The sequence below is a fragment of the Streptomyces sp. NPDC026377 genome (genome assembly GCF_055567715.1).
This window is the reverse complement of sequence record NZ_JBVHPV010000003.1, coordinates 1-109,745: the sequence shown is the minus strand read 5'-3', so window position 1 is coordinate 109,745 and position 109,745 is coordinate 1. Positions and strand designations below refer to the sequence as shown.

Genomic DNA, 109,745 nt, shown 5'->3' with positions numbered 1-109,745 from the left:
AGCACCTCCGGGCGGAAGTCCGGTGAGGAGGTGTGTGCCGCGGGCTGGCAGAGTTCGTCGGCGAGGCACGGCCCGGTCACGAGGGCGTTGAGCCGGGCGAAGGCCAGGACCTGCGCGGGCGTCGGATCGTCGGGCGGTGCCGGGACCGCCACGTCCAGGAACGCCGAACGGGCGCGGACCGGCATCCGGGGCGGCAGCCAGGCCTGCCAGAACCGCGCCAGCGGGTCCGTGCTCGGCGGGGCGGCCACCGCGCCCAGCAGCCGCAGCCGGTCGGCACGCTCCCCTGGCGCGCACTCCTGGACGAGCCGCAGCCCCGCCTCGCGCCACCGCAACGCCCGCATGTGCTCGCCCAGTTCCCGCAACTGCCCCGCGACGGCCGCCTCCAGCGCCGCGCCTCCCGTGCCGTCGTCCTCGTCGAGGATCCGCCGCACCTCGGGCACCGACAGGTCCAGCGCGCGCAGCGAGCGGATCAGCCGGAGCCGGTCCAGCGCCGCCGGGCCGTATCGGCGGTGTCCGCCCGCGCTGCGGGCGGCCTCGGGCAGCAGGCCTCGGTCGGAATAGAAGCGGACGGTCTTGACGGTGACGCCGGCCTGCTCGGCGAGTTCACCGATGCTCCACAGGCCGTCGTGGGAAAGCGGCACTTGAACCTCCCTCAGGGGGAGTTCCTACCGTACCGGTGAGCGCGGACGGCCGATCAAGGACCACGGGGGTGCCGTCCGCGCGCGGACCGCACGGACCGCCGCGTACGGGGGTTTCCGGCAAAGAGGGAAGGGAAGTTTCATGACCGCGTTCATCCTGGTGTCCGGCACGTTCACCGGCGGTTACGTATGGGAGGAGACGGTGGCGCGGCTGCGCGCGGCGGGTGCCGAGGTGCACGCGCCGACGCTCACCGGGCTCGGCGAGCGCCGCGTGGCCGCCGCGCCCGGCACGGATCTGGAAACGCACACCGCCGATGTGCTGGCCGTGATCGACAGTGTCGACGTGGACCAGGACCTCGTGCTCGTCGGCCACGACTACGGCATCCACCCCGTGCTCGGCGCCGCCGACCGGCGCGCCGGGCGCGTCACGCGGATCGTGTACGTGGACGCGGGCATGCCGATGGACGGGCTCCCGGCCCTGGCCGCCGTCCCCGACCAGGCCCTGCGCGCGGAACTCGCGAAGCTCGCCGAGCAGGGCGGCGGGGCGGCCGCCGGGCTGCTCCCCGCCCCGGCCGACGCCGTCGAGTGGCAGCGGTGGGGCAGCACCGAGGGCGTCCCCGAGCAGGCGCTGGAGCGGCTGACCCGGCTCGCCGCGCCGCAGCCGCTCGGCACGCTGCTGCAACCGCTCCGTCTGACGGGCGCGGTGGCGGCCGTGCCGACCAGCGCCGTGCTGTGCAGCGGCAACGGCGCGGGCATCGAACTGCTCCAGAACCTGGTGAACATCGGCCACTCCGCCCTTCAGGCCCTCGTCGACCCCCGGGTGTCGTTCTTCGAGCTCCCCACCGGGCACTGGCCGATGCTCTCCTCCCCCGGCGAGCTGGCCGACGCCCTGCTGGCGGCGGCCAAGGGCGAGGGACACCGGCTGACCCCGGCCACCGACGAACTCCCCTCCCATCTGCGGCCGTTCCCCCTGGACGTACCCGAGGTGCCGCGCGAGAGGAACGGACACCTCGACCTGTACGTCCCCGGGGCCACCGGTGAGGGACCGCTGCCCGCCGTGCTGTTCGTCCACGGCGGTCCGGTGCCCGCCGACGCCCGGCCCACCCCGCGTGACTGGCCCTTGTTCACCGGTTACGCGCGCCTCGCGGCGGGGCAAGGCGTGGTCGGCGCGGTGCTGGACCACCGGCTGCACGCCGTGACCGACTATCCGCTCGCGGCACGGGACGTCGCGGCGGCGGTGGAGGCGGTACGGGCCGACCCCCGGGTCGACGCGGACCGTATCGCCCTGTGGTTCTTCTCGGCGGGCGGCCTGCTCTGCGCGCCGTGGCTGGGCGCGCCCCCGGCGTGGCTGCGCTGCGTCGCGGCCACGTATCCGGTCCTGGCGCCGCTGCCGAACTGGGGCTTCGGTGAAAGCGGCCTCCGCCCGGTGGACGCCCTGCCCGAGGCGGGTGACCTGCCCATCGTGCTGACGCGGGTGGGTCGGGAGATGGCGGAGATCGCGACGACCGTCGAGGAGTTCCTTGCCGCCGCCGAGGACTGCGGTGCCGAGGTGGAGGTGGTCGATGTCCCCGAGGGCCACCACGGCTTCGAGACGCGCGATCCCGGCGACGAGGCGCGCGCGGCCGTCGAACGGGCGATGGACTCCGTGCTGGCCCACCTGCGGGCCTGACGGCCCGGCCGCGCCCGTTGGGGCGCGGCCGGTTTCGAGGAGGCGGGCCAGCGCTTGGCCGTCCGGTGCTCAGCGCCTGGTGGTCAGGCCGTACCCGTAGGGGAACAGCGGGTCGTAGTCCGCGTCACCGACGTTGATCGGCTCCTGGGCCTCGCTGCGGGGCCAGGTGACGGGGAGCTTGCCGGTGAAGGGGCGCTTGCCGAACAGGACGTCGGCGACTCCGTCGCCCTCGCTGCCCGGGAGCCAGGACATGACGAAGGCGTCCGCCTTGGGCAGTTGGTCGGTGATGATCTGCGGGCGGCCCGCGACGTCCAGGACGAGACACGTCTTGATCGCGGAGCAGACGCGGTCGATGTTCGCCCGGTCCGTGGCGGAGAGGTTCAGGGTGTTGCCGCCCCTGCCGACGTCACCGACGCCCTCCGCGTAGGGAGTCTCCCCGACGACGACGATACCGACGTCGTGTCCCGCCATCGGAGCGGTGGCGTCGGCGCTGTAGGTGACGTTCTCCGCGTCGCGCCGGATGCCCCGCAGAATCGTGGTGCCCGGGAAGGCGGTGTTGCCGGACTGGCCCTGCCAGGTCACCGTCCAGCCGCCGGCCTGGTTGCCGAGGTCGTCGGCGTTGACTCCGGCCACGTAGATGCTCTGGGAGGGCCTGAGCGGCAGGGTGTGGTGGTCGTTCTTCAGCAGGACCTGGGACTCAGCCACCGCACGGCGGGCCACGGCCCGGTGCGCGGGTGAGCCGATGGTGTCGATGTCGGCCCGGTCGGTGTACGGGTGCTCGAACAGGCCGAGCCGGAACTTGGCCCGCAGGATGCGGGAGACGGCGTCGTCGATGCGGGACATCCGCACGCGCCCGGCCTGGACCTCGGCGGTGAGGGCCTGCTCGAACTGCGGGGCGTTGTACGGCTGCATGAACATGTCCATGCCCGCGTTGACCGAGGTGCGGACCTGGGTGGCGAAGTCGCCCGGCAGCTGGGTGATGGCGTCCCAGTCGCTGATGAGGAACCCTTCGAAGCCGATCTTCCGCTTCAGGACGTCGGTGAGCAGCTCCTTGCTGGCACTCATCTTGACCGGCTTGCTGCCGGGCACATCGGTCCACTGGACGGACGAGTACGAGGGCATGACACTGCCCACGCCATGGACCTGGACGGCGGTGACGTAGGGCGCCAGGTCCACGGCCGCGAAGCGCCGGTGGCTGGTGACGGTGGTTCCCTGGTCGATGGTGTAGTCGTTGGTGGTGGAGGTGCCGTAGGTGGTGTCGCCGTCACCGGCGTAGTGCTTGACGGTGGCCAGCACCCGGTCGGGCCTGGCCAGGTCCGTTCCACGGGTGCCCTGGAAGCCGTCGATGGCGGTCTCCATCCGCTGCACCAGGGCGGGGTCCTCGCCGAAGCTCTCGTACGTACGGCCCCACCGGTCGTCGCGGGCCACGCACACACACGGCGCGAACACCCACTGCGGGCCGGTGGCCCGGGTCTCGGTGGCCGTGATGTGCTCCTCCTCGGCGACCAGCCGGGGGTTGCGCGTGGCGCCCATGCCGATGTTGTGCGGGAAGATCGTCGCGCCGGCCAGGTTGCCGTTGCCGTGGACGGAGTCGATCCCGTACAGCAGCGGGATGTGCAGCCGGGTCGCGAGCGCGTGCCTCTGGTAGCGGTCGACCATGTCCGCCCACGCCTCGGGCGTGTTGGGCGTGGGCGTGGAGCCGCCGCCCGACAGCAGCGAGCCGAGTTTGAGGTCGGTGATACGGGTGGGCTCGGCGTCGACCGAGCCGCGTTCGGCCTGCGTCATCTGGCCGATCTTCTCCGCCGTCGTCATCCGGCCGAGAAGGTCGGAGACCCGCCGCGCCACCGGCAACTCCGGGTTGAGGTACGGCAGCGTCCGGCCGTGCGGGGCGGTGGCCGGGGAGTCCGGTGCGGCCAGGGCCGGAGCCGTCGGGACCGCCGTGGCGACGAGGGCGGCGGCGGTGAGCAGGAGACCTGCCGTCCGTCGTCGGCGAGCGGTGCGGGGGTGCGGCGCGGGGCCGCGTAGACGCTGACCTGTCACGTGATGCTCCTTGAGTGTGGCCGCTGCGACGGTGTCATCCAAGTGCGGTTCGGGAGCGCTCCCGCAAACGCGGCTCTGCCGTGGCCCCGACTCCGTACGGCAGGGATGCGGGGTCCGGGCGCCAAGGCCGCTCTCCGATACATCTGATACATCCGGTACAGAAGAATCCGTACGGCGACACGCGAGCTCGATCCCCTCACCTACGCCGCAATAAATGAAGCCAGCGCCGCTGATTGCCTGTCAAGCGGTGTGCATGCGTTCAGTTCTCGAAGCGAAAGCCGGACATCGGCCCGGCGGTCACCGGCGGACCGCGGGGCTGTGGGGGCAACCAGCACGGTGACCGGCGGCGACCGCCGTGAATTCATCAGTCAAACGCCGGCCGCGCCGACGGGGACCATCGGCGTCAGGCGTTCCACGTCCACTCCGCGACCTCCGGCAGGTCCGTGCCGTGCTCCCGGATCCAGGCGTGGTGGCGGGTGCGGGCGTCGGCCATCGACTGGCGTACGGCGGCAGCGCGCACCGCGAGGCCGGGGACGCGGTCGATGACGTCCATGACCAGGCGGTAGCGGTCCAGGTCGTTGCGGACCACCATGTCGAACGGCGTGGTCGTGGTGCCGGACTCCTTGTAGCCGCGCACATGCAGGTTCGCGTGGCCGTTGCGGCGGTAAGCGAGGCGGTGGATCAGCCACGGATAGCCGTGGTAGGCGAAGATCACCGGCTTGTCCGGGGTGAAGAGCCCGTCGTACTCGAAGTCGCTCATGCCGTGCGGGTGTTCCTCGTGCGGCAGCATCCGGGTCATGTCGACCACGTTGACGACGCGGACGGCGAGGTCGGGCAGGTGCCGGCGCAGCAGCTGGGCCGCGGCCAGCACCTCCTGGGTGGGTACGTCACCGGCGCAGGCCAGGACGACGTCCGGCTCGCCGCCGTTCTCCGTACCCGCCCACTCCCAGGTCCCCGCTCCCCGGGCGCAGTGGGCGCGGGCGGCGTCCATGGACAGCCAGTCGAAGCAGGGCTGCTTGCCCGCGACGACGACGTTGACGTAGTCACGGCTGCGCAGCACGTGGTCGGCCACCGACAGGAGCGTGTTGGCGTCCGGCGGCAGATAGACGCGGACGACCCCGGGGCTCTTGTTGAGGACGTGGTCGACGAAGCCGGGGTCCTGGTGGGAGAAGCCGTTGTGGTCCTGGCGCCACACGTGCGAGGTCAGCAGGTAGTTGAGGGAGGCGATCGGGGCACGCCACGGCAGCTCGCGCGAGGTCTTGAGCCATTTGATGTGCTGGTTGACCATCGAGTCGACGATGTGCACGAACGCCTCGTAGCAGGAGAACAGTCCGTGCCGACCGGTCAGCAGATAGCCCTCCAGCCACCCCTGGCAGGTGTGTTCCGACAGGATCTCCAGGACCCGGCCGCCGTGTTCGAGGTGTTCGTCGACGGGAAGCCGCTCGGCCTGCCATGCCTTGCCGCTGACGTCGATGACGGCCTGGAGCCGGTTGGAGGCGGTCTCGTCCGGTCCGACCAGCCGGAAGTCGCGGCGATCGCCCGTGTCCCTCATCACCCGGGCGAGGAGGTCGCCGAGGATACGGGTCGGCTCGTGCAGGGTCGTGCCGGGCTTGTCCACGGGGACGGCGAAGTCGTCGAGCGGGGTGACGGGCAGGTCCCGCAGGAGGAGTCCGCCGTTGGCGTGCGGCGTGGCACCGAGCCGCCGGGCACCCTCGGGGAGGCAGGCGAGCACGTCGGCGGTGGGGCGTCCGTCCGGCCCGAAGAGCTCCTCGGGCCGGTACGAACGCAGCCAGCTCTCCAGTTGCCGCAGGTGTTCGGGGTTCTCGCGGACTGCGGCCAGCGGGACCTGGTGGGCGCGCCAGGTGCCCTCGACGGGTACGCCGTCGACCTCGGCGGGGCCGGTCCAGCCCTTCGGCGTGCGCAGGACGATCACCGGCCAGCGCACGCGCTCGGTGGCCCCCTCCTCGCGGGCGGCCCGCTGCGCCGACGCGATCCGGTCCAGGGCGTCGTCGAGGGCGCGGGCCATGGCCCGGTGCACCTGGAGGGGGTCGTCGCCGCTCACATGGACGGGCTCGTGCCCGTACCCGCGCAGCAGCGCGTCCAGTTCCTCTTCCGGGAGACGGGCGAGCACGGCCGGGTTCGCGATCTTGTAGCCGTTGAGGTGCAGGATCGGGAGCACCGCGCCGTCGTGCACCGGGTCGAGGAACTTGTTGGAGTGCCAGGAGGCGGCCAGTGGTCCGGTCTCCGCCTCGCCGTCGCCGATCACACAGGCGACCAGCAGGTCCGGGTTGTCGAAGGCGGCGCCGTACGCGTGGGAGAGCGAGTAGCCGAGCTCGCCGCCCTCATGGATGGAACCGGGCGTCTCGGGGGCGACATGGCTGGGCACACCGCCGGGGAAGGAGAACTGCCGGAACAGCCGGGCCATCCCCTCCGCGTCGCGCGGCACGTCCGGATAGGTGTCGCTGTAGCTGCCCTCCAGCCAGGAGTTGGCCAGCACGGAGGGGCCGCCGTGGCCGGGCCCCCACACGCACAGCGCGTCGAGCCCGCGCGCTGCGATCACCCGGTTGAGGTGGGTGTACACGAGGTTCAGACCGGGCGAGGTGCCCCAGTGGCCCAGCAGCCGGGGCTTGATGTGCTCGGGCCGCAGCGGCTCGGTGAGCAGCGGGTTGGACAGCAGGTAGATCTGGCCCGCGGCAAGGTAGTTGGCGGCACGCCAGTGCGCGTGCAGGGTGCGCAGCTCGTCGTCGGAAAGTACCGTGGCGTCCTGGTGTTCGACCTGGTTCACGGGTGGGGCTCCAGACGTCGTCGGGACGGGTCATCGGGTGGGTGGGGGCGACATGGCCGGAACGGAGGCGGCGACGCTGCCGCGCAAGCGGTACGAGATGGGCTTCCGCGCTCAGGAGGAGTACCAGCGCTTCCCGCGTCAGTGCCCGGTCTTCGAGCGGATGCTGGTCGAGGACGGGATCCTGCCGCGCGAGTACCGGTTCTCGGTGAGCGACACCGAGCAGCAGGAACGGTTTTGGCGCCGGCTGGAGGACCCGTTGCGGCGCTGGAAGCTCCCGCCGATGGGCCTCGCGTCGATCACCCGCTGGGAAGCGTACTCCCGCGCCAAGGACGACATGCTGGTCCACAGCGACATCGGCGAGGCGCCCCGGTACGTCGTGGAGAGCGACGACAAGCGCCGGGCGCGGTTGGACACGATCGCGCACCCGCTGTCCTCCGTTCCCTGCGAGGAGACTCCGCCGCCAGTCCTGCGACTGCCGCGGCGCCCGCCTTCGACCGGCTACGAGCGCCCCCCGGGAAACCCGCGGACCTACGTCCCCGACATGCCGCGGGCCTCTGAGGAGCCGTCCTCCACCTTCCCCGATTCCGGCTTCGCCCGCGAGGGCCGTTCGGGCCGGAACCACCGGCACCGGCCCGGGCCGACGGGCCCTGCGGGCACTGCGCAGCGAGGGGCGGATCCGGACCCCGCGCCCGCGCACCCTCACCGCTTCGTATCGGCTCGCTCACCCCACGTGACCGCCGGACGGCCGTCCCCGCCGCCACCCCGCGCGGAAGCGGCGGCAGGGCCACACTGGAAGGAACCCGGACAGGGAGGCCGTCCATGAGCAATCCGACCTCGATCACCACCGCGCTTCCGGTCGAGTACCGCGAACGCCTCATGAGCATCGCCCGCGAGATCAACTTCTCCGCCGGGGTGCGGCTCTTCAACGAGGGCGCTCACGCCGACCGGTTCTGGATCGTGCGCTCCGGCACCGTGACGCTCGACATGCACGTACCCGGCAGACGCCCGGCCGTGATCGGACAGCTCGGCTCCGGCGAGCTGGTGGGCTGGTCGTGGATGTTCCGCCCGTACGTGTGGCAGCTGGGCGCCGAGGCGATGACGCCGGTGCGCACGTACGAGTTCGACGCGGCGTCCGTGCGGGCCATGATGGACGCCGACACCGCGTTCTCCGCGGCGGTCGGAGCGTGGGTGGGCCGCGTTCTCGCCCACCGCCTCCACGCGGCCCGCATCCGGTTGCTCGATCTCTACGCGCCGCACGGCAGTGGCAGCGACAGCGTGCTGTGACCGCACTCCGCCCCAGCGCCGGGAACGAGGCCGGGGATCGCGGTCAGCGGACCACGTCGAAGACGTTCTTCTGCAGGCCGTTGGCGTAGGCCTCGTGCTCGACCAGCTTCAGCTTCTGCGCGTCCTTGTCGGTGGCGCTGAACAGCCGCTTGCCCGCGCCGAGCAGGAGCGGGAAGACGAGCAGGTGGTAGCGGTCGATCAGGCCGGCGTCCGAGAGGCTGTGGTTCAGCGTGGCGCTGCCGTGGACGATGATCGGACCGCCCTCGGTCTCCTTCAGCGCGGCGACCTCCTCGACCGAGCGCAGGATCGTGGTCTCGCCCCAGTTGGACACCAGGTCGTCCTCGGTGAGCGTGGTGGAGACGACGTACTTCGGCATCTCCTTGTAGTCCGCGAAGTCCTCCATGCCGGGCCACACCGCGCTGAAGGCCTCGTAGCTGGTGCGGCCCATCATCATCGCGGTGGCTTCCTTCTGCTCGCGCCCCTTGATCCCGAACGCCTCCGGCAGGAACTCGACGTTCTTGAAGGTCCACCCGGAGTTGCGGTAGCCGGGCTCCCCGCCCGGCGCCTCCACGACGCCGTCGAGCGAGATGAAAGCCGTGCTGATCAGGGTGCGCATCTGGGGTTCCTCGGTGTTCGCGGTGGCTAATGGTCCGGTTCCGAACCGGTCATGTCGCTGCGTGCGCCGACCGCACTCGCGGCCCCGGCACGCACCGACCATGATCTCTGACTGCGGACCGCGGCGAAAGTCATCGGCCGGAGCGATGTGCCGAGCCGGCGGCCATGACCACCGGCTCGGCTCCAGTACACGCGATGTCAGTTGTAGATGATGTCGGCGGCCGAGTAGCGGCAGTACGTGCCGTCCGGGCCGCTGCCGAGCACCTTGGGCTCGGCCCCTGTGTTGTTGCCCTCGTAGCGCACGCACGGCTTGATCTTCTTGCCGCTGTCGCCGTGGATGCGGACACCGCGCAGGGTGGCGCTGTCCCCGTAGTTGCTGTTGATGCCGACCAGGGCCTTGCCGGGCGCCGTCACGTCCACGTCGTCGACGACCACCTGGCGCCGGTACTGGGTCGAGCAGTTGCCGCAACTGCGCACCAGCTTGCCGAAGTCGGTGACCTGGAACCCGCCGGTCACGCTCAGGGTGCCGGCGCCGTTGAACTGGAAGACCTTGTCGGAGGCCTTCCTGGCGCCGCCGCCCTCCACGCGGTAGACGGCGGAGGAGGACTTGCCCCTGAAGGTGGCGGCGTCCTCACCGACGTCCTCCCACCACACGTTCTTGAGCGTGCAGGTGCCCAGGCAGTGGATGCCGTCGGCGGCGGGCGCGCCGATGACGACGTTGGACAGGACCGCCCCGTCCTTCAGCTGGAACAGCGGTGACTGATTCTCGCTCTGGCCGCCGTCTCCGAGGTCACCGCTGCCGTAGAAGCGCTGCATCTTCCCGTCGTACGGGCCCGAGACCTCGATGGTCGCCGGGACGGGCCTGCTCGTGGTGGGGGTCGGCCAGGCGGCCGCGGAGGCGGTCGCGGGAGTGGCCGCGTTCGCCGCTCCGGTGAGGGCGCCCGCCCCGGCTCCGGCGGTCACCGACGCGACGACGGACGAGGCGGGCTCGGCGGTGTACGCGTAGGGCGCGGTGGTGAAGGAACCCGTCCGGGAGACCTCCAGGGCGGCGCCGCCGAGGTCGTTGCCCCGGAGGTTGGCGTAACCGTCGGTGCTGCTGTCCCGGCTGGTGGTCACGGCGACCTTCGTCGAGCGGAAGACGTTGTTCTCGACGAGCATCTGCGCGCCCATCCGGGAGTGGACGGCGGTGTCGGCGCCCTCGACGTAGTTGTCGTAGAAGTGGCCGGTGCCGAACCGCAGGCTGGGGAGGCGCGAGTTGACGTTGCTGAAGTGATTGTGGTGGTACGTCACCCTCAGGTGCCCGGTGTCCTCGGAGGCGTTCTTGTCGCTGTGGCCGACGAGGGAGCCCTTGTAGTGGTTCTTGAAGGTGTTCCAGGAGACGGTGACGTGGTCGGAGCCGTGGGTGATGTCGACCAGGCCGTCGTAGTAGTCCTTGCCGTGGTCACGGTCCGAGGAGAAGGTGTTGTGGTCGATCCACACCTTCGTCGACTTCTGCACGGTGATGCCGTCGGCCGGCGCCACGGGTTTGGTGATGTTCAGATTGCGGATGACGACGTTGGTCTCCTCCTTCACGCGCAGGCCGCCACCGGTGAGCCCGGAGGCCGAACCGACGCCGAGGACCGTGGTGTTGGAGCCGACGTCAACCTGTCCGCTGAGCGGGATCAGACCGCTGACCTTGACGACCTTGGCGGTGTCGCCGGTGACGGCGGTCTTGAAGGCGGCGAGGGTGGACACGGTGACGGGTGTCGCCGCTCCGCCGCCGGAGGTGCCCGCGCCGAAGCCGACGGGGGTGTTCTCCGCGGCGAGGCCGACTGGTGCGGTGCCGACGGCCCGAGCGGAGTGGGGCAGCCCGGCCAACGCCGTGGCGGCGACGGCGGTGGCGGCCAGAAGAAGGGTGCGGGGACGCTTGTGGGGGGCGTGCGTGCGCATGCGGGTGAGTCCCTTCGGATCGGGATGCCGGCCCGTGGGTACGGGCGCGTGGGGGTGGAGCCCGACTGATCAGCGGTGCACGGTGTTCAGTGTGCGGAACGTCGTTCAAGCAGTTGACGCCCTCTGATCGCGGTCAGGTACGGCAACTGCCGTTCTCTCGGCGCGTGCCACGCGGACCGGCAACCTGGGTCACACTGATGAATGGAACGTAGAGGGAAAGCGCTTTCTCGTCAACGCCCCAGCCGCATCTCATGCCGGTGCGTCAGATCCGTTGACGCGCCCGGGGATCGGCTCTAGTTTCATCGCGTCGTACCTGATGCGTCATATATGAGACGCGATACGTGACCGTCGAGAGGCGCGCATGACCTCTGTGCCCACTCCCATCCCCTCCCGGACCCAGTTCGTGCTGGAAGCCGTCAAACACCGCATCCTCACCGGGCAGTTGGCGCCCGGCCAGGCGCTCGTGGAGGTCGAACTGGCCGCGCACTACGGTGTGTCCAAGACCCCTGTGCGCGAGGCGCTCAAGACGCTGGCCGGCACCGGACTGGTCGTGATGAACCAGTACAAGGGCGTCACGGTGCGCATGGTGGACGCGGACATGGCGCGCGAGGTGTATGACGTACGGCTACTCCTCGAACCCGAGGCGCTGCGCCGCACCGTCCGGGGCGCCGCGGACCTCGACTCCGCGCGCGAGGCCCTGGAGCGCGCCGACACCGCGGCGGACACCGCCGAACGCTCGCTGGCCAACCGGGAGTTCCACCGCGCGCTGTATCTGCCGTGCGGCAATCCGCTGCTCGCCCGGATGCTGGACGAGGTGCGCGACCAGGCGGCGCTGGTCTCCGCGGTGGCGTGGGCCGCCGATCCGTCCTGGGAGCAGGAGGCGGCGGAGCACCGGGAGATCCTGCGCCTCGCCCTGGCCGGCGACGCGGACGGCGCCTCCCGCGCCCTCCGCGCCCACATCGCCTCCTTCGTCGAACGGGCCTTCCCGCGGGCCCAGGAAGAAGTCCCGATATGACGACGCCGTACGCGTCCATGCGCCTCGCCCTTGCCGATGTCGTGGCGATCCCCGTGACCCCGTTCGCCGAGGACGGATCCGTCGATCACGACACCCACCGCGCGCTGCTGCGCAGGCTGCTGGACGACGGCGTGAGGACGCTGACCCCGAACGGCAACACCGGGGAGTTCTACGCCCTCACCCCGCACGAGCGCAGAACGGTCGTCGAGTCGACCGTCACCGAGGCCGGTGGGCGGGCCGCGGTCGTCGTCGGCGTCGGGCACGACGTGCCGACCGCCATCGACGCCGCCCGGCACGCCCGGGAGGCGGGCGCCGACATGCTGATGGTGCATCAGCCGGTGCACCCCTATGTCACCGCGGGCGGCTGGGTCGACTACCACCGGGCGATCGCGGAAGCCGTCCCCGAGCTCGGGATCGTGCCGTACATCCGCAACGCGCGCCTGGCGGGCGAGCACATGGCGGCGCTGGGCGAGGCGTGTCCGAACGTGATCGGGGTGAAGTACGCGGTGCCGGACGCGGCGCGGTTCGCCGCCTTCGCCCGCGACGCCGGTCTGGAGCGCTTCGTGTGGGTGGCCGGTCTGGCCGAGCCGTACGCGCCCTCCTACTTCTCCGCCGGGGCGACCGGGTTCACCTCCGGCCTGGTCAATGTCGCGCCCAAGATCTCCCTGACCATGCTCGAAGCACTGCGCTCGGGCGACTATCCGGCCGCGATGCGGGTGTGGGAACAGATCCGCCGCTTCGAGGAGCTGCGCGCCGCCGACTCCTCCGCCAACAACGTGACCGTGGTCAAGGAGGCGCTGGCCGTCCTCGGTCTGTGCCGCCGCCAAGTGCGCTCCCCCAGCAGGGCGCTGGACCCGGCCGGGCGCGCCGAGGTCGCGGCCCTCGTCGAGGGCTGGGGCGCCGTCGCGGGGTGGGGCGTATGAAACCCGCCGCGTCAGCACCTTCCTCCGCCGAGCGGCCACGCCGCCGCGCCCCCGAGGAGCTGCGCAGCCACCAGTGGTACGGCACCGACGGGCTGCGCTCCTTCAGCCACCGCGCCCGCACCCGCCAGCTCGGCTATCTCCCCGAGGAGCACCTGGGCAAGCCGGTCATCGCGATCCTCAACACCTGGTCCGACATCAACCCCTGCCACGTCCATCTGCGTGAGCGCGCGCAGGCGGTCAAGCGCGGGGTGTGGCAGGCCGGGGGCTTCCCTCTCGAATTCCCGGTCTCCACCCTCTCGGAGACCTTCCAGAAACCCACCCCGATGCTCTACCGCAACCTCCTCGCCATGGAGACCGAGGAACTGCTGCGCTCGTATCCGGTGGACGGGGCGGTGCTGATGGGCGGCTGCGACAAGTCGACGCCCGCGCTGCTGATGGGGGCGATCTCCGTCGACCTGCCCGCGGTGTTCGTGCCCGCGGGGCCGATGCTGCCCGGGCACTGGCGGGGCGAGGTGCTGGGTTCGGGTACGGACATGTGGAAGTACTGGGACGACAAACGGGCCGGGCTGATCGGTGACTGCGAGCTCGCCGGGCTGGAGAACGGTCTGGCCCGCTCCCCCGGCCACTGCATGACGATGGGCACCGCCTCCACGCTCACCGCGGCGGCCGAGGCCCTGGGGGTGACGGTTCCCGGCGCCTCCTCCATTCCGGCCGTCTCCTCCGAGCACGACCGCATGGCGGCCGCCTCGGGGCTGCGGATCGTCCAACTGGTCCACGAAGAGCGGCGGTTGTCGACGATTGTCACCGAGGACGCCTTTCTGGACGCGGTGACCACGGTCCTCGCGCTGGGCGGCTCCACCAACGCCGTCATCCATCTGACCGCGATGGCCCGGCGCGCGGGCGTCGAGCTGACCCTGGACGACTTCGACCGCGTCGCCCGGACCGTTCCGGTGCTCGCCAACGTGCGGCCGGGCGGCGACACCTACCTCATGGAGGACTTCCACTTCGCGGGCGGTCTGCCCGCCCTGCTCTCCAGGATCACCGACCTGCTCCATCTGGACCGGCCGACCGTCGCGCACGACACCCTGCGCGAGCAGCTCGCCGCCGCCGAGGTCCACCACGACGACGTCATCCGGCCCCGCACCGACCCCGTCGCCGCCGAGGGCGGACTCGCGGTGCTGCGCGGCAACCTGTGTCCGGACGGCGCCGTCATCAAACACATCGCCTGCGAGCAGCGCCTGCTCAAGCACACCGGTCCGGCGGTCGTCTTCGACGACTACCGCGAGCTCCAGCGCACCATCAACGACCCGTCGCTCGGCATCACGGCCGACAGCGTCCTGGTGCTGCGGGGCGCCGGCCCCAAGGGCGGTCCCGGTATGCCCGAGTACGGCATGCTGCCGATCCCCGACCAGCTGCTCAAGCAGGGGGTGCGGGACATGGTGCGGATCTCCGATGCCCGGATGAGCGGCACCTCGTACGGGGCGTGCGTTCTGCACATCGCGCCCGAGTCGCACGTGGGCGGCCCGCTCGCCCTCGTCCGCACCGGGGACCTCATCACCCTCGACGTCGCGGCCCGCAGCCTCCACCTCGACGTGACCGACGAGGAGCTGGCCCGCCGACGGGCCGACTGGACGCCGCCGCCCGCCCGGTTCGAGCGGGGGTACGGGGCGCTGTACAGCGACCAGATCACCCAGGCCGACACCGGTTGCGACTTCGCCTTCCTCGCCCGTCCCGGCACGGTGCCGGACCCGTACGCCGGCTGAACAGCCATCACCCGCTCCAACCGCCCACTTCTTCTTTTGTTCGACACTTCGAACAGCGTGCGGCAAGCGCTTTCCCGCACACGCCCGAACGGAGATCCGTCATGGCCCAAGCCGCCACCGCCGTGGCTCAGCCACCACCCAAGCGGTCCGGCACCGCCCGTCGCACCGGAGCCACCCCGCGTACGCTGCCCTATCTGCTCATCGCGCCGGCCGCTCTTCTGATGTTGGGCTTCATCGCCTATCCCGTGCTCAGCGTCTTCTACTACAGCCTGCGGAACTACAACCCCTCCAAACCGTGGCGCAACGGCTTCGCGGGATTCGACAACTTCACCAGGGCGTTCGCCGACGACCCCGAGTTCTGGCACACCCTGGGGTTCAGCCTCCAGTGGGTCGTCGTCCAAGTGGTGCTGCAACTGCTGCTGGGCCTGGGACTCGCGCTGATCGTCAACCAGACGTTCGTGGGCCGCGCGCTCTCCCGCGCGCTCGTCTTCTCCCCGTGGGCGGTCTCGGGGGTGCTCACCTCGTCCATCTGGATGCTCATCTACAACTCCCAGACGGGCATCACCCGTTACCTCGCGGACGCGGGCGTCGGCACGTACGGCACGTCCTGGCTCTCCGACACGTCGACCGTCTTCCCCGCCGTCGTCACCGCCGAACTCTGGCGCGGGGTGCCCTTCTTCGCGATCCTCATCCTCGCCGACCTCCAGTCCGTGTCGAAGGACCTGTACGAAGCCGCGGAGGTCGACGGCGCCGGGCGGCTGCGCCAGTTCTTGCACATCACCCTGCCGCATTTGAAGGACGCCATCATCCTGTCCACGCTGTTGCGGGCGGTGTGGGAGTTCAACAACGTGGACCTGCTCTACACCCTCACCGGCGGCGGACCGGCGGGCGAGACCACCACCCTGCCGCTGCGCATCGCCTCGATCGCCGTCGACTCGCACGACTTCGGTTACGCCTCCGCGCTGACCTCCATCGCCTTCGTCATCCTGCTGTTCTTCTCGATGCTCTATCTGCGGCTCAGCAAGTTCGGAGGGCAGGAGAAGTGATCACCGAAGAAGCCGAGACGCGGACCGCTCCCACGGTCCGGGCCCGTACCCCCCTCCGCCACCAGGACGCCGAGCCGTCCGGGCGCCGCGCCTGGGACGAGGTGCCCCGCTGGCAGATCTATCTGCCGCTGGGCCTCTACCTCCTGTTCACCCTCGTGCCCTTCTACTGGATGCTGCTCTTCGCGTTCCGGCCCAGCGGCTCCACCTCGCTCGTACCGTGGCCGCTGACGCTGGAGCACTTCGACAAGGTGTGGAACGAGCGCAGCTTCGCGCTCTTCTTCCAGAACAGCCTGATCGTCGGGTTCGTGTCGATGCTGCTGACGACGGTGGTCGCGCTCACCGGTGGCTACGCCCTGGCCCGCTTCGACTTCAGGATCAAGCGCGGGTTCCTGCTGATGCTGCTGTGCTCGCAGTTCATCCCGGGCGCCCTGATGCTGGTGCCGCTCTTCCAGATCTTCGCCGACCTGCGGATGATCAACTCGCTGGGCAGCGTCATCATCGCCGAAGCCGTCTTCCAGCTCCCCCTGTCGATGATCCTGATCAGCGGATTCATCAAGAACGTGCCGTACTCGCTGGAGGAGGCCGCCTGGGTCGACGGCTGCGGACGCTTCCGCGCCTTCTGCGCGGTGGTCCTGCCGCTGCTGCGTCCCGGTCTCATAGCCGTCGGCTCGTTCGCCTTCGTCCACAGCTGGAACCACTTCCTCTTCGCGCTGATGTTCCTCAGCAACCAGGACAAGCAGACGATCCCGGTCGGCCTCGCCACCTTGATGGGCGCCGACAGCGTCGACCTCGGCGCGCTCGCCGCCGGTGGTGTCATCTCGGCCCTCCCCGTCGTCCTGGTCTTCGCCTTCATCCAGAAGTGGCTGGTCACCGGGTTCAGCGCAGGGGCGGTGAAGGGATGAGCCCCCGACGCGAGCCCGTCCCCGTCGTCCTCGCCGGGGCGCGCGGCCACGGACGCCGACACCTGGAGAACCTCCGCCGCCTCGCCCGCCGGGGCCGGGTGCGCCTGGCCGGGGTCTGCGAACTCGCGCCCCTGGCCCCCGGGGAACTGGACGGCTTCGCCACCCCCGAGCAGTCCGGCGACCTGGCGGCCCTGCTCGCCTCCACCGGAGCCCGTGTCGCCGTCGTCAGCACCCCGATCCAGACCCACACCGGCCTGGCCCTGATCGCGGCGGAGCACGGCACGCACCTGCTCCTGGAGAAACCGCCCGCCCCCTCGTACACGCAGTTCCAGCGCATCTGCGACGCCGTCGCCACGGCCGGCACCGCCGCCCAGATCGGCTTCCAGTCGCTCGGCTCCCACGCCGTCGGCGCGATCCGCGACCTGATCGCGGACGGCGCGATCGGCGAGCTCGTCGGCGTCGGCGCGGCGGGCGCCTGGGCGCGGGACGAGGCATACTTCCGCCGTGCGCCCTGGGCCGGGCACCGACGCCTGAACGGCAGCGACGTCGTCGACGGGGTCCTGACCAACCCCCTGGCGCACGCCGTCGCCACCGCGCTCGCCCTCGACGGCTCGACCCGTGCCGAGGACATCGCCGCGATCCGCACGGAGCTGTTCCGCGCCCATGACATCGAGGCCGACGACACCTCCTGCGTGGACATCACCACCGTCGCGGGGCACCGCGTCACCGTCGCCGCGACCCTGTGCGCCGAGCGTCCGGGCGAGCCGTATGTCGTCGCGCACGGCAGCCGGGGCCGCATCACCTTCTGGTACAAGCAGGACCGTGTCCTGGTGCAACGCGCGGGACACGGCCCCGTGGAGTCGGTCCACGGCCGCACCGACCTCCTCGACAACCTCCTGGACCATCTGGAGGGCGGTGCCCCGCTGCTGGTCCCACCGGAGTCGACGGCCGCCTTCATGAAGGTGGTCGAGGCGGTACGCACGGCGCCCGATCCGGCGCCACTGCCGCCCGGGGCGTGGAGCCGTACGACCGACGGGGCGGGGGCCGTACGCCGAGTGGTGCACGGCATCGACGGCCTGGTGGCCGCCTCCGCCGACACCCTCAAGGGCTACAGCGCGCTCGGCGCGTCCTGGGCGCCCAAGCCAGGCCCAGAAAGGCGTAGTTGGGCGCAATCACGGAGCGGGGTGGGCGCGTCATGAGTTCCCGCACTTCCGCCGAAGCGCCTTCCTCCCCCGCCTCGCTGACGTTGAGCGTCTCGGGTCGCCCCGTCGCGCACTACGCCTTCCGCCCGGAGGGCGAACCACGTATGGCACCGCGCCCCTTCCTCCACCCCGTCACCACCCTCGCGGGCACGCCCGTCACCGAGTACCGGCCCGCCGACCACCGGCACCATGCCGGTGTCTCGGTGGCCGTGCCGGACGTGGAGGGCCACAACTTCTGGGGCGGCCGCACCTTCGTACGCGACCAGGGGCCCACCGAACTCGACAACCACGGATTCCAGCGGCACGAGGGCTTCGTGGCCTGTGACCCCGAGGGCTTCGCCGAGGACCTGAGGTGGCGGGCGGGCGGCCGCGACCTGCTGCGCGAGCGCCGCACGGTCTCGGTGACCGGTCTCTCCCCCCGTGCGTGGGCACTGGACTTCACGTTCCGCATCACCAACCCCTCCCCCACCCCCCTCACCCTGGGCAGCCCGGCGACCAACGGCCGGCCCGGCGCCGCGTACGGAGGTTTCTTCTGGCGCGCCCCCCAGGCGCAGACGCCTCCCCCGGTGTTCACGGCCGACTCCGCCGGTGAGGCCGCCGTGCACGGCCGGTCCGCCGGGTGGCTGGCGCTGGTCGGCGAGAGCTGGACCCTCGTCTTCGCGGGCGGCACCCCCGAGACCCGGCGCGATCCCTGGTTCGTTCGCGCGGCCGAGTATCCGGGCGTCGGCTCCTCCCTCGCGGCGTCCCGGCGGCTGGCCCTCGCGCCCGGCGCCTCGCTGGTACGCCGTGTGGTCACCGTCGTCGCGGACGGCCGGTTGGGCGCGGACGAGGCGCAGGAACTGGTCACCCAGGCGGTGCACGCATGACGTCGCCCGACACGGCCTACCGCAACCCCGTCCTCGGCGCCGACTGGTCGGACCCCGACGTCGTCCGCGTCGGCGACGACTTCTATCTGACCGCCTCCAGCTTCGGCCGCGCACCCGGCCTGCCGCTGCTGCACTCGCGTGACCTGGTCCACTGGAGGCTGATCGGGCACGCCCTCGACCGGCTCGTACCGGAAGAGGCCTTCTCCGTACCCCGCCACGACTGCGGGGTGTGGGCGCCGTCGATCCGTCACCACGACGGGCTGTTCTGGATCTTCTGGGGCGACCCCGACCACGGCATCCACCACGTCAACGCCCCTGATGTCAGGGGCCCTTGGAGCCGCCCTCACCTCATCAAGGCGGGCAAGGGGCTCATCGATCCGTGCCCGCTGTGGGACGAGGACACCGGCGAGGCGTTCCTCGTGCACGCCTGGGCGAAGTCGCGCTCCGGCATCAAGAACCGCCTCACCGGCCACCGGATGAGCCCCGACGGGGCCGAACTGCTCGACGACGGCCAGGTGCTGGTCGACGGCGACCGGCTCCCCGGCTGGTTCACCGTCGAAGGCCCGAAGGTGTACCGGCACGACGGCTGGTTCTGGATCTTCGCGCCCGCCGGGGGCGTGGCGCACGGCTGGCAGGCCGTCTTCCGTTCGCGCTCCTTCCTGGGCCCGTACGAGGAGCGAGTCGTCCTGGAGCAGGGGGACACGCCGGTGAACGGGCCCCACCAGGGCGGCTGGGTCCGCACCGCCACCGGCGAGGACTGGTTCCTGCACTTCCAGCAACGCGGGGCGTACGGACGGGTCGTCCATCTCCAGCCGATGCGCTGGGGCGAGGACGGCTGGCCGGTCCTCGGCGACGGCGGCAGCCCCGTCCTCACCCACGCACTCCCCGATCTGCCCCCGCAGCCGCCGTCGGCGCCCGCCACCGACGATCTGTTCCCCGGCGGCCGCTTCGGACTCCAGTGGCAGTGGACCGCCAACCCCCGGCCCGGATGGGCCGTCAGCCACAGCCAGGACGGGCTCCGGCTCGCCTGTGTGCGCTCCCCCGACATCCACGACCTGCGCCTGCTGCCGCATCTGCTCACCCAGCGGCTTCCGCTGTCGTGCCGCACGGTCGAGGTGGACCTTGACCTGGACGCCGCCGGACCGGGCTCCCGGGCCGGGCTCGCCGTCGTCGGTGACGCCTACACCTGGATCGGTTTGGAGCGCGGCCCCGACGGTACGGCGGCCCTCGTCCACCGGTTCGCCGAATCCACGGCGCGCGGACCGGAACGGGACGCCGCGCGACCGCGCCCGGCACCGTCCGCCTCCGTACGGCTGCGCATCGAGGTCGGCGAGGGGGCGCGCTGCCGTCTGTACGCGGACACCGGGGACGGGTTCCACCCCTCGGGCCTGGTCTTCACCGCCACACCCTGGCGCTGGGTGGGCGCCCTTCTGGGGCTCTTCGCCGGGGCACCCCCGGGCAGAGGACCCACCGGCACGGCCCTGTTCACGCACTTCCGGACCTACGACTGAGCACACCTGGCACGTCTCGCCCGCACTCCTCAATCTCCCACCACGTGCAGCAGAAATGAGCCGATCCATGGACAACAGCACCGGCCGCAGCAGAGGCCGCCACACCGCCACCGCCCTGACTGTCGCCACCGTCCTCGCCCTGACCGCCACCGCCTGCGGTGACGACGGCGGTGGCGCGGGGGGCGGCAGGGGCGAGGAGGGGTCCGGGAAGGGCGAGATCACCTTCTGGGACAACAACACGGCCGCCCGCCGGGACATCTGGATGGAGATCATCAAGGACTTCGAGAAGAAGTACCCGGACATCGAGGTCAACTACGTCGGGATTCCCGCAGCGTCCGTCCAGTCCAAGTACGACACCGCCATCCAGGGCGGCGGCCTGCCCGACGTCGGCGGGGTGGGCGCGGCGATGCTCGCGGGGATCGTGGGGCAGAACGCGCTGGAGCCGGTCGGCGACCGGGTCACGGCGAGCACGTCCCTCAACGGCAAACTGAACGCGGCCATGGTCGAGTCGGTGAAGGCGGCCGGTGGCAGGAAGGACCTGTACACCGTGCCCACCTCCGCCAGCAACGGTGTGCTGTACTACCGCACCGACCTGTTCCGGCAGGCGGGGCTGGAAGCGCCCACCACCTGGACGAAGTTCTACGAGGCGGCGGCGAAGCTCACCGACAGCGCGAAGAACCAGTTCGGCTACACGATCCGCGGCGGGGCCGGCTCCATCGCCCCGGCGCTGGACGCGATGTACGGCCAGAGCGGCATCACCTCGTTCTGGGACGCGTCCGGCACGAAGACCACGGTCAACGACGCCAGAAACATCCAGGCGCTGGAGAAGTACGCCGCCCTGTACAAGAAGGCCACTCCCGCGGCGGACGTGAACAACGACTTCACCAAGATGGTCGCCCAGTGGGACAACGGCCGGATCGGCATGCTCAACCACAACCTCGGCTCCTACAAGGACCACGTCAAGGCGCTCGGCACCGACAGGTTCCGCGGCCTGCCCAACCCGACGACGGACAGCGGCGCACGCGTACAGGTGTCCAATCCCGTGGACGGGCTCGGCCTGTTCAAGGCGGGCAAGAACAAGAAGGCCGCGTGGACCTTCATCGAGTTCGCCGCCTCACACGCGTCCAACAGCAAGTGGAACGAGTCGGCGGGGGCCATCCCCGCCAACACCGAGGCCGCCAAGGACCCCTGGGTCCAGAAGGCCGAGCCCACCCGGCTCGCCGCCGAGGCCCTCACCAGCGGCAGCACCACCATCGTGCAGCTGCCCTACTACCTGCCCGACTGGAACACCATCTCCAAGACAGCCAACGAGCCCGCCTTCCAGAAGGTCCTCCTCGGCAAGACGTCCGCCAAGGACTTCCTGGACTCCCTCGCCGGCCAGCTCGACAAGGCGCAGGCCCAGTGGAAGAAGCAGAACCGGTGACGGCCGCCGGACCCAGCCGCCGAGGCGTCCTCGCCGCCGCCGGAACCCTCGCCCTCGCGGCGGCCACCGGCCCCGCTGCCCACGCGACCCCGGGAGCCCCCCGCCGTATGCCGACCCTCCACATCGCGGGCGACTCCACGGCCGCCCAGAAGTACGCGGACGCGGCCCCCGAGACCGGCTGGGGCATGGCCCTGCCGTTCTTCCTGCACACGGGCCTGCGAGTCGCCAACCACGCGGTGAACGGCCGCAGTTCCAAGAGCTTCCTCGACGAGGGCCGCCTCACCGCGATCCTGAAGGTGATCCGGCCCGGCGACCTCCTGCTCGTCCAGTTCGGCCACAACGACGAGAAGAGCAACGATCCCGCCCGCTACACGGAACCCTGGTCCACCTACCAGGACTGTCTGCGCACCTACGTGGACGGGGCACGCGCCCACGGGGCGCGGCCGGTGCTGCTCACCTCCGTGGAGCGCCGCAAGTTCGACACCGAGGGCACCGCACATCCCACCCACGGCGACTACCCGGCCGCGATGCGGGCCCTCGCCCGGCAGACGGGCACCCCGCTGCTCGACATCCAGGCCCTGTCGCTGGCGCTGTGGCAGCGGCTCGGTGCCGAGGAGACGAAGAAGTACTTCAACTGGACCGCCACAGAACAGGACAACACCCACTTCAACCCGCCGGGCGCGATCGCCGTGGCGCGCCTGGTGGCCCGGCGGCTGCGCGACCAGCGCCTGCTGGCGGCCTCCGAGCTGCGCCGCCTGGACGACGCGATCCCCCCGTCCTGGATCACCTGGCCCGCGGCCCCCTGACCCGTACCGCCTTCGCGAGGAGAACCGTATGACGCACACACCCCAGAGGCGCTCCCAGCGCGTGGCCGCGACGGCCGCCTGCGCGGCACTGGTGCTCGCCCTGACGTCCACCGCGGGCTCCGCCCACGCCCACAGCCGTGACCCGGGCCGCCAGTCGCTGCCCGCGGGGGACGGCTGGGCGTCGACCGGCTCCGGTACCACCGGCGGCGCCCGGGCGGATGCCGCGCACGTGTACACCGTCACCACCTGGGACGAGCTGAAGGCCGCACTCCACGACGGCGGCGACCACCCGAAGATCGTCCGGATCAGGGGCACGCTGAACGCCACCGCCGACGGCTGCGCCGCCTTCGCGGCCGAGGGGTATGACTTCGCCCAGTACCTCGCCGACTACGACCCGGCGGTCTGGGGCCACGACAGGCAGGTCAGCGGTCCGCAGGAGGACTTGCGCGCCGCCTCCGCCGCCCGCCAGAAACCGGCCGTCACGGCGGACGTCCCGTCCAACACCACCCTCGTCGGGGTGGGCGCGAACGCGGGGATCGTCGGCGGGAGCCTCCAGATCAAGGGCGTCGACAACGTCATCGTCCGCAACCTGACCCTGGAGAGCCCCCTCGACTGCTTCCCCCAGTGGGATCCCACCGACGACAACAGGACGGGGGCCTGGAACTCCGAGTACGACAGCGCGGTCGTCCACGGTTCCACCCACATATGGATCGACCACAACACCTTCACCGACGGTGCCCACCCCGACAGCGCCCTGCCCGCCTACTTCGGCAAGATCTACGAGCAGCACGACGGCGAGCTCGACATCGTCAAGGGCGCCGACCGGGTGACGGTCTCCTGGAACGCCTTCAGGGAACACGACAAGACCCTCATGATCGGCAACAGTGACGGCGCCGCCGCCACCGACGCGGGCAGACTCAAGGTCACGCTCCACCACAACCTCTTCGCGAGCATCGTCGAGCGCGCCCCGCGCGTCCGCTTCGGCCAGGTCGACGCGTACAACAACCTGTACACCGTCACCGAGAAGCAGAAGTACCAGTACGCCTTCGGCATCGGCTACCAGTCCCAGCTCGTGGCGGAGAAGAACGCGTTCACGCTTCCGGACGGTGTGTCCGCCGCGGACATCCTCAAGAAGTGGAGCGACGCACCGGTGACCGCCGACGGCAACTACGTCAACGGCCGCCCGCTCGATCTCATCGCCGTCCACAACGCGCGGCTGCCCGGCGAGGTGCTGCGCTCCGGCGCCGGGTGGACGCCCGTCCTGCGCACCCGGGTGGACGACCCGCGCGCCCTGCCCGGCCTGGTCGGCAGGCGGGCGGGCGCCGGGGGGATCGGCTGATCCCCCTCAGCTGGGGACCCCGGTCCGTCCGGCGGGGCGGGCGGGACGGACCGGGGCCACGGAGCTGTCAGCAGGCTATTCGAGCAGCTCCGCGTAGGCGCCCATGGCCATCGCTATGTCGGCCTGGGCCCAGAACCGGTGGTAGGTGAAGACGGGGGCGGCGCCGCCCGCGAGATACGCCTCGATCTTCGACCAGGCCGGGTCGTTCTTGTAGAAGGAGCGCAGGGAGGTGAAGGTCGACGCGGAGTCGATCCTGTCGCCGCCCGGCATGGTCCCGCTCCAGCCGCTCGGCACGTACACCGGGTCGGCGAACCGCTTGTAGTCGGTACGGGTCTCCGGCACGGCGATCCCGAGCGCGTCCTGGTTGTGGTCCCACATCCCGTCGATCAGCTTCTTCGCCATCGACTTCGCCGCCGCGTTGCCGGACTTGGCACCGTAGTAGGTCAGGGTCTTGGCGTAGGCGGCGGCGACCCCCACGTCGTCGGTGTAGTCGGCGACGGTGACGTGCAGGCCCGCGTTGGCCCCGGGGGAAGCCGCGTTCCAGGTGTCGGGCTTGCCGGACCACTGGAGGGTGGCGGGGATGCGGTAGGTGCCGTCGGGGTTGACGGTGGTCTTGGACAGCGCCCAGGTGACCCACTTGTCCAGGACGGTCTTGGCGGCGGTGTCACCCGTCTGCTGGTAGTACTCGGCGACCCGCTCCATCGACCAGGCCTGGAAGCCGAACCACTGGTTGGAGGGCGGGTCGTGGTAGACCGGTGCCTCGTCGTAGAACATGCCGTAGAACGTGGGCGTCCCGGCCGGCGGGGTCGCGTACCGGCCCTGCCAGCTGTTGGTGGCGCCGCCCGCGATGGCACCCTCGTCCGACTGCAGCCAGCGGTAGAACTCCAGCTGACGTTTGAGGCTGGTGCCCCAGTCCGCCGAACCGGTGGCCGACTTGGGCTTCAGATCGGCGTACGAGCTGAGCGCCCAGGCGGCGAGGGGGTTCTGGTAGCCGCCGTGCACATGGCTCGATCCGATGCGCCAGGCCCAGCCCGCCGAGGTGTCGGTGGCGCCGCCCCAGGCGTAGTACCAGGACAGCAGGTAGCTGGAGCTGTTCTTGCCGCTGCCGGCCGGGCAGGTGGTGGGTCCGACGCAGTTCCCCTGCTGCTTGAAGTACTTGTCGTACATCGCGTACCGCAGATAGTCGCCCATCTTCGCGGCCTTGGCGACGGTCGCGGTGACCGAGGCGCCCTTGCCCTGCTGCTTGGCCCAGACGTCCGCCCAGTAGGCGGCCTGGACGGCGCGCGCGTCGGCGTCGGGGGCGTCGGTGAACTTCCACTGCTTCGCGTATGAGGAGTCCTTGGTGAACAGGTCCAGGTACCCGTTCTTCCCGCCGTACTTGAAGGTGTCGCAGGTCGGCTGCGGAACGGTTTCCCAGACGGACTCCTGGGGGCCGCGCTGGAAGGTGTTGATGTAGGAGGGTCCTGCCACGGTCGGGCCGCCCTCGCAGGTGCCCGGCGCGTTGCCGTACCCGTAGACGTTGTCGACATCCTCCAGCCAGTGCATGCCGTAGATGTCGTCGGTGCCGTAGGCGCTCTTCAGCTCGCCCGCGATGGGGTCGTTGCCGACGGGGACGGACGGGTCGAGCTGCGCAGGGTACTGGGAGGGGAGGTCGCCCTCGGGCGCGTAGGTGGCCGGTTTGGAGGCGTTGTAGAAGGAGTTGGTGGGCTGGTCGGTGTGGCCGGGGATCATGTACTTCTCCATGATGTCCCAGGCCCCGTTGAACTTGGACCAGTCCCCGCTGACCTTGCCGTACATGGCCTGGAGCCAGATCAGATAGCTGTATGCCTCCGAGGTGGTCTCGTGCCCCTGGTCGGGCGCCTCCACGATCAGCGTCTCCACCGAGTGGTACGGGATGCCCTTGGGCGAGAAGTAGCCGTTCGCCGGGTCGGTGATCTTCCCGTACAGGGCGAGGAAGCGCGCGTCGTACGTCTTGGACGCGGCTATCTCGGTGGCCGTCACCTCGGCCCTGGCGTGGCCGGGCGCCGTCGCGGCGAACACGGCGGCTCCGGTGCCGTTGGCGTCGGCGGTGACCGTCGCCTGCTGCGTGGTGTTCCAGTTCGCCGGGGTGAAGACCAGGCTGGCGCCGGAGGTGAGGGAGAGCCCGGTGTTGCCGGAGGCGCGGGCGACGCTGACGGTCACGTTCGCGGTCGGCTGGGTCGACAGCTTCACACCGAACGTCGCCGACTTGCCCTGTTGGACGGAGAGTTGCGCGGGCGAGGCGACGACGGCGGGCCCGCTGGTGACGTGGATGCCGACGGGGGCGGACTCGGCCGAGGCGCCGAGGCTGTCGTACGCCTTGGCGTAGAGCGAGTAGTCACCTGCCGCGAGCCCGGTCGCGGAGAAGGTGTAGGGCGCGGTGGTGTCGGTGCCGAGGAGGGTGGTGTCGCTGTAGAACTCCACCTTGCCGATCGACGCCCCGTCCGCCGCCGCCGCCGTCGCGGCGAGCGGCACCGGGTCACCCGCCGTGTACGTGGCACCCGCGGCGGGGCTGGTCAGCACGGCGACCGGGGGCTGGTGGGCGCCGTTGCAGGGGGTGCCGTTGAGGGCGAAGGCGGTGGGGGCGGTGTTTGCCCCGCTGTAGGTGAACTGGCCGCCCGTGGTGACGGCGGCGCCCGCGGCGATGGTCTTGTTCCAGTCGGCGGCCTTGACCGTGACGGTCCGCGCGGACTGCGACCAGGCGCCGTTCCAGCCGTTGGTCAGCTGCTGGTTGCCCGCGTAGGCGTACGTCAGTGTCCAGCCGTCGATGGCGGCGGAGCCCCGGTTGGTCACCGTGATGTCGGCGGTGAATCCGGAGCCCCAGTCATTGGTCTTGTAGTCGACGCTGCACTGGAGGGCGGCGGCGTGGGCCGCGGGGAGAGCGCCGACGGTGGTCGCGCCGAGAGGCAGCGAGAGCACGGCGGCGTAGGTGAGCAGGCGACGCAGGCCGGGCCTGCGTCTGGTGCGCGAAGGCATGTGGGGGACACTCCAAGCGGCTCGGTGACGGGGGTCGCGGTGCGAGGCTGTGCACGAGCTTTGAACCTGTGGGAGCGCTCCCAAAGTGCAGGAGAGGTTGAGGGCATGTCAAGGGGGTGTTTCGTGATTCGGGATCCCGGGTGCACAGGCGGGGCCTACGGCAACTCCTGTTGCGCGAGTGGCTGTTGGGAAGCAAGGGAGCAGCGGCGGCCCACGGGAGGGCGCACTGCTGGGGCACCCGGGAGCAGCGGCGGCTCACCGAGGGGCGCGCCCACCCCCCGGCGAACGCGCCCCGGCCGCCGCCTCACCGGCCAACCGTTCACTCCTCGGCACTCAGGACCATGAAGTGCTCCGGTTCGGGAAGCGGGGTGAATCCGGCCTTCGCGTAGACGTCGTGCGCGTCGAGCGTCGCGAGGAGCACCCGCCTGAGCCCGAAGGGTGCGAGGTGGTCACGGACCGCTTCGGCGAGCCGGGTACCCAGCCCCTTGCCGCGGTGGTCGCGTGCGACATAGACGTCGCACAACCAGGCGAACGTCACCCGGTCGGTGATCACGCGGGCATAGGCGACCTGTTCGCCGTCGGCGGCGTAGAGGGCGAAGGTGAGCGATCCGCGTATCGTCTCCTCGACCTTTTCCCGGCTGCGCCCGCGGGCCCAGTACGTGTCGGTCGACAGCCACCGGTGCACCGCCGCCACATCGAGGCGCTCCGGGTCCGTGGAGAGCTCGTATACGTTGTTCTCGCTATCGCTGATCATGCGGCGTCAGCGTAGTCACGCAACTTGGAATTTCCAAGTAAATTTCGGGGGCCGCTCGGGGGGTGCCGGCCGCGCCCGGCACGGGTCAGCCCTCGATGCCCGTGGCGCTGTGCGGCGCGCCGACCGGCTTGGACTCCGGGGATCCGCGCTGGCGCAGGTATACGGAGAGGATGACCATCGAGGCGACCGCCAGGAGTTCGGACTGCCAGTTCTGGAGCGTGCGGGACCAGAACTCGGGCGATGCCAGGTACGAGCCCCAGCCGATCGGGTCCTGGAGCTGCCGCAGTTGCTGTTCGTTGTGGGCGGCCACTCCCGAGATCGACTGGGCGAGCCACGACAGCAGGAACACCAGGCCCATGAGCAGGCCGAGCGAGCGGGAGTAGACCCGCTGGCGCCAGTCCCTGGTGCCCGCCCAGCGGGGGGAGTCCTCCTGGGCGTGCTCGCCCATCCGCTGGTCGCGGTCGGACTCCGGCCCCCTCTCCTGCGGCTTCTTCGACTCGGGGGAGCCCCGCTGGACGAGCCAGACCGTGCCGAAGATGTACAGGAAGAACTGGAGGAACTCCGACTGCCAGTTCTCGGTGACGTCGACGGCGAAGTCCGAGGACATCAGGTACTCGCCGAGGCTCAGCTGCTGGAAGTCACCCACGGCGAGCTGCTCGTTGAACTCGGCGTGCCCGGCGAGCGCCTGCCCCAGCAGGGTGAGCAGGAAAGCGGTTCCGAAGGCGAGGGTGAGGCTGTTGTCCTTCCACAGACCGCCCCGCCGCTCGCTCCGCCCACGGTGCGAGGTCATCGGTACATCGCTCCGATCGCCATGAAGTACCCCAGCCCGCCGAAGAGCACGACGAGACAGGTGACGAAGAGTGCGCGCATGGTCAGCCGCCCTTCACGACGCAGCGGTAGGGCTTGTCGCCGCCCCGGGGCGTGCAGCCGGCCGCGACGACCTTCCATCCGCCGCCGAACTGCGACAGGAACAGCTTCTGGCCGCCCGCGTCGAGCGACGCCTGACGTCCGTACACCTCGGGGCCGTCGCCGGGCGGGGCCTTGGGCAGCTGTTGACCCGCCAGCGCCTGGCCGCACCGCTGCTTCTCGTCCTCTTCCAGCTGCTGCCGCGTCCGGGGTGCCAGCAGGTCGCACGCCGCCGTGTAGTCGCCCGCCGCCACGGCACGCTGGAACGCGCGGCCCGCGTCGCGGGCGCCCTCCACCCTGCCCGAGGGCGCCCCGCACGCGGTCAGCAGGACGCCGGCCACGCCCGCGCAGAGCGCCACCGCCGCCCCTCGGCGCAGGGCCGGGCCGGTGCCCGTCGGGGCGTCCTTGCCCGTCGCGTGGTGCTCGGACGGGGGCGCGGTCGCGTCCACGGAACTCCTCCCAGGCGCAGACTCAGGCGAAACGATTGCGCTATCCGTACCCGTGAGACGCGGTGTGCGGTGCTCAAGGGCGCGGTGTTCCCCCGTCCGGCCCAGCGGAGAACCGCGCCCGGTGGGGCGCGGGGCCCGCTCGGCCGGACGAGGGTCGCCCCGCTCAGGCCGCGTCGGAGCGCCGGCTCGCGGTCCGTGGGCGCGGGACGGCGTCCTGCTTCCCTCCGGGGATGAGGCGCAGATGGCGGGTGCGGGCATGGCGGCGGGCCGACTGCGGGGCGCGCGTCAGCCAGTCTTCGACACGGTCCATGCCGTACAACAGCGCTGCGACGGCCGGCAGCAACAGGCACGCGACGATGAACATGGTTCCGGACTCCTCGATAAGACGGCCGTTCACGGGTGCCCTCATCGCTGCGGGCCACGATCCGGTCGTGTGAAGGTCCGGTGACGGTTCCGGCACGCGACGACCACGACCTGGACGAGCCCGGTCCGGCGGGCAGGACCACGTCGGCCGCCCGGGCCGCCTCACCTTGAGGCCGCCCCAACCCCACATGCCCGGGCGGCACTTCGGGCTTCGTGATGCCTCGCTCCGGCTCTTCCCAGGGAGTCTCTTCCCTTGTTACGATCCGGACCGGTTCGGAACTTAACTCCGAGCGGTTCCGCTCATCCGAGAGGCTTTTCCCATGTTGCGTGTCAAGGACTTCGACCACATCGTCCTCAACGTCCAGGACGTCGAGCGCGCCCTCGCCTTCTACACCGGGCCGCTCGGTCTTGAGCCGGTGCGCGTGGAGGAGTGGCGGGCCGGGAAGGTCCCGTTCCCGTCCGTCCGGATCAACGCCAACACCATCATCGACCTGTTCGACCGGCCGCGCGGCGAGTCCAACGTCGACCACATCTGCCTCGTCGTGGAACCGCTGGACTGGCAGGAGGTCATCGACTCCGGCACGCTCGACGTTCACGAGGGCCCCGTGTCGCGCTTCGGCGCACGCGGCTCCGCCAACTCCGTCTACGTCAAGGACCCGGAGGGCAACACGGTCGAGCTGCGTTGGTACCCGCAGGACGCCGAGTGAGCGCCGGGGGCCGGCCGCGCGACCCCGCGATCGACGCTGCCGTCCTGACCGCCACGCTGGACATCCTGGACGCCCACGGCTACTCGGGCTTCGCGATGGAGACCGTGGCGGGGCGGGCGGGCACCACCAAGGCGGCCATCCGCCGCCGTTGGCCCCGCCGCCAGGAACTGATCATCGACGCGCTCGCCTCGATCCTGGCCGTGCCGCCGGTCCCCGACAACAACTGCACCCGCTGCGACCTGACGCAGAGCGTGCGACTCCTCGACGCGGCCCTGCACGAGCGACTGCCGCCCGGGGTCCTGGCACCACTGGTCGCCGACTGCGCCCGCGATCCGGACCTGCACCGGCGGCTCATGGACCTGCTCGTACGACCCAGCCGCCAAGCCGCCACCACCGCCGTCGAACGGGCCGTGGGCCGGGGCGATCTGCGCTCCGACGTCGATCCCGAGGTCCTCGTCGACCTGCTCGCCGCCTGCGTCTACCAGCGCGCGCTCCTCGGCGGGGCGGCGACGCCCCGCCCCCCGGCCGCCGACGTAGTGGACCTGCTGCTGCGCGGGGCGGCCGTCGACTTCGACCACCTGGTCCGCGTCAGCCGCACACCGGCCCACCTGCGCCGCCCCACCACGGCCCACGGGTGATTTCCGCAACTCGATGTGTACGAGAGCGTCCTGGGGTACTGGAGATACGTCCAGCATGTCCGGGGCCGGGCCCCGGACGCACCGACCAGCGCCCGTGGCGCGCGTCCACCATGGAGGCGTCCATGCCCCTCCCCCGCTCATGACCGGCATTCAGGTGGGTGCCTGTTCCTGGGCCAACCCCGAGCTCGCGTCCTCCGGTTGGTATCCGCCCGGCTTCCGCAACCCCGAGGGCCGGCTGCGCCACTACGCCTCGCGGTTCCCCGTGGTGGAGGTCGACTCCACGTACTACGCCCTGCCCAGCGCCCGCAACTCCCGGCTCTGGGCCGAGCGTACGCCCGCGGGTTTCACCTTCGACGTGAAGGCGTTCGCCGCGCTGACCGGCCATCCCTTCCCCGCCCGCGCCCTCCCCGCCGAGCTGCGGCTCGGCATGCCCCCGAATGCCCGGCTGCGCCCCCATGAACTGCCCCGGGGGATGCTGGACGCGCTGTGGGACCACTTCCACGAGGGCATCGAACCACTGCGCGCCGCCGGGCGGCTCGGCAGTGTGCTGTTCCAGTTCCCGCCCTGGTTCCGGCCCAGCGAGGAGGCGAAGGGCCGCATCGAGGAGTGTGCCAAGCGGGCCGAGGTACCCATCACCGTCGAGTTCAGGCACGCCAGTTGGCTCCTGGACCGCCAACTCGACGAGACCGTGGCCCTGCTGTCGGGGCTTGGGATTCCGTTGGTGGGCGTGGACGCGCCGGGCCTTCCCCCGGTCGCCCGGGCCACCTCGCCGGAACTGTCCGTCGTACGGTTCCACGGCCGCAGCCCCGACTGGGGCACCGGCTCCAAGGAGGACCGCTACCGGCACCACTACACGGTCGAGGAGCTGGAGTCCTGGGTCCCGCGCCTCCAGGCACTCGCCGAAAGCAGCACCCGGGTGCACGCGCTGTTCAACAACTGCTGCGGGGACGCCGCGGTCCGCGCCGCCGAGACCATGACGGAGCTGCTGGCAGCCGGGGCGTGACCGGAACACGGGTACGGCCCGCGCCCGGTGTTACCCCTGCTCCGCGACGGGCACCCGGACCGCGAGAAGCGAAGGCCCGGGCCACGAGCGGCCGGGGCCGGCCCCGACGGCAGGAGCGGCACATCATGCGCGCACTAACGTGGCACGGCAAGCGGGACGTGCGGGTGGAGACCGTCCCCGACCCCAGGATCGAGAAGCCGGACGACATCGTCGTACGGGTCACCTCGACCGGGATCTGCGGCTCCGACCTGCACCTGTACGAACTCTTCGGGCCGTATCTGGACCCCGGCGACATCCTGGGCCACGAGGCGATGGGCGTCGTCGAGGAGGTCGGACCGGAGGTGACGGAGCTGAGCCCGGGCGACCGTGTGGTCATCCCCTTCAACGTCAGCTGCCGCGATTGTTTCATGTGTGACCAGGGGCTCCACTCCCAGTGCGAGACCACCCAGGTCCGTGAGCGGGGCATGGGCGCCTCGCTCTTCGGCTACACCAAGCTGTACGGGCAGGTGCCGGGCGGGCAGGCGCAACTGCTGCGTGTCCCGTTCGGCAACAAACTCCCCATCAAGGTCCCCGACGGCCCGCCCGACGACCGCTACGTCTACCTCTCCGACGTCCTGCCCACCGCGTGGCAGGCGGTCGAGTACGCGGACATCCCCGAGGGCGGCACGGTCACCGTGCTGGGCCTGGGGCCCATCGGCGACATGGCCACCCGTATCGCACAGCACCGCGGGGCCCGGACCGTCATCGGCGTCGATCTCGTCCCCGAGCGCCTCTCCCGCGCCAGCGCACACGGTGTGACCTGCCTCGACGCCCGCCGCGGGGGCGAGGTGGCGGAGGCCGTCCGCGAGCTCACCGAGGGCCGCGGCACCGACGCCGTGATCGACGCGGTCGGCATGGAGGCACACGGAGCGCCGTTCGCCAAGGCGGCCCAGTGGGTGACCGGGCTCCTGCCCGACGCGGTGGCGCAGCCGCTGATGGAGCACGCGGGCATCGACCGGCTCGCCGCCCTGCACACCGGCATCGAGCTCGTCCGCCGCGGCGGCACCTTGTCCCTGTCCGGGGTGTACGGCGGGGCCGCCAGCCCGATGCCGCTGCTGACGATGTTCGACAAGCAGATCCAGTTGCGCATGGGCCAGGCGAACGTCTGGCGCTGGGTGAAGGACATCCTCCCCCTGCTCACGGACGAGGACCCGCTCGGCGTCGACTCCTTCAAGACCCACGCCATGTCCCTGGAGGAGGGGCCGAAGGCGTACGCGATGTTCCAGGCCAAGGAGGACGGCATGGTCAAGACGCTCCTCAAGCCGTGACCGGCCGGACCCGTCCCTGAGTCCCTGAGGTCCGCGTCGCGTCCTGCGGGCTTCACGATCACCCGACGGCCGCCGGGTCCCGGGGCAGCCCCGGGTCCGGCGGCCGTGCGGCCGTCAGGAAGCGCTGGTGGGCGGTCCCGGTGTCATCTGGTTGAAGCGGCGCGCGGCGCGGTCGTTCATGGCGCTGCCGAGCTTGCGGACCTTCTCCGCCCAGCCCCCGCGAGGGACGTCCTTGAGGGCGTGCCCCTGCCGTATGCGCCCTCCCGCGCCCGCCGCGTCGTCGGCGCCCGGCAGGAACCGGTTCGCCACCCCCGCCAGGCGGGTCACCGCGGTGGGGGCCACCCCGTGGGCCAGGTCGGCGGCGTGAGCCGCCGGAGTCAGGACGATCCGGGTGCGACGGCGCTCCAGCGCCCGCACGATCCGTTCCGCGGCCCGTTCGGCGTCCATGGAGACGACGGGGGCGCCCGCCAGCCCGGAGAACCAGGCGAACTCGCGCGAGGACTCTCCCCCGAACTCGGCCTGGAGGTGGGACCCGGTGCGCATCAGGCCCGGGTGGGCGGTGGTCACGGAGACGCCGGTCCCGGCCAGTTCACTGCGCAGGCCATCGCCGAGCGCCCCGACGGCCGCCTTCGCGCACGAGTACGGCAGCAGGTGCGGGACGGCGAGCAGCGCGCCCACCGACCCGATGAGCCCCAGCCGACCGCCCGCGGAGCTCTCGCGCAGGTGGGGCAGCGCGGCGAGCGAGACCTGGACGGCGCCGTCGAAGATGGTCGCCATGGCGTCGTGGAAGGCGCCCGCGTCGAGTGCCTCCACCGGCGCCACCTGGATGACGCCCGCGTTGGCCACCACGATGTCCAGCCCGTTCTGTTCGCGGGCCACGCTGCGGACCGTCTCCGCGACCGCCGCCTCGTCCCGTACGTCGCACACCTGCGTCAGGGGCACGACTTCGGTGTGCTGCTCGATCCACTGGGCCGCGCGTTCGAGCTCTCCCTCGTCCCGGGCGATGACGGCCACCTGGCAGCCGCGGACGGCCAGCCGGGCCGCGATGAGCAGCCCCAGCCCCCGCGAGCCACCGGTGACCAGCGCGGACTGTCCGCTCAGGTCTTTCTTGGATCCGATTCCCACCATGGGTCACACCTCCATTCACCTTCCGCCCGGGTACCCCTTCGGGCCTGTCGAAGACCACACCGGCGGCCGCGCCGCGGTGGCCGCGCGGCAAGCTGGTAGGAATCGGGCCACGGGGGAAGGGGTCTGTTCATGGAACAAGCACAGACCACGTCCGAGTCCTCGCCCACCACCCCGCTGCGCGCCGTGGCGCTGGTGTGCTCGCTGCGCCCCTCCCCCGCCCCCTCCAGCTCCCAGCTCCTGGCCGAACAGACCATGGAGGCGCTGTCGGAGCACGGCGTCACCGGCAAGGTGATCCGGGTGGCGGACCACGACGTCAAACCCGGTGTGGAGACCGACATGGGTGACGGGGACGCCTGGCCCGGCATCCGCGACGCGGTCCTCGGCGCCGACATCCTGATCCTGGCCACCCCGATCTGGCTGGGCCACGCCTCCAGCATCGCCCAGCGCGTCCTGGAGCGCCTGGACGCGGAGATCGGCGAGACCGACGACGAGGGCCGGATGCTTACCTACGGCAAGGTCGCCGGGGTGTGCGTGGTCGGCAACGAGGACGGGGCCCACAAGGTCAGCGCCGATCTGTTCCAGGGCCTCAACGACGTCGGCTTCACCCTGGCCCCCAACGCCGTCACCTACTGGGTCGGCGAGGCCATGCAGGGCACCGACTACCAGGACCTCGACAAGACCCCCGAGAAGACCGCCTCGACGACGGCGACCCTGGCCGCCAACACCGCCCACCTCGCCCGCCGCCTCAAGAGCGCCCCCTACCCGGCGGTCTGACCGGCGCGGAGGCCTGGCGCGCTCACCGGGCGTCACCCCCCTCAGCGTCATCCCTTTACCGTCACCCCGTCACGCGGCCTCTCCGGGCGCGGAGCACAGGGCCTCGTCCCTCAGGTGCTCGCAGCACTGCCTCAGCAGTCGGCAGACGTGCATCTGGGAGATGCCGAGTTCCCGGCCGATGTTCTTCTGGGTCATGCCCTGGAAGTAGCGGAGGTAGAGGATCCGCCGTTCCCGGTCGGGCAGCGCGTGCAGTCCGGGCTTGGCGGACTCGCGGTCGATGAGGGTGTCGAGCGCCGGGTCCTCGGCCCCCATGGCGTCCGCCAGGGTGGACGGGCTGTCGTTGCCGCTCTGCTCCGCGTCGAGGGAGAGGGCGCGGAAGCTCTGCAGGGCTTCCATCCCGGCCCGGACGTCGTCCTCGCTCAGGCCTGTGTACCCGGCGACCTCGGCGGTCCCGGGTTCGCTGATTCCCGCGTCCTGCAACGCCCGGCGGGCCTCGCGGACCCGGTTGCGCAGCTCCTGGACCCGTCGCGGCACATGAACGGTCCACAGGTGGTCGCGGAAGTGCCGCTTGATCTCGCCGGTGATGGTGGGCACGGCGTACGCGATGAAGGCCGTGCCGTGGGACGGATCGAACCCGTCGACCGCCTTGAGCAGCCCCAGGGCCGCCGTCTGGCGCAGGTCCTCGACCGTTTCGCCCCGGTCGCGGTAGCGCCCGGCGAGCCGTTCCGAGAGCGGCAGCCAGGCCCGGACCAGCTCTTCGCGCAGGGCGGCGCGTTCGGCGCCGTCCGGCAGGGAGGCGAGCCGTACGAAGGCGTCGTCGGTGCGGGGGGTGTCGTCATACGTCCGGTGGGTGTCGCGGCGAGTGGACATGACTTCCGCTCCTCGGAGAACGAAGGGGGCACCTTCGGAGGAACGGGGCATGGGCTCGGGAGACCGAGCCTTCCCCTGTTCCGGGGGAGCGTATGTCCGGCGGCAGGGCCGCTATGCATGCCGAGGCCCTTCAATACGGACAATTCGCTACGCTTCCGGCCGGTCACTCTGGGACGCGGCGCTTCGGCCGGGAGGCCCGGCGCCCCCTTCCCGGGGGCGAAGCGGTCGCCCCTGAGCAAAGCTGGTGACAAGGCACCACCGGAAAGGAGCCCTCATGTCCACCGACGCCATCGTGCTTCTCAGGGACGACCACAAGGAGATCCGCCGACTGTTCCGGTCATTCCAGGCCGCCGGTGCGGACGCGAAGGCCACCAAGCACAACATCGTCGACAAGATCGTGGAAGCCCTCACCGTCCACACCTACATCGAGAACCAGGTCATGTACCCGAAGGTGCGCTCGCTCGTCCCCGACCTGGAGTCCGACATCCTGGAGTCCTTCGAGGAGCACCACGTCGCCGACGTGCTCTGTGCCGAACTGGACGCCATGGGCCCCGACGACGAGCGCTTCGACGCCAAGACGACCGTCCTGATCGAGACGGTGAGCCACCACATGGACGAGGAGGAGAGCGACTGGTTCCCGAAGGTCCGGGCCGCTCTGGGTCGCAAGGAACTGCAGGAGATCGGCGCGCGCATGATCGAGGTCCGTGCCGACGCTCCCCGGCGCCCCGAGCAGCCGGGCGCGCTCAAGAAGGCCGCCACCGCCCTGTTCGGCTAGTCGTCCGCCGCCCCGCTCCGTCGCTCCTCGTGACGGAGCGCGGACGAAGACGCCGCTACGCCGGTGCCGACGCGGCGGTCGGCGCCGTTCCCCCGGCCGGAGCCGCGCCGTCCCGGCCGGGCAGGCAGTAGACGTGGAAGGCCCCGCCGATCACGGGCTGCGCCACGTTGCGCACCCGCACTCCCCCGCTGGTCCGCCCGTGTTCCGTACCGGAGTGGGCGTGCCCGTGGACGGCGAGGTCGGCGCCGGCCGTGTCGATGGCCTCGGCCAGCAGATAGCTGCCGAGGAACGGGTAGATCTCCGGAGGTTCGCCCACCAGGGTGTCGGCCACGGGAGAGAAGTGCGTCAGCGCGATGCGTACGTCGCACTCCCGCTCCCCCAGCTCCTCCAGCGCGGTGCGCAGGGTCTCGGCACGGTGGCGTGAGTAGCGTACGAACTCCTTCATGATGGGCTCGCCGAACTCCCCGGCGCACCGGCCCACGAACCCGCCGCCGAACCCCTTCGTACCGGCGACGCCGATGAGGGTGTCGCCGTTGCCGACGACCGTCGCCTCCCCCTCCAGGACGTGCGCCCCGGCGTCCCGGAGGATCTCCGCGACCAGGTCCGGCTGATCGTCGTGGTGGTCGTGGTTGCCCAGGACCGCGACGACCGGGACGGCCAGGTCCTTGATCTCCCGGGCGACCACCCGCGCCTCCTCCGCCGTCCCGTGCCGGGTCAGGTCACCGGCGAGCAGCAGCACGTCGGCGCAGTCCGGCAGCGTCTCGAAGGCGGGGCGGAGGGAGCCCTCGTTGTCGGGGCTCATATGGATGTCGCCGACGGCCGCGATCCGGATCATGGGAGGTCCTCCGCGTGGATGGGCGGCCCTGTCTCGGCCACGACGATGTCGCACTGCACGGGCAGGTCCGCGAGCTCTTCTCGGGCGATACGGAGAATGTCGTCGCGGCTCTGGACGGACGGCACGGTCCCGGTCAGCAGGACCGCTCCGCCCCGGGCCTCGGCCCGCACCCCCAGCTCGCCGCAGTGGCCCGAGGCCAGCCGATCGGCGAAGTGGGCCACCCGGTATTCCAGGCTCTCCGGCTGATGGGTCATGACGGCTCCCGCTGGACGGAGGGGCGCTCGGGATCGATGACATGCAGCCGCTCCAGGAGGAACAGGAAGGCGGCGGGCATCGGTTCGTCCGCGCAGCGGCGCCGCACGTCGCCCCAGTCCACCTTCTCGCGCAGCGCGCGGGCCACCGGGAGCACGGCCCCGAAGTCGCAGTGGTGTTCCGAGAAGGCGCTGTTCAGACTGACCAGTACGTCCGTCGCCGACAGCACCGGCATGTGCACGGAGTCGACGGGGAGTTCCTCGGCACGCGCCAACAGGTCGACGGTGACCGGGCGATGGGCCAGTTCGAAGATGATGTCGACGTCCTGGCCGAAGCAGCTGGTCTTCAGCAGCCAGTCCTCCGGCGGGAGCCGTACCGCCAGTCCCGCCGCGCGCAGGGTCGCCGCCACGGCGTCGGCCTCCTCGGGCAGGACGCAGAAATCGGCGTCGTGCTGCAACCTGCCGCTGCCGCCGTGGGCGTAGACCGCGACGCTCCCGGCCAGCGCGAACTTGTGCCCGGCCCGTTTCAGGATGGCGCCCACCTGTTTCGCGGCCTCCAGGATCGCCTGGCTGCGGTCCCGGGGCAGTTCCCGCTCGGCCTGCGGTGCCGCCGGGTGGGAGGGCGGCTCCTGGGTGGCGGGGGACGCGTCGAGTGCGGGGGCGGCGGCGTCACGGGCTCGTGGCGGGTCCTGTCCGTTCGTCCTCATGGCCACTTCCTTCGCACTGCGGCGGACTCCGGGTGTCCATGTCGCCGCTCGGCCGGGTGTACCGAAGGCCCGGGGGTACCGAGCCCGGGGGTACCGAACCGCGGATTCTGCCTCCCCGGTACCCGCCCTCGCCCCCGTGACACCCCGCGCGAAGGGGCGCGGGTAGCGGCCGTATGCGCGGGCGGGCGGCAGCCGTCGCGTCGGTTCGCGCGGCTGCCCGCCCGCCTGTCGCCGTGCCGGCTACTTCTGGGTGCGGGGCATCTGCTGACCGGCCTTGCGGGCACGGTCCTCGACGTCGGCCCGGGCCTCTCCCGCCTTGCCCTTCGCCTGGTCCATCTTGCCCTCGGCCTTCATGGACTCGTTGCCCGTGACCTTGCCGGCGGTCTCCTTGGCCTTGCCCTTGACCTGACCCATCTTGCCCTTGCCAGCCATCATGAACTCCCTATGTGACGATGGAACTACTGACAGCCACAAGCTAGGCGCAAACACATCGCCGCGCGCGTCGGCCGGGGCTGCCGGGGGTATGTGGGGGCGTGCCCTTCACCCACGGTGAAGTGCCGGAGTCCGAAGCCGACGGCAATGCCGGGCGGCCGGTGGGGCCCCGGGGGGCTGATCCGTGTGACCGGCCCCGGGGCGGGCACCCGAGCGGGAGAGGGAGACCGGCAGCGTTCCGGCACCCACGTACAGACCAAGTGAGCGAAAGAGAGATCCATGAGCCACCACACCCCCTCGCACAAGGACGACTCCGCCGACGAGAAGGACACCGCCCTGGGCGAGGTCCTTCGGGAGCTGGAGGACGCGGCGACGAAGCCGGAGGACCCGGAGCACCGGCGCCACGACCACAAGGACGGCGAGGCGGGGGACGCGCTGACGCCCAACACCGAGGCGCAGAAGCGCGCCGGACGGTAGTGCGGGCACAGGCCGGCCGGCCGAGCGGCGCCGCAAGCGCGCCGAACACCCGCCGCGCGCCGCGAGTTCGGCCGCCCCGGCCCACCGGCGCGACCCGCCCGGCCCTCCGTCCGCCGCACCGTCACCGACGGCCCCTCGCCGATTGCGGGGTGCCCCGCGAGAACCGAAGGTGAACACGGAGTCCTTCCACGACAGTCAAGGAGTCGACATGCCTCGCGGATCCAGCGCCAAGCGGGAACGCCAGTACGAGCACATCAAGGAGAGCGCCGAGGAGCGCGGCGAGAGCGGCAAGCGCGCCAAGGAAATCGCCGCCAGGACCGTCAACAAGGAGCGCGCCCGATCCGGCGAGTCCAAGACCGCCAGCAAGAGTTCCACCCAGGACATGTCGTCCTCCGAGCGCGGTGGCCGGCGCTCCCACAGCGGCTCGCAGGGACCGACGTACGACCAGCTCTACGCCGAGGCCCAGCGCCGCAACGTCCACGGCCGCTCCAGCATGGACAAGGCCCAGCTCAAGCGCGCACTCGGCCACTGAACGGCATCCGGCCCCGGGGTGGGACGCCCGGGCGTCCCACCCCGCCGCACACCCTGGTGGAGCCCCCCCTCGGGCGGCTGCTGCGCCGAGGTGTCGACAAGCCCCCGGCGGGCACCCGATGCGCATGAATGAGACGCGGGCAACCGGGGGATCGTACTGGATCGAGACCGCTCCCGGCGGCACTCCCCTCCCACCCCTGGACCAGGACACCGAAACCGATGTGGTGGTCATCGGAGCGGGTATGGCCGGTCTGAGCGCGGCGCGCGAACTCGCCCGCGCGGGCCGTGGTGTGGTGGTCGTCGAAGCCGGCCGGATCGCCCAGGGCGTCACCGGCCACACCACGGCCAAACTCACCGCCCTGCACAGCCTGTCGTACGCCCGGCTGCTGCGCACCCGTGACGCGGAGGCCGCCCGGCTGTACGCGCGCTCGCAGACCGACGCCCTGGAGCACGCGGCCGCCGTCGTGGAGGAGCTCGGCATCGACTGCGACTGGGAACGCGTCCCGGCCTATACGTATCTGCGCGACGCCGGCCGTACCGGAGAGCTCCGGGCGGAGGCGGAGGCGGCCCGGACGGCTGGGCTGCCCGCCGAATACGTCCAGGAGACCGGGCTGCCCTATCCCGTCGCGGGCGCCGTGCGGCTGGCGGACCAGGTCCAGTTCCACCCGCGCAAATACCTCCTGGCCCTCGTCGACGACCTGCGCGCCCACGGCGGGAAGATCTACGAACACACCACCGTCGTCGGACTGGACGAGGGCGAGCCCTGCCGCGTCACCACCGACACGGGAGTGACCATCACGGCCCGCGATGTCATTGTGGCCACCCATTACCCCATCTTCGACCGGGCCCTGCTCTTCACGCGGCTGGCCGTCCACCGCGAACTCGTCGTGGCCGCGCCGATCGCCGCCGACCGGGACCCGGGAGGCATGTACATCACCCCCGAGCTGAACACCCGCTCGGTGCGGACCGCGCCCTACGAGGACGGCCGGCGGCTGCTGATCGTCACCGGCGAGAGCTTCACCCCCGGCGCGGCCGACACCTCCGCACGGTTCGACCGGCTCGCCGAGTGGGCGCGTCGGCACTTCCCCGGCATCACCGTCACCCACCGCTGGGCCGCCCAGGACACCGACCCCACCGACCAGGTGCCCATGGTCGGCCGCCTCCACCCGCGGGCCTCGCACGCCTATGTGGCCACCGGGTTCGGGGGCTGGGGCATGAGCGGCGGCATCATGGCCGGCCGCCTCCTCACCTCGCAGATCACCGGCGAACCGCTCCCGTGGAGCGGCCTGTACGACCCGACGCGCATGCTCAGCGCCGTACGCCAGGCGCCCGCGTTCCTCCACCACCAGGCGAAGGTCGCCCGGCACTTCGTGGGCGACCGGCTGCGCCCGCCGCAGGTCCAGGACGTGTCCGACATCGAGCCGGGCTGCGGGGCCGTGGTCCGCGTGGACGGCGAGCGGTGCGCGGTCTACCGCGACGAGCGGGGTGCGGCGCACGCCGTGTCGGCGCGCTGCACCCACCTCGGCTGCCTGGTCGCGTTCAACAGTGCGGAACGCACCTGGGAGTGCCCGTGCCACGGCTCCCGCTTCGACATCGACGGCAAGGTCATCCAGGGCCCCGCGACCCGTCCGCTCAAGCAGCGGAAGGTGTGACGGCTCGGGCAGGGACGGGTGTGACGCCGCCCGCCCAACAGAGCCCGACCAACCAGCGCAAAGCCCCCCACGGCAGTGCCGTGGGGGGCTTTGCGCGCTGTGGGCGGAGCCGCTGGATCAGCGCAGCAGGGGCGGCCGGTTCCAGTGGCGGTGCGCGGCGACGGCCTGCGTGAAGCGTTCGGCGAACTCCTCGCCGTCGGCCGAGGGCCGGGCCGTGGGATCCGTGACCACACCGTGGTCGGCGGCGACGCCCCGGCCCTTGTCGGTGGTGATGCCGAGGCGGTCCAGAAGGGCGACCGCCGAGCCGAGCGCGCCGATCGGCTTGCCGTGGCGGTAGGCGTCCCGGACGAAGCGGACGGCGGCCTCCTCGTTGAGCAGCGGGGAGTCACCCGGCGGGCCGTCCGGCAGGAGGACCGCGTCGTAGAGGACGGAGGCGACCGTCGGCAGAGCCCGGTCGACCACGTATCCGCTGCCGTCAAGCCCGGTGATCTTCCCGTCCTGCGGGGCGATGGCCTCCACGATCGCGCCCTGCGCCGTCAGCGCTTCGCGGATCGGCGCGAGGTGTTCCGTCTCCAGACCGTCCGCCACCAGCAGAGCGATCCGGCGGGTGCTGATGGAGCCCTCGCCGCGCAGGGACTCCAGACTGAGGGCGGGCGAACTCCCCTTGTGCCGGTCCGTGCCCTGGCTCGGCGCGGGGACACCGATGCCCTCGGCCACCGCCCGGGCCAGCGTTCCGTCGACCGAGGCCAGGACCTCGACGGTGCGGGCGCGGACGCTCATCGCCTCGACCTTGCCGAGCTCGAAGCGGAATGCCTCGACGATGTGCTGCTTCTCCCATTCGCTCATGCTGTTCCAGAACAGCGCCGCCTGGCTGTAGTGGTCCTGGAAGCTGGCGCTGCGCCGGCGGATCTTCTCCCCGTCCACGCGTTCGGCGTGGTGCCGGTAGGCGTCGGCGTTGCCGCCCGCGACCGCGGGGCAGCCCCCGCCCAGCGAATTGGGGGTGTAGCTGGTGGCGCCGGAGTGGACCACTCCCTGGTGCGGGCCGTCGCGGTGGTTGGTGCGTACGGGCGCGAGCGGCTGGTTCACCGGCAGCTGGGCGAAGTTGGGGCCGCCCAGGCGCAGCAGCTGGGTGTCCAGGTAGGAGAAGTTCCTGGCCTGGAGCAGCGGGTCGTTGGTGAAGTCGATGCCGGGCACCACGTTGGCCGTGTGGAAGGCGACCTGCTCGGTCTCGGCGAAGAAGTTCCGGGGGTTGCGGTCCAGGACCATCCGGCCGATGGGGCGGACAGGCACCTGCTCCTCGGGGATGAGCTTGGTGGCGTCCAGCAGATCGAAGTCGAACGCGAACTCGTCCTCCTCGGGCACGAGTTGGACACCGAGCTCCCACTCGGGGAAGTCGCCCGCCTCGATCGCCTGCCACAGGTCACGGCGGTTGAAGTCCGGATCGCGCCCCTGGCACTCCTGGGCCTCGTCCCACACCAGCGAGTGGACGCCCAGCTTCGGCTTCCAGTGGAGCTTGGCGAAGGTGCCCCTGCCGTTCGCGTCGACGAAACGGAAGGTGTGCACCCCGAAGCCCTGCATCATCCGGTAGCTGCGCGGGATGGCCCGGTCCGACATCAGCCACATGATGGCGTGCAGCGTCTCCGGCTGGAGCGACACGAAGTCCCACAGCGTGTCGTGGGCGGAGGCGCCGGTGGGTATCTCGTTGTGCGGTTCGGGCTTCAGCGCGTGCACGAAGTCAGGGAACTTGATGCCGTCCTGGATGAAGAAGACCGGGACGTTGTTGCCCACCAGGTCGTAATTGCCCTGCGAGGTATAGAACTTCGTGGCGAAGCCGCGCACGTCGCGTACCGTGTCGGCCGATCCGCGCGGGCCCTGCACGGTCGAGAACCGGACGAACACCGGCGTCTTGACCTCGGGGTCCTGGAGGAACGCGGCCTGGGTGAAGTCCGCGCACGACTCGTACGGCTGGAAATACCCGTAGGCACCCGCACCGCGCGCGTGCACCACGCGCTCCGGGATGCGCTCGTGGTCGAAGTGGGTGAGCTTCTCCCGGAAGTGGAAGTCCTCCAGCAGGGTGGGGCCGCGTTCCCCCACCCGCAGGGAGTCGTCGGTGTGGTCGACGACGACTCCCTGGTCGGTGGTGAGCGGGCCCGATGCCGGGTCGTGCGCCTGGAAGGCGTCACGCTGCATCCGCTTGGGGTCGGTCACCGAACGTTCCTCCCGGCCTTGTCGAACTCGGCTGTCATCGCCTGGCAGAAGGCCGGCAGATCGTCCGGCTTGCGACTGGTGATCAGCACGTTCGACCCGTGGTCGCAGATCTTCACCTCTTCGTCGACCCACTCACCACCGGCGTTGCGGATGTCGGTACGCAGACTCGGCCAGGACGTCAGGACCCGTCCGCGCACCACGTCGGCCTCCACCAGCGTCCAGGGCGCGTGGCAGATCGCCGCGACCGGCTTGCCCAGGTCGAAGAACGCCTTGGTGAACGCCACGGCCTTCTCGTCGAGCCGCAGGAAGTCGGGGTTGGCGACGCCGCCGGGCAGGACGAGGCCGTCGAAGTCCGCCGCGTCCGCCTCACCGACGACCTCGTCGACCGGGAACGTATCCGCCTTGTCCAGGTGGTTGAACGCCTGGATCTCCCCCTTCCCGGTGGAGACCAGCACGGGCTCGGCGCCCGTCGCGCGCACCGCCTGCCACGGCTCGGTCAGCTCTTTCTGTTCCACGCCCTCGGGCGCGACGAGGAATGCGATCCGCATGTGTACTCGGTCCTTTCGTGTGGGTGCGCTTGTCCGTGCCGCGGTCCGTCAGCCGGTCGACAGCGCTTCGAGGAGGTCACCGACCTCCGGCGACGGCAGCGCACGCGCCACGTCGGCAAGGGCGACCATGCCGACCAGGGTGTGGCCGTCGATGACGGGCAGTCGGCGCACCTGGTGGGTCCTCATCGTCCGGAAGATCTCGTCCACGTCGTCGTCGGCGCCGATGGTGACGGCCTCGCCCTGGGCGAGTTCCCCGGCCGTCGTCGCGGCGGGGTCCTTGCCTGCGCCCAGCACCTTGACGACGATGTCACGGTCGGTGATGACGCCCTTCAGGCGGTTGTCGCTGCCGCAGATGGGCAGCGCGCCCACGCCGAGCTCGGTGAGCTTGACGGCGGCTTCCAGGACGGACTCCTTCGCCGATGCGCACTGGGCGCCGGGCGTCATGATGTCGCGTGCGGTGGTCATGTGCGTACTCCTCACTTCTGTGTGCGGCGCGCTTGCCTGTCGGCCGCCGGGTGCCCCGGACCGCCCGTCGGATAACGCGCCGAACGGGCCAGGTCGCCGATCGGCGGGAAGAGGCCGCTCCGGCTCGCTGCGGTACAGCTCGCCCGGGGCGGCCTCCCCTCAGCCGCCGACGACCCGACCGCCTTGCTCAGCGATCACGGCCGGCGGTCGGCGGTTCCTGCCCGGCCCCCGCCGGGCGCGTGCCGGAGTTCCCGTAACCGTGCAGTCCGTGCGGCTTCAGCCGCTCACCGTCCTGCGGTACGGCGTCCGGCTCGCGCTGCTCGACGATCTCGCCCACGGGCCCGGACTCGGGAAGCCGGGGCTGCTCATCCGGACGCGGCACCCGGGCCCGCCGCCTGCGCTGCCCCCGCCACACCAGGGCGATGAGCAGCGCCACGAGGAGCACCCCGACGACGAAGGGGGCCACGCCGACCGCCAGGTCCCGTGACGCGGCCAGTTCTGTGTTGCGCAAAGTCATGACTCGCGGATACCCGGCATCCGTGCCCGAAACGGTGGTCGTGGCATCGGGTGGAGCCGACGGCGGCAGATTCACCCCCTGAGGTGGTCGGCGCCGCCGGGCGCCCTGCTCCTTCGCACCCCCACGGCGTGCCGAGTGAATACGGTTCACACAGCGCCAGACGGGTACCAGCAGGCCATGCTCACGTTTGGGGTCGAAGAAGAGTATCTCCTGGTGCATCCCACCACCGGGCTGCCGGTCGCGCGCTCCGAAGGCGTGCGGGCCGCCGCCGGTCTGGGGACCGCCGTCGACGAGGACGAGGTCCAGCCCGAGCTGCTCCAGGCTCAGGTGGAGGTCGCCACGCCGGTCTGCCAGGCGCTGGAGGAAGCGGGCGGCCATCTGCTCCGGCTGCGGCACGCGCTCGGCTCCGCCGCCGAGAGCCTCGACTGCCGCCTCGCCGCCGTCGGTGCGGCCCCCCAGGTGGGACCGACTCCCGTGCCCGTCACCGAGCGCCCCCGCTACCGGGCCATGCACATCAGCGCGGGACAACTGGTGGACGAGCAGCTCATCAACGGTATGCACGTGCACGTGGGGGTGCCGGACCGCGAGGTGGGTGTGGCGGTTCTCAACCGCATCCGCGTCTGGCTGCCCACGCTCCTGGCGATGTCGGTCAACTCGCCGCTGTGGGACGGCCATGAGACCGGATTCTCCAGTTGGCGCACCCTCGTCTTCAGCCGCTGGCCCGTCAGCGGGCCGCCGCCGCGCTTCGCCGACCTCGACGACTACGAGAACCGCGCCCAGGCGCTGAAGACGGCCGGGGCCGTCATGGACCGGGGCCAGCTGTACTGGCACGCCCGCCTCAGCGAGAACTACCCGACCGTCGAAGTGCGCTGTCTGGACGTGCAGTTGAGGGCCGATGACGCGGTACTGCTCGCCGCCGTCGTACGAGCCCTGGTGGCCACCGCGATCCGCGAGCAGAAGGAAGGGGTGCCCGTTCCGGAGTGTCCGGGCGAACTCCTGCAGGCCGCCACATGGCGCGCCGCCCGGGACGGCCTCAACGGCAAACTGGTCACGCCCGACGGGCAACTGCGCAGCTGCGGCGATGTCCTGTGCCTGCTGATGAAGCACATCGGCCCCGCGCTGGAGTCGCTGGGTGACACCCGGGAGGTGGACGCCCTGCTCCATCGGCTGCTGCGCGAGGGAACGGGAGCGGACCGGCAGCAGAAGGCCTTCGCGGAGGGCGGGCTTCCCGCGGTACGCGAGCTGATCACCAGCCAGAGCCTGCTGGCCTGAACCTGGTGGTGTGATCCGCCGGGCCTCGCGTGGCCGGAATTCGCCGGCTCTCCGGGCGAGCGGGAAGCGAAGGCGGGAAGCGGAAACAGAAAGTGGATCAGCGGCTGCGCAGATGGAGCTGCACATCCACTTCCTGGTCGCCCGAGGCCGTGCCGTCGTCACTCACCGCGAAGGCGCGCGCGAAGGTGTCACGCAGCCGCCCGACGGCCCCGGGCCCGCCCTGCATGTTCACGGTGACGCTCTCCCCCAGCGTCACCGGCTCCACCTCGCCGGAGCGGTGGGAGGTGTCGACCATCGCGGTCCACACCGTCGGGTGCGCGGAGATGTCCCGCGTCGAAGGGGCCGTGACTCCCCGCTCGGAGGAGTACCACCGGTGCAGGCCCGCGAGGACCGCTTCGGCGTCGCCGGCCGAGCAGCCGCCCAGCACGACGTGCACGTGCTGCGCCGACGGGGCCTCGGTACCGAGGGTGGGTTCCATGATCCGTCCCTCCTCATTGTTCACCAGGGTCGGCTTCCGGCGGGTACCCGTATGACGTGGCGGAAACCGGCGTGGGCACACCGGTGTGGCGCGGTTCGGCGCGGCGCCTTCATGGGTGCACCCGACCCACTGCCTTCACTCACTCTCCACGTGCCGTCCCGCGTCCAGGCCGAGTGATCGCGTGGGAGCGGGGTACCCGCTGTCCGCAGAAGACCCCGATACCCACCAGAGACGTAGGAGGCAGTGCATGTCGCAGGTAGAGCAGTCCGTCGAGGTGGCCGTCCCGGTCCGCACCGCGTACGACCAGTGGACTCAGTTCGAGTCCTTCCCCCAGTTCATGGACGGCGTCGAGCGCATCGAGCAGCGCACCTCCACCCTGACCCACTGGGTCACGAGCGTGGACGGTGTGAAGCGGGAGTTCGACGCCGAGATTACCGAGCAGCTCCCGGACGAGCGCGTCGCCTGGACCACCGTCGGCGGCGACGTCCGGCAGGCCGGTGTGGTGACGTTCCACCGTATCGACGACGCCACCACCAAGGTGATGCTCCAGATGGATTTCGACCCCGAGGGCCTGGCCGAGACGGTCGGCGACAAGCTCGGGTTCGTCAAGCGCCAGGTGAGCGGTGACCTGAAGCGGTTCAAGGAGTTCATCGAGTCCCGTGGGGCCGAGACCGGCGCGTGGCGCGGACAGGTCTGAGACAGACCCGGGAGACACCCCGGGACCCGTGCCCGACCCTCCGCCGCACCGGACCCGGTGCGGCGGAGGGTCGCGTACGTTCGCGCCACACATGTGCCACTCCGCGTTGCGGGCACACGTCCGGTGACACCGCCGCCGAAATCCGTTGTGCCCCGCGAAGGCGGCCCCGTACGGTGGCGCGGTGACGACTCGGATGATCATCCTCAACGGCGGTTCCAGCGCGGGGAAGTCCGGGATCGTCCGGTGCCTCCAGGCCGTACTCCCCGATCCGTGGCTGACGTTCGGGTGTGACTCGTTCGTCGACGCCATGCCCGCGAAGATGCGGACATCGGACGACGGGATCACGATCGGCGCGGACGGCGGGGTCAGCGTCGGGGCGGACTTCCTGGCGCTGGAGGCGGCGTGGCGGGAGGGCATCGCGGCCATGGCCCGCGCGGGCGCCAGAGTGATCATCGACGACGTGTTCCTCGGCGGGGCCGAATCCCAGCGGCGCTGGCAGAAGGCTCTCGGCGGACTGTCCGTGCTCTGGGTCGGCGTCAGGTGCGACGCCGAGGTCGCCGCGGGCCGCGAGCTGGCCCGAGGAGATCGCGTACGGGGGATGGCCGAGGCGCAGGCGACGGCGGTGCACGAAGGGGTGTCGTACGACCTGGAGGTGGACACCACCCACACGGAGCCCCTGACGACGGCGCGAACCATCGCTGCCCGCCTGGGTTGATCGCCGAGGACGACGCCCGGTGCGCGGCCCGGCACCCGTGGCCGCGGCCGTCACCCCCCGGTCTCTCCCCGGCCCCGTCCGCGCAGCCACGCCTTCACCGCGAGGAACAGGCCCAGCACGCTGACGATCACCGCGACTCCTACGGCGGCCACGACGCCCCCGATGGTCAGGAGGAACACCAGCAGTGCCCACAGGGGTGGATCATCGTCCATAGGCAGTCCTCTCCGTTCGTTTCATGACCGTCACCACGTGCCCCGGGGTGGGCTGGTTCCGGCGCTTTTCGGGGTTCACGCGGCCGGGAACCGGTCCTCGCGGGGCGCGGGCACGCCGACCCGCGGGGCGCCCGGGGCGATGCGGTGGCGTCATGTGACGGCCACCGCCCGCTCCTCCTCCTTCGCCTCCGCGCCCCTCTCCTTCCACCGCGGCAGCAGCAGCGGCGTGGCCAGCAGCAGGACACCCGCGGCCGCGATCGCCGCGCGCGGGCTGGTGATCGCCGCCAGCAGGCCCCACACGGCGGTCAGCGCCGCGATCGCCACGCTGGTGCTGATCGACCACGCGGTGAGGGTACGGGCCAGCTTGCCGGGGTCGGTGTGTTCGAGGCGGTGGGTGGCCAGCAGGGGGTTGAACAGGCCGCAGCACGTCACCAGGCCCAGCTGGACCGTGATGATCAGGACGATCCCGGGCGCGCCGGGGCCGACGAACGCCAGCCCCACCGGCCAGCAGGCACGCAGCACCCCGGCCGTGAGCATCACCCGGTGCTGCCCGAAGCGGGCCGCGAGGGGGCGGGCGAGGCGGGAGCCGATCAGGCCTCCGATGCACGGGGAGGCGAACACGAGACCGTACTGCCAGGGGGCGTACCCGAGGTGGTCCAGCAGGAGAACGGCCATCAGCGGCTCGGTGACCATGATCAGGCCGTTGACCGCGAGGGTGTTGAGGAACAGCGGGCGCAGGGTGGGGTGGGTCAGGATGTGGCGCCATCCTTCGAGGAGGTCGCCCGCGCGCAGCCGTGGCGCGGCGGCCCGTGCCGGGTGCGGTTCGGTCCCGCCGATGGCGCGGATGCCGAGGGCCGAGAGGAGGTAGCTGACCGCGTCGGCGACCACGGTGGTCACCGGGCCGAGCAGACCGATCGCGGCCCCGCCGAGCGGCGGGCCGACCGTGGTCGCGGTCCACGTCGTGGACTCGAAGCGGCTGTTCGCGACGAGCAGGTCCTCCGGCGGTACGAGCGCCTTGAGGTACGCCCCGGAGGCCGCCTTGAAGGCGATGTCGGCCGCGGCGGTCACCACGGAGACGAGGAGGAGCTGGGTGAAGGTGAGGCGGCCGAGCGCGAACGCCAGGGGGATGCTCATCAGTACCGTGAACCGGATCAGGTCCATCGCCACCATGACCGGCCGCTTGCGGCGGAACTCCATCCACGGCCCCAGCGGCACCGCCACCAGGGCGCCCACCGCCCGCCCCGCCGCGGCCAGCGCCGCCACCCGGGCCGGTCCGCAGTGCAGCACGATGACCGCGATCAGGGGGAAAGCGCCGAAGCCGAGCCCCGAGCCGTAGGAGCTGACCGCGAACGCCGCCCACAGCCATCCGAAGCGCCGCCCCAGCGCCCTGCGACCCCGCATACCCCGCCACGCCCCTCGACCGCTTCGTACGACCCCACGCCGACCACCGGCATCCAAGCGAGGAGTGGGCGTCGAAAGCAAACAACCGGACAGCCCCGGCCGCACAACCGCTGGTTGTCCCCCTACGATCGCAGGCGTGGACCTCGACGCTGTGCGCACCTTCGTGACGGCCGCCGACGCAGGACGCTTCCAGGACGCCGCCGCGGCCCTTTCGGTCACCCAGCAGGCGGTCTCGAAGCGGATCGCCACGCTGGAGAAGAGCCTGGGCGTCCGTCTGTTCACGCGGAACGCGCGGGGAGCCACGCTCACCATCGACGGACAGGCGTTCCTGCCCCACGCCCGCGACCTTCTGCGGGCCGAGGAGCGGGCTCTGGCCTCCGTGCGCCCCGGCAGCCGTGCGCTGCGCGTCGACGTGATCGGGCGACGCCTCGCCCCTGCCTCCCTGCTGCGCGACTTCCGCCGGACGTACCCCGGGGCCGAGCTCGACGTCGTGACGCTCTTCGACGCCGACGCGGCCGTCGACGCCATCCGCTCCGGCACGATCGACGCGTCCTTCCGCGCCGTCACCATGCCCGGCCGCCGCCTCCCCGAGGACATCGAGTCCGCGCGCGTCTTCGACGAGCCCCTCCAGCTGCTCACCGGCCCGGCCCACGAGCTCGCCTCCGCGCGCGTGGTCACGCCCGCCGAACTCCGCGGGCACCGGATCTGGATGCCCGGCCTCGTTCCCGGCACCGAGTGGGGCGCCTACTACGACGCCCTGGCCGCCGCGTTCGCCCTCACCATCGAGATCACCGGGCCCGACTTCGGGACCGAGCCCCTGCTGGACACCATCGCCGACTCCCGGTCCCTGGCGACGTTCGTGGGCGAGCGGACCCATCTGGTCTGGCCCGCGGACCACGGTCTGCGCCGTATCGCTCTGCGGGATCCGGCCCCGGTGTACCCCCACTCCCTGATCTGGCACCGGGACAACACGCACCCCACCCTCACCGCACTCCGCGCCGACCTCCGCGCCCGGCGCGCCGGCCACTCCCCCATCGGGACGTGGGCGCCCGCGTGGGCCCAGTGCGGCGAAGGAGCTGCGTGAGGTGAGGGGGCCGGGCCGGCCCGCCCCGCTGGGTCAGCCGACGGCTCCCGCGCCCGCCGCACCTCCGTCCGTATCCGCCTTCGGGAGGGCGTCGAGCCGGGCGGCGAGGTCGGGGTGGGGGCCGGCCAGATAGGGCCGGGTCGCGGTCAGGGGGTGGATGAGGTCGGCCGGATCCTCCTGGCCGAGGGCCGCGTCGAGGCGGCGGAGCGGTATCCGGGCCGCGGCGGGGAGGTCGGTGAGAGCGGTGATCTGGCCGGCCAGTCGGCGCAGATCGGCGGCGTTGTGGCGGGCCCAGGCGGCGACCGTGCGCTCGGCGGCGCGCTTCTCACGGGTGGCCTGCACCCGCTGTTCACCGGTGCTCCCCGCGAGGCCGGGCCGGTTGCGCAGATACCGGCGCTCGGCGGCCTGACGGCTGGCGACGCCGAGGGGGTGGGCGAGGTCGGCCCAGCTGGCGCCCGCCTCCCGGGCCGTCTCGATCAGGCCGGTCTCCCATCCGGCGAGCTGCTCACGGACCTGCCGCAGCAGCAGCAGGGAGGCCAGCGCCCGCTCCGGGCCGTCGCCGCCGATGGCGGACGTGCCGCCGGGCCCGCCGTCCCGGGCCGCGCGCAGCGCGTTGTCGATGGTCTCCAGGGCCGCCGCGGCGGCGAGGAACGAGGCCGGACTCCGGGCCTCGTCACGTGCGGAGGACGGCTGCTGAGCGCCTGCCATGGGGGCCTCCTTCCCTGCTGTCGTCGTGTCGACGACACCGTGGTTGTCATCCATTGGATGACATGGTACAACGTTTCCCGTGAGGCGCATTGGCAGGTACTGCCCGAACCTTCTGGAGGTGTTTCACGATGTTGATGCGCACCGACCCCTTCCGTGAGCTCGACCGGCTGGCCCAGCAGCTCATTACCCCGGGCAGCTGGTCCCGGCCGTCCGCGATGGCGATGGACGCCTACCGCGAGGGCGACGAGTACGTGGTGGCCTTCGACCTTCCGGGCGTCAGCGCCGAGGCGATCGACATCGACGTCGAGCGGAACATGCTGACCGTCAAGGCCGAGCGCCGGCCCGTCACCAAGGCCGACGGTGTGCAGACGGAGCTGTCGGAGCGGCCGATGGGCGCCTTCTCGCGTCAGCTCGTGCTGGCCGACACGCTCGACACCGAGCGCATCAAGGCGGACTACGAGGCCGGGGTGCTCACCCTGCGCATTCCGATCGCCGAACGCGCCAAGCCCCGCAAGATCACCATCAGCGGAGAGTCCTCCCGCAAGGAGATCCGCGCCTGAGCCGGACCGGCCAGGCCCGACGGCACGGAGGACGGACCGGCCCCGCCCCCTCCCCCGGTCCGTCCCCCGCACGTCCGCACCACACACGCGCGGCCCACGCGCAGGCCCCTCGAACGGCCGGCGCCGAGCCCGCCCCTCCCCCGCCCGGCGCGCCGCCCCGACCCGCCGGGCCCTTGCTCCCCTCCGTCCTCGGCGACAGAAAGGCAACGACCGCAGTGATCTCCGACCTGCAGACAGCACCTCGGCCCGCACGCGCGATGACCTACGAGCAGATGCTGGAGAAGGTCCGCTACGAAGGCGCGTATCCGACCCGGGAGCGGGCCGAGCAAGCCGTACGGCTGGTCGTGTCGGGGCTGGGACGCCAACTGACCGGTGAGGAACGCGTCGAACTGGCCGCCCGGCTGCCCCACGAGGCCGCACGCATCCTCACCGAGCAGGTTCCCGACGCCCAGCCGCTCACCGGCTGGGCGCTGGTCAAGGATCTGGCGGGCCGCGCCGGGGCGCCCCTCGCCACCACCCGCTGGGACACCGGATCGGTTCTGTCCACCGTCGCCGCCCTGGCCGGCCCCGAGCTCCTCACCCGCATCCTGAACGACCTTCCCACGGGGTACGCGCTGCTGTTCGGCCGGGCGGAGCTGACGCAGGCCGCCTAGGGCACGGCGCCGCTCCTCCTCCCGAGGGCCCACGCCCCCTCCGCTCCCGCATTCCCCGACCGTCGAGATCCGGCCGGAGCCGCACCACCCCCGACCACGCGGCTCCGGCCGACGCGTTCCCCGCGACGCTCCCCCGAGCCGGTGGCCCGTCGGCGTCCGCCGAATGGGTCACCCGCCTCGCCCCGAAACCTCTCCCCGCTTAGGCTCCTGGTGCGGTCCGGCCCGTTCGGGGGCCGGTTACGCGGCCGGGCCCGAACGCGGACGTTTTCGCCACGGGGAGCGGGGCAGGCGCGAGTCGTGCTTCGGACCGGAGGCACGCCCGCTGGACGCGTGTGTCCCGGAGACGTCAACTCCGGACGCGCCCTGGTCACATGAGGTTCGGCGGCGTCACCCACACCCCCGACGTGCAGGAGCCCGCGCTATGCCCAACAGCCTCGCTCGCAAGCGGAACCACGACGACGCCCCCGACACCCATGACGCCTTCGCCCGGCTCAACTCCCTGGAGGAGGGCCCGGAACACGACGCGCTGCGCGAGGACCTGGTGGCGCGGTGGATGCCGATGGCCCAGCGCCTGGCCGCCAAGTACCGCAACCGCGGGGCCGAGCTGGAGGACCTGTACCAGGTCGCGGCGATGGGGCTGGTGAAGGCCGTCGACCGGTACGAGGTGGCGCGCGGCGCGTTCGAGGCGTACGCGATCCCGACCATCAACGGCGAACTCAAGCGTCACTTCCGCGACTCCCTGTGGGCCGTCCACGTCCCCCGCCGCGTCCAGGAGGCCCGCAACAAGGTCCGGGCGGCGCGCCGGCAGCTCCAGACCGCGCACCCCGGTGAGCCCACGATCGCCGAGCTGGCCGCGCACTGCGGACTCGAGGAGGACGACGTCCGGGACGGGCTGGAAGCCCTGGACTCCTTCAAGAGCCTCTCCCTGGAGGCGGAGTCCGGTCCCGGGAGCGGTGGTGGTGACGGGCTCTCGCTGGCCGACACCCTCGGGGCGACCGAGCCCGGCTTCGACACCGTCGTCGACCGGGAGGCGGTCAAACCCGCGCTGCGCGCGCTGCCCGAGCGCGAGTCGAAGATCCTCTACATGCGGTTCTTCAGCGACATGACCCAGAGCCAGATAGCCGCTGAGCTCGGCATCTCCCAGATGCACGTCTCCCGGCTGCTCAACCGCACCTGCACCCGCGTCCGCCGCGAGGCGCTAGCGGAACACGCCGCCTGACACCCGCGGCCCGGCAGGCCGCGCCCTGCCGCAGGGGCGCCCGTACCCGTACACGATTCACCCGGAGAGACCAGTAGACATGCCCAAGGGCCCTGTTGCCTCGAAGAATGAAGGGGCACCGGCGTCGCGCCGCGCCCCGGCAGAGAGGCCTCTCCCCATGCCAGGACCCACCCGTCGTCCGCCCGTCCCAGGCCGGGGCCGCGCGCGGACCGACCAGATGCTCCGCACCCTGCTCCGGCGCCGCAAGCGCTCCTTGAGCAGCGCGGACGTGATGGTCGCCGACCGGCCCCAGGTACGCCGCGCGGTGACGGCGGCCGCGCTCGGCAACACCATGGAGTGGTTCGACTTCGGCGTCTACGCCTATCTGGCCGGCACCATGGGCAAGGTCTTCTTCCCGGCGAGCTCGCCGGGCGTCCAGGTCGTCTCGACCTTCGCCACCTTCGCCGCGGCCTTCCTGGTCCGGCCGCTCGGCGGGCTGGTGTTCGGCCCGCTCGGCGACCGGATCGGCCGCCAGAAGGTGCTCGCCGCAACGATGATCATGATGGCGGCGAGCACCTTCGCGGTCGGCTTCCTCCCCTCGTACGCGACGGTCGGCGTCGCAGCTCCCCTGCTGCTCCTCCTCTGCCGGCTCGTCCAGGGCTTCTCGACGGGCGGCGAGTACGCGGGAGCCACCACCTACATCGCGGAGTACGCGCCCGACCGGCGCCGGGGCTTCCTCGGCAGCTGGCTCGACTTCGGCACCTTCGTCGGCTACGCGCTGGGGTCCGGCCTGGTCACGGTCCTCACCGCCGCACTCGGCACCCAGGGGCTGGAGGACTGGGGGTGGCGCATCCCCTTCTTCGTCGCCGGACCGCTCGGCCTCATCGGCCTGTACATGCGGATGAAGCTGGAGGAGACCCCGGCCTTCAAGAAGGAGGCCGCGTACGCCGCCGCGGAGAGCGGGAACCCCACGGCCGAGGAGGCCCCCGCGACGGCGAAGGGAACCCTCAAGGAGATCTTCACCCAGCACTGGCACGCGGTGCTCATCTGCATGGGCCTGGTGCTGCTGTACAACGTCACCAACTACATGGTGACCTCCTACCTCCCCACGTACATGACCGTCGCCCTGGACCAGGACGACACCACGGCACAGCTGTTGGTGCTGTGCACCATGCTTCTCGTGGTCCTCACCATCACCACCGTGGGCCACACCTCGGACCGCTGGGGCCGCAGGCCCGTCTTCCTCGCGGGCAGTATCGCCCTCATCGTGCTGGCCGTACCCGCGTTCCTGCTCATCCGCGAGGGCGGCATCCTGTTCCCGGCGGTGGGCTGCGCGATCCTCGGTCTGCTGCTGGTCTGCTTCGCGGGCACGGCCGCCTCCACGCTTCCGGCCCTGTTCCCCACCCGGCTGCGGTACGGCGCCCTGTCCATCGCCTTCAACATCTCGGTGTCGCTCTTCGGCGGCACGACGCCCCTGTTCGCCTCCGCGCTCGTGGAAGTGACGGGGAACGACCTGGTGCCGGCGTACTACCTGATGGTGGCCGGGCTCATCGGTCTCGTCTCCACGCTGTTCCTGCACGAGACGGCGGGCAAGCCGCTGCGCGGCTCCGGCCCGATGGTCGAGACCCCCGACGAGGCACACCGCATCATCGCCCACAGCCGCACGGCGGCGGGCCGCCAGGCGCGGGACATCTGGATCCGCCTCCGCCACCCGTGGGCCCGCCCGCCGGGGGACCACCGCGACTGACTCCCTGCACAGGTACTTCCACACCAGGGCACACCAGTCGACTGAACCGCGGCACCGTGCCCGGGCCCCCGATGCGGGCGCTCCGGGCGCGGCTTCAGCCCGTCTCGCGCAGGGCCTCCACGGCCCCCTTGGAGAGCTCCACCCGTACCAGCGCGGCCGCCAGCTTCGGCAGGTCCTCCTCCGCGACGAGCTCCGCCAGGCCCTCGGGTGTCCGGGGCAGCCCGAGCTCCGCGGCGGCGTGCCGCGCCCGGTCGTCGAACGCGGGGCGCAGCTCGGGCCAGACGCCCTGCGCCTCCCGGCAGAAGATGTCGGCGCCCACCGGCCCGATCCGGGGGGCCTCCCGCAGCAGCTCGCGCACCCGGCCGGGATCGCCTTCGGCCTTCTCGCGCAGCCGCCGCAGATCTCCGCCGTACCGGTCGAGGAGGAGTTCGGCCCCGGCGCCCAGCGCGGTGGCCGTGCTCTCGTCGTAGCGGCGGTAGTGCGCGCGGCCGAGCGCGTCCACACGGTCCTGCCAGGAGGCCGCGAGCATCGCCCGCGGCGTCCGCATCCCGGCCCCGAACAGCTCGCGGGCCGCCGCCACGGCGATGTCGGCCTTGATCCGTACGGAGAACAGCACGCAGAGGGTCAGCAGCTGATACAGCGGGGACGGGGTGTCCCGCAGACGGATGCCCGCTTCTTCCGCGTGGGTCCTTCCGTACTCCTGCAACAGGCGCTCGGCCGTGACGCGCGGTGTCATGGTGCTCCTTCCGGACCCGGTCGGACCCGACCGGGTCCGGTCGATTTCGGGGCGGGACAGGCGGGATACAGGTGCCCTCGCGGCGGGAAGGCCGGGGCACGCTCAGAGATTCCGCGGTTCCTTGTCCCGGTTCCTCGACTCGTCGCGGTTCCTCGACTCGTCGCGCGAGTACCCCTCTCCCCCACCGTCACACGCGCGCCGGGCAGCCGCTCGGCGAGGAGGATGCCGACCTCACCCGCCCCCCGGCCGCCGGGCCCCGCCGAACGGCCCACACGGCTCGCCGCCGCGCGCCGCGGTCCGCCTGTCGTCCGTGCGAGAGGCAGGCTGGAGGCGTCGGCGTGTGCCCCCAGGCCCCTGTGTACGGAAGGACCCTCCATGCAGACCGTCACCTTGAACAACGGTGTCGAGATGCCGATCCTCGGCTTCGGCGTCTACCAGATCCCGCCCGAGGAGACCGAACAGGCCGTCAGCGACGCCCTCGCCGCCGGATACCGCTCGCTCGACACGGCCGCCGCCTACCGCAACGAGGAGGCCGTCGGGCGGGCCGTCAAGAGCAGCGGCATCCCGCGCGAGGAACTCTTCGTCACCACCAAACTGTGGGTCTCCGACGCCGGTGAGGACAGGGCCAGGCGCGCCTTCGAGACCTCGCTGCGCAAGCTCGGCCTCGACCACCTCGACCTGTATCTGATCCACCAGCCCTACGGCGACGTCTACGGCTCCTGGCGGGCCATGGAGCGCCTGCACCACGAGGGGCTCGTCCGGGCCATCGGTGTGTCCAACTTCTACCCCGACCGGCTCGTGGACCTCATCGACCACAACGAGATCACACCCGCGGTCAACCAGGTCGAGACCCACCCCTTCCACCAGCGCACCGCCGACCAGGAGCTCATGCGCCGGCGCCGGGTCCAGATCGAGTCGTGGGGGCCGTTCGCCGAGGGGCGCAACAATCTGTTCACCCACCCCGTACTCGTCGGGCTCGCCACCGCGCACGGCAAGTCCGTGGCACAGGTCGTCCTGCGCTGGCTCATCCAGCGGGAGGTCGTGGTCATTCCCAAGTCGGTCCGCGCCGAGCGCATGGCGGAGAACCTCGACGTCTTCGACTTCGAGCTCACGGCCGACCAGATGGCGGCCGTCGCCGCCCTGGACACCGGGGCCTCGCTCTTCTTCGACCACCGCGACCCGGTGATGGCCGGCCGCCTCGGCACCAGCACCCTGGACGACTGACCGGCGGCCCACCGGCGGGCGGACCGACGGCCGCCTCGCCCGGGCGAGGGCGGAGCCCGTTCTCCGTTCCCGCGGCCGATGGTGTACGAAGTCATGCGTGAACGAACAGTCCAGCCCCCCGACCGTCCGCGTGTTCATAGCGCTCGCCCCGCCCGACGACGCGAAGGAGGAGCTGGCGCGCGAGCTGGCGCCCGCCTACGCGGCGTACCCCCGGCTGCGGTGGAACCGTATCGAGGACTGGCACATCACCCTGGCGTTCCTCGGCGAGCTCCCGGCGGCGACGGTCCCGCTCCTCCAGCCGCCGCTGGCCGCCCTGGCGGCGGCGAACCAGCCCCTGTCACTGGCGCTGCGCGGCGGCGGGCACTTCGACGAGCGGGTGCTGTGGAGCGGGATCGAGGGGGACACCGACGGGCTGCACCTGCTCACCAAGGAGGTCCGCGACGTGATCAGGGCGTGCGGAGTGGCCTTCGAGGACCGGCCCCTGCGCCCCCATCTGACGCTGGCCCGCGCACGCCGCGACGACACCTCCAGCGTGGCGGAGGTCGCCGACGCGCTCGCCGGGTTCACGGGCCGGACCTGGCAGGCGGAACGCCTGCACCTGGTCGCCAGCAACGTCGGCCGGGGACCCGGGCCGATCCGCTACCGGGACATCGCGGCGTGGCGATTGGGCGCGGGGCCGTGACCGGTGGCCCGACCCGGGGGCCGGAGGGGGACGGGCCGGGACCCGGCCGGGCGCCCGTTCAGCCCGCGAGGCGGGCCATCCACTCCTCGACCTCGTCCGCCGAACGCGGCAGGGCGGCCGAGAGGTTCTCGTGGCCGTCGGCCGTGACGAGGAGGTCGTCCTCGATGCGGACGCCGATGCCGCGCCACTCCTCGGGCACGGTCAGGTCGTCCGGCTGGAAGTACAGGCCGGGCTCGACGGTGAGCACCATGCCCGGCTCCAGGACGCCGTCGACGTACTCCTCGTTCCGGGCCTGCGCGCAGTCGTGGACGTCCAGGCCGAGCATGTGGCCGGTTCCGGCCATGGTGAAGCGGCGCTGGAGGCCGAGTTCGTAGGCGCGCTCCGCCGGGCCCTCGATGAACCCCCACTCGACGAGCCGGGCCGCCAGATGGCGCTGGGACGCCTCGTGGAAGTCACGGTAGGCGGCGCCGGGCTTGACGGCCGCCATCCCGGCCTCCTGCGCCTCGTACACCGCGTCGTAGACCTTGCGCTGAAGCGGTGTGAAGGTGCCGCTGATGGGGAGCGTGCGGGTGACGTCAGCCGTGTAGAGGGTGTGCGTCTCGACACCGGCGTCGAGCAGGAGGAGGTCCCCCGGGCGGACCGGGCCGTCGTTGTCGGTCCAGTGCATGATCGTGGCGTGCTCACCGGCGGCGCAGATCGTGCCGTAACCGACGGAGTTTCCCTCCAGGCGGGCGCGGCGGAAGAAGGTGCCCTCGATCCACCGCTCGGACGACGCGATGGCCCGGGAGAGCTCGCCGATCGCGTCGGTGAAGCCGCGTACGGTCGAGTCCACGGCCTTGCGCAGCTCGCCCACCTCCCAGTCGTCCTTGACCAGGCGCAGATCGCTGAGCGCTTCCTCCAGCTCCTCGTCGCGCTCCGCGTCGGTGGCGACGGCCGCTTCCAGCGCCGGGTCGACGCCCCGCACGATCCGGGTGGGCGCGTCGGAGGCGGCGAGGTCGTCGGCGGCGGTGCGCACGTCACGGCAGGGCAGCCCGAGGACGACCTCGGACTCGGCCAGCGAGCGGCGCCGTCCCATCCACAGCTCCGCGGTGGAGCTGGTCCAGAACTCGTTGTCGTCCCTGCTGTCCCGGGGCAGCTGGAAGCAGTAGGCGTCGTGGCCGCCGGCCGCCCGGGGTTCCAGGACGAGTGCGCCGTCGCGGGCCTGGTCCGCGGTCATGTGGACGTAGCCCGAGTACGGGCGGAACGGGTAACTGTCGTCGTTGGAGCGGGCCTTGAGGTTCCCCGAGGGGATCACCAGGCGCTCGCCCGGGAAGCGCGCGGAGAGCGCGGCACGGCGGGCGGCGGCGTACGGGGCCTGCTCGTCGGGCCGCAGGTCGCGCCGTTCGGTGTCCGCCCACCCCGTCCGCATCAGCGCGGACAGTTCCTCGGAGATCCCTGAGTAGAGACCGTTCTTCCGGCCTTTCGCCACGGCGTACACCTTCCTCTGGAGGGAGCTTGGGGTGCGTTCTGCGCGGACGGTACTCCGCGCCGCGCGCGCCCGGCGCCGAGGAGTGCCACTGGCACGGATCGGCCACCTGGCCCGGGCGGCGCGGTCGATAATGAGGTCCATGACGCAAGCGAAACTCGGCGAGGCCCTGCGGCTCCTGGGCATCGGCCCCTCGGCGGCCCGGGTCTATCTGGCCCTTCTGGAGCTTGCCCCGGCCCCGCTGAGCGTGATCGCGACGGCAGCGGGCCTGGAGGGCGCGGGCCTCACCGCGGCGTACGGCGAGCTGGTCGACGCCGGTCTGGCCAGCCCCGCGGAGGAGGGCGGGGACGTGGTGGCGCCGGTTCCGCCCGCCGCCGGCCTGGAGATCCTGGCCCGGCACCGGGCGGCGGAGGTCGAGGAGTCACGCATCGCCGTCGGGGGCGCCTTCGAGTCGTTCCGGCGCCAGCGGCTCGCCGCGTACAACGACCATCTCGTCGAGGTCGTCACCGGCGACGCCGTCGGCCCCCGGATGCGCCAGGCCTGGGCGAGCGCCCGCGAGCAGATCCGCCAATTCGAGTCACCGCCGTACTTCCCCCTGTCGAGCGCCACCGACGACGCTCTGGCCACCCTCGCGCGCGGGGTGACGCAGCGCGTCGTGTACTCGCGGGCGTCCCTGGAGTACCCGGGCCATCTGAAGGAGGCCGTCGAGCCGTGTGTCAACGCCGGCGAGCAGGCCAGGGTGCTGCCGTCGGTGCCGGTCAAGCTCGTGATCATCGACGAGGCGTACGCGCTGGTCTCGTTGTCGATCAAGGAGGCCGACGTGCACAACTCCATGCTGGTCGTCCAGCCCTGTGGGCTGCTCTCCGCGCTCATCGCCCTGTTCGAGCAGTCCTGGCAGAACGCCCTGCCCTTCCATGGCAGCACCGACCGCCCCGGCGGGCTGCCTCCGGCCGACCGCCGGCTGCTGTGGCTGCTCGCGGGCGGCGCGGGCGACGACGTCATCGCCCGCGAACTGGGCCTCAGCCGTCGCACGTTCTTCCGCCGGCTCCAGATCCTGATGGCCCGGCTGGGCGCCGCGAACCGCTTTCAACTGGCGTTGCAGGCACAGCGGCAGGGGTGGCTGTGACAGCGGTCGGCGGGCGGGGAGGGAGCGCGTACGGAAGGTGCGCCGGTGGGCGTCCGGCGGCACGCCCACCGCCCGGTTGCCGTGGCGACGCGGCGTCGTGGTCGCGTCCGTCGCATGTCCGAAAGTGTGCGGGTCATGTCGTTCCAGACACTCCCTCCGAGTGATCAGTCCCCGCCAGGATGGTCGCAGGTGATCGGCCCGGGACTTCGAACGGGCCTTGAGACGGGGAGAAACCCATGGTGGCGGGGCAGATGGTGGCGGTGTACGGCGCGTACGGGCACACCGGCCGGTTCGTGGTGGCCGAGCTGAGGGAGCGCGGGTTCGTGCCGGTTCTCTCCGGCCGGGACGCCGGAAAGCTGGCGGAGTCGGCGGTCTCCGCGCCGGGGTCCGAGGTCCGTCCGGCGCCGGTCGACGACCCGGCCGCGCTCGACCGCGTACTGGCCGGCACCGCGGCTGTGATCAACTGCGCGGGCCCCTTCGCCACGACGGCCGGACCGCTCATCGAGGCGGCGCTGCGGGCCGGGATCCCCTACGTGGACGTGGCGGGCGAGGTCGAGGCCACGCTCGACACCTTCGCGCACTTCGCGGAGCGGGCCGAGGCCGCCCAAGCGGTCGTCGTGCCCGCGATGGCCTTCTACGGCGGGCTCGGGGACCTTCTGCTCACCGCCGCGATGGGCGACTGGGAGAAGGCCGACGAGGCGCACATCGCGTACGCGCTGGACAGCTGGCACCCGACGGCGGGCACGCGCGCGGCCGGCGCGGTCTCCCGGGCGCGGCGGGAGGGGCGGCGCCTGCGCTTCGCGGACGGGCGGATGGAGTACCGCGACGACAGCGCGCCCACCGGCGAGTGGGTCTTTCCCGAGCCGGTGGGGGCCAGGACGGTCGTCGGGGAGTTCGTGACGACCGACGCCGTCACCGCCACGAACCATCTGACCGTCGCCGAGTTCGGCAGCTACATGACGGCCGAGGCGGTCACGGACGTGCTCGGGCCGGACTCCCCGGCCCCGGTCGCCGTCGACGAACGGGGCCGGTCGGCGCAGACTTTCCTCGTCGACGTCGTGGTGCGCTCCGGCGGGCGTGAGCGGCGCGCCGTGGCGAGGGGCCGGGACATCTACGCGGTCAGCGCACCGCTCGCGGTGGAAGCGGTGCACCGGATCCTGTCCGGGCGGACGACGAGGCGCGGTGTCGTCCCGGCGGGCGAGCTCTTCGACGCGCCCGACTTCCTGCGGGCGCTGGCCCCGCACATCGCCGTCGAACTGGACGCGTAGGGAAGCGGATGGGTGGGGGCCGCCCGCCCCGCCCAGCTCAGAACTCGCGGTCGATACCGGTGACGGACGCCGGTCCCAGAGGGGCGTCGCCCTCGGCAAGCCCGGTGTCGCGCAGGGCGGCGGTGAGCAGGTCCACGGCTTTCGCCTCGGCCTCGTCGCGCGTGGCCGCCTCCACTTCCAGCCGGACGGAGAACATGTTGCCGTCCTGGAGGGTCAGAAGGCTGAGGTCCTCGTTCTCCCCGAAGTCGGTGTTCGACGGGTCCTGTGGACGCAGTTTGCGCTCCACCGCGGAACGCTGGTCGTCGGTGATGCCGTGCACGAACGTACCCGGCACGGTGATGACGTAGTCGGTCATGGAAACTCCTGCCATGCAGGCCCCCGCGGTCGCCGGGGGCATCCCCTTGGAATGCCCCGAGACGGCGAACCCAACCGCCTCCCTCCCCCACTCGGTCCCCTCTTCCTCGGCCGACACGCCTCGGAACGGCCCGTTCCGGGCAGGAATGAACCGCCCGTCCCGGGCAGGAATCCGGGCCCGGCCCCTCACCCTCCCGGCCGGTCCTCCTCCCGTACGCATTCGATGAGGTAGTCACCCGTGTCCGGGTCGATGACCACGCCGTGGGCCTCGCTGTGGAAGCCGGGGAAGGCGCGGTCGAAGGCCTCCAGGGCGCCGAGGTAGCGCAGGACCGGGCCGTCGGGGGCGCCGAGGGCCTCTCCGGGCATCAGGACGGGGATCCCGGGAGGCGTGACCGTGACCATGGCGGCGGCCACCCGGCCCGCGGCCGCGCTGAGGGGCAGGCGTTCGGTGCCGCCGCGGATCAGTTGCTGGTAGCAGCGCTGGGGCGGCACGACGGGCCGGGGCAGGTCACGGAAGGCCGTGTCCAGGGCGTCGATCAGGTCGGCGCGGGTGAGGTGTTCGTGCATCTCCTGGCACAGTCCGCGCAGGGTGGTGTGGCCGTAGCGCTTGGGATAGGACTCGACGAGCCCGGGCAGCACCTGCCGCAGCGGGGTCTCCCCGTCGTGCAGCGCCTTGAAGTCCATCAGGGCGTCCATCAGGGTGCCCCACTTGCCCTTGGTGATGCCCATGGAGAAGAGGATGAGCGTGGTGTACGTGTCGGTCTTCTCCACCACGATGCCCCGCTCGGCGAGGTAGGCGGTCAGGATGCGCGCCGGGATGCCCCACGGTTCGCTGCGGCCCGCCGCCGTGACCCCCGGGCAGGTCAGCGTCACTTTGATCGGGTCCAGCATGCACTGGCCCTCGCTCAGACCGGGGAAGCCGTGCCAGTCGGCGTCGGGGTCGAGCTCCCAGCACCCCGGTTCGGCGGCCAGCAGCGCCGGTGAGGCGTCGGCGAACGGCGTACGGGACCCGGTGGCCGGATCGAGTACGGTCTCGGGCTGCCAGACGCCGAAGAACCAGGCCGGCCGGTCACCGGCGGCGGCGATACGGCGCCCGAGGCGCACGACGGCCTGCCGGAACCGGATGGCCTCGGTGATGGCCTCGTTGACCAGCCACTGCCCCTGCGGACCGTCCATCATCGCGGCGGCCACGTCCAGAGAGGCGATCGCGGGGTACAGCGGCGAGGTCGTCCCGTGCATCATGAACGCCTCGTTGAACCGGTCGTGTTCGACCGGGGCGCGGGGAGACGAACGCACGTGCACCATCGCGGACTGGGACAGCGCGGCCAGCAGTTTGTGGGTCGACTGGGTGGAGAAGACGGTGGGGCGTTCCCCGCCCTCGAAGGTCTCCGGGCCCACGGCCATGCCGTACCGGCGGGCGTAGAGCGGGTGGAAGCGCGCGTACGCGAACCAGGCCTCGTCGAAGTGGAGCCGCGGGGTGCTGGGCGCCAGGGCGCGCGCGGTCTGCACGGTGTCGTAACACAGGCCGTCGTAGGTGGAGTTGGTGATCACCGCGTACTGGGCGTGGGGGGAGACCGCCCCCGGCGTCAGCGGATGGGCGGCGATCCGGGCGGCCACCGCGTCCGCTCCGGTCTCGCTCGCGGGGAGGGGGCCCGCGAGACCGTAGCCGTTGCGGGTCGGCACGAGGTAGACCGGGCGCGCCCCGGAGATCACCAGACCGTGCAGCACCGACTTGTGGCAGTTGCGGTCCACCAGGGCGATCTCGTCGGTGGTGACGCAGTAGTGGCCGACCATGCGGTCCGCCGTGGAGTCGCCGTGCAGGACGAAGTACGTACGGTCGGCGCCGAAGATCCGGGCGGCGTGGCGCTCCGCCTCGCCGATGGGGCCGTTGTGCTCGAAGAGGGATCCCAACTCCCCCACGGAGATGGAGAGATCGGTGCGGAACAGGCGCTCGCCGTAGTAGTCGAAGAACGCCCGGCCCACCGGTGACTTCAGGAAGGCCACCCCGCCCGAGTGCGCGGGGGTGTGCCAGGAGTATTCGTGGGCGTCCTCGAAACGCCGGAGCGCTTTGAAGAACGGCGGCAGCACCGCGTCGCCGTAGGCGTGCGCCGCGTGGGCGACCCGTCCGGCGATGAAGGAGGGGGTGTCCTCCAGCGGCCAGATGTACCCGACGACGGTCTCCGCCACCCACAGCGGCAGTTGCTCCAGGCCGTGGTCGGAGTCCTCGGCCATGACGACGAAGACCGGCAGGTCCTTGAACCGGCGCGAGATCTGCCGCAGTGCGGCCGCGCCTCCCGCTTCCGTGCCGTACGGCTCGGCGTCGGCGGGTTTGCCGCCCGCGGACGGCAGATCCCACGCCACCACGGCGGCGGTCAGCCCCGCCTCGGTCCGCAGCGCCGCGCAGGCCGCCTCCGCGGTCCGCGCCCAGCGCACTTCCAGACCGCGGTTCTCCAACTCCTTCCCGATACGGCTCAGTTGCTCCGCCCCGGCCCCCCCACCGAGGGGGTCCTCGCGCAGGGCCAGCAGGACACTACCGTTCGCCATGACATCTCCACCCACGTCGCACCGGACAGCTACGGCTCAGATGGCAAGCATCCTGCGCGGGGAGGGGAAGAGTTTGCCGGAAACGGTAAACCACCCGTATGGGTACAGGGGGGTTGAACCCGACACCACGGCGCCGGGACCGAGGCGGCCGGAGGACGGCGGAAACGGTCCTGCGCCATACCTTGGGCGCAGGGGCGGAGTTGAGCTCCTCACTGCACGGCGAAATCCCGACACGCGACCACCCGAGAGCGGCGTCACCCCTCCAGCAGCTCCGGCCCATTGTTGCGCACGCTGTTCACCGCCAGGGAGACCGGGCGGGCGTCGAGGTGGCCGTCCGCGGGCTGGCTCAGCAGGGCTCGTAGGTCGTCCGGGTCGTGGTGATGGGGGTCGAGCCAGGCGTCGTAGTGGTCCTCGGTGAGCGCCAACGGCATGCGGGGGTGGACGCGGCCCGCCGCGTCGGTGGCCTCGGTGGTGATGATGGCGCAGGTCGTCAGCCATGCGCCGGGGTCGTCGTCGTGCTTGACGGATCGGTCGCGCCAGTACGTGTACAGCCCGGCCAGGGCCATCACCCGGTCGTCCTCGGGGTGGATGAAGTACGGCTGCTTGCGGGGCTTGCCCGTGGCCGGGTCCTTCTCCTGCTGCCACTCGTAGAAGCCGTCGGCGGGCAGGAGGCAGCGGTGCTTGAGGAACTCGCGGCGGAAGGCGGGTTTCTCGTGCACGGTCTCCACCCGGGCGTTGATCATACGGGCGCCGACCTTCACGTCCTGTGCCCACGGCGGCACCAGGCCCCAGCGCAGCGGCCGCAACTGCCTGCCCGCCGGTCCGGCGCCGTCGTGGCCGCGGGCGGTGCGCTCCAGGACGGCCCACACCTCGTCGGTCGGCGCGACGTTCCAGCTCGGCGCCAGACGCTCCTCCGTACGCCAGTCGGTGACACGGAAGAGCTGGACCAGGTCCTCGGGGCTGCGGGTGGAGACATAACGGCCGCACATGGAACCACTGTGCCACCGGCGGCACCACCGGAAACACGGGCGCATGGCCTCGGCGGCGGGCGGACCGGCAGGAAGGGTGGCGGCGATCTGCCGTGGCGGCCGGGCGGTGAGAGCGCCTGGGCGCTGGGGCGGTCAGAGTGCCTGGGCGCCGGACGGCTCGCCGGGCGGGGTCAGCCGGTCCGCCAGGAAGGCCAGGATCTCGTCCCTGGCCCGCACCGTGGGATGGCCCGCCTCGTCCACGAGGTGGGCGGTGACGACGCTGTGCGGAGAGGCCACCACATCGGCGAAGAAGGGCGGCGGGTCGGTACGGGCGTCGCCGCCGTCCAGGACTCGGCCGTCGAAGGCATCGCCGAGGAGCGCGCGATAGGCGGCGAAGCGCTGGCCCGTGCACCAGCGGTCGTTGTCGAAGCGGTAGGCGAGTACCTTCAGTCCGTCCCGTACGACGCGCTCGCGGACCGCCGCCGCGTCCTCCTCGCTGATCTCCAGCCCGGCCGGATCGTCCAGCGGCAGCGAGGGGTGGTTGACGACGGGGGCGATGACGGCCGGCTCCAGCGCCATGGTGAGCGCGAAGTTGCCGGTGAAGCAGAGCCCGATCGCTCCGACCCCCGGACCGCCGCACTCGGCGTGCGCCCGGCGCGCGAGCCCGCGCAGCCACGCGGTGACGGGGCTGGTGCCGCCCTGGGCGAACGCGCGGAACTCGGCGCTGACGCACGCACGCCGTACGACCTCGCTTCCGCCTTCAGCCGTGGGGTAGGCACCGTCCACCCCGAACAGCGAGGGGACGTGGACCGTGAAGCCCGCCTCCCTTATCCACCGGGCCAGCCGCAGGACGTCGGGGCTGATGCCGGGCATCTCCGGCATCAGCACGACAGCGGGCCCGGCACCCGCCACGTACACCGTCTTCACCACTCCGTCGATCTCCACGAGCCGGCGGGAGAAATCCGTGATCGCGTCGTCTCGGCACTGTTCGGCAGCACTCATAAGGACAGCCTGGACTCGGCCGCGCCCAGGTCGGGAGGGGCCGGATCGCCATGGATGACGGTAATCTCGCCATCAGCCCCGACGGTGAGGAGGCGGACGTGAGCGCGTTGCGTGTGGGGGTCCTGGCCTACCCGGGGTGTTTCGCCTCCGAGGTGTTCGGCGTACCCGATCTGCTGACGATGGCCGCACACGTGGCCGGGCCGGACCGGGCGGGGTACGAGGTGTCCGTCCTCTCGCCCCGCCGTCGCGTCACCGCGTCGGGCGGCGCGGCCCTGACCGTCGCCCCGCTGCGCGAGGTCGACGTCCTCGTCGTACCGGGTTTCGAGCTCGTACCGGGCCTCGACCTGGACGCCGTACTCGCCCCCTTGGCCCCGGAGATCGCGGCGATCCGCTCCCACGGCGCCGCGGGCCGTGCCGTGGTGTCGATCTGCGTCGGTGCGTTCCTGCTCGCCGAGGCGGGACTTCTGGACCGGCGCCGGGCGACGACGTCATGGCTCTTCGCGGACGAACTGTCCCGGCGCTGCCCGGACGCCGAAGTCCGCTCCGACCATCTGGTCGTCACCGACGAGGGGGTGACGACGACGGCCGCCTTCAGCGCGATGTACGACTTCGCGCTGGAGCTGATCCGCGGGCACAGCGGCGCCGATGTGGCACGGACGACCGCGCGGGTCGCGCTCGTCGACGACGCCCGTACGTCGCAGGCCCCCTATGTCGACGCGCGACTGCTGCCGCGCCCCGGCAACGAGTTCTCCCACCGGGTCATGCGGCGGCTCGACCAGACCCTCGCCGCCCGGTACGACCTCACCGCGCTGGCGGGCGCCTTCAACGTGAGCACCAGGACCCTGCTGCGGCGCTTCGCCGACGAGACGGGCCGGAGTCCGCTGGAGTATTTGCAGTCCTCGCGCGTCCGGCGCGCCCGCCATCTCCTGGAGACGACGGACCGCACCGTCGCGGGCATCTCCTCCGCGGTGGGCTACCAGGACCCCGCGACGTTCGCCGCCCTCTTCGCCAGACACACCGGCCGCCGCCCGAGGGACTACCGCGCGGCCTTCCGGCGCGGTTCCGGCTGACAGGAGGCAGGGCGTGGGCGTGCGGGACCGGCGCGGCACGGTGGCCTAGGGGTACGGGAGGGCTCTCCGCCCTGCACCAACCGACCCCCGCGCCGCATCGTGAAACACTCCCACCCCACCCCGCACGGGTGTGCGACACTCCCCCGCATGCTGGGTGTAACCGATCTTCCGACATACCTCGTGGGCCTGGTGCTGATCATCCTGGCGCCGGGGCCCAACTCCCTGTACGTGCTCTCCGTAGCGGCCCGGCGCGGTGTGCGCACCGGATATGTCGCCGCCGCAGGGGTGTGGACCGGGGACACGGTGCTGATGACGCTCTCCGCGCTCGGGGCCGCGTCGCTGCTGCAGACGACGCCGCTGCTGTTCGCCGTCGTCAAGTACGCCGGTGCCGGGTATCTGTCCTGGATGGCCCTCGGCATGCTGCGCCAGGCGCTCGCGATGTGGCGCGACCGCCACACGGCCGCCGAGCCCGGCGCCGCCGACGAACTCCAGCAGGACGCGGCCGCCGAGCGGCCCTACCGGCGCGCCCTGATGCTCAGCCTCTTCAACCCCAAGGCGATCCTGTTCCTGGTCTCCTTCTTCGTGCAGTTCGTGGACCCTGGATACGCCTATCCGGCGCTGTCGTTCCTGGTGCTCGGCACCCTGCTCCAGCTGGCGAGCTTCCTGTATCTGTCCACGCTGATATTCAGCGGCACCCGGCTGGCCGCCGCCTTCCGCCGCCGCAGGCGCCTGTCGGCGGGCGCCACGTCCGCGGCCGGGGTCCTCTTCCTCGGCTTCGCCGCGAAGCTGTCGTTCAGCGGGGTGTGAGCCGCCTCACCGGTTCTCCGCGCGAAAGGGTGGGTCCGTCCCCACGGATCCACCCTTTCGTTACCCAGCGGTAAAGAATTGCCCAAACACCCTGGCGGGACGGTGTGTGATGCGCGTAGATCTTGCCCATGCGCACTGTCACCAAAACCGCGGCAACCGTCGCCGCCCTCGCCGTCACCGGCGCCGCCTTCTACGGCGCCGGCGCGGCCACCGCCGGAAACGGCACGCCGAAGAGCGACAGGGAAATCCCCAACATCACCAAGGTCGAAGACAGGATCAACGCCTACTACGGCGGGGCTCCCGACTCGACCGGCGCCTACCAGGCCTCCCCGACCAGCAACTACGCCAAGCAGGTCGCCTCGATCGAGGCCCGCGCCAAGCGTCGGATCACCCACGCCGCCGAGCACTCCGGGCGCGACGGCCGCAAGCCCGCGATCGTTCTCGACGTCGACGACACCACCCTGCTGACCTACGACTACGAGAAGAAGAACGGTTTCGCGTACAACGCCACCGCCTTCGACGCCTACGTCCGGAGCGCGCGGTCCATAGCCGTCTTCGGCATGCCCGACCTGGTCAACTACGCGGCCAAGAAGGGCGTCACCGTCTTCTTCCTCACCGGCCGCGACGTCTCGCAGCGCGAGGCGAGCGCCACCAACCTCACTTCGGCGGGTTACGGCGTCCCGGTCGACAGCGCGCACTTCTTCCTCAAGGACAAGGCCAACCCCCCGGCCTACCTGAGCTGCGGCAAGCCCACCTGGACCTGCTCCACGGTGGACTACAAGGCGGGCACCCGCCGGCACATCGAGAGCCTCGGCTACCGCATCGTCGCCAACCTCGGCGACCAGTACACCGACCTCGCGGGCGGCCACGCCGACCAGACGTACAAGATCCCGAACCCCATGTACTTCCTGCCCTAGGCGGACCGGCCGGAGCGCGCCGGACACCCCGCGCACCCCGGCCCCCACTCACCTCTCCCCGCACCGGCGCCCGTTCACCGGGCCGGTCCCGCGCCCTCCGCCGCCGCACCGAACCACCTGGGCAGGTGTGCGAGCAGTTCCCCCTGATCGTCACCGACCCACGCCACATGGCCGTCCGGGCGCAGCAACACGGCGGGCACGTCCAACTCCGCGCCCGAGTCGACGACATGGTCGATCCGGTCCGACCAACCCTCCACCGACAGCCGCCCGGTACGGTCGAGCAGCAGTCCGCGCCCACCGCGCATCTGCTCGTACAGACGCCCCCGCGTCAGCCGTACGTCCCGCAGCCGCCGGCCGAGCAGCGGGTGGCCCTCACCGAAGTCGTAGGCGACGTCGACCGCGGTGATCATCCCGGTCACGTACCGGTTCACCTCCTCGAAGTCCATCAGCTTCGCGAAGAGGGTGCGCAGCGCGGTCGCACCGGCGTCGCTGCCGAGGAGGGTGATCTGCGCACGGGTGTTCTCCAGTACGGCGGCGCCGACCGGATGCCGTTCGGTGTGGTAGCTGTCGAGGAGCCCGTGTGGCGCCCAGCCGTTGACGGCGGCGGCCAGCTTCCAGCCGAGGTTGAAGGCGTCCTGCACGCCCAGGTTCAACCCCTGGCCGCCGGTCGGCGGATGGATGTGTGCCGCGTCCCCGGCCAGGAACGCACGGCCGACCCGGTAGTGCTCGGCCTGCCGGCCGGCGTCACCGAACCGGGAGAGCCAACGCGGCGAGTGCACACCGAAGTCGGTGCCCGCGTAGGCGCGCAACTGCCGCTTGAAGTCGTCGAGGGTCGGCTCGGCCGCGCGGTCCTCGGCCACACCGTCGGCGGGCACGACGACGCGGCACACCCCCGCGTCGTCGGGAGGGGTGACGGAGAACCGGAACTGCGTCTTGTTGACCTCCGCGACAGCGTCGGCGACCGTGGCCGGGTCCTCGGCCACCTCCATCTGGCCCAGCAGCGTCTCGACCGTGGCGGGTTCGCCGGGGAAGGCGACACCGAGCAGTTTGCGCACGGTGCTCCGGCCGCCGTCGCACCCCACGAGGTAGCGCGAGCGCACCCGGGTGCCGTCCGCCAGCTCGGCCTCCAGCCCGTCCTCGTCCTGGCTGAGTCCGACCACCTCGCAGCCGCGCCGGATCTCGGCGCCGAGTTCGAGGGCGCGCTCGGTGAGGAGCCGCTCGGTCACCGGCTGCGGAGTGGCGACACCGTACGGGTGGGCCGTGTCCAGCCCCTCCGGCCACGCCTTCACGACACCACCGAACAGACCGCCCACCCGGAACTTCTCACTGACCGCGAGGAACCTCTCCAGCAGACCGCGCTGATCCATCACCTCGACGCTGCGTACGTGCAGACCCTGTCCGCGCGACTGGTCGGTGGGTTCGGTCAGCTTCTCCAGTACGACGACGTGCACACCGTGCAGCCGCAGTTCACAGGCGAGCATCAAACCGGTCGGTCCCCCGCCGGCAACGACCACGTCGATCATCAAAGTTTCCCGTTTCCGCAGGTCCTGGCATCGGCCTGTGATTGTGCGGGATGACGGGGGCCTTGCCGCAAGCCCCCTGGTGGGCTATACCTTGAGAGTGGCAAGGAGCGGACGAGCTCCTTGCCTTCGACGTTTCCAACCCTCGTCGTTTCCAGCCCTCGTCGGTTCCCCGACTTCCTCGTTTCCGGCGTCGCCGCACTCCCTCCCCCGCCTCGGACACCGGCCGCTTCCGGCAAGCGGGTGAACCCTCCGATCCCGGCGCGCGGGATCGAATCACACCGGTTTTCATGTCCATATGACCAACACCAAGAAGTACCTGCTCGCCGCTGTTGCCGGCACTGCCCTGACCCTCGGCTCCGCCGCCCCCGCCCTGGCGGACAACGGCCCGAACCACGGTCACGGCGGCCACGGCTCCTACGGCCGTGACCACGACGACCGGGACCACGGTGGCCGTCACCACGGCGACCGTGACCACGGTGACCGTGACCGCTACGACGACCACCGCGGTGACTCCCGTGGGACGGAATGCACCAACCACGGAGGTGCCTACGCCGAGGGGTACGTCGCCCACTCCCCCGGCGTTCTTTCCGGCAACCTGATCCAGGTCGTGGTCGACGCTCCCATCAACGTCTGCGGCAACAGCGTCGGGATCGGCTGAACCTCCGGACCTGCCATCGCGGCCCCTCAGTCCAGAAGGAGGGGATTGGGCAGAACGGCCTCGGGGTGCATCCGCAGAAGCGTGTGGAGCACCCCGGACAGCCCCGACATCAGGCTCGGCGAGAACGCCTCGCGGGCCAAACCCCCCACCGGCCCGCGCTGTTCGAGGCCGCTGAGGATCTCGCCGTCGAGGTCGGCGGCGTCACCGACGCCCACGGACGTCAGGAACTCCCAGAGCCCCAGGTCGCCGTGGCACAGCGTGTGACTCCAGCCGAAGCCCTCGGCGGCGCAGGCGTGTGCGGCGCGCCTTGCCATGTCCAGGTGGGCGGGGTCGCCCGTACGCCGGTGGAGGTCGAGCATGCCGATGCCGATCCCCGCGCTCCCGTGGCACCAGCTGGTGAAGAAGTCCTCCTCGGCGCCGACGCGCACATCCTGCCAGTTGCCCTGCTCGGGCCGGTAGAGGGACTCCTGGAAGGCGAAGGCCCGTTCGGCGAGGCGAGCCCAGTCACCGCGGTCGGCGGCGGTACCCGCCCGGCTCAGGGCCAGCCTGGCCAGCGCCCAGCCGATGCCGGTGGCACCGTGCGCGAAGCCGCCGATGCCCTCGGGGTTGAGCCGGGTCGTCCAGCGTGCCCCGGCGCCGTCGACCTCGGCGAGCCCGGAGAGCCGACGGCCGATGCGCGCGGCGGCGTCCAGCCAGCGATCCTGCCCCGTCGCCTCCGCCAGGTCGATCAGCGGGACCACTCCCCCGGCCGCCCCGTTGAGGAGATCCACCTCCACGTCGCCCTCGACCAGCGGCCCCCGCGCCAGCAGTATCGCGCGCTGTTCCGCCCGCTCCACCAACCAGGGCTCACCGAGCACCCGGTGCAGCGCCAGCCACGTCCACACCTGCGACGCCGCCCCGCTGAACGCGCCGGCCGAGGGCGTCGGCGTACGGTCCTCGGTGCTGATGAGCACCCGCAGCGCACCCTCGAACACCTCGGACACGCCCGGCACTTCGTCCGCCCGCCCGGCCCTCGCCTCCGTCACGTACTCGGCGAGCGTCAGCGCCACACCCCCCTGCCCGGTGTACAGATCGGCGGGCAGCACCCTGATGGACCATCCGGCCGGGGTGAAGACCGGGCTGATCCAGGTGACCGTGCCGTCCTCGCCGCGCACCGCGCCGTCGCAGAGCCGCCGCACCATCCGGGTGGCCAGGTCGCGGCGCCGCCGCTCCCGGTCCCTGGCGTGCGGGTCGCGGGCAGCCGCCTGGACCCGCTGGGGCAGCGAGCGCTCGTTGAGGTACGCCCCCACGAGCGCGTCCTGGATCACCGCCTCCTCCAGGGGCAGGTCGGCTGTGAGCCAGTCCTCGGCCGTGGCCCCTACGACAGCCGCGTCCACCACGAAGGTGGACATCGGGACGTCTCCGGCCATCAGGTCCGCTGTCTCGCCGTCGATGGCCGCACGGTCGGTGGGGGCACCGGGCAGCACCTCCGCGTTGCGCCGCAGGATGTCGCGGGCGCGCTCGACGGCCGCCGCCTCGTCGTGCAGCGACGCGGGGTGCCACAGCATCCGGCCGATGTCGACGTACGCCTGGGTCGGCCGCAGGATCCGCCGCACCTGAGCGCCCCGGAAGCGGCGCAGCATCCGGTGCGGGTCGGTGCCCGGGCGGCGCAGATGGGCGGTCATCTCGCGGAAGCCGGCCAGGACCCGGTCCCAGTACGCGCTCAGCACCGGGGTGGGGCTGGGGTGGTTGCCCGCGGTGGGCATGGCGACCAGGTCCACCTCGAAGCGGGCCTCGGCGGTGCCGCCGTCCGCGATCACGGGGTGGGGGATCAGCGGCTGCTGGCCGGGGAGGGCACCGATCCCGGAGATGTCCACTCCGCCCAGCGCGAAGCCGGTGCCGCGTACGGGCAGAAGCCCGGTGCGCAGCACGGTACGGCGGATGGCCGCCGCCGCCACGTCCACCGCGTCGCCCCGGCCGCTCGCGGGGAAGGGCGCGGGAGCGTCGAAGAGTGTCTCCGCGTCCACGATCACCGGTACCGGACCCGCCGCGATCATGTTCTCGGCGTGCATGTCCGTGCCGCCGGTGAAGCGCAGCACGGCGAGCCAGTGACCGACGTTGCGGTAGAACGCGGCGAGTTGGCCGTCGTCCGCGCAGTAGCGGTGGCGTACGAACTCGGCCCAGCCGTAGCCGTCACGCACCAGCGTCCTGGGCACACGAATGCGTTCCCCCGGCCGCGGCGCGTCGGGGAAGTCCGCGAAGACGTCCTCCAGGAGCTCGCCCAGCGCCACGTCCACCTGCGAGGGCCGGGGTTTGTACATGACGCTGCCGCCGTCGAAGTCGACCCTGCTGACCGTCAGACCGCCCCGGTGGGTGTCGCCCTCTCCGAAGACGACAGCCCGTATCTCCCCGGCGGGCGCGCCCAGCAACGGCCCCAGCAGCGCACGGTCGGCCGCCAGCCGCTCGGCGAACCGGGCCGTGGCCGCCACCGACAGCCGCGCCACCGTCGCGATCCGCCGTCCGAGCGTGGGATAGCGGTCGGCCAGCCGATCGAGATAGCCTTCTTCCTCGGCTTCTTCGAGGAAAGCGGCCCAGGTCGCGGTGGAGTCCTCGGCCTGCCCGCCGCCTTCCGCCATGCGCCGGGCGTGCAGTTCGATCAGGAAGAGCCGGGACAGCTTCGCGTGCAGGGAGCCGATCAGGGCAGTGTGGCCCGCCTCCAGCGCCACCTCGCGCTCCGCGTCCGCCAGGGCGTCCACGGCCGCCAGCCGCCGGGCCAGCTCCTGGCGCCAGGGCCGGGCGATGGTGCGTACCGGACGGACGAACCACTCCGCCTCGTCTCTCTTCTCCGGCGCCGATCGGTCCAAGGCCCGCCCCTTCCCCGTACGTCACACGTCACGCCGTCGAGGCGCTCGACTTGGTTGTCGACCTGGTGCTCCACGTGGGGCGGGGAACCGCCCGGCCAACCCCGGTCCGTCAGTGCGCCGCGGCATGGTGAGCGGCCCCCACCCGTCGTTCGGTATGTCCCTGCGCTCCTGCGGTATTTCCGTACGCTCCTGTCCGCGAGCGTCACTCGGCGGCGACGCGCCCACCGGGGGCGGTTGCCAGGACGCTCAGGGAGCATGTCCCGCAAAAGGATCTCTGCGGGAACGCTCCTCGGTGATCAGCAACACCAGCTTCCGCGCGACCCGCTCGGGCTGGAGCAGAACCCGTACAGGGAGTCGCTGGGGTCGGTCAGCGCGGCCTCGGCGGCGGCGCCGCCGACGTAGAGCGGACCGGCGGGGTTGGACTGGCCGTACGCGCTCTCGGCACCGGACAGCCAGGCGTTGAGCACGGCGGTTGCGGGAACACTGGTCTGGGGCATCTGTGGCCTCCGGACGTAGGAAAGTGGGCGGACTGCCCAGTGCCGAGTATTGCCGGATCCGAACACCTGTCAGATGGCTAATCCGGCCACAGTCCGGGGAGTCCGGTGCGCGGAATGCCGGTCCCTGAGGCGCCCGTTGACGACGGTACGGGAAGTGGGGGGCCGTCTGCCGCCGGGGTTCGGGGAGCCTTATTCGGGCTTTGCCTTGATCGAGTGCGATGGCCGCATTGCGCCTTGACGTTGGGCGCGAGCGGGTGCCGCGCCGGGGTGTCCGGCGCCCGTCGCGTCGGCCATGGCGCGTACCGGCGGACGGAACCGGTCTTGTGGGAAAGGGGTGTCTGCCCGCCGCCCGATGGCGGGCAGACACCCGCGGGGCACGCCGAGACGGGGGACCTCCGCGTACCCCGCACCCGGCGGCCGGGCCAGGAGAAAGCCACGCCGCCGGAGCCACTGGGGCTGCAACGAGCGTGACAGCCGCCGTCCCCGGCTCAACAGCGATCCCTCGGCCAACAAAGCCCGCGCGATGGCCGACGAGCGCAAGGTGGCGTCACCTGCCGCGCCCAGCGGAACACGCGCCCCGCCCCATGTGCCGGTCGTCCCGGGTGACGGCCGGGGTGGCACGAACGCCCGCGGCTCAGCTCACCGCCTGCTTCACCAGCGCGGCTATCCGCGCCTCCACCTCATGCGTCACCTCGGTCAGGGCGTAGGCCGAGGCCCACATCGTGCCCTCGTCGAGCTGCGCCTGGTCGCTGAAGCCGAGGGTGGCGTAACGGGTCTTGAACTTCTCGGCGCTCTGGAAGAAGCAGACGACCTTGCCGTCCAGCGCGTACGCCGGCATTCCGTACCAGAGCTTCGGCGCGAGCGCCGGGGCGGTGGCCGTCACGACGGCGTGGACGCGCTCGGCCATGATCCGGTCCGCTTCCCGCATCTCGGCGATCTTCGCGAGGACATCCTGCACCGCCTGGGCCGCCTTGTCCGCACGCGAGCCGCGTCTCGACGCCGACTTCAGCTCCTGGGCGTGATCCTTCATCGCGGCCCGCTCCTCGGCCGAGAAACCTTCGTACGCACGGTTGTCGGTGATGCTCATGATGCGTCTTCCCCTTGATGACCTTGATGTGCGGCTCTGATGTGCGGCTCTTGAGAAGACCATAGCCAGGGGCACTGACAACGGCGTCCGACCGTGTCCGCGGGAGGGCGGTGACCGCGCTTGTGCGATGCCGTCGCCATGGCAACGCCATTGCTGGAACCGGACGTTCAGGACACGGCGACGGCGAGCGCGGCGCGCCAGGCAGGGCTGTCGACATAGTGGTTGTCGTAGCGCTCCGAGGACTCCGCGATCTTCTTCGGGTCGGTCTCGCCGCGCATCACGCTGCCCAGCAGCCGCAGATAGTCGAAGCGGCCCATGCCGGGCGTGAAGGTGAACAGGACGTCGGCCTCGCACCCCGGGGCCGCGGCGAAGGCGTGCGGGGTGTGCGGGGGCACGGCGAGGAAGTCTCCGGCGTTCAGGATGGTGACCTCCTCCCCGACCAGCACCTGGAGGGACCCGCTGATCACGAAGAAGAGTTCCGTCGCCTTCGTGTGGAAGTGCGCGGGAGCACCGACGGCTCCCTCGGCGAAGGTGGAGCGGTAGGAGGTGAAGCCGCCGCCCGGCGCGCCCGTCTCGGCGAGGAGGGTCATCACGCTGCTCGGGTCGGCGCGGGTCTCGGCGTCGGCGGCGCGGGTGAGGAGAGCGGCGGAGGCGGCGTCCGTGCTGGTCATGGTGGTTTCCCCGTTCGGTTCGGCGGCGGTGCGGTGTCGCTGTGATCACCACTTTACGTAGCCGGAAGACCCGCTGCGGAGTGCAATTTTTGACCGTGATTCGAGGTCAATCATGCTTGGTGGCACCAGGCGTGCCGGAGAGCGGGGGCGGGCGGTGGCTTGCGTGCCGGGGCGACTGGGTACGCGGGACCCTGGAGTGCACTGCCCGTGACGTCCACGAAGGGACACCCGATGACCATCGCGGTGACCACACCGACCGGACACGTGGGATCGCGCGTCGTGCGGCTGCTGCTGCAAGCCGGCGTCCGCCCCCGCGTCCTGGTCCGCGACCCGGACCGCCTGGACGACGAGACCCGCGCGCGCGTGGACGTACGCCGAGGCGACCTGACGGACGCCGCGTTCGTCCGCGAGGCGGTGGCGGGGGTACACACCGTCTTCTGGGTGGACCCCACCCCCCACACCACGGCCGACCCGGTCGAGACCTCACTGCGTACCGCGGCGCCTCTGATCGAGGCCGCGCGGACCGGAGAGGTGCGGCGGGTGGTGCTGTTGAGCAGCGTCGGGGCGGAGAAGCGGCACGGCGTCGGGCACATCGACGCGTTGGCCGGGATCGAGGAACGGCTCGACGCCACCGGGGCCGACGTTCTGCACCTGCGTTGCGCGTACTTCTTCACCAACTTGCTGTTCGACCTCGACGGGATCGCCGAAGGGGTGCTGACCACGGCGTTCGACCCCGACCATCCGATGCCCTGGGTCGATCCGCGGGACATCGCAGACGTGGTGGCGGCCCGGCTGCTGAGCGACGCCTGGCGGGGCCGGGTGGTGCAGGCCGTCCACGGACCGCAGGACCTCACCTTCCGCCAGGTCGCGGCAATCCTCACGGACGCGCTCGGACGCCCGGTGCGCGTCAACCCCGTCAGCGACGACACGACGCGGGACACCCTCCGCGCGGCCGGACTGCCCGCCTCGGCGATCGAGGGCATGGTCGGGATGACCGCCGGAACCCGCGACCTGAAGCCCGAGCAGCCCCGCGACCTGCTCACCACCACTCCCACCCCGCTCAGCGGCTGGGCCCACGCCCATCTGCGACCGCTGCTGGAGAAGTGACGGGGAGCGCGAGTCACGCGCTCGCGCGCACCCCGCCCGCGCTCCCGCCGACACCCGCGCGCCGACGGACGGCCAGATCACGGGCGGCCTCCGGCCATGTGCCGTGCTCGAAGGTGAAACCCGCGCCCAGGAGGCGACCGGGGACGACGCGGCGGCTCTTCAGCAGGAGCTCGGTGTCCGTGCGCAGGACGTACGCGCCGAGCTCCGCCATGCCCTTCGTCGCGGGCAGTCCCAGCGGGGCTCCCCAGGCGGCGCGCAGGGCACGCATGAAGACCCGGTGCGGAAACGGGGCGGGGGCGGCCAGGTTGACCGGGCCGGAGAGGTCCTCGCGGTCGGCCAGGAACCGGACCGCGCGGACGAAGTCGTCCTCATGGATCCACGACACGTACTGGGCGCCACCCGCGACGGGTCCGCCGAGCCCGAGCCGGGCCATCCACGACATCACGTCGAAGACCCCGCCCCGGTCGGGGCTCATCACCATGGCGGAGCGCAGCGCGACCTTGCGCGTCCCCGGGGTGTCGGCTTCCCGCTGCGCCCGCTCCCAGGCCTTGGCGATGTCGACGCTGTAGCCCCAGTACGCCGGGACTCCGGCCTCGGTTCCGCCGATCACCCCGGTGGCCTCGTCGTGGGGCACGTCGTAGCGGTGGGCGTAGATGGTGGCGGTGCTCATCTGCAGCCAGAGGCGGGGCGGCCGGGCGGCGGCCCCGATCGCCCGGCCCACGACCTGTGTCGAGCGGACCCGCGAATCCATCATGGCCCGCAGGTTGGCCGGGGTGTAGCGGCAGCTCACACTGCGGCCCGCCAGGTTGATCACGAGGTCGCTGCCGTCGATCTCACGAGCCCACGGCCCGAGGTTCTCACCGTCCCAGTGGACTTCGCGCTCCCCCACGGGCCGCCGGGTGAGGATCACGACCTCATGACCGGCCGCGGTCAGCGCACGGTCCATCACAGCACCGATCTGACCGGTCCCACCTGGAATGACCACCTTCATCGACTTCCCCTCCCTCTGCTGCGGTGAGCCTAGAGGAGAAGTTGAACGCGTTCAAATGGGAAGGGCGGGTGCGGGCTCGGGACGCCCCCCGGGCACTACCGGGCACTACCGGGCACAGGGCGTCCCACTCCCCCTCCTCACCAGGCCTTGCCGGCCTGCTCTCGAGTCGTCCGGTTGATCCGGTTGAAGAAGTTGGTGGTCGCGATCTCCAGGATGAGCGCGGCCAGTTGCTGCTCCGTGAAGTGGTCGGCGACGGCGTCCCAGATCTCGTCGGTCACGCCCGGCGCGCCGTCCTGGATACGGGTGGCCGCCTCGGTCAGCGCGAGGGCCGCGCGCTCCTCGTCCGTGAAGAAGGGCGTCTCGCGCCAGGCGACCACGCTGTGCAGCCGCTCGTCCGTCTCCCCGGCCTTCCTCGCGCCCTCCACGCCGGCCCAGACACACGGGCCGCAGCCGTTGATCTGGCTGGCGCGCAGGTGGACCAGCTCCAGCAGGCGCCGGTCGACGCCCGCGGCGTGAATCGCCTTGTGCAGGTGCTGGATCGCGGTGATCAGATCGGGGTTCGCCGGACCCTTCATACGTGCTTCCATCAGCCGTGCTCCCTCATCGGTTACGTGCGCCCTTCCGGGCTCGTCAACACCCATGACGGAGCGGTTTCGAGGAAGGTAACAAGATGTCCGACAGCACCCCGGGGGACCCGGTGGCCGAGGCCTTCGAGGCCCGGCGCGCGCGGCTGCGCGCGGTCGCGTACCGCATGCTCGGTTCGCACGCCGACGCCGAGGACGCCGTACAGGAGGCATGGCTGCGCCTGTCCCGTCAGGACGCGGCGGGTCTCCACAACCTCGACGGCTGGCTGACCACCGTGGTGAGCCGGATCAGCCTCGACGCGCTGCGGGCGCGCCGGACCCGCCCCGAGGCGTCGTACGGCGACCGGCTGCCCGAGTTCGTGGTGACGGCCGACGACGGGCCCGTCCCCGAGGACGACGCGGTGCTCGCCGACTCGGTGGGGCTCGCCCTCCTCGTCGTCCTGGAGTCGCTCCGGCCGAGCGAACGGCTCGCGTTCGTGCTGCACGACCTCTTCGCGGTGCCGTTCGCGGAGATCGGCCAGATCCTGGGCAAGTCCACCGACGCGACCAAGATGCTCACCAGCCGCGCGCGGAGGAAGGTGCGGGCGACCGACCGGCCGCCGGAGGCGGGACCGGAGCAGCGCGCGGTGGTCCAGGCGTTCCTCGCGGCCTCCCGCGACGGGGACTTCGAGGGGTTGCTTCGGGTGCTCGACCCGAATGTGCGACTCGCCGTCGACACCCCCGCCGGTGTGGTCATCACCCTCGGTGCCACCGAGGTCGCCGCGGGCGCGAAACTGTCCGCGGCCGCGGCGGTACGCGGACGGGCCGTGCTCGTCAACGGCCTCCCCGGAGTCCTCTCCTGGCGCGAGGACGGCACCCCGCTCACGGTGCTCGCGTTCACCGTCGCCGACGGCCGGATCACCGAGATCACCGGCTTGGTCGACCCGGCCAAACTCGCGCGGATGGACCTCCCGACGCCGGTGTGAGACGGAACGCGGGAACGGGCAGGCCGGACCGGCCTGCCCGAGCGGGCGTACGAAAAATGGGTGGAACAGCGCTCCCGTGCGCCCGTAGCCTGCTGCCGCGCCATATCGCCCAGGCAAGGATGTGCCCTTGTACACCAAGTGAGTCCCCCCGACTGCTGATTCGTCGCGCGTCGCGCTTCCGCGCCGCGCTGCTTCCTGCTGCGGACTTCTCACTGAAACCGGTGTACTTCTGTGCTCACCACCTGGGTGGTCATGCCCACCTGCCTGCCCGTCGTTCTGCGCCGCTGCCACACGTGCGCGTCCGACCGCTTCCGGGCGAACGGCAAATTCCGCGTCAACGCCCATCACAAGCTGATCGACGTCTGGCTCCTCGCGCTCTGCACCTCCTGCGGGGCCACCACCAAAATCACGATCCTGGAGCGGACCAACGTACGTTCCGTACGTCCCGAGTTGCTGGACCGCATGCACGCCAACGATCCCGGCCTGGCGGCCGAGCTGCTCCAGGATCCGCTCGTGCGGCGCCGCAATCACCTCGCCCTCGACTGGGACGGCGCCTGGCACCTCGACACCGGGGGAACGGACCACCTCGGCCAAGAGGTGCTCGACGTCTCGGTCCGTTTCGCGGCGCCGATTCCCGTCCGGCCGGTACGGCTGATCGCGGACGGCTGCGGCCTTTCGCGAGCGAAGGTCGGGAGACTGCTGGCGGAGGGGAACCTCGTATCGGCGGTCCGGCTGAGCGGCAAGCTCTCCGGCGACTTCACCTTCACGCTCAAGCGCTGAGCCCCCCGGGGTTGCCCAGGGCCTGTCCGGCGGACTCCGCCGGACAGGCCTGCCGTGCGAGCATCGGTGCATCAGCGGCCCACGCCGCTGCCATACTCCTGGCGATCGAAGAGCGCACGGAGAGAGGAGCACACGGTGAGCGAGAAGGACACCGCTGTCGCGGCGGTCTGGGAAGACATCGAGCGCTGGTACGACGCCCAGGGCGCCGCGCATGCGCTCCAACCCCCGGCCACCGACGAGCGGATCGCCTCGGTCGAGGCAACGCTCGGCGTCGAGCTCCCCGCCGAGGTGAAGGCGTCGCTGCGCAGGCACGACGGGTCCACCGACGGAGGCTGGCCCAAGGGCCGGCTGCTGTCCTGCGACGGCATCGTCGGTGAGACACGCGTCTGGCGGGATCTCCTGGCCGACGGCACCTTCGACGACCTCAAGGATTTCCACTCGGGCGGCAACGCCCTCAAGCCCGGGTGGTGGAACACCGGTTGGGTCTCCCTCGACGCCGACGGCGCGGGCAACGGCTCCGTCCTGGACCTGTCGCCGGGGCCCGAGGGGAAGATCGGCCAGGTGATCGACATGGATCACGAAGTGGGACCGAGCGGGCCCATCGCGAGCGACTTCGCCGGATACCTGACGGATGTCGCCGCGCGGTTGGAGGAGTTCGCGGTGGTAGACGGGCAGCACGTGCGGGAGCGGTAGCCGGGGCGTCGCGGCGAAGCCGGACGGGCCGGGGCCCGGGCCTCTCCCGCCACGCCCGGCGCCCTACTGTTCCGTGGCCCCACCCCCGTCCCGCTCCCGAACGAGTTCCGCGACGATCTCGGTGCCGAGCGCGTACGCCGGTACCCCCGCCGTGATGAGGGCGGTCTCTGCGACGCCGATGAGGTCGGCGACGTCCGCTCCCGCGTGGAGTGCGCCCCGGGCATGGATCCTGGCCGGGTGGTCCCGGCCGAGGGCCAGCAGTTGGCCGAAGTGGACGAGCTGCTGCACGCGGCCGCCCAGCGGGTTGTCGGTCAGCACGATGTGGCGCAGCGCCGCGACGGCCTCCTCGGTCGGCAGCCGGCCGAACCGCTGGGCCAGGCACAGGCGTTCCTCCACGCCGCCGGGGACGGTTCCGAGGGTGGAGCGGTACCGGTCCCGTACGGCCTCCGCACGGGCGGCGGGGCTGTCGTCCGTCATGACGTGACCCGTGCGATCGCGGCGCGCACGGCCTCCTGGGCGCCCGGCGGGAAGTCCACGGCTCCGCCGATCGCGGCCGCGGCGATCTCGGCCTCGGCGCTCTCCTCGATCGCCACGACGAGGCGTGCGGTGGCGGCCGAGTCCGGGCCGAACGCGAGGAGGCCGTGGTTGGCCAGCAGGACGGCGGCCGTCGTCGGGCGCCGGTCGAGGACGGCGGCGATCCCCCGCACCGACACGTCGGAGCCGCGCGGCCCCCAGGGCACCACGGGGACGTCCTCGGCCTGCCCGGAGCGCAGCATCGGCTCGGTGCGGCAGGGCAGCGGGCGGTGGGCCACGGCGAAGGCGGTGGCGGAGGGCGAGTGGGTGTGGATGATCGCGCCGACGTCGGGCCGGGCCCGGTAGACGACGCTGTGCATGGCGATGATCTCGGCGCTGACGGACTGCAGTTCGCCCTCCAGGACCTGCCCGTCGAAGCTGACGGCCGCCAGGTCCTCGGGCCGTATCCCGCGCACGTATCCGGGAGTGAGCAGCATGCGCTCACCCTCCAGCCGGGCGCTCAGGTTGGCGTGCCCGGAGTGGGCCATCACCCCGGCCGCGAAGAGGCTCTCCGCGGCCTCCACCAATTGGTCGGCGCGCTCCTTGACCACGTACATATCACTCATGGGGTATCTCCCGCGTGTCCCGGCAGCGGCGGCTCGTCCGCCGCTGTCCACGTGTGGACCACTCTTCAACTTGAACTAAGGTTTAAGTCAACTGCCGAGAACGAAGGGGCACGAAAGGAGCGGAACGTGCGCATGACGATCGGGCGGCTCTCGGAGATCACCGGAGTGCCCGCCTCGGCCATCCGGTACTGGGAGCGCCATGGGCTGCTGCCCGCGCCCGAGCGGGTGAGCGGGCAGCGGCGCTATCCCCCGGAGGCCGCGGAGCGGATCACGGTGCTGCGCAAGTGCCAGCAGGCCGGGCTGACCCTGGTCGAGATCAAGGAGTTCCAGCGCGAGCAGTCGCGCCGGGAGACGATGATCCGCGCCAAGATCACCGAGATCGAGCAGCGCATGGTCGACCTCGACCACGCCCACCAACTCCTGACCCACGCCCTCAAGTGCGGCGAGGAGGACATCGTCAGATGCCCCAGGTTCCGCGAGCAGATGGCGCAGTGGCAGACGACGGCACCGACGCCCTGAACGACGCGCGGTGGGCCCCACCGGGGTTCCCGGCGGGGCCCACCGCCGTCGCCTCACTTGCCGAAGGACAGGAGCGTGCGGTCCTTCTGCTGGGCCGTGGGGCTGTGGACGCGGCCGTTGAGCAGGAAGAACCGGCCGCCGGACCAGGCCGTACGAGGGGTCAGGAAGAAGGCGCGCTCGGTGGCGGCGGCCGCCGCCGGGGTCTGGAGCAGGGTCTGGGGCGTACCGCCCGTCTGCGCGATGGTGGCCACGGAGGCCGACTGGTCGGGGCCCTGGCCCGCCTGGACGTACACGACGGCCTTGCCGCCCTCGACCGCCAGCGGCCGCATGGCGCGGCCGTGGGGCTCCTTCGTACGCCACTTCTCCTTGCCGGTGCCCAGGTCCACGGCGACTACCTCGTTGGTCTCAGGTTCGCCGACCACCGCGCCGCCGGAGCCGGAGGTGCCGAGGTACAGCGTGCCCGCGTCGGACGCGGCGAAGGTGCAGGCGTGCAGATCGCCGCTGCCGTCACCGAACCCGTCGCACGCTCCGGTGACCTTGAACTTCGGCTCGACCTGCCAGCGCACCTTTCCGTCCGGCGCGAACGCCGTGAGGTTCCACGTCTTGGCGTCGCTGTTGTGCGCGGCGACGACCAGCGGGTCGGCGGAGTGGACGCGTCCCACGGTCCAGCCGGGCGCGTACTTGTAGTTCCACTTGGACTTGCCGGTGGCCGGATCGAGTTCCTCGACCAGCTGCTGCTCCTTGGTGGCGCCGCCGGGGGCCGGGCACAGGGCCACACCGAGCAACCGGGTGCCGCCGCCGACGCTGTACGGGCTGCACCCCGTGGTCTTCCACGTACCGAAGAGCTTCTTGCCGTCGACGGCGGAGAAACCGGTCGCGTAGGCACTGTGGCTGACGGCGACGGTGTTGCCGGTGACCGCGATCCGGAACTCGTTGGTGGTGTCGAACTCGTTCTCCTGCGGCACCTCGGTCTTCCAGCCCACCTTGCCGGTGGCCAGATCGATCTGCTGGAGGTACTTGCAGTGGGCGCGCGCGGTGTTGTTCTCCAGGGTGGCGATGACGACCTTCCCGCCAGTGGTCAGGTGGTGGGCCGCGCCGCACAGGGGCGTCTCCAGCTCCACATTCCACCTCGGCGCGCCGTCACCCACCGCGTGGCCGGTGACCTCCTTGTACATGGCCCTCGCCACGATGTCCCCGAGCAGCCACGGGCCGAACTGCCGGCCTCCCGCCGAGGTCAGCGCGGTCTTGTTCTCCCGCACCCAGATACGTGCCTCGCCGGGTTTGATCCCGTCGTTGTACCCGTCACTGCCGCTCGCGCCGCCGTTGCCGGTGCCGTCGCCGAGATCGGGCGGGACGGAGGCGGAGGGCGAGGCGGGGCCACCGGCCACGGGCTCGGCGGGTCCGCCGTCGTCACCGGAGGCCAGGTACACACCCCCGCCGACGACCAGGAGCACCGCGACCGCGACGGCCACGATCACCAGGGGCCTGCCGGAGAAGGGGCCCCGGCCACCGCCGGGCGGGGCGGGTGGCGGCGCTTGAGGGTACGGCGACGGGCCCGGCGAGCCGTAACCGCCCGGGTACGGGGGCCGGGGCGGGTACCCGGGGGCGGGTGAGGGCGGACCGGCCGCCGGTCCGTAACCACCGGGTTGCGCCGGACCCGGCTGACCGTAGCCGCCCGGTTGGCCATAGGGGCCCGGTTGGTCATAGGCACCGGGTTGCGCGGGGCCCGGTCGGCCGTAACCGCCGGGTGTGGCATACGGGTTGCCCGGAACAGGTTCCTGCGGTGGCTGCTCACTGGATGGGTGGCTCACAGCGAAATTCCCCCCGAACTCGCTAGCGGCATCACTGGTTTGATGACTCGCGGCTCTTTCTATCACTCCACCCAGCAGGTCCCGCGCGGCGAACAGGTGCGGCCGGGGTGCAGGCCGGCCCGCCCCGGCCGCACCGCGGGGCCCAGGTGTGGAACGGACCCGCGCCCTCGTACACGGTGCCGGTGACGGGCGCGAAGTACACGCGTCTTACCGTCGCGGGCGAAGTCCACCCCCGGTCGTGCCGTCGACTCCGAGTGATCGACAGAAGTGATCATGCTGGGGCGTCACCCGCGCACCACGGCGGATTCACCCGGGCGGTCCTTCACGTCGCTGGCTTGCGGCCCCAGATGTAGACGGCGTCGCCGATGGCGGTGGTGTTCCACAGGAGTTCGGCGTCGCGCAGCCGCAGGTTGATGCAGCCCGCCGAGCCACCGCCGTCGAAGAGGTCGCCGTAGACGCCGTGGAAGGCCTGCCCGCCGGAGAAGTACTGGGCGTAGGGCATCGGAGCGTTGTCGTACAGCTCGGAGTGGTCGTCGATGCGGCGCTCGGTGATCTCGTGCCACCCGTTGCGGGTCTGCCGGCCCCAGCGCCCGGTGCGGACCGCGACCGCCGGGTAGACGACCTTTCCGGCGCGCTGCACCCACAGGAGTTGGCGCGCGAGGTCCACACAGACCAGCCGCTCCTCCCGCCGGGGGCAGGTCCCGTTCTTGTTCGGGGCGCGGCGCTCCTCGATGACCAGGGTGGTGCGGTAGGTGGCCAGGCTCGCGTAGCCGTCGGCGGGGGCGACGCCGTTGTGCTCCTGGAAGGTCCGGATCGCCACACAGTCGGCCTCGGACTGCCGTCCGTCGGCGGGCAGGCGCAGATACTGCTCCAGCTCCCACTGGTACGGGCCGGTGTCCGCGGTGCACGCGGGCGCGGCGGAGGCGGGCGCGGCAGAGGCGGGCGCGGCGGTCACCGCCAGCACCAGGGCGGCGAGGACACCCGCGCCTGTCGGCACACGCGGGCGGCGGCGTACGAGCGTCGTCACGGCGGCTCCTGCTGGCTGCGGCGACGGCATCGGGCACCGTCGCCCTGTCCGCCATTCGAGCACGACCGGCCGGGCCTCACCGAGGCGAAGGGGCCATCCGGGTGCCACCGCCACCACGACCGCCACGCCTCAACGGCCCACCCGGCCGTGTCACGTACACCCCCTGCCTCCGGGCGGTGGTGCGCTGACCCGATGACGGGGCCCACGGTCCGCCGGGCGCCGCGCCACGGCGGACGCGTCGCGCTGCTCGCGGCGGCACCACTCATGGCGACGACGGCCTGCGGCACACCGGACGCCGACCGGCCCCTCACGCCGGAGGAGGCCCAGCGGCCGGCCCTGGCCCGGCTGTCGGTGTACGGGACTGGATCGACGGGGCGGGCGGCCTCGGCCGGGTCGAGGCCGTGCTCACCGGCGGGGGCGACCCGGTGGCGGTCGACTTCACCGGGCGCCGCTCACCGCTGCCGCCGGGCCCGTGGCCCTCCCCGACGGCCCCGGCCGGGCAGGACGCTCACCGCTGGGCGGACACACGCGGCAGCGGATAGCTCTGTGTCCGCGCAGGCCCGGGCAGGCCCACGGCCGCCCGTGCGGGCGCGGAGGACGCCCCCGGCATGGACGGCTGCGGCGGCGGGGCCGGTACGAGCCGGAAGGACATCCCCGCCGGGGCGGCGACCACCGGCGCCACCCGGGCTCCCGCCACCCGCCCGCAGGGCGCCGTCTCTCGGTGAGGTCCGCCGGGGACACCCGTTCCAGGGTGTTGGCGTCGGAGCAGTTGCCGGCGGGGGCGGAGGTGGCGAGCACCAGATCGGTCCCGTTCGCGGTGAACCGGTTGTCCCGTACGGCGTTGCGGGCCGCCGGCTACCCGGCGACATCCGTCAGGAGCACCCCCGCCCTGCGGGTGTTGCCCAGGACGTACAACTCCTCGGAGGCGTTGCTGACTTCGATGGTGTCCAGCCGCTCGTACCCCCCTCCCCGGCACCGCCGGTGTGCCGGGAGGCGTCGGTGACGCCGGTGAACAGCACGCCGTTGGCGCGGTGGTTGCGGACCGTCAGATTCTCCACGGCCGACCCCGCTCCGGTCACGGTGACACCGTTCGCGCGGCGGAACTCGCCGTCGATGACCGTGGTGGTGCGGTCCGCGCCGCGCAGGACCACCCGGGAGTGCGCGACGCTGAGCGTGACCGCCGGTCCGCGACCGGGGGACGCGGAATCGTCCACCGGACCGAACACGCCGGAACGAGCAGGAGCGGCAGCGCGGCGGGCAGACCGGGGCGACGCCGTGGCGGAAGAAGACGCGAAACGGGAGCGAACGCGGTGCCAGGTGTATCGTACGGAACGCCGTTAATGCGAACTACACCCCTTATATGACTACTTGCCCGGGCGAGGGCGGGAAAGGGGGACGGAATGAAGAGCGAACCCGGCAGCGCCGGTCGCGCGGAAGACGTGCCGGGGGCGGGGGACGTCAGGGATGCGGAGGGGGACTCGCCGACGGGTGTGGACGCCTCGGCGTGTGGGGGCATGCCGACCGCGGACGGATCGACGGCGGTCACGCCCCCACACGACGCGGGCCCGGCGGCCGGCGTGACGCGGCCGGTGTCCCCCGCACGGCCGGTCGACGACGCGGCGAGATCGCCGGGTGGAGGCGGCCCGGCGCGGCGCGGACTGCTCGGCGGCCTGGCCGTCCTCGGTACGGCCGCCGCCCTCACCGCCTGCCAGAGATCCCCCGCACCCGCACCCACCTCGCCGTCCGAGCCCGGTCGTCAGCCGGGCGTGACGGACCGCCAGCCGCCCCGGGCGCTGCTGCTTTCGTACGACCTGAGCCCCCGCACCCGAGGCCCGGCGGGCCGGGAGGCCGTGCGCCGGATGTTTTCCGCGTGGACGCCCGTCCTCACCGCGCGCGACGGCCCGACCGTGACGGTCGGCCTCGGTCCCGCCCTCTTCACCCGCCTCGGGGTACGGCCGCCTGAGGCGCTGCGCGACCTCCCCGCCTTCGCCGGTGACCGGCTGCGTCCCGAGGCCGGGGGCGGCCAGGTGTTCCTGCAGATCTGCGCCGCCACCCCGACCTCCTGCACCGACCTCGCGCGGCGGCTGGAACAGGCCGTGCCGGGGGTGCTGCGCCGGCGTTGGCGCCAGGCGGGCTTCCTCCCCGCCGCGCCGCCCGGCGAGACCCCGCGCGACCTGCTCGGCTTCAAGGACGGCACCGCCAACCCGACCGCGAAACAGGCCGAACGATGGGTGTGGCTGGGGCCCGGCCCCCACCACAACGCCACCTACCTGGTGGTGCGCCGGATCCGCCTGGCGACGGCCGAGTTCGGCTCGCTGCCCGTCGAACGCCAGGAACGCGTCATGGGCCGCCGCAAGGCACACGGCGGCCCTCTCCAGGGCGGCTCCGAACACACCGAGCCCGACCTCTTCGCCAGGACGCCGCAGGGCGGCTACCTGCTCCCCGCCGACGCCCACGTCCGTCTGGCCCACCCGCGGTTCGACGGCGGCGCCCGGATACTGCGCCGCGGCTACTCCTACGACAACACCCCCGACGACCAGGGCCTGTTGTTCCTCGCGTACATGAGGGACCCGGGCTTGTTCACCCGCGTCCAGCGGCGCCTCGCGGGCCATGACGCGCTGGGCCCGTTCATCGAGCACTACGGTTCCGCGGTGTTCTTCGTCCCTGCGGCGGCGGGGCCGGAAGGGCCGTTGGGGAGCGGTGTGCTGTAGGCGGGGGCGGGGCGCCCGGACGCGCCCCCTCCCCCGGCGGCCGGGGTCAGGCGGGAAGTGCCCCGGCCGTGGGCACCACCACGCCGAACAGGTCCGTGATCGCGGTCAGGGCGGCCGTACGCAGGGCGGCGGCGGGCACGAGCGTGCCGTCGGGGGCGGTGAGCGGGCGCGTCGCGGTGGCGTCGGCCACGACCGTGGGGCGGTAGCCGAGGTTGAAGGCGCCCTGGGCGGTGTGGTTGACGCACATGTGCGTCATGAACCCGGCCAGGACGAGGTCCCTGCCACTCCCCGGCGCGGCGCCCAGTGTGGTCAGGGTCTTCTCCAGGTCCGTGGCGTGGAAGGAGTTGGGGAACTGCTTGACCACGACCGGCTCGCCGTCCACCGGTGCCACCTCGTCGCTGATGGCGCCGATGTGGGCGCGGATGTCGTACGGGGTGTCCGCGCCGCCGTCGTTGACGATGTGGACGACGGGTGTGCCCGCCGCGCGGGCACGGGCCAGGAGGCGGGCACCGGCCGCGACGGCCTCGTCCGCGCCGTCGAGCGCCATGACGCCGCTCCGGTAGGTGTTCTGGAAGTCGATCATGACGAGGACGGAATCGCTCAGCCGGGGAGGCCGATTGTCCAGCCCGACCACGTCACGCAGGGTCGTGGAGGGGCGGTTCGTCTCGGGCTTGTTCGTGGTCATCGGGGCCTTTCATGGAGTGAAGGGAGCATGACGAAGCGAGCCGTGTCGCGTTCGCGGCGCCAGGGGTGGGTCGTACAGGGGCAGAAGGTCGTCAGGCGGTGCGGAAGCGGCGGCGGTACGCACCGGGCGTGGTGGCCAACTGCCGCCGGAACGCCCGGTGCAGGGTCTCGGCCGAGCCGAGCCCGGCCGCGGCCGCGACCTGACCGAGGGGGCAGTCGGTGTTCTCCAGCAGCCGCCGGGCCGCCTCCACCCGCGCGGCTTCGACGTATATGGCGGGGCTCGCGCCCGTCTCCTGGGTGAAGACCCGCGCGAAGTGCCGCTCACTCAGACACATCCGCGCCGCCAGAGCGGCGGCGGACAGGTCCCCGTCGAGGTGTTCGGCGATCCACAGCCGCAGCTCGTCGATGTCACGGCGGGAGGTGGCGGGCCGGCTGAGCGGGACGGAGAACTGACTCTGTCCGCCCTGCCGTTTGAGGTACATGACCAGCTGCCTGGCCACCGCGAGTGCCACGTCCTCGCCCAGGTCCTCGGCCACCAGGGCGAGCGCGAGGTCCAGGCAGGCGCTGATCCCGGCGCCCGTCCACAGCCGCCCCCGGTCGGCGCGGACGAAGATCGGGTCGGGGTCGACGGTGACGGCCGGGTGGTCCGCGGCGAGCTGCGCGGCCGTCGACCAGTGCGTGGTCGCCGTCCGCCCGTCCAGCAGTCCCGCCGCCGCCAGCACATGCGCGCCCACGCACACCGAGGCCACCCGCCGGGCGTACCCCGCCGTCTCCTTCACCCACGCCACCACGTCCCCGTCGATCCGCGCGACGGGCCCATCGTCGGTCATGTCGACCGCGCCGGGCACCAGCAGCGTGTCCACCTCCCCGCCGACGTCCGCGAAGCCCAGGTCGGCCACCACCCGCACACCCGCCGAGGTCCGCACCTCGCCCGCTTCTGGCCCGGCGAGCCGGACCCGGTAACCCGCGCGCCCCGCGGTCTCCCGGTTGGCCAGGGCGAACACCTCGGCCGGGCCGGTGACGTCGAGCAGGTCGACATCGGGGAAGACCGCGATGACCACGCGGTGGGTGAGAGGCATGCACCCATCCTCAACGCCCGTCCCGATGACCGCAATGACGGTTCCCTGTCACATCCGGACACGCGCCGCGCGACCCGTCGGCCTTCGCGTATCACGGTTGCGTAACGAGTCCCCGGCGGCAGGGGCTTCATCGCCAAGGCCTGCGCCCCGGAGGCGGACCCGGTCCCCGGCGTACGTCGAGGCCGCCCTCACGGCGAAGGCGTCCACCGGGCTCTCGCCCCACCGGCCCCGGGGCCGTCCACGGCCACTTCTGACCGGTCGCTCCGACGTGGTCCGCGTGCTCCCGCAAGACCCCCGGGCGCACGCGCTCGGGGCCGTCCGTGAGGGGGGATCATGGCATCACACCGTCCGGCGCGACGCCCGGTCCGGCCGCCTCTCCGCCCTGGGAGCCCCCTCCATGCACCAGCTCACATACGGCGACGTCAAGGCCGCCGCCGACCGCATCGCCGGACGGGTCCGCCCCGTCGTGCTCTCCCCCACCGATCCCGGTGAACTGCGCGGCGGGCCCCGGGGCGACCGCGCGGAGGAGGCGTGCGAGGTGTGGCTGGCGCTGGAGTACATGCAGCACACCGGTTCGTTCAAGGCCCGGGGCGCACGGAACTTCCTCCAGGCCCACCGCGAGGCCGGGACGCTGCCCGGCGCGGGCGTGACGATCGCCTCCGGCGGCAACGCCGGGCTCGCCTGCGCCTGGGCCGCCCGGCAGCAGGGGGTGGCGGCCACCGTCTTCCTGCCCGCCACGGCCCCGGCTGTGAAGGTGTCCCGGCTGCGCGGCTTCGGCGCGGAGGTCCGGCTGGTGGGCGAGGAGTACGCGGACGCCCTGGCCGCCTGCGAGGACTTCGCCGCCACGACCGGGGCGCTCGCCTCGCACGCGTACGACCACCCGCTCATCGCGGCCGGGGCCGGCACCGTCCTGGAGGAGATCGTCCGGCAGGTCCCCGGCCTGGACACCGTGGTGGTCGCGGTCGGCGGCGGTGGCCTGTTCGCGGGCGTCGCCACCGCCGCCCGCCACCACGGCGTCCGCGTGGTGGCGGTCGAGCCGGAGCACTGCCGCGCGCTGAACGCCGCGATCGGGGCGGGCCGCCCGGTCGACGTCACGGTCGACTCGGTCGCCGCGGACGCTCTCGGCGCACGCCGCGCCTCGGCGATGGCCCTGCACGCCGCCCGGCAGGGGGACGTGCGCACGGTCCTGGTGTCCGACGGCGAGATCGTGCGCGCCCGCCGGGCCCTGTGGGACCAGCGGCGTATCGCCGTGGAGCACGCCGCCGCCACGGCGCTCGCGGCGCTCCCGACGGCGACGCCCTGCGCGGTGGCCGGGGGCGGATACCGGCCCGGGCCGGGCGAGAAGGTCGCCGTGGTCCTCTGCGGGGCCAACACCGACCCCGGCGACCTCACCGCCGTCCCTCCGGAGCGGGCCTGATCCCCTGCTGGCGGCGTTACCGCCGCATCCTCGCCCGGGCCACCGGGGCCTGCGTGATGCCGTCCATCGCGACGAACGCGGTGACGATGAGTGTGCTCAGGGCGCTGCCTCTTCCGTGCGGCGTCACGTCCGTCCGGCGCCGCTCACAGGTGCTGGGGCTGCTGCCCGCGCTGTTCGTCGTGCCGGGCCAGGACTCCCAGCAGAGTCGCCACCGTCAGTCCTGCCTCGGCCTCGGCCGGGTGGCGCAGCGGGACACCCGGCTCGATGCGGTAGGTGTTGGAGCGGCCCTGCCGGGTGTGGGAGAGATACCCCGTCTCCTCCAGGTCGGAGATGATCCGCTGGACGGCGCGCTCGGTGAGCCGGCAGTGGGCGGCGATGTCACGTATACGCGCGGAGGGGTTGTCGGCGATCGCGGCTAGCACGCGGGCGTGGTTCGTCAGGAACGTCCAGCCCGCGTGCGGTTCAGGTACGGCACCCATCCCGCCATGGTAGGACGCTCCTTTCACGCATTCAAATAGGCGAAATACTTTTCGTGTATAGCTTGACGTATCAGCGACGGAAGCGGAACCTGTAGGGACCCGAGCAGGGCACCGGCGGATGCCTGGGGAGCCAATGCCATGCCAAAGCAAGCGATACCCGCACAGAGCAATCACGGACGCGTCGTCTACACGGCCCCGGCGCACACGCCGGGCGGCCGCCCGCTGCCGCGCCTGGAGATCGAGGTCAGATCAACCGGCGACCGCCGGCTGGTCTCGGTCGCCGGCGAGGTGGACATCGACGCCGACCGGCTGTTGCACAGCACGCTGTGCGCGGCTCTGGAGCGTGCGCGCCATGGTGTGGACCTCGACCTGAGCGAGGTCGACTTCTTCGACTGCTCCGGCCTCAATATCCTGCTGCGCGTCCGCCGACGCGCCCTGGTCAACGGCAAGACGCTCCGGGTGCACGCCGTGAGCGCAGCCGTGCACCGCCTGCTGACGATCACCAGCACGCTTTCCGTGCTCACCCTGCCGACGGTCCCGGACGCGGCCGCCCCGGGCGAGGCCTCCGATGTGAGCCTGGCGTCTCCGAGTTCAGCACCTGACACGGGGTGAGGACCGGTCGTCGGCAGCGGGGGCGATGATGCACGTATGACTGCCCCGACCCGAAGAGCCGAACTGTTCACCGTTCCCACGGCGTCCGCCCCCTCCGCCGACGACGGATCCCGGCGCCGGTTCGTCGGCCCCGCGACCGGTGAGGAGCGGGGCATGCTCCTTGCCTTCCTCTCCGACCAGCGGGCCACCCTGGAGCTCAAGTGCGCCGGTCTGGAAGCGGAGCTGTCGGCCCGGTCCGTGGAACCGTCCACGCTCTCGCTGCTCGGCCTGGTCCGCCATCTCACGGAGGTGGAGCGCCGCTGGTTCCGTCGCGTGCTGGCCGCCGAGGAAGCGCCGCCCCGCTACTGCGGTGACGACGCCCCCGACGGGGACTTCGACGTCACCGACTGCCACCCGGCCGTGGTCGCGCAGGCCTGGCGGGCGTGGCGGGAGGAGGTCGCTTACGCCGACGACTTCGTACGGCGGGCTCCCCATCTCGACGTCGAGGGCGAGGACTCCTGGCGCGGGAGGGTCTCGCTGCGCTGGGTGCTCATCCACATGATCGAGGAGTACGCCCGCCACAACGGCCACGCCGACCTGCTCCGCGAGCGGATCGACGGGGCCCGGGGGCTGTGAGGGGCGGCGGCGCGCCCCGGCCGCGCCGCCGCCCCCGCCCCGCCTGTTACCGCCGTCCTCCGAACTCCCAGTCGTGAACCTCGACGGCGTCGTACCGGTCGGAGGTCAGTACGGCCCGGGCGGTGTCCGCGTCGGGGGCCCGTACCAGCGCCGCCGTGCCCACCCAGGTCGCGCCGTCGTCGGACAGCAGCGGCCCGTACGCGATCAGGTCCTCCCGGCCGGCCGGGAGGACCTGGTCGGCGGGCTCGCCCGAGCCGAGTCCGAGGACGAGGAAGCGGTCGCCGCCGGACCGGCCGCCCGGGAACTCCCACATGGTGCGCCCCAGCAGGTTGCGCCACCGGCGCAGCAGTACGTCCCGGTAGGCGCCGGCCTGGTAGCCCGGCTCGTCGAAGGCGAACGCGCGCGCGGCGGCCGGGTCCGGCAGGCTGACGATGTGGACACTGCCGCTGAGTGTCTCGCCGTCCGCCGCGAACGTCGGCCCCCGGGCGATCAGTTCCTTCTCGAACCCGTCCATGTAGGACCAGTGCGCTTCGAGCAGTTCGGCCCGCAGGGCGGCGGAGCCGGGCCGGTCGCGGTGGTAGCAGAAGAACTCCATGGCCAGGGAGTCTTCCTCACCGCCTCCCGTACCTCAACGGGCTTCCACCGGGGCCGGCACCTTCGGCCCGCAGGGGGCCGACGACCCCTTTCCGGTTTCCGGGATCGCGGCGTTGCCCTCGCCCGTCGGGTGCCGGCCCCGGCGTACACGGAGGCGGATCGGCGGAATGGGACCGCCGGGTCCCGTCAGCCCTCGGCCGACCGGCGGCGCCGGACCACCCTTGTTGATGATTCACGGGACCAGGACGCGGTTGTCCGGGGCGCGGGCCGTGAACGGGTCGACTTCGAGGAACTGCCTGAGCACCTCGGGGGTGTCCTCGCGCAGTGCCTTGCACGCGGCCTTACGGACCCTCGGGACCGTTTACCTCCCCGCCCCGTCCCTCCCCCCTACCGGTCCCGGATCGCCGTCACCAGACCGGCCACCAGCCGCGCCCGCTCGGCCATCGCGTCGACCACGACGTACTCGTGGTCGGCGTGGGCCCCGCCGCCGACCGCGCCCAGGCCGTCGAGCGTCGGCACCCCGAGCGCTGCCGTGAAGTTGCCGTCGCTCCCGCCGCCTACCGCCACTCCTTCGAGGCCCGGCATCAACCCCTCCGCCAGCGCGAAGAGTTCGGCCGACGCCGACTCCGGCATCGGGGGGCGGCCGACCGCTCCCTCCACCGCGATCCGCGCGCCGTCCAGATGCGGGGCCAGCGCCGCGAAGGCCGCCTCGATGCGGTCCTTCTCCTCGGCCGACTCGACCCGGACGTCGACGACGACGGTCGCCCCGGCGGGGACGACGTTGTCCAGGGTCCCCGCGGACGCGACGGTCGGGGTGACCGTGGTGCCGATCTCCGGGCGGGCTAGCGCGGCGATGTCCAGCACCTGGTGCGCCGCCTCCACCAGGGCGTTGACCCCGGCGGCCGGCTCCAGTCCGGCGTGCGAGGCCAGGCCCGTGACCGAGACCCGGAACGTGCCGCAGCCCTTGCGGCCTGTCTTCAGTCCACCGCCGTCGGCGGCGCCCTCGAAGACCAGTACGGCGCCGCACGCCAGGGCCCGCTCCTCGATCAGCGCCCGCGAGGAGCCGGAGCCCACCTCCTCGTCGGCCGTCACCAGGATCTCCACGCCCGACAGGTCGTCAAGGGCCGCGAGGCCGTGGACGGCCTGCACCAGACCGCCGAGCATGTCGAAGACACCGGGCCCGGTCGCGCGTCCGTCCTCGACCCGGAACGGGCGGCGTTCCAGCGTGCCCAGCGGAAACACCGTGTCGTGGTGACCGAGGATCAGGACGCGGGGATCGCCCCCGCCGGACCAGTGGACATGCGGCCCGGCCGCGCTCTGGACCAACACGGCCTTCCCGCCGAGCCGCTTCTCGATCATGGCGGCGACGGCGGCGGCCGAGGCCGTCAGCGCGTCGGTGTCGCGTGAAGGAGACTCGACTTCGACGAGTGTCCGAAGGTCCTCGATCATCGCGTCGACACGCACATCGACGCCCTTGTGGCTGGTCACGCCGTCAGCGTACTGGGTACGCGGGAGCGGCCGCCGGGGTGCTCCCGCGAAGGGCAGCCACGCCCGTACCCGGTCGTGCGAGAGGCCCCGGGACGTCCGAGGGCACTCCCGGGGCCACGCCCCGCACGGGCTGAAGCGCTACGGAGCGACGGGCAGCCGGCGCTTGTGCTCGGTGAGGCGGTAGCGGCGCACGATCGTGTCGAAGGCGCGCCGGTCCACCGGCTTGCCCTCCAGGAAGTCGTCGATGTCGTCGTAGGTGACGCCGAGCGCGTCCTCGTCGGCCTTGCCCGGGGCGAGGGTCTCCAGGTCGGCCGTCGGGACCTTCCACACCAGCTCGGCGGGCGCGCCCAGCGCGTCCGCGACGGCGCGCACCCGGCGCTTCGTCAGACCGGTCAGCGGCACCAGGTCGGCGGCGCCGTCGCCGTACTTGGTGAAGAAGCCGGAGACCGCCTCGGCGGCGTGGTCCGTACCGACGACCAGGCCCTCGTGCGCGCCGGCCACCGCGTACTGGGCGATCATGCGCTGACGGGCCTTGATGTTGCCGAGGACGAAGTCCTGGTGGTGGTCGTCGCGGAAGGCCACGTCGGCGGTGACCGCGGCCTCCAGCGCGGCGTCGCTCGCGGGCTTGATGTCCACGGTCAGTACGTGGTCGGGCTGGATGAAGGAGAGCGCCAGCTGCGCGTCGTGCTCGTCGGCCTGGACGCCGTACGGCAGGCGCATCGCGTAGAAGCGCGCCTCGTGCCCGGCGGCCCGCGCCCGCTCGACGGCGAGCTGGCACAGACGGCCGGTGGTGGTGGAGTCGACGCCGCCGCTGATGCCGAGCACGAGGGAGCGCAGTCCGGTCGAGGTCAGCCGCTCGGCGAGGAAGGCAACCCGCCGCTCGATCTCCCGCTCGGCCTCGAAGCTCTCGGCCACCTGGAGCTCCCGGGCGATCTCCTGCTGCAGGGCGATGGACGCCGGCTCACTCACGTCTGCTCCTCGTTACGGTCCACGGTGTGCTGTCCCGACCACCCTACCCAGCGCACATGCGGGGACACCGGACGGGACCGGGGCGGCCCGCGGCCGGGGTCAGCGCCCCACGGACGCGGACCCGGCGGCCACCCCTTCCACGGTTCCCAGGAACTCCTCGTACATGTCCTCCATGAAGTGCTTGAACGACCCGTGCCGCTCGGGAGGGACGCCGCGCCCTCCCCTGTACGTATAAACGGCCCACTCACCGCGCTCGTCCACGTCGTGCGGATCCAGCAGCACATCCACCCCGCCGGACCCCGACGCCAGCTGGAGGGAGCGGTTCCGCTGTCCGGCTTCCCCGGTCCCCTCGTCGTCCCCGTCCTCGCCCGGGGAATCCGGCCGGGCCCCGCCCCCGCCGTGCGGGTCCGCGCACCAGTCGATCCCCCCGGCCCCGGCCAGCAGGGGCACGGACTCCCCCGCGTGCCGCCAGCCGTCGGTGACCTGGAGGAAGGAGCGCAGCGACGGCGGCAGCGGGCACCCTAACCGCTCCTCCAGCGCGAGGATGCGCTCCTCGCCCGCGGGCGCGAAGCCCAGCCAGCGTGCCGCCCGGGCGTCCCGGTCAGCGTCCTCCCGCTCGTCCTTCGCATCCTTGCCATCGGCCCACTCGGCGCTCCAACGCTCAAGGAAGGGCCGCCATTCGAATCGCATCATGTCCCGATGGTGGCACCCGCCACTGACAACGCCCCCGGGCGACGGGCTCGATGGCGGGCTCCGGGGCCGATCGGGTGGATCACGGGTGATTCACCGGGCTCACCCGCCCGCCCAGCGTGGACGCGTGCCTCCCGTCGCGCAGGATCTGCTCGGCAGACGAACCGACGAGAGGCCCGACCATGAGAAGACCCTCCCCGTCCCGCCGGCCGAAGGCGGCCCTCGGGCTCGCCGCGGCGGCGCTCACCCTCGGCGGGCTGCTCCCGGCGGCGGTCGCCCCGGCCCGGGCCACCCCGCCCGCCGCCCCCGCCGAGAGCGGCGGAGACGACTACCTGTACCCCCGCCACGAACTGGACCCGCGGCTGCGGACCAGGCTCGACAAGGCGGTGCGGGACGTCATGCGGAAGGCGGGCATCCCTGGGGTCCAGGTCGGTCTGTGGATGCCCGGGAAGGGCAGCTACGTCCGCGCGTTCGGCGTCGCCGACAAGCACACCGGCGCGCCCATGACCGACGACATGCGGATCCGCATCGGCAGCGAGACCAAGACGTTCACCGCCACGGCGGTCCTCGAACTCGTCGACGACGGCCGCGTCCGCCTCGACGACCCGATCGCCAAGTACGTGAAGGGAGTCCCGAACGGCCACCGCATCCGTCTGCGCGATCTGCTGGACATGCGCAGCGGTCTGTTCCCGTACTCCGCGGACGACACCTTCATCCACGACTTCCTCAGCAACCCCCAGCGCCTCTTCACACCGCGGGAACTGCTGGCCTACGGGTTCAGGCACCCCAATGTGTTCGCGCCGGGCGCCAAGTTCCAGTACTCGAACAGCAACTACGTCCTGCTCGGCCTGGTGATCGAGAAAGTGACCGGCAGGAGCGTACGGGACGTCATCGAGCACCGGGTCCTGCGGCCCGGCCACCTCGACGACACGCTCTTCCCGAAGGCGGCGGAGTTCCCCCGCCCGCACGCGCACGGCTACACCGACCAGACGCTCTCCGGCAAGGTCGTCGACAGCACCCACTGGAACCCGAGCTGGGCCTGGTCGGCCGGAGCGATGATCTCCGACCTGCACGACCTCAAGCACTGGGCCAGGGACCTCGCCACCGGCACCCTGCTCTCGCCCGCCACCCAGGCCGAGCGCCTCAAGGTGCTCCCCACCGGCACCCCCGGCGCGGGTTACGGCCTCGGCATCGTCAACGTCAACGGCTGGACCGGTCACAACGGCTCGCTGCCCGGATACGAGAGCCTGACCATCTACCTGCCGGAACAGAAGGCGACGCTGGTGGCCCTGCTCAACACGGACATCCTCTACCAGGGCCAGGAGCCGAGCACGGTCCTCGGGGCGGCGATCACGAAGGTCGTCACACCCAAGCACATCTGGGGCCTGTCGCCGCAGCGGTAGGCGACGGTCGCGGGGGGGGGGGGGGGGGGGGGCGGCCGCGCCCCCCCCCCCCCCCCCCCCCCCCCCGCGCCACGCCCCTCTCACTCCCCTCTCACACCGAGGGGGCGAGGGCGTGCGGGCTGCGGCGCTGGTCGGTGCCGGGGACCGGGGCGGAGGCGTCGTCGCCGAGCTCGACGATGCGGTTGTCGGCGTCGACGTGGACCACACGCGGGCGCAGGGCGCGCGCCTCGGCGTCGTCGACCTGGGCGTAACTGATGAGGATGACCAGGTCGCCGGGGTGGACCAGGTGGGCGGCGGCGCCGTTGATACCGATGACCCCGGAGCCGCGCTCGCCCTCGATGACGTAGGTCTCCAGGCGGGCGCCGTTGTCGATGTCGACGATGTGGACGAGCTCACCGGGCAGCAGGTCGGCGGCTTCCATCAGCTCGGCGTCGACCGTCACCGACCCCACGTAGTGGAGGTCGGCCTGGGTCACGGTGGCTCGGTGGATCTTGGACTTGAACATGGTGCGCAGCACAGCGTCACTCCTGCCGGACAAAGGGTCGCGCCCCGGTCGGGGTACGCGCCGTCGCCTGACAGGGTAAGGCCCCCGGCCACCGTACGGCTCTGTGACCTCCCCCTCCCCCTCAACTGCCGTCCCGGCGCACCCCCCTCGGGAACGGGGGCTACGCGGACGCCCCCGTCTCCGGGGACGCGGCCGTCTCCGCCCCCGTGTCCTCGCCTCCGCCCTGGCCCTGTGCCCGCCGCCCCACCACCACGGCTGCCGCCGCCGCGCTGGCCAGGAACGCCAGGGCGACCGTCCACGGGCGGTCCAGGACGTGGCCGGTGGCGTGGTCGAGGGAGTAGCGTCCGGCGCCGGCCACGCCGATCGCGGCGGCTGTGAAGCCGAGGAACGCCGGGTACTCGAAGCCGCCCGCCGTGGCGAAGAAGCCGGCCGGCGCGTGCACCGCGACCGCGCCCGCCATCGCCCCGGCCGCCGCCGCCCCGGCCGCCGGGGTGGCGAGGCCGAGCGCCAGGAGCGCGCCGCCGCCCGCCTCGCCGAGGCCCGCGGCCACCGCGCTCTGCCTGCCGGGACGGAACCCCATGTGCTCCATCGCCGCGGCCGTGCCCTCGATCCCGCCGCCGCCGAACCAGCCGAGGAGCTTCTGGCTGCCGTGCGCCGCGAGGACGGCGCCGGTGCCCACCCGAAGGACCAGCAGTCCCAGGTCCCGTCGGTTGATGCATGTCATGGCTGCCTCCCGCGGTGGCCGTTCGTGGCGTGGCACGCCTCTACGCGCGTACGCACTCCACTCTCCGTGGCGCGGGCCCCGGAGCCCCGGTGTTGCTGGGCCGTACGGGTCGCCGCGGGGCCGCCGGGGCTCGCGGCGGGGAGGTCAGTCCTCGCGCTGGGCCGTCTCGATGCCGCCGTGCGGATCGGCCGCGGCCTCGGCCGCCGAGAGGGCAAAGACGCAGAAGCAGACGAACTGCGCGGCCGATGGCGCGGGCGGTGAGCCGGCGGTCGCCCACGGCTCGGGCGGCGGCCCCGTCCGCCCAGCGCTCCAGGGCGTACTCCAGGGGCGCGCGCAGCTAGCGGAGCGCGGGACGCAGATGCGCGGCGAGCGGTCCGAGGGCGGCGGCCGAGCAGAGGGCGAGGCCGGTGGAGGCGGCGGTGAGCAGTCAGGCGGCGCACCTGGGAGGCAGCGCCTCGGCGAGCCGGCGCGCGGCAGGGACGGCAGGGAACGGTAGGAGGAGCGGAACCCGCACCGCGAAGATCATCCCCGGTCGCCCCCGGAGTGGTCCCGGCCGGAGGCGGCCCGGTCGCCGGGTATCGCCTCGCCGGACGCGCCCGCCTCCCCGTCGAGCAGGGTCCGCAGCAGGCGTTCGTCCTCGTCGCTGAGTTGCGAGACGAAGCGGGCGAGGACCGTGGAACGGTCCTCCTCCTTGGCGAGTTCGGTGTGCATCCGGCGGGCGGTCAGACCCGGTGAGTCCTCGGTGGGGGTGTAGGCGAAGCCCCGGCCGAGGCGGTCGCGGGTGACGGCGCCCTTCTCGTAGAGCCGGGTGAGGATCGTGGTCACGGTGGTGCGGGCCAGGCTGCCGCCGAGGGCGCCCTGGACCTCGCCGGGCGTGAGGGGGCCGTCGGCAGCCCACAGCGCCGCGAGTACTCCCGACTCCAGCTCCCCGGCGGGCCGCCGCGCGTCGCCGCCCGCACGGCCGGCGAAGGGGGCGGACCCGTCAACGACGCCCATGGGAACGATCCTCCTCGATCTTTCGTCTACAGTTCTGTAGACCGTCTACAGCACTGTAGTCAGTCGGGCCGGGCGCTGCGCTCGACCCGGAAAACCATTATGGGAGGGCCCACCGCCATGGCCGTACCCCTGTTCGCCACCGCCCCCCAGGCGGTGAACGTGCTGGACGCGGGCTCGCTGCTCTCGGCCTTCGGCGCGATCGGCGTCGCCGTCGTGCTCTTCGCCGAGACCGGTCTGCTCGTCGGCTTCTTCCTGCCGGGCGACTCGCTGCTGTTCACCGCCGGACTGCTGTGCGTACCGGGCGGCGACGGGCCCGTCTCGCTCTCCCTGCCGCAGGTCCTGCTCGCCTCCGCGGCGGGCGCGCTCGCCGGAGCGCAGGTGGGGTACTGGATCGGGCGCCGCGGCGGCCGGGCCCTCCTCGCCCGCGCCCGGTCCCGCAAGCTCCACGAGGGCGCCGCCCGCGCCGAGGAGTTGCTCGCCAGGTACGGCCATGCGAAGGCGATCGTCCTGGCCCGCTTCGTGCCGATCGTCCGGACCGTGCTCAACCCCCTGGCGGGTGTGCTGGGCGTCCCGGCCGGCGTCTTCGCGCTCTGGCAGGTCCTCGGGGGCGCGGTGTGGACGTGCGGACTCGTTCTCGGCGGGTATGCGCTGGGTTCGTCCATCCCGAACATCGACCGCTATCTGTTGCCGCTGGTGGCGCTGGTCGTCACCGTCTCGCTGCTTCCGATCGTCCTGGAGATCCTGCGCGCCCGCCGCGCCCGTACCGCAGAGGACACCCGCTGATGCACTTCGACGACGGCTGGTACACCTGGGTCACCGAGCTCGCGCGCGACGCGCCGGGCCCGGCCGGCACCGCGGTCCGGCTCCGGTCGGACCACGGTCTGGGCCTCTGCGCGGTGCTGATGGTCCTCGCCCGGTGGCGGGCCCGTCCGGCCGGTGGCGCCCGGTCGGCGGTGGCGGTGGCCGCGCCGCCCGTCGTGGTCGCCGCCTTCGCCGTCGACGACGCGGCCGAAGCGGCCGTGCACGAACAGCGGCCCTGCCGGAGCCCGCACGTGCTGACCGTGGAGGCGTGTCCGGCGCCGGGCGACTGGTCCTTCCCCGGCCACCACACGGCGATCGCGGCCGCGGGCGCCGTGGCGCTCCTGCTCGGCGACCGGCCCCTCGGCGCGCTCGCGGTGGCCGCCGCGCTGCTCCTGGCCGCCTCCCGGGTCCGGGTCGGCGCCCACTGTCCGCACGATGCGCCGGCCGGTCCGGTCGTCGGCGCCGTCGTCGCTCCGGTCCTCACCCTGCTCGCCCGCCGGACCGCGCCCCTGGTGGACCGGACCGGCCGGACCCGGCTGCGCCCGCTGGTGGCGGCCCGATGACCAGGGCCCGGCACGTCGGAGCGGCCCTGTGCCTGCTGCTGTTCGTCCTGCTCGCGGTGGTCGTGTCCGTACGGGACGGGGCGCCGCTGCCCGGTGACCGGGCCGCGCACGCCTGGGCGGTGCACCACCGCCCGCCGGTGGCGCGCGCGCTGGCCCGCGCGCTCACCGCCACCGGCTCCGGGCCGCTCCCCTATCTGCTGGCGGTCGGCGCCGGACTGCTGGCCGGACGCGACCCCCGCCAGCGCCTGTGCGCGGCGGCGGGGGCCCTCGCGGTCCTCGCGCTCGGCCAGGCCGTGCGGTTCGCCGTGATGGCCGCCATCGCCCGCCCCCGCCCCACCCTGGCGGACTGGGGGACGTACGCCTCGGGCCACTCCTTTCCCTCCGGTCACACCACCACCGCGGCGCTGACCGCCGGGCTGCTGGTGTGGGGCGTGAGCCGGCGCTCCGGCTTCTCCTCCGCCCGTCTCACCGTCGCGCTGATCCTGCTGTGGGGCGCGGCGGTCGGCCTCTCCCGCATCTATCTGGGCGTGCACTGGCTGACCGACGTGGTCGGGGGCTGGCTCTTCGCGGCGGTGTGGCTGACGCTCGGCGCCTGGGTGACGGCGCCGCACATCCCGGAGGAGATACGGCAGGAGGAGCCGGTGGGCCGCCCCTGAGCGGCGGCGTCCGGGGAGGGCGGAGCTGCCCCAGGGTTTCTCAGGCGTCCGGGTGCGCTCCAGGGGCGCCCCGGGCGCGATCAGGCGGCCTTGAAGTAGGCGTTCCAGCCGCCCGCCGGGGACTGGCCGACGTCCAGCACCCGGGGGTCCTGGGCGTCGAGCCAGTCCACGAACTGGCGGAAGGAGACGAGCCGTACGTCCTTCTTCCCGGCCATCGCCTTCAGGGCCCCGGTGGTGACGGCCGGGCCCGCGCACCGGGAAGATGTGGCCATGCAGGCGACTTCGCACTCGGGCACGCGGGGCACCCCGACCGCGTCCCGGCTCTCCTTCCGTACCGGGGACCTCGACGAGGCTCGCCAGGTGATCGGTGAGGCGTACTACGCCACCTCCATGGACGTACTGGACCGGGCGCACCGGCTCGACGCCGTCTTCGACGTGGTGCGGCTGGGACCGCTGACCCTCGGCGACCTGAGCTGGGGCACCGATGTGCGCATGCGCTTCGGCGACTTGGGGGCCTACCACGTCGACGTCCCCCTCTCCGGCGAGCTCACCTGGCGCCAGGCGCGGACCTCGACCACCGCGACCGCCCGGCGCGCGGCCGTCTTCCACCCCGAGGGCGAGCCGACGCTGGAGCGGTGGAGCCGGGACTGCCGCCTGCTCGCCGTCAAGGTGGAGGCGCAGGACCTGCTGCGCCACCTGGAGGTCCTCCTCGACCGCTCGGTCCCCGCCGGGACGCGCCTGGCGCCCGAACTCGACCTCACCCGGGGCCCCGGGCTGAGCTGGTCGCGCATGGTGGCGCTGGTCGTGCGCGAGATGGACAACGCGCCCGGAGCGCTCGACCAGCCGCTCATGGCCGCCCGCCTCCAGGACGCCCTGCTCACGGGCCTGCTCCTGGCCACCGGGCACCGCTACCGCGAGGAGCTCGACAAGCCGGTCAGGGCCGTGCTGCCCGGCCCGGTCAAACGGGTCGTGGACGCCATACACGCCCACCCCGAGCGCCCCTACACCACCACCGAACTCGCCGGGATAGGCCAGGTCGGTGTCCGCTGGCTCCAGGAGGGCTTCCGCCGCCATCTGGGCATGTCGCCGATGGCGTATCTGCGCGACGTCCGCATGGGCCGGGTCCGCGCGGAGCTGCGCCAGGGCGACCCCACCCGGCTGACCGTGGGAGAGGCGGCCTACCGCTGGGGCTTCACCCATCTGGGACGCTTCGCGGACGGCTACCGCGCGCGCTTCGGCGAACTGCCCTCCCAGACCCTGGCCGCCTCCTGACGCGCCGTCCCCGACTGCGGGAAACGGCCACGCATCCCGGATCGGCGGGTGCGGGTCCCGGCGATACGTTGTGTCCACCGTGCCCGGGACCCGGCACGGCGTCGGCTCCGTCGTCGACGGCAGCACGCGGGCTGCTCCTGGGCCAGGTCAGCTCCCCCCGCTGAGCCGGGGGCAGCCCGCGGTCGACGGGTCCCCGATGCGAAGCGCGGGCCGTGACAGGTGTCACGGCCCGCGTCCTTCGGTCCCTCGAACGCCGCTCAGCGCCGCAGGGCGTGGTCTCCCAGCCGGGCCCGCAGACCGTCGACGAGCGCCCGCAGCCCTTCGCCGTCGCCTGCCGTGCCGTAGAGATAGAAGTCGGGCCGTACGAGGGCGGCGACCGCGCCGCGCTCGGCCAGGTACGGCAGGAGTACGCCCTCGTCGTCCCGCACCGAGGCCCCGTCGCCGGGGGCGGTGCCCGGCGGCACGATCCGTACCGTCCGCACCCCGATCCCGTAGAGGAACGCGCGGCGCTCGGGGTCGAGGAGTTCGCTCAGCGGCACCGTGGTCAGCAGCCGCAGGCCGGTGCCCGTCTCCTCGTCGAGGAGCCGGGCCGCGCCCGAGCCCGACACCCGGCCCTGCGGCGTCAGTCCACCGGCAGGGGCGGCGCCGTCCTCGTGCAGGAAGCCGCCCGTGAGCGGGTGCACCGCCGAGGGCTGGGCCGTGGCACCCACCGTGCGGCCGCGCATGGCGAGCATCAGCTCGTCCCGCTCCGCGGCCGCCCGCGGGTCCGTCAGGCAGATCACCTTGCCGAGGCTCACCGACATGTCGACGGCGTGCCGCACATGCTCGCGCCGCTCCTCGGTGTACGTGTCGAGCAGTGCCTCGTCCGCGTGCCCGGCCAGGACCAGGTCCAGCTTCCAGGCGAGGTTGGCCGCGTCGCGGAAACCCGACGACATGCCCTGGGCGGCGAACGGCGGCATCAGGTGTGCCGCGTCGCCCGCGATCAGCAGCCGCCCGTCCCGCCACTGTCCGGCCCAGCCCGCCTGGAAGGTGTAGACGGCATGCCGGTCCATGGTGGCGTTGTCGGGCCGGACGTCGAACTCCTCCAGGAGCCGCCAGGCGGTGTCCCGGCTGTCGAACTCCTCCGGCGACTCGCCGGGCACTCGCATGAACTCCCAGCGGCGGTGCCCGGGACCGGCGGACACGGCGGTGCGGGGCCGGGCCGGATCGCAGATCTGGAGGTTGTTCGGCCAGAACGCGCGCGGCTCCTTGAGGACGACATCGCAGATCAGCCAGTCGTACCGGAAGCCGAGATCGGTCCAGTCGGCGTCCATCGCGCCCCGGACGAAGCTGTTGGCTCCGTCGCACCCGACCACCCAGTCCGCCGTGATCTTCACGGTCCCGCCGGACTCGTCGGCCGCCTCGACGGTGACCGGGCCGTCCGCGTCCCGGGTGAGCCCCACGGCCCGGTGGCCGCGCAGCACCCGCAGGCCGGGCAGATTCTCGCCCCGGGCGATCAGGGCCGACTCAAGGCCCGGCTGGTACATCGAGGTGGAGTCGGGCCAGCCGGACAGGCCGCCCGTGGCGGGCGACACATAGTGCAGCAGGTCGTCCCCGTCGGCGTTGCGCCAGATGTAGTCGCCCGACGGCTCGCCGAACTCCGCTATGTGACCGCCGACCCCGGCGTCGGCCAGGATGCGTGCGCACTCGCCGTCGAAGGCCACCGCGCGGGGCATCGTGTACGGGCGGGGCCAGCGCTCCAGCACCGTGACGTCCCATCCCTTGCGCGCCAGCAGTACGGAGAGGAGCTGGCCGACCGGCCCGTAGCCGACGATCAGGACCCGCGAGGCCAGTTCCGCCGGCATCAGGCGACCCGGCCGAGGATGCGCTGGACGGCCTCCTCATACGCCTCGGGGGTGATCAGCACCTTCACCGTCTCGCGGCCGTCGTCGACGGTCAGCAGCCGCCGTCCGACGAGGACCCGCTGACCCTGCTCGAAGGAGCGGGCCCGGATGACGGTGTCGGCGGCGACCAGCTCGCCCTCCCAGTTCCAGGCGTCCTCGCCGTCGGCCGCGGCCTCGGCAGCGGCCGACCACTCGGAGAGGTCGCGGGCCTGGTCCTTGAAGCGGTAGACGTCCTGCCAGTCGGCGTCGCGGATACGGCGCTTCACCGCGAAGTATCCGTCCTGGGGCACGACCTGGTAGTCGACGCCGTACTGGTGCTGTATCCCGTCACCGACCCGCAGCGGCTCCAGGAAGCCGGGCCCGGCGAAGCCCACGTCCACCAGCCACAGGTCGCCGTCGAGACGCACGCCGAGGAGCATGTGCTCCAGGTCGGGCCCGAAGGTGCCGCCGGGGCCGCGCACCCCCGCCGAGAGGTGCTCGACCCGGAAGCCCAACTCGGTCAGCAGTTTGCGGAACAGGCCGTTGAGCTCGAAGCAGACACCGCCGGAGCCCTTCTCCACCACGGACTCGAAGGCCTCGTCGAGGTCGATGTCGGCGTCGGCGACGGACTGCGTGCCCTGGTCGGTGCGCAGCGCGTTGTTGAACGGGATCGCCACGAGGTGGCGCTTCTGGAGGTCGCGCAGGGTCTCGGGGGTCAGGTCCCGGGAACCGGTGTAGCCGAGCGCGGCGAGGTAGGCGTCAACTGCGAACATGTCAGGCACTCCTGGTCTTCGTGAGCTTGTCGAGGAGGTGGTCGGCGAGCATGAGGGGGGTGGCGTAGTCGAAGAGCAGCGTCACGGGGAGCTTGAGTCCGGTGGCCTCGCCCATCCGGTTGCGCATCTCCACGGCGGCCAGCGAGTTGAAGCCGACCTCGAAGAAGGCGCCTTCGGGGTCGAGGACCTCGCCCTCCTGGCCGAGGGCCGAGGCGCCCTCCGCGCAGATCAACTCGACGAGCACCTTGTGCTGTTCGTCGTCGGACAGGCCGTCGAGACGGTCGGCGAGCGACATGTTCTCCTCCGTGGCCTCCAGGGGCGTGTCGACCGGATCGATCGAACCGCCCACGGACGGGCCCTTGGTTCGCAGCCAGTAGTTCTGGTGCTGGAACGGGTACGTGGGGACGGGGTGGGTCGGGAGCTGGGCGGTGGGGGGCTGACGGTGGGTGGTGGTGTGCGTGCGGATCTGCGCGACGCTCGTCAGGAACTTGTGGGGGGAGCCTTCGAGGCGGCGCAGCGACTCCGCGGTGAAGGCGGGGGCCGGGGCGTCGTCGAGGATTTCCTGGATGCTCGGGGTCAGCACCGGGTGGGCGCTGATCTCGATGAAGGTGGTGTGGTTCTGCTCCGCCAGCTTCTGGAGGGTGGCGTGGAAGTGGACGGTGTGGCGCAGGTTGCGGAACCAGTAGTCGCCGTCCAGGACCGTGGTGTCCTCGATGAGGCGCTGCTCCAGGGTGGAGTGGAAGGGGATGGTGGCCCGGCCGGGATCGATTCCCTTCAGCTGCTCGTGGAGCTGGTCCTCGATCTTCGCGACGTGGCTGGTGTGGGAGGCGTAGTCGACGGGCAGGATGCGGGACTTGATGTCCAGCGTCCGGCAGTGCGCCTTCAGCTCCTCCAGCGCGGCCGGGTCGCCCGCGACGATCGTGCTGGTGGGGCCGTTGACGGCGGCCACCTCGATCCGGTCGCTCCAGTCCTGGATGAGCTCCACGGTGGCGTCGTACGAGCGGTGCACGGCCATCATGCCGCCGAGTCCGGCGAGGTGGGCGCCGATGGTCTGCGCCCGCAGGGTGACTACCCTGGCCGCGTCCTTCAGGGTCAGCGCCCCCGCGATGTGCGCGGCGGCGATCTCACCCTGCGAGTGCCCGACCACGGCCTGGGGCTCGATGCCATGGGCCTGCCACAGCCGGGCCAGACCCACCATCACAGCGAAGGAGGCGGGCTGGAGCACGTCCACCCGCTCCAGCGGGGGCGCGTCCGGGTGGCCGCGCAGGACGTCCAGCAGGTCCCAGTCGGTGTGGGGGGCCAGCGCCCGGGCCGTATCACGGACACTCGCGGCGAACACCGGGCTGGACTGGAGGAGTTCGGCACCCATGCCCGTCCAGTGCGTGCCCTGGCCGGGGAAGACGAACACCGTCCTGCCGGCGCTCACCGCCTTGCCCGTGACCACATCGGGGTGGGCGGTGTCGGCGGCGAGTGCCACAAGGGCCTCCCGCAGCTCCTCACCGCCGGTGGTGACCACGGCCGCCCGGTGGGCGAGAGCCGTCCGGCGGGTGAGGGCCGGCAGGATGTCGCGGGGCGTGAGATGGGAGTTCTCCGCCAGGTGGTCCGCGAGCCGGCGCGCCTGGGCCCTCAGGGCGGCCGGGGACTTCGCCGACAGCGGCAGCACCAGCGGCGCCGCCTCTGCGAAGATCTCCGGCTCTGCCGTCTCCTCGGTCGGCTGGGCCTGCGGCGCCTGCTCCACGATGAGGTGGGCGTTGGTGCCGCTGACGCCGAAGGAGGAGACGGCCGCCCGGCGCGGACGGTCGGCGTCGGGCCACGGCTGGGCCTCGGTCAGCAGCCGCAGCGATGTCTCGTCCCAGTCGATCTTGGGACTGGGCTCGTCCACATGCAGAGTGCGCGGGAGTTCCCCGTTGCGCAGGGCCATCACGGTCTTGATGACACCCGCGACACCGGCCGCGGCCTGGGTGTGGCCGATGTTGGACTTCAGCGACCCCAGCCACAGCGGCTGGTCCTTCTCCCGGCCCT

Annotated in this window: 108 protein-coding genes and 3 pseudogenes (1 of these 111 running past the window's edge); 53 read left to right on the top strand and 58 right to left on the bottom strand. The window is 72.1% G+C overall.

What is annotated here, in order from left to right; genetic code table 11:
* Positions 1-641, bottom strand: partial view of a MerR family transcriptional regulator gene (locus ACZ4MU_RS08180; protein ID WP_467872527.1) — the 5' portion only. Its footprint begins 310 nt before the window's first position; only the first 641 of its 951 coding nucleotides appear in the window; the start codon lies at positions 639-641; its stop codon lies off the left edge, out of view.
* A 139-nt stretch (positions 642-780) separates the two neighbouring features.
* Between ACZ4MU_RS08180 and ACZ4MU_RS08175 the strand changes: the two genes are divergently transcribed.
* Positions 781-2,307 (top strand): alpha/beta fold hydrolase, encoded by a 1,527-nt coding sequence (locus tag ACZ4MU_RS08175; protein ID WP_467872525.1) that lies wholly within the window; start codon positions 781-783, stop codon positions 2,305-2,307.
* A gap of 69 nt (positions 2,308-2,376) precedes the next feature.
* On the opposite strand, the gene ACZ4MU_RS08170 is transcribed toward ACZ4MU_RS08175, so the two are convergent.
* Both ACZ4MU_RS08170 and ACZ4MU_RS08165 read right to left on the bottom strand, forming a co-directional pair.
* Positions 2,377-4,347, bottom strand: a complete 1,971-nt coding sequence (locus ACZ4MU_RS08170; RefSeq protein ID WP_467872523.1) for a glycoside hydrolase family 3 protein — start codon at positions 4,345-4,347, stop codon at positions 2,377-2,379.
* A gap of 403 nt (positions 4,348-4,750) precedes the next feature.
* Positions 4,751-7,132, bottom strand: a complete 2,382-nt coding sequence (locus ACZ4MU_RS08165; RefSeq protein WP_467872521.1) for a phosphoketolase family protein — start codon at positions 7,130-7,132, stop codon at positions 4,751-4,753.
* 97 nt (positions 7,133-7,229) lie between these two features.
* On the opposite strand from ACZ4MU_RS08165, the pseudogene ACZ4MU_RS08160 reads away from it, so the two are divergent.
* Both ACZ4MU_RS08160 and ACZ4MU_RS08155 read left to right on the top strand, forming a co-directional pair.
* A pseudogene (locus tag ACZ4MU_RS08160) lies at positions 7,230-7,673 on the top strand (polyphosphate kinase 2 family protein); the annotation flags it as partial.
* A gap of 278 nt (positions 7,674-7,951) precedes the next feature.
* Positions 7,952-8,416 carry a Crp/Fnr family transcriptional regulator gene (locus tag ACZ4MU_RS08155; protein ID WP_467872520.1) on the top strand — a complete coding sequence of 155 codons (465 nt, stop codon included), beginning with the start codon at positions 7,952-7,954 and terminating at the stop codon, positions 8,414-8,416.
* A 43-nt stretch (positions 8,417-8,459) separates the two neighbouring features.
* Here ACZ4MU_RS08155 and ACZ4MU_RS08150 read toward each other — a convergent pair whose 3' ends face one another.
* The 3 genes and pseudogenes from ACZ4MU_RS08150 to ACZ4MU_RS08140 all read right to left on the bottom strand — a co-directional run.
* Positions 8,460-9,032, bottom strand: coding sequence for a dihydrofolate reductase family protein (locus ACZ4MU_RS08150; RefSeq protein WP_467872518.1), 573 nt, complete (start codon positions 9,030-9,032; stop codon positions 8,460-8,462).
* A 197-nt stretch (positions 9,033-9,229) separates the two neighbouring features.
* On the bottom strand, positions 9,230-9,877 hold the full coding sequence (locus ACZ4MU_RS08145; RefSeq protein WP_467873571.1) for a pectate lyase: 648 nt from the start codon (positions 9,875-9,877) through the stop codon (positions 9,230-9,232).
* A gap of 87 nt (positions 9,878-9,964) precedes the next feature.
* Positions 9,965-10,960: pseudogene (locus tag ACZ4MU_RS08140) on the bottom strand (pectate lyase family protein); the annotation flags it as partial.
* Between the two features lie 361 nt (positions 10,961-11,321).
* On the opposite strand from ACZ4MU_RS08140, the gene ACZ4MU_RS08135 reads away from it, so the two are divergent.
* From ACZ4MU_RS08135 to ACZ4MU_RS08085, 11 genes are all read left to right on the top strand, one after another.
* Positions 11,322-11,975 carry a GntR family transcriptional regulator gene (locus ACZ4MU_RS08135; RefSeq protein ID WP_467872516.1) on the top strand — a complete coding sequence of 218 codons (654 nt, stop codon included), beginning with the start codon at positions 11,322-11,324 and terminating at the stop codon, positions 11,973-11,975.
* On the top strand, positions 11,972-12,898 hold the full coding sequence (locus tag ACZ4MU_RS08130) for a dihydrodipicolinate synthase family protein (RefSeq protein WP_467872514.1): 927 nt from the start codon (positions 11,972-11,974) through the stop codon (positions 12,896-12,898). Before ACZ4MU_RS08135 ends, ACZ4MU_RS08130 begins: the two co-directional genes overlap by 4 nt.
* Positions 12,895-14,661 (top strand): L-arabinonate dehydratase, encoded by a 1,767-nt coding sequence (gene araD, locus ACZ4MU_RS08125; protein ID WP_467872512.1) that lies wholly within the window; start codon positions 12,895-12,897, stop codon positions 14,659-14,661. The genes ACZ4MU_RS08130 and araD overlap by 4 nt, the downstream gene beginning before the upstream one ends.
* A 101-nt stretch (positions 14,662-14,762) precedes the next feature.
* Entirely contained in the window at positions 14,763-15,707 is a 945-nt protein-coding gene (locus ACZ4MU_RS08120) for a carbohydrate ABC transporter permease (protein WP_467872510.1), read from the top strand.
* Positions 15,704-16,609, top strand: a complete 906-nt coding sequence (locus tag ACZ4MU_RS08115) for a carbohydrate ABC transporter permease (RefSeq protein ID WP_467872507.1) — start codon at positions 15,704-15,706, stop codon at positions 16,607-16,609. Before ACZ4MU_RS08120 ends, ACZ4MU_RS08115 begins: the two co-directional genes overlap by 4 nt.
* A complete protein-coding gene (locus ACZ4MU_RS08110) occupies positions 16,606-17,808 on the top strand; it encodes a Gfo/Idh/MocA family protein (protein WP_467872505.1) in 1,203 nt (400 codons plus the stop codon). Before ACZ4MU_RS08115 ends, ACZ4MU_RS08110 begins: the two co-directional genes overlap by 4 nt.
* Positions 17,805-18,677, top strand: a complete 873-nt coding sequence (locus tag ACZ4MU_RS08105) for a DUF6807 domain-containing protein (protein ID WP_467872503.1) — start codon at positions 17,805-17,807, stop codon at positions 18,675-18,677. Before ACZ4MU_RS08110 ends, ACZ4MU_RS08105 begins: the two co-directional genes overlap by 4 nt.
* Complete coding sequence (locus tag ACZ4MU_RS08100; protein WP_467872501.1) at positions 18,674-20,188, top strand: glycoside hydrolase family 43 protein; 1,515 nt, start codon at positions 18,674-18,676, stop codon at positions 20,186-20,188. Before ACZ4MU_RS08105 ends, ACZ4MU_RS08100 begins: the two co-directional genes overlap by 4 nt.
* Positions 20,189-20,255: 67 nt before the next feature.
* Positions 20,256-21,611, top strand: coding sequence for an ABC transporter substrate-binding protein (locus ACZ4MU_RS08095; RefSeq protein ID WP_467872498.1), 1,356 nt, complete (start codon positions 20,256-20,258; stop codon positions 21,609-21,611).
* A complete protein-coding gene (locus tag ACZ4MU_RS08090) occupies positions 21,608-22,417 on the top strand; it encodes a rhamnogalacturonan acetylesterase (RefSeq protein WP_467873568.1) in 810 nt (269 codons plus the stop codon). The genes ACZ4MU_RS08095 and ACZ4MU_RS08090 overlap by 4 nt, the downstream gene beginning before the upstream one ends.
* A 28-nt stretch (positions 22,418-22,445) precedes the next feature.
* Positions 22,446-23,756 carry a pectate lyase family protein gene (locus ACZ4MU_RS08085; RefSeq protein WP_467872496.1) on the top strand — a complete coding sequence of 437 codons (1,311 nt, stop codon included), beginning with the start codon at positions 22,446-22,448 and terminating at the stop codon, positions 23,754-23,756.
* A 75-nt stretch (positions 23,757-23,831) separates the two neighbouring features.
* Here the strand turns inward: ACZ4MU_RS08085 and ACZ4MU_RS08080 are convergent, their stop codons facing one another.
* The 5 genes from ACZ4MU_RS08080 to ACZ4MU_RS08060 form a co-directional block, all read right to left on the bottom strand.
* Entirely contained in the window at positions 23,832-26,750 is a 2,919-nt protein-coding gene (locus tag ACZ4MU_RS08080; RefSeq protein ID WP_467872494.1) for a glycoside hydrolase family 48 protein, read from the bottom strand.
* Between the two features lie 319 nt (positions 26,751-27,069).
* Complete coding sequence (locus ACZ4MU_RS08075; RefSeq protein ID WP_467872492.1) at positions 27,070-27,504, bottom strand: GNAT family N-acetyltransferase; 435 nt, start codon at positions 27,502-27,504, stop codon at positions 27,070-27,072.
* Positions 27,505-27,589: 85 nt separating this feature from the next.
* Positions 27,590-28,294 carry a DUF6766 family protein gene (locus ACZ4MU_RS08070; protein WP_467872490.1) on the bottom strand — a complete coding sequence of 235 codons (705 nt, stop codon included), beginning with the start codon at positions 28,292-28,294 and terminating at the stop codon, positions 27,590-27,592.
* Between the two features lie 82 nt (positions 28,295-28,376).
* Positions 28,377-28,859 (bottom strand): hypothetical protein, encoded by a 483-nt coding sequence (locus tag ACZ4MU_RS08065; RefSeq protein WP_467872488.1) that lies wholly within the window; start codon positions 28,857-28,859, stop codon positions 28,377-28,379.
* Positions 28,860-29,022: 163 nt separating this feature from the next.
* Positions 29,023-29,256, bottom strand: coding sequence for a hypothetical protein (locus ACZ4MU_RS08060; protein ID WP_467872486.1), 234 nt, complete (start codon positions 29,254-29,256; stop codon positions 29,023-29,025).
* 286 nt (positions 29,257-29,542) lie between these two features.
* On the opposite strand from ACZ4MU_RS08060, the gene ACZ4MU_RS08055 reads away from it, so the two are divergent.
* From ACZ4MU_RS08055 to ACZ4MU_RS08040, 4 genes are all read left to right on the top strand, one after another.
* Entirely contained in the window at positions 29,543-29,929 is a 387-nt protein-coding gene (locus ACZ4MU_RS08055) for a VOC family protein (protein WP_467872484.1), read from the top strand.
* Entirely contained in the window at positions 29,926-30,567 is a 642-nt protein-coding gene (locus ACZ4MU_RS08050) for a TetR-like C-terminal domain-containing protein (RefSeq protein ID WP_467872482.1), read from the top strand. The genes ACZ4MU_RS08055 and ACZ4MU_RS08050 overlap by 4 nt, the downstream gene beginning before the upstream one ends.
* A 139-nt stretch (positions 30,568-30,706) precedes the next feature.
* Complete coding sequence (locus tag ACZ4MU_RS08045) at positions 30,707-31,570, top strand: DUF72 domain-containing protein (RefSeq protein WP_467872479.1); 864 nt, start codon at positions 30,707-30,709, stop codon at positions 31,568-31,570.
* Positions 31,571-31,695: 125 nt separating this feature from the next.
* Positions 31,696-32,877, top strand: a complete 1,182-nt coding sequence (locus ACZ4MU_RS08040; protein ID WP_467872477.1) for an alcohol dehydrogenase catalytic domain-containing protein — start codon at positions 31,696-31,698, stop codon at positions 32,875-32,877.
* 114 nt (positions 32,878-32,991) lie between these two features.
* Here the strand turns inward: ACZ4MU_RS08040 and ACZ4MU_RS08035 are convergent, their stop codons facing one another.
* Positions 32,992-34,005, bottom strand: a complete 1,014-nt coding sequence (locus tag ACZ4MU_RS08035) for an SDR family NAD(P)-dependent oxidoreductase (RefSeq protein WP_467872474.1) — start codon at positions 34,003-34,005, stop codon at positions 32,992-32,994.
* Positions 34,006-34,134: 129 nt separating this feature from the next.
* Between ACZ4MU_RS08035 and ACZ4MU_RS08030 the strand changes: the two genes are divergently transcribed.
* Complete coding sequence (locus ACZ4MU_RS08030; RefSeq protein WP_467872471.1) at positions 34,135-34,779, top strand: flavodoxin family protein; 645 nt, start codon at positions 34,135-34,137, stop codon at positions 34,777-34,779.
* Positions 34,780-34,848: 69 nt separating this feature from the next.
* Here the strand turns inward: ACZ4MU_RS08030 and ACZ4MU_RS08025 are convergent, their stop codons facing one another.
* Positions 34,849-35,649 carry a SigB/SigF/SigG family RNA polymerase sigma factor gene (locus ACZ4MU_RS08025; protein ID WP_467872469.1) on the bottom strand — a complete coding sequence of 267 codons (801 nt, stop codon included), beginning with the start codon at positions 35,647-35,649 and terminating at the stop codon, positions 34,849-34,851.
* A gap of 274 nt (positions 35,650-35,923) precedes the next feature.
* Here ACZ4MU_RS08025 and ACZ4MU_RS08020 point away from each other — a divergent pair, with 274 nt between their 5' ends.
* Positions 35,924-36,424, top strand: a complete 501-nt coding sequence (locus tag ACZ4MU_RS08020) for a hemerythrin domain-containing protein (RefSeq protein WP_467872467.1) — start codon at positions 35,924-35,926, stop codon at positions 36,422-36,424.
* 55 nt (positions 36,425-36,479) lie between these two features.
* Here ACZ4MU_RS08020 and ACZ4MU_RS08015 read toward each other — a convergent pair whose 3' ends face one another.
* From ACZ4MU_RS08015 to ACZ4MU_RS08000, 4 genes are all read right to left on the bottom strand, one after another.
* Entirely contained in the window at positions 36,480-37,259 is a 780-nt protein-coding gene (locus ACZ4MU_RS08015) for a metallophosphoesterase family protein (RefSeq protein ID WP_467872465.1), read from the bottom strand.
* A complete protein-coding gene (locus ACZ4MU_RS08010) occupies positions 37,256-37,513 on the bottom strand; it encodes a BON domain-containing protein (protein ID WP_467872462.1) in 258 nt (85 codons plus the stop codon). Before ACZ4MU_RS08010 ends, ACZ4MU_RS08015 begins: the two co-directional genes overlap by 4 nt.
* Positions 37,510-38,217: a hypothetical protein gene (locus tag ACZ4MU_RS08005; RefSeq protein ID WP_467872460.1), complete on the bottom strand. Its 708-nt coding sequence runs from the start codon at positions 38,215-38,217 to the stop codon at positions 37,510-37,512. The genes ACZ4MU_RS08010 and ACZ4MU_RS08005 overlap by 4 nt, the downstream gene beginning before the upstream one ends.
* Before the next feature lie 240 nt (positions 38,218-38,457).
* Entirely contained in the window at positions 38,458-38,652 is a 195-nt protein-coding gene (locus ACZ4MU_RS08000) for a CsbD family protein (protein WP_467872457.1), read from the bottom strand.
* 276 nt (positions 38,653-38,928) lie between these two features.
* Between ACZ4MU_RS08000 and ACZ4MU_RS07995 the strand changes: the two genes are divergently transcribed.
* The 3 genes from ACZ4MU_RS07995 (at position 38,929) to ACZ4MU_RS07985 (ending at position 41,309) form a co-directional block, all read left to right on the top strand.
* Positions 38,929-39,126, top strand: a complete 198-nt coding sequence (locus tag ACZ4MU_RS07995) for a hypothetical protein (protein ID WP_467872455.1) — start codon at positions 38,929-38,931, stop codon at positions 39,124-39,126.
* Between the two features lie 208 nt (positions 39,127-39,334).
* Positions 39,335-39,658 (top strand): plasmid stabilization protein, encoded by a 324-nt coding sequence (locus tag ACZ4MU_RS07990; protein ID WP_467872453.1) that lies wholly within the window; start codon positions 39,335-39,337, stop codon positions 39,656-39,658.
* 124 nt (positions 39,659-39,782) lie between these two features.
* Positions 39,783-41,309, top strand: a complete 1,527-nt coding sequence (locus ACZ4MU_RS07985) for an FAD-dependent oxidoreductase (protein WP_467872451.1) — start codon at positions 39,783-39,785, stop codon at positions 41,307-41,309.
* Between the two features lie 117 nt (positions 41,310-41,426).
* Here the strand turns inward: ACZ4MU_RS07985 and ACZ4MU_RS07980 are convergent, their stop codons facing one another.
* The 4 genes from ACZ4MU_RS07980 to ACZ4MU_RS07965 form a co-directional block, all read right to left on the bottom strand.
* Positions 41,427-43,499 (bottom strand): catalase, encoded by a 2,073-nt coding sequence (locus ACZ4MU_RS07980; RefSeq protein ID WP_467873565.1) that lies wholly within the window; start codon positions 43,497-43,499, stop codon positions 41,427-41,429.
* Between the two features lie 14 nt (positions 43,500-43,513).
* Entirely contained in the window at positions 43,514-44,065 is a 552-nt protein-coding gene (locus ACZ4MU_RS07975) for a type 1 glutamine amidotransferase domain-containing protein (RefSeq protein WP_467872448.1), read from the bottom strand.
* A 48-nt stretch (positions 44,066-44,113) separates the two neighbouring features.
* The gene (locus tag ACZ4MU_RS07970; protein WP_467872446.1) at positions 44,114-44,530 is read right to left on the bottom strand and encodes a CBS domain-containing protein; all 417 of its coding nucleotides are present in this window, start codon (positions 44,528-44,530) and stop codon (positions 44,114-44,116) included.
* 187 nt (positions 44,531-44,717) lie between these two features.
* Positions 44,718-45,047 carry a DUF6479 family protein gene (locus ACZ4MU_RS07965; RefSeq protein ID WP_467872443.1) on the bottom strand — a complete coding sequence of 110 codons (330 nt, stop codon included), beginning with the start codon at positions 45,045-45,047 and terminating at the stop codon, positions 44,718-44,720.
* A 177-nt stretch (positions 45,048-45,224) separates the two neighbouring features.
* Here ACZ4MU_RS07965 and ACZ4MU_RS07960 point away from each other — a divergent pair, with 177 nt between their 5' ends.
* Entirely contained in the window at positions 45,225-46,319 is a 1,095-nt protein-coding gene (locus tag ACZ4MU_RS07960) for a carboxylate-amine ligase (RefSeq protein ID WP_467872441.1), read from the top strand.
* A gap of 97 nt (positions 46,320-46,416) precedes the next feature.
* Here ACZ4MU_RS07960 and ACZ4MU_RS07955 read toward each other — a convergent pair whose 3' ends face one another.
* Positions 46,417-46,797: a hypothetical protein gene (locus tag ACZ4MU_RS07955; protein ID WP_467872438.1), complete on the bottom strand. Its 381-nt coding sequence runs from the start codon at positions 46,795-46,797 to the stop codon at positions 46,417-46,419.
* Between the two features lie 247 nt (positions 46,798-47,044).
* On the opposite strand from ACZ4MU_RS07955, the gene ACZ4MU_RS07950 reads away from it, so the two are divergent.
* Both ACZ4MU_RS07950 and cpt read left to right on the top strand, forming a co-directional pair.
* Positions 47,045-47,494, top strand: a complete 450-nt coding sequence (locus ACZ4MU_RS07950) for an SRPBCC family protein (RefSeq protein WP_467872436.1) — start codon at positions 47,045-47,047, stop codon at positions 47,492-47,494.
* A 181-nt stretch (positions 47,495-47,675) separates the two neighbouring features.
* A complete protein-coding gene (gene cpt / locus ACZ4MU_RS07945; protein ID WP_467872434.1) occupies positions 47,676-48,209 on the top strand; it encodes a chloramphenicol phosphotransferase CPT in 534 nt (177 codons plus the stop codon).
* Positions 48,210-48,259: 50 nt separating this feature from the next.
* On the opposite strand, the gene ACZ4MU_RS07940 is transcribed toward cpt, so the two are convergent.
* Both ACZ4MU_RS07940 and ACZ4MU_RS07935 read right to left on the bottom strand, forming a co-directional pair.
* Positions 48,260-48,421, bottom strand: a complete 162-nt coding sequence (locus ACZ4MU_RS07940; protein WP_467872431.1) for a hypothetical protein — start codon at positions 48,419-48,421, stop codon at positions 48,260-48,262.
* A gap of 150 nt (positions 48,422-48,571) precedes the next feature.
* Complete coding sequence (locus ACZ4MU_RS07935; protein WP_467872429.1) at positions 48,572-49,822, bottom strand: MFS transporter; 1,251 nt, start codon at positions 49,820-49,822, stop codon at positions 48,572-48,574.
* 136 nt (positions 49,823-49,958) lie between these two features.
* On the opposite strand from ACZ4MU_RS07935, the gene ACZ4MU_RS07930 reads away from it, so the two are divergent.
* Positions 49,959-50,906, top strand: coding sequence for a LysR family transcriptional regulator (locus ACZ4MU_RS07930; RefSeq protein ID WP_467872427.1), 948 nt, complete (start codon positions 49,959-49,961; stop codon positions 50,904-50,906).
* 33 nt (positions 50,907-50,939) lie between these two features.
* Here the strand turns inward: ACZ4MU_RS07930 and ACZ4MU_RS07925 are convergent, their stop codons facing one another.
* Entirely contained in the window at positions 50,940-51,614 is a 675-nt protein-coding gene (locus ACZ4MU_RS07925) for a type III effector protein (RefSeq protein ID WP_467873562.1), read from the bottom strand.
* 128 nt (positions 51,615-51,742) lie between these two features.
* Here ACZ4MU_RS07925 and ACZ4MU_RS07920 point away from each other — a divergent pair, with 128 nt between their 5' ends.
* The 4 genes from ACZ4MU_RS07920 (at position 51,743) to proP (ending at position 55,772) form a co-directional block, all read left to right on the top strand.
* Positions 51,743-52,174 (top strand): Hsp20/alpha crystallin family protein, encoded by a 432-nt coding sequence (locus ACZ4MU_RS07920; protein ID WP_467872425.1) that lies wholly within the window; start codon positions 51,743-51,745, stop codon positions 52,172-52,174.
* 257 nt (positions 52,175-52,431) lie between these two features.
* On the top strand, positions 52,432-52,827 hold the full coding sequence (locus tag ACZ4MU_RS07915) for a DUF2267 domain-containing protein (RefSeq protein ID WP_467872424.1): 396 nt from the start codon (positions 52,432-52,434) through the stop codon (positions 52,825-52,827).
* A 421-nt stretch (positions 52,828-53,248) separates the two neighbouring features.
* Positions 53,249-54,046 carry a SigB/SigF/SigG family RNA polymerase sigma factor gene (locus ACZ4MU_RS07910; protein ID WP_467872421.1) on the top strand — a complete coding sequence of 266 codons (798 nt, stop codon included), beginning with the start codon at positions 53,249-53,251 and terminating at the stop codon, positions 54,044-54,046.
* Positions 54,047-54,263: 217 nt separating this feature from the next.
* The gene (gene proP, locus ACZ4MU_RS07905) at positions 54,264-55,772 is read left to right on the top strand and encodes a glycine betaine/L-proline transporter ProP (protein WP_467872419.1); all 1,509 of its coding nucleotides are present in this window, start codon (positions 54,264-54,266) and stop codon (positions 55,770-55,772) included.
* Between the two features lie 94 nt (positions 55,773-55,866).
* Here proP and ACZ4MU_RS07900 read toward each other — a convergent pair whose 3' ends face one another.
* Positions 55,867-56,508 (bottom strand): endonuclease, encoded by a 642-nt coding sequence (locus ACZ4MU_RS07900; protein WP_467872417.1) that lies wholly within the window; start codon positions 56,506-56,508, stop codon positions 55,867-55,869.
* Between the two features lie 375 nt (positions 56,509-56,883).
* On the opposite strand from ACZ4MU_RS07900, the gene ACZ4MU_RS07895 reads away from it, so the two are divergent.
* Together ACZ4MU_RS07895 and thpR are read left to right on the top strand one after the other, a co-directional pair.
* On the top strand, positions 56,884-57,732 hold the full coding sequence (locus tag ACZ4MU_RS07895) for an aldo/keto reductase (protein WP_467872415.1): 849 nt from the start codon (positions 56,884-56,886) through the stop codon (positions 57,730-57,732).
* Between the two features lie 97 nt (positions 57,733-57,829).
* Complete coding sequence (gene thpR / locus ACZ4MU_RS07890) at positions 57,830-58,414, top strand: RNA 2',3'-cyclic phosphodiesterase (protein ID WP_467872413.1); 585 nt, start codon at positions 57,830-57,832, stop codon at positions 58,412-58,414.
* A 58-nt stretch (positions 58,415-58,472) separates the two neighbouring features.
* Here thpR and ACZ4MU_RS07885 read toward each other — a convergent pair whose 3' ends face one another.
* Entirely contained in the window at positions 58,473-59,882 is a 1,410-nt protein-coding gene (locus tag ACZ4MU_RS07885; protein WP_467872410.1) for an aminopeptidase P family protein, read from the bottom strand.
* 139 nt (positions 59,883-60,021) lie between these two features.
* Here ACZ4MU_RS07885 and ACZ4MU_RS07880 point away from each other — a divergent pair, with 139 nt between their 5' ends.
* Both ACZ4MU_RS07880 and ACZ4MU_RS07875 read left to right on the top strand, forming a co-directional pair.
* Positions 60,022-61,005, top strand: a complete 984-nt coding sequence (locus ACZ4MU_RS07880) for a LuxR family transcriptional regulator (protein WP_467872409.1) — start codon at positions 60,022-60,024, stop codon at positions 61,003-61,005.
* 236 nt (positions 61,006-61,241) lie between these two features.
* The gene (locus ACZ4MU_RS07875) at positions 61,242-62,273 is read left to right on the top strand and encodes a saccharopine dehydrogenase family protein (RefSeq protein WP_467872408.1); all 1,032 of its coding nucleotides are present in this window, start codon (positions 61,242-61,244) and stop codon (positions 62,271-62,273) included.
* A gap of 37 nt (positions 62,274-62,310) precedes the next feature.
* Here ACZ4MU_RS07875 and ACZ4MU_RS07870 read toward each other — a convergent pair whose 3' ends face one another.
* The 4 genes from ACZ4MU_RS07870 to ACZ4MU_RS07855 form a co-directional block, all read right to left on the bottom strand.
* Complete coding sequence (locus ACZ4MU_RS07870; protein WP_467872407.1) at positions 62,311-62,628, bottom strand: hypothetical protein; 318 nt, start codon at positions 62,626-62,628, stop codon at positions 62,311-62,313.
* A gap of 185 nt (positions 62,629-62,813) precedes the next feature.
* Positions 62,814-65,171: an Orn/Lys/Arg family decarboxylase gene (locus tag ACZ4MU_RS07865; RefSeq protein WP_467872405.1), complete on the bottom strand. Its 2,358-nt coding sequence runs from the start codon at positions 65,169-65,171 to the stop codon at positions 62,814-62,816.
* Positions 65,172-65,425: 254 nt separating this feature from the next.
* On the bottom strand, positions 65,426-66,160 hold the full coding sequence (locus ACZ4MU_RS07860) for an SOS response-associated peptidase (RefSeq protein ID WP_467872402.1): 735 nt from the start codon (positions 66,158-66,160) through the stop codon (positions 65,426-65,428).
* Positions 66,161-66,292: 132 nt separating this feature from the next.
* The gene (locus ACZ4MU_RS07855; RefSeq protein WP_467872399.1) at positions 66,293-67,141 is read right to left on the bottom strand and encodes a dienelactone hydrolase family protein; all 849 of its coding nucleotides are present in this window, start codon (positions 67,139-67,141) and stop codon (positions 66,293-66,295) included.
* A 50-nt stretch (positions 67,142-67,191) separates the two neighbouring features.
* Here ACZ4MU_RS07855 and ACZ4MU_RS07850 point away from each other — a divergent pair, with 50 nt between their 5' ends.
* The 3 genes from ACZ4MU_RS07850 (at position 67,192) to ACZ4MU_RS07840 (ending at position 69,935) form a co-directional block, all read left to right on the top strand.
* Positions 67,192-68,211, top strand: coding sequence for a GlxA family transcriptional regulator (locus ACZ4MU_RS07850; RefSeq protein ID WP_467872397.1), 1,020 nt, complete (start codon positions 67,192-67,194; stop codon positions 68,209-68,211).
* Between the two features lie 147 nt (positions 68,212-68,358).
* Entirely contained in the window at positions 68,359-69,018 is a 660-nt protein-coding gene (gene leuE, locus ACZ4MU_RS07845) for a leucine efflux protein LeuE (RefSeq protein WP_467872394.1), read from the top strand.
* A 128-nt stretch (positions 69,019-69,146) separates the two neighbouring features.
* Complete coding sequence (locus ACZ4MU_RS07840; RefSeq protein WP_467872391.1) at positions 69,147-69,935, top strand: HAD family acid phosphatase; 789 nt, start codon at positions 69,147-69,149, stop codon at positions 69,933-69,935.
* A 74-nt stretch (positions 69,936-70,009) separates the two neighbouring features.
* Here the strand turns inward: ACZ4MU_RS07840 and rox are convergent, their stop codons facing one another.
* Positions 70,010-71,458 (bottom strand): rifampin monooxygenase, encoded by a 1,449-nt coding sequence (rox, locus tag ACZ4MU_RS07835; protein WP_467872389.1) that lies wholly within the window; start codon positions 71,456-71,458, stop codon positions 70,010-70,012.
* 295 nt (positions 71,459-71,753) lie between these two features.
* Between rox and ACZ4MU_RS07830 the strand changes: the two genes are divergently transcribed.
* A complete protein-coding gene (locus tag ACZ4MU_RS07830) occupies positions 71,754-72,116 on the top strand; it encodes a chaplin (RefSeq protein ID WP_467872386.1) in 363 nt (120 codons plus the stop codon).
* A gap of 26 nt (positions 72,117-72,142) precedes the next feature.
* Here ACZ4MU_RS07830 and ACZ4MU_RS07825 read toward each other — a convergent pair whose 3' ends face one another.
* The 4 genes from ACZ4MU_RS07825 to ACZ4MU_RS07810 form a co-directional block, all read right to left on the bottom strand.
* Positions 72,143-74,959, bottom strand: a complete 2,817-nt coding sequence (locus tag ACZ4MU_RS07825) for a type 2 lanthipeptide synthetase LanM family protein (protein WP_467872384.1) — start codon at positions 74,957-74,959, stop codon at positions 72,143-72,145.
* 296 nt (positions 74,960-75,255) lie between these two features.
* Entirely contained in the window at positions 75,256-75,456 is a 201-nt protein-coding gene (locus ACZ4MU_RS07820) for a DUF6229 family protein (RefSeq protein ID WP_190087684.1), read from the bottom strand.
* A 634-nt stretch (positions 75,457-76,090) separates the two neighbouring features.
* The gene (locus tag ACZ4MU_RS07815) at positions 76,091-76,543 is read right to left on the bottom strand and encodes an iron chaperone (protein WP_467872382.1); all 453 of its coding nucleotides are present in this window, start codon (positions 76,541-76,543) and stop codon (positions 76,091-76,093) included.
* Positions 76,544-76,710: 167 nt separating this feature from the next.
* Entirely contained in the window at positions 76,711-77,214 is a 504-nt protein-coding gene (locus tag ACZ4MU_RS07810) for a cupin domain-containing protein (protein ID WP_467872379.1), read from the bottom strand.
* Positions 77,215-77,421: 207 nt separating this feature from the next.
* Between ACZ4MU_RS07810 and ACZ4MU_RS07805 the strand changes: the two genes are divergently transcribed.
* On the top strand, positions 77,422-78,321 hold the full coding sequence (locus tag ACZ4MU_RS07805; RefSeq protein WP_467872377.1) for an NmrA family NAD(P)-binding protein: 900 nt from the start codon (positions 77,422-77,424) through the stop codon (positions 78,319-78,321).
* 13 nt (positions 78,322-78,334) lie between these two features.
* Here ACZ4MU_RS07805 and ACZ4MU_RS07800 read toward each other — a convergent pair whose 3' ends face one another.
* Together ACZ4MU_RS07800 and ACZ4MU_RS07795 are read right to left on the bottom strand one after the other, a co-directional pair.
* A complete protein-coding gene (locus ACZ4MU_RS07800) occupies positions 78,335-79,312 on the bottom strand; it encodes an epimerase (RefSeq protein WP_467872374.1) in 978 nt (325 codons plus the stop codon).
* Between the two features lie 137 nt (positions 79,313-79,449).
* Positions 79,450-79,899, bottom strand: coding sequence for a carboxymuconolactone decarboxylase family protein (locus ACZ4MU_RS07795; RefSeq protein WP_467872372.1), 450 nt, complete (start codon positions 79,897-79,899; stop codon positions 79,450-79,452).
* An 83-nt stretch (positions 79,900-79,982) separates the two neighbouring features.
* On the opposite strand from ACZ4MU_RS07795, the gene ACZ4MU_RS07790 reads away from it, so the two are divergent.
* The 3 genes from ACZ4MU_RS07790 (at position 79,983) to ACZ4MU_RS07780 (ending at position 82,334) form a co-directional block, all read left to right on the top strand.
* Positions 79,983-80,861: a sigma-70 family RNA polymerase sigma factor gene (locus ACZ4MU_RS07790; RefSeq protein ID WP_467872370.1), complete on the top strand. Its 879-nt coding sequence runs from the start codon at positions 79,983-79,985 to the stop codon at positions 80,859-80,861.
* Positions 80,862-81,092: 231 nt separating this feature from the next.
* Positions 81,093-81,641 (top strand): DUF1062 domain-containing protein, encoded by a 549-nt coding sequence (locus tag ACZ4MU_RS07785; RefSeq protein WP_467872367.1) that lies wholly within the window; start codon positions 81,093-81,095, stop codon positions 81,639-81,641.
* A 135-nt stretch (positions 81,642-81,776) separates the two neighbouring features.
* Complete coding sequence (locus ACZ4MU_RS07780) at positions 81,777-82,334, top strand: SMI1/KNR4 family protein (protein WP_467872365.1); 558 nt, start codon at positions 81,777-81,779, stop codon at positions 82,332-82,334.
* A 63-nt stretch (positions 82,335-82,397) separates the two neighbouring features.
* Here ACZ4MU_RS07780 and ACZ4MU_RS07775 read toward each other — a convergent pair whose 3' ends face one another.
* Positions 82,398-82,811 (bottom strand): carboxymuconolactone decarboxylase family protein, encoded by a 414-nt coding sequence (locus ACZ4MU_RS07775; RefSeq protein WP_467872362.1) that lies wholly within the window; start codon positions 82,809-82,811, stop codon positions 82,398-82,400.
* Positions 82,808-83,473 (bottom strand): class II aldolase/adducin family protein, encoded by a 666-nt coding sequence (locus ACZ4MU_RS07770; RefSeq protein WP_467872360.1) that lies wholly within the window; start codon positions 83,471-83,473, stop codon positions 82,808-82,810. The genes ACZ4MU_RS07775 and ACZ4MU_RS07770 overlap by 4 nt, the downstream gene beginning before the upstream one ends.
* 132 nt (positions 83,474-83,605) lie before the next feature.
* On the opposite strand from ACZ4MU_RS07770, the gene ACZ4MU_RS07765 reads away from it, so the two are divergent.
* Positions 83,606-83,992 carry a MerR family transcriptional regulator gene (locus ACZ4MU_RS07765; RefSeq protein ID WP_467873559.1) on the top strand — a complete coding sequence of 129 codons (387 nt, stop codon included), beginning with the start codon at positions 83,606-83,608 and terminating at the stop codon, positions 83,990-83,992.
* A 53-nt stretch (positions 83,993-84,045) separates the two neighbouring features.
* On the opposite strand, the gene ACZ4MU_RS07760 is transcribed toward ACZ4MU_RS07765, so the two are convergent.
* From ACZ4MU_RS07760 to ACZ4MU_RS07750, 3 genes are all read right to left on the bottom strand, one after another.
* Positions 84,046-85,464, bottom strand: coding sequence for an outer membrane protein assembly factor BamB family protein (locus ACZ4MU_RS07760; protein WP_467872357.1), 1,419 nt, complete (start codon positions 85,462-85,464; stop codon positions 84,046-84,048).
* A gap of 661 nt (positions 85,465-86,125) precedes the next feature.
* Entirely contained in the window at positions 86,126-86,830 is a 705-nt protein-coding gene (locus ACZ4MU_RS07755) for a L,D-transpeptidase (RefSeq protein WP_467872355.1), read from the bottom strand.
* Between the two features lie 872 nt (positions 86,831-87,702).
* Positions 87,703-88,044 (bottom strand): hypothetical protein, encoded by a 342-nt coding sequence (locus ACZ4MU_RS07750; protein WP_467872352.1) that lies wholly within the window; start codon positions 88,042-88,044, stop codon positions 87,703-87,705.
* A 186-nt stretch (positions 88,045-88,230) separates the two neighbouring features.
* On the opposite strand from ACZ4MU_RS07750, the gene ACZ4MU_RS07745 reads away from it, so the two are divergent.
* A complete protein-coding gene (locus ACZ4MU_RS07745) occupies positions 88,231-89,541 on the top strand; it encodes a Dyp-type peroxidase (RefSeq protein ID WP_467872350.1) in 1,311 nt (436 codons plus the stop codon).
* Positions 89,542-89,587: 46 nt separating this feature from the next.
* Here the strand turns inward: ACZ4MU_RS07745 and ACZ4MU_RS07740 are convergent, their stop codons facing one another.
* A complete protein-coding gene (locus tag ACZ4MU_RS07740; RefSeq protein ID WP_467872347.1) occupies positions 89,588-90,226 on the bottom strand; it encodes an isochorismatase family protein in 639 nt (212 codons plus the stop codon).
* Positions 90,227-90,317: 91 nt separating this feature from the next.
* A complete protein-coding gene (locus ACZ4MU_RS07735; protein ID WP_467872345.1) occupies positions 90,318-91,304 on the bottom strand; it encodes a GlxA family transcriptional regulator in 987 nt (328 codons plus the stop codon).
* A gap of 397 nt (positions 91,305-91,701) precedes the next feature.
* Here ACZ4MU_RS07735 and ACZ4MU_RS07730 point away from each other — a divergent pair, with 397 nt between their 5' ends.
* Entirely contained in the window at positions 91,702-92,721 is a 1,020-nt protein-coding gene (locus tag ACZ4MU_RS07730) for a threonine/serine dehydratase (protein ID WP_467872342.1), read from the top strand.
* A 143-nt stretch (positions 92,722-92,864) separates the two neighbouring features.
* On the opposite strand, the gene ACZ4MU_RS07725 is transcribed toward ACZ4MU_RS07730, so the two are convergent.
* Positions 92,865-93,200, bottom strand: coding sequence for a helix-turn-helix transcriptional regulator (locus ACZ4MU_RS07725; RefSeq protein ID WP_467872339.1), 336 nt, complete (start codon positions 93,198-93,200; stop codon positions 92,865-92,867).
* A gap of 138 nt (positions 93,201-93,338) precedes the next feature.
* Here ACZ4MU_RS07725 and ACZ4MU_RS07720 point away from each other — a divergent pair, with 138 nt between their 5' ends.
* Both ACZ4MU_RS07720 and ACZ4MU_RS07715 read left to right on the top strand, forming a co-directional pair.
* Entirely contained in the window at positions 93,339-93,812 is a 474-nt protein-coding gene (locus tag ACZ4MU_RS07720) for an STAS domain-containing protein (RefSeq protein ID WP_467872337.1), read from the top strand.
* A 36-nt stretch (positions 93,813-93,848) separates the two neighbouring features.
* Entirely contained in the window at positions 93,849-94,427 is a 579-nt protein-coding gene (locus ACZ4MU_RS07715) for a DinB family protein (protein WP_467872335.1), read from the top strand.
* 46 nt (positions 94,428-94,473) lie between these two features.
* On the opposite strand, the gene ACZ4MU_RS07710 is transcribed toward ACZ4MU_RS07715, so the two are convergent.
* The 5 genes and pseudogenes from ACZ4MU_RS07710 to ACZ4MU_RS07690 all read right to left on the bottom strand — a co-directional run bounded on the left by ACZ4MU_RS07710 (position 94,474) and on the right by ACZ4MU_RS07690 (position 98,171).
* Positions 94,474-95,022, bottom strand: a complete 549-nt coding sequence (locus ACZ4MU_RS07710) for a YciI family protein (protein ID WP_467872332.1) — start codon at positions 95,020-95,022, stop codon at positions 94,474-94,476.
* A 231-nt stretch (positions 95,023-95,253) separates the two neighbouring features.
* Positions 95,254-95,364: pseudogene (locus ACZ4MU_RS07705) on the bottom strand (hypothetical protein); the annotation flags it as partial.
* 44 nt (positions 95,365-95,408) lie between these two features.
* Positions 95,409-96,470, bottom strand: a complete 1,062-nt coding sequence (locus tag ACZ4MU_RS07700; protein ID WP_467873557.1) for a M20 family metallopeptidase — start codon at positions 96,468-96,470, stop codon at positions 95,409-95,411.
* A gap of 177 nt (positions 96,471-96,647) precedes the next feature.
* The gene (gene nadE / locus ACZ4MU_RS07695; RefSeq protein WP_467872329.1) at positions 96,648-97,478 is read right to left on the bottom strand and encodes an ammonia-dependent NAD(+) synthetase; all 831 of its coding nucleotides are present in this window, start codon (positions 97,476-97,478) and stop codon (positions 96,648-96,650) included.
* Positions 97,479-97,577: 99 nt separating this feature from the next.
* Positions 97,578-98,171, bottom strand: coding sequence for an SMI1/KNR4 family protein (locus ACZ4MU_RS07690; protein ID WP_467872326.1), 594 nt, complete (start codon positions 98,169-98,171; stop codon positions 97,578-97,580).
* Positions 98,172-98,350: 179 nt separating this feature from the next.
* Between ACZ4MU_RS07690 and ACZ4MU_RS07685 the strand changes: the two genes are divergently transcribed.
* On the top strand, positions 98,351-99,571 hold the full coding sequence (locus tag ACZ4MU_RS07685) for a serine hydrolase domain-containing protein (protein WP_467872324.1): 1,221 nt from the start codon (positions 98,351-98,353) through the stop codon (positions 99,569-99,571).
* Between the two features lie 91 nt (positions 99,572-99,662).
* Here ACZ4MU_RS07685 and panD read toward each other — a convergent pair whose 3' ends face one another.
* From panD to ACZ4MU_RS07670, 3 genes are all read right to left on the bottom strand, one after another.
* Complete coding sequence (gene panD / locus ACZ4MU_RS07680) at positions 99,663-100,088, bottom strand: aspartate 1-decarboxylase (protein WP_467872323.1); 426 nt, start codon at positions 100,086-100,088, stop codon at positions 99,663-99,665.
* 148 nt (positions 100,089-100,236) lie between these two features.
* A complete protein-coding gene (locus ACZ4MU_RS07675; RefSeq protein WP_467872320.1) occupies positions 100,237-100,800 on the bottom strand; it encodes a DoxX family membrane protein in 564 nt (187 codons plus the stop codon).
* A 522-nt stretch (positions 100,801-101,322) separates the two neighbouring features.
* Positions 101,323-101,796, bottom strand: a complete 474-nt coding sequence (locus ACZ4MU_RS07670; RefSeq protein ID WP_467872317.1) for a BlaI/MecI/CopY family transcriptional regulator — start codon at positions 101,794-101,796, stop codon at positions 101,323-101,325.
* A 117-nt stretch (positions 101,797-101,913) separates the two neighbouring features.
* On the opposite strand from ACZ4MU_RS07670, the gene ACZ4MU_RS07665 reads away from it, so the two are divergent.
* The 3 genes from ACZ4MU_RS07665 to ACZ4MU_RS07655 are packed head-to-tail and all read left to right on the top strand — an operon-like array spanning position 101,914 to position 103,816.
* Positions 101,914-102,579, top strand: coding sequence for a DedA family protein (locus ACZ4MU_RS07665; RefSeq protein ID WP_467872314.1), 666 nt, complete (start codon positions 101,914-101,916; stop codon positions 102,577-102,579).
* Positions 102,579-103,160, top strand: coding sequence for a phosphatase PAP2 family protein (locus ACZ4MU_RS07660; RefSeq protein ID WP_467872312.1), 582 nt, complete (start codon positions 102,579-102,581; stop codon positions 103,158-103,160). The genes ACZ4MU_RS07665 and ACZ4MU_RS07660 overlap by 1 nt, the downstream gene beginning before the upstream one ends.
* The gene (locus tag ACZ4MU_RS07655; protein WP_467872309.1) at positions 103,157-103,816 is read left to right on the top strand and encodes a phosphatase PAP2 family protein; all 660 of its coding nucleotides are present in this window, start codon (positions 103,157-103,159) and stop codon (positions 103,814-103,816) included. Before ACZ4MU_RS07660 ends, ACZ4MU_RS07655 begins: the two co-directional genes overlap by 4 nt.
* Before the next feature lie 80 nt (positions 103,817-103,896).
* Here the strand turns inward: ACZ4MU_RS07655 and ACZ4MU_RS07650 are convergent, their stop codons facing one another.
* Positions 103,897-104,088, bottom strand: coding sequence for a hypothetical protein (locus tag ACZ4MU_RS07650; RefSeq protein WP_467873606.1), 192 nt, complete (start codon positions 104,086-104,088; stop codon positions 103,897-103,899).
* Between ACZ4MU_RS07650 and ACZ4MU_RS07645 the strand changes: the two genes are divergently transcribed.
* The gene (locus ACZ4MU_RS07645; RefSeq protein ID WP_467872307.1) at positions 104,087-105,088 is read left to right on the top strand and encodes an AraC family transcriptional regulator; all 1,002 of its coding nucleotides are present in this window, start codon (positions 104,087-104,089) and stop codon (positions 105,086-105,088) included. The genes ACZ4MU_RS07650 and ACZ4MU_RS07645 overlap by 2 nt on opposite strands.
* A 257-nt stretch (positions 105,089-105,345) precedes the next feature.
* Here ACZ4MU_RS07645 and mhpA read toward each other — a convergent pair whose 3' ends face one another.
* The 3 genes from mhpA to ACZ4MU_RS07630 form a co-directional block, all read right to left on the bottom strand.
* Positions 105,346-106,932: a bifunctional 3-(3-hydroxy-phenyl)propionate/3-hydroxycinnamic acid hydroxylase MhpA gene (gene mhpA, locus ACZ4MU_RS07640; protein WP_467872305.1), complete on the bottom strand. Its 1,587-nt coding sequence runs from the start codon at positions 106,930-106,932 to the stop codon at positions 105,346-105,348.
* Entirely contained in the window at positions 106,932-107,723 is a 792-nt protein-coding gene (locus tag ACZ4MU_RS07635; protein WP_467872302.1) for an arylamine N-acetyltransferase family protein, read from the bottom strand. The genes mhpA and ACZ4MU_RS07635 overlap by 1 nt, the downstream gene beginning before the upstream one ends.
* Before the next feature lies 1 nt (position 107,724).
* The coding region (locus ACZ4MU_RS07630) for an acyltransferase domain-containing protein (RefSeq protein ID WP_467872300.1) at positions 107,725-109,745 on the bottom strand (2,021 nt) is incomplete at its 5' end.

Excerpts from the sequence above, each read along its gene's own strand:
- ACZ4MU_RS08175 (WP_467872525.1), top strand. The coding sequence starts at position 781 with ATGACCGCGTTCATCCTGGTGTCCGGCACGTTCACCGGCGGTTACGTA.
- ACZ4MU_RS08155 (WP_467872520.1), top strand. The coding sequence starts at position 7,952 with ATGAGCAATCCGACCTCGATCACCACCGCGCTTCCGGTCGAGTACCGC.
- ACZ4MU_RS08150 (WP_467872518.1), bottom strand. The coding sequence starts at position 9,032 with ATGCGCACCCTGATCAGCACGGCTTTCATCTCGCTCGACGGCGTCGTG.
- ACZ4MU_RS08135 (WP_467872516.1), top strand. The coding sequence starts at position 11,322 with ATGACCTCTGTGCCCACTCCCATCCCCTCCCGGACCCAGTTCGTGCTG.
- ACZ4MU_RS08130 (WP_467872514.1), top strand. The coding sequence starts at position 11,972 with ATGACGACGCCGTACGCGTCCATGCGCCTCGCCCTTGCCGATGTCGTG.
- araD (WP_467872512.1), top strand. The coding sequence starts at position 12,895 with ATGAAACCCGCCGCGTCAGCACCTTCCTCCGCCGAGCGGCCACGCCGC.
- ACZ4MU_RS08120 (WP_467872510.1), top strand. The coding sequence starts at position 14,763 with ATGGCCCAAGCCGCCACCGCCGTGGCTCAGCCACCACCCAAGCGGTCC.
- ACZ4MU_RS08110 (WP_467872505.1), top strand. The coding sequence starts at position 16,606 with ATGAGCCCCCGACGCGAGCCCGTCCCCGTCGTCCTCGCCGGGGCGCGC.
- ACZ4MU_RS08105 (WP_467872503.1), top strand. The coding sequence starts at position 17,805 with ATGAGTTCCCGCACTTCCGCCGAAGCGCCTTCCTCCCCCGCCTCGCTG.
- ACZ4MU_RS08100 (WP_467872501.1), top strand. The coding sequence starts at position 18,674 with ATGACGTCGCCCGACACGGCCTACCGCAACCCCGTCCTCGGCGCCGAC.
- ACZ4MU_RS08095 (WP_467872498.1), top strand. The coding sequence starts at position 20,256 with ATGGACAACAGCACCGGCCGCAGCAGAGGCCGCCACACCGCCACCGCC.
- ACZ4MU_RS08085 (WP_467872496.1), top strand. The coding sequence starts at position 22,446 with ATGACGCACACACCCCAGAGGCGCTCCCAGCGCGTGGCCGCGACGGCC.
- ACZ4MU_RS08080 (WP_467872494.1), bottom strand. The coding sequence starts at position 26,750 with ATGCCTTCGCGCACCAGACGCAGGCCCGGCCTGCGTCGCCTGCTCACC.
- ACZ4MU_RS08075 (WP_467872492.1), bottom strand. The coding sequence starts at position 27,504 with ATGATCAGCGATAGCGAGAACAACGTATACGAGCTCTCCACGGACCCG.
- ACZ4MU_RS08070 (WP_467872490.1), bottom strand. The coding sequence starts at position 28,294 with ATGACCTCGCACCGTGGGCGGAGCGAGCGGCGGGGCGGTCTGTGGAAG.
- ACZ4MU_RS08055 (WP_467872484.1), top strand. The coding sequence starts at position 29,543 with ATGTTGCGTGTCAAGGACTTCGACCACATCGTCCTCAACGTCCAGGAC.
- ACZ4MU_RS08045 (WP_467872479.1), top strand. The coding sequence starts at position 30,707 with ATGACCGGCATTCAGGTGGGTGCCTGTTCCTGGGCCAACCCCGAGCTC.
- ACZ4MU_RS08040 (WP_467872477.1), top strand. The coding sequence starts at position 31,696 with ATGCGCGCACTAACGTGGCACGGCAAGCGGGACGTGCGGGTGGAGACC.
- ACZ4MU_RS08035 (WP_467872474.1), bottom strand. The coding sequence starts at position 34,005 with ATGGTGGGAATCGGATCCAAGAAAGACCTGAGCGGACAGTCCGCGCTG.
- ACZ4MU_RS08030 (WP_467872471.1), top strand. The coding sequence starts at position 34,135 with ATGGAACAAGCACAGACCACGTCCGAGTCCTCGCCCACCACCCCGCTG.
- ACZ4MU_RS08025 (WP_467872469.1), bottom strand. The coding sequence starts at position 35,649 with ATGTCCACTCGCCGCGACACCCACCGGACGTATGACGACACCCCCCGC.
- ACZ4MU_RS08020 (WP_467872467.1), top strand. The coding sequence starts at position 35,924 with ATGTCCACCGACGCCATCGTGCTTCTCAGGGACGACCACAAGGAGATC.
- ACZ4MU_RS08015 (WP_467872465.1), bottom strand. The coding sequence starts at position 37,259 with ATGATCCGGATCGCGGCCGTCGGCGACATCCATATGAGCCCCGACAAC.
- ACZ4MU_RS08010 (WP_467872462.1), bottom strand. The coding sequence starts at position 37,513 with ATGACCCATCAGCCGGAGAGCCTGGAATACCGGGTGGCCCACTTCGCC.
- ACZ4MU_RS08005 (WP_467872460.1), bottom strand. The coding sequence starts at position 38,217 with ATGAGGACGAACGGACAGGACCCGCCACGAGCCCGTGACGCCGCCGCC.
- ACZ4MU_RS08000 (WP_467872457.1), bottom strand. The coding sequence starts at position 38,652 with ATGATGGCTGGCAAGGGCAAGATGGGTCAGGTCAAGGGCAAGGCCAAG.
- ACZ4MU_RS07995 (WP_467872455.1), top strand. The coding sequence starts at position 38,929 with ATGAGCCACCACACCCCCTCGCACAAGGACGACTCCGCCGACGAGAAG.
- ACZ4MU_RS07990 (WP_467872453.1), top strand. The coding sequence starts at position 39,335 with ATGCCTCGCGGATCCAGCGCCAAGCGGGAACGCCAGTACGAGCACATC.
- ACZ4MU_RS07985 (WP_467872451.1), top strand. The coding sequence starts at position 39,783 with ATGAATGAGACGCGGGCAACCGGGGGATCGTACTGGATCGAGACCGCT.
- ACZ4MU_RS07980 (WP_467873565.1), bottom strand. The coding sequence starts at position 43,499 with ATGCAGCGTGACGCCTTCCAGGCGCACGACCCGGCATCGGGCCCGCTC.
- ACZ4MU_RS07975 (WP_467872448.1), bottom strand. The coding sequence starts at position 44,065 with ATGCGGATCGCATTCCTCGTCGCGCCCGAGGGCGTGGAACAGAAAGAG.
- ACZ4MU_RS07970 (WP_467872446.1), bottom strand. The coding sequence starts at position 44,530 with ATGACCACCGCACGCGACATCATGACGCCCGGCGCCCAGTGCGCATCG.
- ACZ4MU_RS07965 (WP_467872443.1), bottom strand. The coding sequence starts at position 45,047 with ATGACTTTGCGCAACACAGAACTGGCCGCGTCACGGGACCTGGCGGTC.
- ACZ4MU_RS07960 (WP_467872441.1), top strand. The coding sequence starts at position 45,225 with ATGCTCACGTTTGGGGTCGAAGAAGAGTATCTCCTGGTGCATCCCACC.
- ACZ4MU_RS07955 (WP_467872438.1), bottom strand. The coding sequence starts at position 46,797 with ATGGAACCCACCCTCGGTACCGAGGCCCCGTCGGCGCAGCACGTGCAC.
- ACZ4MU_RS07950 (WP_467872436.1), top strand. The coding sequence starts at position 47,045 with ATGTCGCAGGTAGAGCAGTCCGTCGAGGTGGCCGTCCCGGTCCGCACC.
- ACZ4MU_RS07940 (WP_467872431.1), bottom strand. The coding sequence starts at position 48,421 with ATGGACGATGATCCACCCCTGTGGGCACTGCTGGTGTTCCTCCTGACC.
- ACZ4MU_RS07935 (WP_467872429.1), bottom strand. The coding sequence starts at position 49,822 with ATGCGGGGTCGCAGGGCGCTGGGGCGGCGCTTCGGATGGCTGTGGGCG.
- ACZ4MU_RS07925 (WP_467873562.1), bottom strand. The coding sequence starts at position 51,614 with ATGGCAGGCGCTCAGCAGCCGTCCTCCGCACGTGACGAGGCCCGGAGT.
- ACZ4MU_RS07920 (WP_467872425.1), top strand. The coding sequence starts at position 51,743 with ATGTTGATGCGCACCGACCCCTTCCGTGAGCTCGACCGGCTGGCCCAG.
- ACZ4MU_RS07915 (WP_467872424.1), top strand. The coding sequence starts at position 52,432 with ATGACCTACGAGCAGATGCTGGAGAAGGTCCGCTACGAAGGCGCGTAT.
- ACZ4MU_RS07910 (WP_467872421.1), top strand. The coding sequence starts at position 53,249 with ATGCCCAACAGCCTCGCTCGCAAGCGGAACCACGACGACGCCCCCGAC.
- proP (WP_467872419.1), top strand. The coding sequence starts at position 54,264 with ATGCTCCGCACCCTGCTCCGGCGCCGCAAGCGCTCCTTGAGCAGCGCG.
- ACZ4MU_RS07900 (WP_467872417.1), bottom strand. The coding sequence starts at position 56,508 with ATGACACCGCGCGTCACGGCCGAGCGCCTGTTGCAGGAGTACGGAAGG.
- ACZ4MU_RS07895 (WP_467872415.1), top strand. The coding sequence starts at position 56,884 with ATGCAGACCGTCACCTTGAACAACGGTGTCGAGATGCCGATCCTCGGC.
- ACZ4MU_RS07880 (WP_467872409.1), top strand. The coding sequence starts at position 60,022 with ATGACGCAAGCGAAACTCGGCGAGGCCCTGCGGCTCCTGGGCATCGGC.
- ACZ4MU_RS07875 (WP_467872408.1), top strand. The coding sequence starts at position 61,242 with ATGGTGGCGGGGCAGATGGTGGCGGTGTACGGCGCGTACGGGCACACC.
- ACZ4MU_RS07870 (WP_467872407.1), bottom strand. The coding sequence starts at position 62,628 with ATGACCGACTACGTCATCACCGTGCCGGGTACGTTCGTGCACGGCATC.
- ACZ4MU_RS07865 (WP_467872405.1), bottom strand. The coding sequence starts at position 65,171 with ATGGCGAACGGTAGTGTCCTGCTGGCCCTGCGCGAGGACCCCCTCGGT.
- ACZ4MU_RS07860 (WP_467872402.1), bottom strand. The coding sequence starts at position 66,160 with ATGTGCGGCCGTTATGTCTCCACCCGCAGCCCCGAGGACCTGGTCCAG.
- ACZ4MU_RS07855 (WP_467872399.1), bottom strand. The coding sequence starts at position 67,141 with ATGAGTGCTGCCGAACAGTGCCGAGACGACGCGATCACGGATTTCTCC.
- ACZ4MU_RS07850 (WP_467872397.1), top strand. The coding sequence starts at position 67,192 with ATGGATGACGGTAATCTCGCCATCAGCCCCGACGGTGAGGAGGCGGAC.
- leuE (WP_467872394.1), top strand. The coding sequence starts at position 68,359 with ATGCTGGGTGTAACCGATCTTCCGACATACCTCGTGGGCCTGGTGCTG.
- ACZ4MU_RS07840 (WP_467872391.1), top strand. The coding sequence starts at position 69,147 with ATGCGCACTGTCACCAAAACCGCGGCAACCGTCGCCGCCCTCGCCGTC.
- rox (WP_467872389.1), bottom strand. The coding sequence starts at position 71,458 with ATGATCGACGTGGTCGTTGCCGGCGGGGGACCGACCGGTTTGATGCTC.
- ACZ4MU_RS07830 (WP_467872386.1), top strand. The coding sequence starts at position 71,754 with ATGACCAACACCAAGAAGTACCTGCTCGCCGCTGTTGCCGGCACTGCC.
- ACZ4MU_RS07820 (WP_190087684.1), bottom strand. The coding sequence starts at position 75,456 with ATGCCCCAGACCAGTGTTCCCGCAACCGCCGTGCTCAACGCCTGGCTG.
- ACZ4MU_RS07815 (WP_467872382.1), bottom strand. The coding sequence starts at position 76,543 with ATGAGCATCACCGACAACCGTGCGTACGAAGGTTTCTCGGCCGAGGAG.
- ACZ4MU_RS07810 (WP_467872379.1), bottom strand. The coding sequence starts at position 77,214 with ATGACCAGCACGGACGCCGCCTCCGCCGCTCTCCTCACCCGCGCCGCC.
- ACZ4MU_RS07800 (WP_467872374.1), bottom strand. The coding sequence starts at position 79,312 with ATGAAGGTGGTCATTCCAGGTGGGACCGGTCAGATCGGTGCTGTGATG.
- ACZ4MU_RS07795 (WP_467872372.1), bottom strand. The coding sequence starts at position 79,899 with ATGGAAGCACGTATGAAGGGTCCGGCGAACCCCGATCTGATCACCGCG.
- ACZ4MU_RS07790 (WP_467872370.1), top strand. The coding sequence starts at position 79,983 with ATGTCCGACAGCACCCCGGGGGACCCGGTGGCCGAGGCCTTCGAGGCC.
- ACZ4MU_RS07775 (WP_467872362.1), bottom strand. The coding sequence starts at position 82,811 with ATGACGGACGACAGCCCCGCCGCCCGTGCGGAGGCCGTACGGGACCGG.
- ACZ4MU_RS07770 (WP_467872360.1), bottom strand. The coding sequence starts at position 83,473 with ATGAGTGATATGTACGTGGTCAAGGAGCGCGCCGACCAATTGGTGGAG.
- ACZ4MU_RS07765 (WP_467873559.1), top strand. The coding sequence starts at position 83,606 with ATGACGATCGGGCGGCTCTCGGAGATCACCGGAGTGCCCGCCTCGGCC.
- ACZ4MU_RS07745 (WP_467872350.1), top strand. The coding sequence starts at position 88,231 with ATGAAGAGCGAACCCGGCAGCGCCGGTCGCGCGGAAGACGTGCCGGGG.
- ACZ4MU_RS07740 (WP_467872347.1), bottom strand. The coding sequence starts at position 90,226 with ATGACCACGAACAAGCCCGAGACGAACCGCCCCTCCACGACCCTGCGT.
- ACZ4MU_RS07735 (WP_467872345.1), bottom strand. The coding sequence starts at position 91,304 with ATGCCTCTCACCCACCGCGTGGTCATCGCGGTCTTCCCCGATGTCGAC.
- ACZ4MU_RS07730 (WP_467872342.1), top strand. The coding sequence starts at position 91,702 with ATGCACCAGCTCACATACGGCGACGTCAAGGCCGCCGCCGACCGCATC.
- ACZ4MU_RS07725 (WP_467872339.1), bottom strand. The coding sequence starts at position 93,200 with ATGGGTGCCGTACCTGAACCGCACGCGGGCTGGACGTTCCTGACGAAC.
- ACZ4MU_RS07720 (WP_467872337.1), top strand. The coding sequence starts at position 93,339 with ATGCCAAAGCAAGCGATACCCGCACAGAGCAATCACGGACGCGTCGTC.
- ACZ4MU_RS07715 (WP_467872335.1), top strand. The coding sequence starts at position 93,849 with ATGACTGCCCCGACCCGAAGAGCCGAACTGTTCACCGTTCCCACGGCG.
- ACZ4MU_RS07710 (WP_467872332.1), bottom strand. The coding sequence starts at position 95,022 with ATGGAGTTCTTCTGCTACCACCGCGACCGGCCCGGCTCCGCCGCCCTG.
- ACZ4MU_RS07700 (WP_467873557.1), bottom strand. The coding sequence starts at position 96,470 with ATGATCGAGGACCTTCGGACACTCGTCGAAGTCGAGTCTCCTTCACGC.
- ACZ4MU_RS07690 (WP_467872326.1), bottom strand. The coding sequence starts at position 98,171 with ATGATGCGATTCGAATGGCGGCCCTTCCTTGAGCGTTGGAGCGCCGAG.
- ACZ4MU_RS07685 (WP_467872324.1), top strand. The coding sequence starts at position 98,351 with ATGAGAAGACCCTCCCCGTCCCGCCGGCCGAAGGCGGCCCTCGGGCTC.
- ACZ4MU_RS07675 (WP_467872320.1), bottom strand. The coding sequence starts at position 100,800 with ATGACATGCATCAACCGACGGGACCTGGGACTGCTGGTCCTTCGGGTG.
- ACZ4MU_RS07670 (WP_467872317.1), bottom strand. The coding sequence starts at position 101,796 with ATGGGCGTCGTTGACGGGTCCGCCCCCTTCGCCGGCCGTGCGGGCGGC.
- ACZ4MU_RS07665 (WP_467872314.1), top strand. The coding sequence starts at position 101,914 with ATGGCCGTACCCCTGTTCGCCACCGCCCCCCAGGCGGTGAACGTGCTG.
- ACZ4MU_RS07660 (WP_467872312.1), top strand. The coding sequence starts at position 102,579 with ATGCACTTCGACGACGGCTGGTACACCTGGGTCACCGAGCTCGCGCGC.
- ACZ4MU_RS07655 (WP_467872309.1), top strand. The coding sequence starts at position 103,157 with ATGACCAGGGCCCGGCACGTCGGAGCGGCCCTGTGCCTGCTGCTGTTC.
- ACZ4MU_RS07645 (WP_467872307.1), top strand. The coding sequence starts at position 104,087 with ATGCAGGCGACTTCGCACTCGGGCACGCGGGGCACCCCGACCGCGTCC.
- ACZ4MU_RS07650 (WP_467873606.1), bottom strand. The coding sequence starts at position 104,088 with ATGGCCACATCTTCCCGGTGCGCGGGCCCGGCCGTCACCACCGGGGCC.
- mhpA (WP_467872305.1), bottom strand. The coding sequence starts at position 106,932 with ATGCCGGCGGAACTGGCCTCGCGGGTCCTGATCGTCGGCTACGGGCCG.
- ACZ4MU_RS07635 (WP_467872302.1), bottom strand. The coding sequence starts at position 107,723 with ATGTTCGCAGTTGACGCCTACCTCGCCGCGCTCGGCTACACCGGTTCC.